Origin of the sequence: Pseudomonas sp. MAG002Y (assembly GCF_019400845.1) — a bacterium.
GTDB lineage: Bacteria > Pseudomonadota > Gammaproteobacteria > Pseudomonadales > Pseudomonadaceae > Chryseomonas > Chryseomonas luteola.
Map to the genome: position 1 here is coordinate 228,258 of NZ_WOEJ01000001.1, position 115,343 is coordinate 343,600.

The 115,343-nt window shown below is 55.9% G+C and carries 98 protein-coding genes and 4 tRNA genes (2 of these 102 cut by a window edge); 51 read left to right on the forward strand and 51 right to left on the reverse strand.

Annotation, left to right across the window (positions count from 1 at the left end):
* A protein-coding gene (locus tag GM154_RS01095) for a TonB-dependent siderophore receptor (RefSeq protein ID WP_219650659.1) crosses the window boundary here: on the reverse strand, positions 1–2,093 show its 5' portion. 151 nt of this gene lie to the left of the window's left edge; 2,093 of the gene's 2,244 nt are visible here — the first part of the coding sequence; the start codon lies at positions 2,091–2,093; its stop codon lies off the left edge, out of view.
* Between the two features lie 179 nt (positions 2,094–2,272).
* Between GM154_RS01095 and GM154_RS01100 the strand changes: the two genes are divergently transcribed.
* A complete protein-coding gene (locus tag GM154_RS01100) occupies positions 2,273–2,953 on the forward strand; it encodes a Fe2+-dependent dioxygenase (RefSeq protein ID WP_219650660.1) in 681 nt (226 codons plus the stop codon).
* Positions 2,954–2,955: 2 nt separating this feature from the next.
* On the forward strand, positions 2,956–3,741 hold the full coding sequence (locus GM154_RS01105) for a tetratricopeptide repeat protein (protein WP_219650661.1): 786 nt from the start codon (positions 2,956–2,958) through the stop codon (positions 3,739–3,741).
* Between the two features lie 75 nt (positions 3,742–3,816).
* Here GM154_RS01105 and GM154_RS01110 read toward each other — a convergent pair whose 3' ends face one another.
* Positions 3,817–4,980 carry a type III PLP-dependent enzyme gene (locus GM154_RS01110; RefSeq protein ID WP_010797224.1) on the reverse strand — a complete coding sequence of 388 codons (1,164 nt, stop codon included), beginning with the start codon at positions 4,978–4,980 and terminating at the stop codon, positions 3,817–3,819.
* A gap of 579 nt (positions 4,981–5,559) precedes the next feature.
* Here GM154_RS01110 and GM154_RS01115 point away from each other — a divergent pair.
* From GM154_RS01115 to GM154_RS01125, 3 genes are all read left to right on the forward strand, one after another.
* On the forward strand, positions 5,560–5,751 hold the full coding sequence (locus GM154_RS01115) for a hypothetical protein (protein WP_019366888.1): 192 nt from the start codon (positions 5,560–5,562) through the stop codon (positions 5,749–5,751).
* Positions 5,752–6,022: 271 nt separating this feature from the next.
* On the forward strand, positions 6,023–7,075 hold the full coding sequence (locus GM154_RS01120; protein ID WP_010797222.1) for a glycoside hydrolase family 5 protein: 1,053 nt from the start codon (positions 6,023–6,025) through the stop codon (positions 7,073–7,075).
* Between the two features lie 137 nt (positions 7,076–7,212).
* Positions 7,213–8,796, forward strand: a complete 1,584-nt coding sequence (locus GM154_RS01125; protein WP_219650662.1) for a peptide chain release factor 3 — start codon at positions 7,213–7,215, stop codon at positions 8,794–8,796.
* Positions 8,797–8,843: 47 nt separating this feature from the next.
* Here the strand turns inward: GM154_RS01125 and GM154_RS01130 are convergent, their stop codons facing one another.
* On the reverse strand, positions 8,844–10,397 hold the full coding sequence (locus tag GM154_RS01130) for an alkaline phosphatase (protein WP_219650663.1): 1,554 nt from the start codon (positions 10,395–10,397) through the stop codon (positions 8,844–8,846).
* A 92-nt stretch (positions 10,398–10,489) separates the two neighbouring features.
* Complete coding sequence (locus GM154_RS01135; RefSeq protein WP_219650664.1) at positions 10,490–11,872, reverse strand: chloride channel protein; 1,383 nt, start codon at positions 11,870–11,872, stop codon at positions 10,490–10,492.
* 245 nt (positions 11,873–12,117) lie between these two features.
* Here GM154_RS01135 and arnB point away from each other — a divergent pair, with 245 nt between their 5' ends.
* From arnB to GM154_RS01180, 9 genes are all read left to right on the forward strand, one after another.
* On the forward strand, positions 12,118–13,266 hold the full coding sequence (arnB, locus tag GM154_RS01140) for a UDP-4-amino-4-deoxy-L-arabinose aminotransferase (protein WP_219650665.1): 1,149 nt from the start codon (positions 12,118–12,120) through the stop codon (positions 13,264–13,266).
* Positions 13,263–14,264 carry an undecaprenyl-phosphate 4-deoxy-4-formamido-L-arabinose transferase gene (gene arnC, locus GM154_RS01145; protein WP_219650667.1) on the forward strand — a complete coding sequence of 334 codons (1,002 nt, stop codon included), beginning with the start codon at positions 13,263–13,265 and terminating at the stop codon, positions 14,262–14,264. Before arnB ends, arnC begins: the two co-directional genes overlap by 4 nt.
* A gap of 6 nt (positions 14,265–14,270) precedes the next feature.
* Entirely contained in the window at positions 14,271–16,262 is a 1,992-nt protein-coding gene (gene arnA, locus GM154_RS01150) for a bifunctional UDP-4-amino-4-deoxy-L-arabinose formyltransferase/UDP-glucuronic acid oxidase ArnA (protein ID WP_219650669.1), read from the forward strand.
* Positions 16,263–16,264: 2 nt separating this feature from the next.
* Entirely contained in the window at positions 16,265–17,146 is an 882-nt protein-coding gene (gene arnD, locus GM154_RS01155) for a 4-deoxy-4-formamido-L-arabinose-phosphoundecaprenol deformylase (RefSeq protein WP_219650938.1), read from the forward strand.
* Positions 17,143–17,487 carry a 4-amino-4-deoxy-L-arabinose-phosphoundecaprenol flippase subunit ArnE gene (arnE, locus tag GM154_RS01160; RefSeq protein ID WP_219650672.1) on the forward strand — a complete coding sequence of 115 codons (345 nt, stop codon included), beginning with the start codon at positions 17,143–17,145 and terminating at the stop codon, positions 17,485–17,487. Before arnD ends, arnE begins: the two co-directional genes overlap by 4 nt.
* Positions 17,484–17,897 (forward strand): 4-amino-4-deoxy-L-arabinose-phosphoundecaprenol flippase subunit ArnF, encoded by a 414-nt coding sequence (arnF, locus tag GM154_RS01165; protein ID WP_219650674.1) that lies wholly within the window; start codon positions 17,484–17,486, stop codon positions 17,895–17,897. The genes arnE and arnF overlap by 4 nt, the downstream gene beginning before the upstream one ends.
* Complete coding sequence (locus tag GM154_RS01170; RefSeq protein ID WP_219650675.1) at positions 17,898–19,286, forward strand: UDP-glucose/GDP-mannose dehydrogenase family protein; 1,389 nt, start codon at positions 17,898–17,900, stop codon at positions 19,284–19,286.
* Positions 19,283–20,971, forward strand: a complete 1,689-nt coding sequence (locus tag GM154_RS01175) for a glycosyltransferase family 39 protein (protein ID WP_219650676.1) — start codon at positions 19,283–19,285, stop codon at positions 20,969–20,971. The genes GM154_RS01170 and GM154_RS01175 overlap by 4 nt, the downstream gene beginning before the upstream one ends.
* Positions 20,972–21,133: 162 nt before the next feature.
* Entirely contained in the window at positions 21,134–22,120 is a 987-nt protein-coding gene (locus GM154_RS01180; protein ID WP_219650677.1) for a zinc-binding dehydrogenase, read from the forward strand.
* Positions 22,121–22,169: 49 nt separating this feature from the next.
* Here GM154_RS01180 and GM154_RS01185 read toward each other — a convergent pair whose 3' ends face one another.
* From GM154_RS01185 to ptsP, 3 genes are read right to left on the reverse strand one after another with little or no spacing between them, the layout of a single operon-like run.
* Positions 22,170–23,924 carry a PTS fructose-like transporter subunit IIB gene (locus GM154_RS01185; RefSeq protein ID WP_010797217.1) on the reverse strand — a complete coding sequence of 585 codons (1,755 nt, stop codon included), beginning with the start codon at positions 23,922–23,924 and terminating at the stop codon, positions 22,170–22,172.
* A 13-nt stretch (positions 23,925–23,937) separates the two neighbouring features.
* Positions 23,938–24,879, reverse strand: coding sequence for a 1-phosphofructokinase (gene pfkB / locus GM154_RS01190; RefSeq protein ID WP_219650679.1), 942 nt, complete (start codon positions 24,877–24,879; stop codon positions 23,938–23,940).
* Positions 24,876–27,758 carry a phosphoenolpyruvate--protein phosphotransferase gene (ptsP, locus tag GM154_RS01195; protein WP_219650680.1) on the reverse strand — a complete coding sequence of 961 codons (2,883 nt, stop codon included), beginning with the start codon at positions 27,756–27,758 and terminating at the stop codon, positions 24,876–24,878. The genes pfkB and ptsP overlap by 4 nt, the downstream gene beginning before the upstream one ends.
* Before the next feature lie 336 nt (positions 27,759–28,094).
* Between ptsP and cra the strand changes: the two genes are divergently transcribed.
* On the forward strand, positions 28,095–29,090 hold the full coding sequence (gene cra / locus GM154_RS01200) for a catabolite repressor/activator (RefSeq protein WP_219650681.1): 996 nt from the start codon (positions 28,095–28,097) through the stop codon (positions 29,088–29,090).
* 12 nt (positions 29,091–29,102) lie between these two features.
* Entirely contained in the window at positions 29,103–29,891 is a 789-nt protein-coding gene (locus GM154_RS01205; protein WP_219650682.1) for a TatD family hydrolase, read from the forward strand.
* A gap of 4 nt (positions 29,892–29,895) precedes the next feature.
* On the opposite strand, the gene ampE is transcribed toward GM154_RS01205, so the two are convergent.
* From ampE to GM154_RS01230, 5 genes are all read right to left on the reverse strand, one after another.
* Complete coding sequence (ampE, locus tag GM154_RS01210) at positions 29,896–30,729, reverse strand: regulatory signaling modulator protein AmpE (protein WP_219650683.1); 834 nt, start codon at positions 30,727–30,729, stop codon at positions 29,896–29,898.
* A complete protein-coding gene (ampD, locus tag GM154_RS01215) occupies positions 30,726–31,286 on the reverse strand; it encodes a 1,6-anhydro-N-acetylmuramyl-L-alanine amidase AmpD (protein WP_219650684.1) in 561 nt (186 codons plus the stop codon). Before ampD ends, ampE begins: the two co-directional genes overlap by 4 nt.
* Positions 31,287–31,388: 102 nt before the next feature.
* A complete protein-coding gene (locus GM154_RS01220; protein WP_219650685.1) occupies positions 31,389–33,584 on the reverse strand; it encodes a DUF1631 domain-containing protein in 2,196 nt (731 codons plus the stop codon).
* Between the two features lie 684 nt (positions 33,585–34,268).
* Positions 34,269–34,344 (reverse strand) — tRNA-Thr (locus GM154_RS01225).
* A gap of 12 nt (positions 34,345–34,356) precedes the next feature.
* Complete coding sequence (locus GM154_RS01230) at positions 34,357–34,830, reverse strand: pilin (RefSeq protein WP_219650686.1); 474 nt, start codon at positions 34,828–34,830, stop codon at positions 34,357–34,359.
* Between the two features lie 219 nt (positions 34,831–35,049).
* Between GM154_RS01230 and pilB the strand changes: the two genes are divergently transcribed.
* From pilB to yacG, 5 genes are all read left to right on the forward strand, one after another.
* Positions 35,050–36,735: a type IV-A pilus assembly ATPase PilB gene (gene pilB / locus GM154_RS01235; RefSeq protein WP_219650687.1), complete on the forward strand. Its 1,686-nt coding sequence runs from the start codon at positions 35,050–35,052 to the stop codon at positions 36,733–36,735.
* 131 nt (positions 36,736–36,866) lie between these two features.
* Positions 36,867–38,084 (forward strand): type II secretion system F family protein, encoded by a 1,218-nt coding sequence (locus GM154_RS01240; RefSeq protein ID WP_219650689.1) that lies wholly within the window; start codon positions 36,867–36,869, stop codon positions 38,082–38,084.
* Positions 38,084–38,953 carry an A24 family peptidase gene (locus GM154_RS01245; protein WP_219650690.1) on the forward strand — a complete coding sequence of 290 codons (870 nt, stop codon included), beginning with the start codon at positions 38,084–38,086 and terminating at the stop codon, positions 38,951–38,953. The genes GM154_RS01240 and GM154_RS01245 overlap by 1 nt, the downstream gene beginning before the upstream one ends.
* On the forward strand, positions 38,953–39,567 hold the full coding sequence (gene coaE, locus GM154_RS01250) for a dephospho-CoA kinase (protein WP_219650691.1): 615 nt from the start codon (positions 38,953–38,955) through the stop codon (positions 39,565–39,567). Before GM154_RS01245 ends, coaE begins: the two co-directional genes overlap by 1 nt.
* Positions 39,560–39,763, forward strand: a complete 204-nt coding sequence (gene yacG, locus GM154_RS01255; RefSeq protein WP_010797204.1) for a DNA gyrase inhibitor YacG — start codon at positions 39,560–39,562, stop codon at positions 39,761–39,763. Before coaE ends, yacG begins: the two co-directional genes overlap by 8 nt.
* Positions 39,764–39,853: 90 nt before the next feature.
* Here the strand turns inward: yacG and GM154_RS01260 are convergent, their stop codons facing one another.
* Positions 39,854–40,327, reverse strand: a complete 474-nt coding sequence (locus GM154_RS01260) for an FAD/FMN-containing dehydrogenase (RefSeq protein ID WP_219650692.1) — start codon at positions 40,325–40,327, stop codon at positions 39,854–39,856.
* Positions 40,328–40,530: 203 nt separating this feature from the next.
* On the opposite strand from GM154_RS01260, the gene GM154_RS01265 reads away from it, so the two are divergent.
* Positions 40,531–41,013: an MOSC domain-containing protein gene (locus GM154_RS01265; protein WP_219650693.1), complete on the forward strand. Its 483-nt coding sequence runs from the start codon at positions 40,531–40,533 to the stop codon at positions 41,011–41,013.
* Between the two features lie 105 nt (positions 41,014–41,118).
* The gene (locus GM154_RS01270) at positions 41,119–42,417 is read left to right on the forward strand and encodes an NAD(P)/FAD-dependent oxidoreductase (protein ID WP_219650695.1); all 1,299 of its coding nucleotides are present in this window, start codon (positions 41,119–41,121) and stop codon (positions 42,415–42,417) included.
* 186 nt (positions 42,418–42,603) lie between these two features.
* On the opposite strand, the gene GM154_RS01275 is transcribed toward GM154_RS01270, so the two are convergent.
* The 6 genes from GM154_RS01275 to rluD form a co-directional block, all read right to left on the reverse strand.
* Positions 42,604–42,679, reverse strand: a tRNA-Lys gene (locus tag GM154_RS01275).
* Between the two features lie 6 nt (positions 42,680–42,685).
* Positions 42,686–42,762: transfer RNA gene (locus GM154_RS01280), tRNA-Pro, on the reverse strand.
* 10 nt (positions 42,763–42,772) lie between these two features.
* A tRNA-Asn gene (locus tag GM154_RS01285) sits at positions 42,773–42,848 on the reverse strand.
* A gap of 191 nt (positions 42,849–43,039) precedes the next feature.
* Positions 43,040–45,604, reverse strand: coding sequence for an ATP-dependent chaperone ClpB (gene clpB, locus GM154_RS01290; protein ID WP_219650696.1), 2,565 nt, complete (start codon positions 45,602–45,604; stop codon positions 43,040–43,042).
* 136 nt (positions 45,605–45,740) lie between these two features.
* A complete protein-coding gene (gene pgeF, locus GM154_RS01295) occupies positions 45,741–46,484 on the reverse strand; it encodes a peptidoglycan editing factor PgeF (protein ID WP_219650698.1) in 744 nt (247 codons plus the stop codon).
* Positions 46,481–47,443, reverse strand: coding sequence for a 23S rRNA pseudouridine(1911/1915/1917) synthase RluD (rluD, locus tag GM154_RS01300; RefSeq protein WP_026004137.1), 963 nt, complete (start codon positions 47,441–47,443; stop codon positions 46,481–46,483). The genes pgeF and rluD overlap by 4 nt, the downstream gene beginning before the upstream one ends.
* Positions 47,444–47,600: 157 nt before the next feature.
* Between rluD and GM154_RS01305 the strand changes: the two genes are divergently transcribed.
* The 4 genes from GM154_RS01305 (at position 47,601) to GM154_RS01315 (ending at position 51,986) form a co-directional block, all read left to right on the forward strand.
* Positions 47,601–48,614: an outer membrane protein assembly factor BamD gene (locus GM154_RS01305; RefSeq protein ID WP_010797197.1), complete on the forward strand. Its 1,014-nt coding sequence runs from the start codon at positions 47,601–47,603 to the stop codon at positions 48,612–48,614.
* 216 nt (positions 48,615–48,830) lie between these two features.
* Complete coding sequence (locus tag GM154_RS25560; RefSeq protein ID WP_239381792.1) at positions 48,831–49,070, forward strand: PP0621 family protein; 240 nt, start codon at positions 48,831–48,833, stop codon at positions 49,068–49,070.
* Positions 49,060–50,643, forward strand: coding sequence for a PAS domain-containing sensor histidine kinase (locus tag GM154_RS01310; protein ID WP_219650699.1), 1,584 nt, complete (start codon positions 49,060–49,062; stop codon positions 50,641–50,643). The genes GM154_RS25560 and GM154_RS01310 overlap by 11 nt, the downstream gene beginning before the upstream one ends.
* 2 nt (positions 50,644–50,645) lie before the next feature.
* Complete coding sequence (locus GM154_RS01315; RefSeq protein ID WP_219650701.1) at positions 50,646–51,986, forward strand: sigma-54 dependent transcriptional regulator; 1,341 nt, start codon at positions 50,646–50,648, stop codon at positions 51,984–51,986.
* Here the strand turns inward: GM154_RS01315 and thiO are convergent, their stop codons facing one another.
* Positions 51,987–53,096, reverse strand: a complete 1,110-nt coding sequence (gene thiO, locus GM154_RS01320) for a glycine oxidase ThiO (protein ID WP_219650703.1) — start codon at positions 53,094–53,096, stop codon at positions 51,987–51,989. It lies immediately after the preceding gene.
* Positions 53,097–53,198: 102 nt separating this feature from the next.
* Between thiO and GM154_RS01325 the strand changes: the two genes are divergently transcribed.
* The 7 genes from GM154_RS01325 to GM154_RS01355 all read left to right on the forward strand — a co-directional run bounded on the left by GM154_RS01325 (position 53,199) and on the right by GM154_RS01355 (position 60,616).
* The gene (locus GM154_RS01325) at positions 53,199–53,717 is read left to right on the forward strand and encodes a GspH/FimT family pseudopilin (protein ID WP_219650705.1); all 519 of its coding nucleotides are present in this window, start codon (positions 53,199–53,201) and stop codon (positions 53,715–53,717) included.
* 115 nt (positions 53,718–53,832) lie between these two features.
* On the forward strand, positions 53,833–54,312 hold the full coding sequence (locus tag GM154_RS01330) for a GspH/FimT family pseudopilin (RefSeq protein WP_219650707.1): 480 nt from the start codon (positions 53,833–53,835) through the stop codon (positions 54,310–54,312).
* Complete coding sequence (pilV, locus tag GM154_RS01335; RefSeq protein WP_219650709.1) at positions 54,309–54,770, forward strand: type IV pilus modification protein PilV; 462 nt, start codon at positions 54,309–54,311, stop codon at positions 54,768–54,770. Before GM154_RS01330 ends, pilV begins: the two co-directional genes overlap by 4 nt.
* On the forward strand, positions 54,767–55,741 hold the full coding sequence (locus tag GM154_RS01340) for a PilW family protein (RefSeq protein WP_219650711.1): 975 nt from the start codon (positions 54,767–54,769) through the stop codon (positions 55,739–55,741). Before pilV ends, GM154_RS01340 begins: the two co-directional genes overlap by 4 nt.
* On the forward strand, positions 55,738–56,211 hold the full coding sequence (locus GM154_RS01345; protein WP_219650713.1) for a PilX N-terminal domain-containing pilus assembly protein: 474 nt from the start codon (positions 55,738–55,740) through the stop codon (positions 56,209–56,211). Before GM154_RS01340 ends, GM154_RS01345 begins: the two co-directional genes overlap by 4 nt.
* Before the next feature lie 2 nt (positions 56,212–56,213).
* Entirely contained in the window at positions 56,214–60,149 is a 3,936-nt protein-coding gene (locus GM154_RS01350) for a pilus assembly protein (RefSeq protein WP_219650714.1), read from the forward strand.
* Between the two features lie 8 nt (positions 60,150–60,157).
* A complete protein-coding gene (locus GM154_RS01355; protein WP_308460584.1) occupies positions 60,158–60,616 on the forward strand; it encodes a type IV pilin protein in 459 nt (152 codons plus the stop codon).
* 56 nt (positions 60,617–60,672) lie between these two features.
* Here the strand turns inward: GM154_RS01355 and ispH are convergent, their stop codons facing one another.
* The 6 genes from ispH to murJ form a co-directional block, all read right to left on the reverse strand.
* On the reverse strand, positions 60,673–61,617 hold the full coding sequence (gene ispH, locus GM154_RS01360; protein ID WP_219650715.1) for a 4-hydroxy-3-methylbut-2-enyl diphosphate reductase: 945 nt from the start codon (positions 61,615–61,617) through the stop codon (positions 60,673–60,675).
* 40 nt (positions 61,618–61,657) lie between these two features.
* The gene (locus GM154_RS01365; RefSeq protein ID WP_010797184.1) at positions 61,658–62,104 is read right to left on the reverse strand and encodes a peptidylprolyl isomerase; all 447 of its coding nucleotides are present in this window, start codon (positions 62,102–62,104) and stop codon (positions 61,658–61,660) included.
* Positions 62,097–62,600, reverse strand: coding sequence for a signal peptidase II (gene lspA, locus GM154_RS01370; protein ID WP_010797183.1), 504 nt, complete (start codon positions 62,598–62,600; stop codon positions 62,097–62,099). The genes GM154_RS01365 and lspA overlap by 8 nt, the downstream gene beginning before the upstream one ends.
* Entirely contained in the window at positions 62,593–65,424 is a 2,832-nt protein-coding gene (ileS, locus tag GM154_RS01375; protein WP_219650716.1) for an isoleucine--tRNA ligase, read from the reverse strand. Before ileS ends, lspA begins: the two co-directional genes overlap by 8 nt.
* 10 nt (positions 65,425–65,434) lie before the next feature.
* Positions 65,435–66,379 (reverse strand): bifunctional riboflavin kinase/FAD synthetase, encoded by a 945-nt coding sequence (gene ribF, locus GM154_RS01380; protein WP_010797181.1) that lies wholly within the window; start codon positions 66,377–66,379, stop codon positions 65,435–65,437.
* Between the two features lie 99 nt (positions 66,380–66,478).
* The gene (murJ, locus tag GM154_RS01385; protein WP_026004125.1) at positions 66,479–68,017 is read right to left on the reverse strand and encodes a murein biosynthesis integral membrane protein MurJ; all 1,539 of its coding nucleotides are present in this window, start codon (positions 68,015–68,017) and stop codon (positions 66,479–66,481) included.
* A 236-nt stretch (positions 68,018–68,253) separates the two neighbouring features.
* Between murJ and rpsT the strand changes: the two genes are divergently transcribed.
* A complete protein-coding gene (gene rpsT, locus GM154_RS01390; RefSeq protein WP_010797179.1) occupies positions 68,254–68,532 on the forward strand; it encodes a 30S ribosomal protein S20 in 279 nt (92 codons plus the stop codon).
* A 103-nt stretch (positions 68,533–68,635) separates the two neighbouring features.
* On the opposite strand, the gene proB is transcribed toward rpsT, so the two are convergent.
* The 4 genes from proB to rplU form a co-directional block, all read right to left on the reverse strand.
* Complete coding sequence (gene proB, locus GM154_RS01395) at positions 68,636–69,754, reverse strand: glutamate 5-kinase (RefSeq protein WP_219650940.1); 1,119 nt, start codon at positions 69,752–69,754, stop codon at positions 68,636–68,638.
* Between the two features lie 10 nt (positions 69,755–69,764).
* Positions 69,765–70,991 (reverse strand): Obg family GTPase CgtA, encoded by a 1,227-nt coding sequence (cgtA, locus tag GM154_RS01400; RefSeq protein WP_219650717.1) that lies wholly within the window; start codon positions 70,989–70,991, stop codon positions 69,765–69,767.
* Positions 70,992–71,098: 107 nt separating this feature from the next.
* Positions 71,099–71,356: a 50S ribosomal protein L27 gene (rpmA, locus tag GM154_RS01405; protein ID WP_010797176.1), complete on the reverse strand. Its 258-nt coding sequence runs from the start codon at positions 71,354–71,356 to the stop codon at positions 71,099–71,101.
* Between the two features lie 23 nt (positions 71,357–71,379).
* Positions 71,380–71,691, reverse strand: coding sequence for a 50S ribosomal protein L21 (gene rplU, locus GM154_RS01410; protein WP_010797175.1), 312 nt, complete (start codon positions 71,689–71,691; stop codon positions 71,380–71,382).
* A gap of 311 nt (positions 71,692–72,002) precedes the next feature.
* On the opposite strand from rplU, the gene GM154_RS01415 reads away from it, so the two are divergent.
* Together GM154_RS01415 and GM154_RS01420 are read left to right on the forward strand one after the other, a co-directional pair.
* A complete protein-coding gene (locus tag GM154_RS01415; RefSeq protein WP_150347975.1) occupies positions 72,003–72,974 on the forward strand; it encodes a polyprenyl synthetase family protein in 972 nt (323 codons plus the stop codon).
* A 162-nt stretch (positions 72,975–73,136) separates the two neighbouring features.
* The gene (locus GM154_RS01420) at positions 73,137–73,391 is read left to right on the forward strand and encodes a hypothetical protein (protein ID WP_010797173.1); all 255 of its coding nucleotides are present in this window, start codon (positions 73,137–73,139) and stop codon (positions 73,389–73,391) included.
* A gap of 26 nt (positions 73,392–73,417) precedes the next feature.
* Here the strand turns inward: GM154_RS01420 and GM154_RS01425 are convergent, their stop codons facing one another.
* The 5 genes from GM154_RS01425 to GM154_RS01445 all read right to left on the reverse strand — a co-directional run bounded on the left by GM154_RS01425 (position 73,418) and on the right by GM154_RS01445 (position 78,073).
* Entirely contained in the window at positions 73,418–74,035 is a 618-nt protein-coding gene (locus tag GM154_RS01425) for an FKBP-type peptidyl-prolyl cis-trans isomerase (protein ID WP_122043387.1), read from the reverse strand.
* Between the two features lie 113 nt (positions 74,036–74,148).
* A complete protein-coding gene (locus GM154_RS01430) occupies positions 74,149–74,466 on the reverse strand; it encodes a DUF6482 family protein (protein WP_010797171.1) in 318 nt (105 codons plus the stop codon).
* Between the two features lie 61 nt (positions 74,467–74,527).
* Positions 74,528–75,022, reverse strand: a complete 495-nt coding sequence (locus GM154_RS01435) for a TIGR00645 family protein (RefSeq protein WP_010797170.1) — start codon at positions 75,020–75,022, stop codon at positions 74,528–74,530.
* A 120-nt stretch (positions 75,023–75,142) separates the two neighbouring features.
* On the reverse strand, positions 75,143–75,484 hold the full coding sequence (locus tag GM154_RS01440) for a hypothetical protein (protein ID WP_219650718.1): 342 nt from the start codon (positions 75,482–75,484) through the stop codon (positions 75,143–75,145).
* A gap of 156 nt (positions 75,485–75,640) precedes the next feature.
* A complete protein-coding gene (locus GM154_RS01445) occupies positions 75,641–78,073 on the reverse strand; it encodes a Lon protease family protein (RefSeq protein WP_010797168.1) in 2,433 nt (810 codons plus the stop codon).
* 283 nt (positions 78,074–78,356) lie between these two features.
* Between GM154_RS01445 and GM154_RS01450 the strand changes: the two genes are divergently transcribed.
* From GM154_RS01450 to GM154_RS01460, 3 genes are all read left to right on the forward strand, one after another.
* Positions 78,357–78,737, forward strand: a complete 381-nt coding sequence (locus GM154_RS01450) for a hypothetical protein (RefSeq protein ID WP_074822907.1) — start codon at positions 78,357–78,359, stop codon at positions 78,735–78,737.
* 107 nt (positions 78,738–78,844) lie between these two features.
* Positions 78,845–79,792, forward strand: coding sequence for a threonine/homoserine exporter RhtA (rhtA, locus tag GM154_RS01455; protein ID WP_208825563.1), 948 nt, complete (start codon positions 78,845–78,847; stop codon positions 79,790–79,792).
* Entirely contained in the window at positions 79,793–80,290 is a 498-nt protein-coding gene (locus GM154_RS01460) for a gluconokinase (protein ID WP_010797165.1), read from the forward strand.
* 47 nt (positions 80,291–80,337) lie between these two features.
* Here GM154_RS01460 and ettA read toward each other — a convergent pair whose 3' ends face one another.
* The gene (gene ettA, locus GM154_RS01465; RefSeq protein WP_010797164.1) at positions 80,338–82,002 is read right to left on the reverse strand and encodes an energy-dependent translational throttle protein EttA; all 1,665 of its coding nucleotides are present in this window, start codon (positions 82,000–82,002) and stop codon (positions 80,338–80,340) included.
* A 296-nt stretch (positions 82,003–82,298) separates the two neighbouring features.
* Between ettA and GM154_RS01470 the strand changes: the two genes are divergently transcribed.
* Together GM154_RS01470 and glyA are read left to right on the forward strand one after the other, a co-directional pair.
* Entirely contained in the window at positions 82,299–86,468 is a 4,170-nt protein-coding gene (locus GM154_RS01470) for an EAL domain-containing protein (protein ID WP_219650725.1), read from the forward strand.
* Positions 86,469–86,578: 110 nt separating this feature from the next.
* Positions 86,579–87,832: a serine hydroxymethyltransferase gene (gene glyA / locus GM154_RS01475; RefSeq protein ID WP_010797161.1), complete on the forward strand. Its 1,254-nt coding sequence runs from the start codon at positions 86,579–86,581 to the stop codon at positions 87,830–87,832.
* Positions 87,833–87,872: 40 nt separating this feature from the next.
* On the opposite strand, the gene yjiA is transcribed toward glyA, so the two are convergent.
* From yjiA to GM154_RS01490, 3 genes are all read right to left on the reverse strand, one after another.
* Entirely contained in the window at positions 87,873–88,859 is a 987-nt protein-coding gene (yjiA, locus tag GM154_RS01480) for a GTPase (RefSeq protein WP_219650726.1), read from the reverse strand.
* A 68-nt stretch (positions 88,860–88,927) separates the two neighbouring features.
* A complete protein-coding gene (locus GM154_RS01485; RefSeq protein WP_010797159.1) occupies positions 88,928–89,131 on the reverse strand; it encodes a YbdD/YjiX family protein in 204 nt (67 codons plus the stop codon).
* A gap of 12 nt (positions 89,132–89,143) precedes the next feature.
* Entirely contained in the window at positions 89,144–91,210 is a 2,067-nt protein-coding gene (locus tag GM154_RS01490; protein ID WP_074822916.1) for a carbon starvation CstA family protein, read from the reverse strand.
* A 308-nt stretch (positions 91,211–91,518) separates the two neighbouring features.
* On the opposite strand from GM154_RS01490, the gene GM154_RS01495 reads away from it, so the two are divergent.
* Positions 91,519–91,884 (forward strand): PilZ domain-containing protein, encoded by a 366-nt coding sequence (locus tag GM154_RS01495; RefSeq protein WP_010797157.1) that lies wholly within the window; start codon positions 91,519–91,521, stop codon positions 91,882–91,884.
* A gap of 10 nt (positions 91,885–91,894) precedes the next feature.
* Here GM154_RS01495 and radA read toward each other — a convergent pair whose 3' ends face one another.
* The 4 genes from radA to GM154_RS01515 all read right to left on the reverse strand — a co-directional run bounded on the left by radA (position 91,895) and on the right by GM154_RS01515 (position 96,088).
* Positions 91,895–93,256, reverse strand: a complete 1,362-nt coding sequence (gene radA / locus GM154_RS01500; RefSeq protein WP_125887188.1) for a DNA repair protein RadA — start codon at positions 93,254–93,256, stop codon at positions 91,895–91,897.
* A gap of 99 nt (positions 93,257–93,355) precedes the next feature.
* Entirely contained in the window at positions 93,356–93,958 is a 603-nt protein-coding gene (locus GM154_RS01505) for an ankyrin repeat domain-containing protein (RefSeq protein WP_219650941.1), read from the reverse strand.
* Between the two features lie 182 nt (positions 93,959–94,140).
* Positions 94,141–95,682 (reverse strand): catalase, encoded by a 1,542-nt coding sequence (locus tag GM154_RS01510; protein ID WP_219650727.1) that lies wholly within the window; start codon positions 95,680–95,682, stop codon positions 94,141–94,143.
* A 169-nt stretch (positions 95,683–95,851) separates the two neighbouring features.
* Positions 95,852–96,088 (reverse strand): YdcH family protein, encoded by a 237-nt coding sequence (locus GM154_RS01515; RefSeq protein WP_219650728.1) that lies wholly within the window; start codon positions 96,086–96,088, stop codon positions 95,852–95,854.
* Positions 96,089–96,291: 203 nt separating this feature from the next.
* On the opposite strand from GM154_RS01515, the gene mscL reads away from it, so the two are divergent.
* Positions 96,292–96,738, forward strand: coding sequence for a large-conductance mechanosensitive channel protein MscL (gene mscL / locus GM154_RS01520; RefSeq protein ID WP_010797152.1), 447 nt, complete (start codon positions 96,292–96,294; stop codon positions 96,736–96,738).
* 44 nt (positions 96,739–96,782) lie between these two features.
* Here mscL and GM154_RS01525 read toward each other — a convergent pair whose 3' ends face one another.
* Positions 96,783–97,559 carry a ferredoxin--NADP reductase gene (locus GM154_RS01525; RefSeq protein ID WP_219650729.1) on the reverse strand — a complete coding sequence of 259 codons (777 nt, stop codon included), beginning with the start codon at positions 97,557–97,559 and terminating at the stop codon, positions 96,783–96,785.
* Positions 97,560–97,656: 97 nt separating this feature from the next.
* Positions 97,657–98,418 carry a 2-dehydro-3-deoxy-D-gluconate 5-dehydrogenase KduD gene (kduD, locus tag GM154_RS01530; protein ID WP_122043395.1) on the reverse strand — a complete coding sequence of 254 codons (762 nt, stop codon included), beginning with the start codon at positions 98,416–98,418 and terminating at the stop codon, positions 97,657–97,659.
* A gap of 173 nt (positions 98,419–98,591) precedes the next feature.
* Between kduD and GM154_RS01535 the strand changes: the two genes are divergently transcribed.
* Both GM154_RS01535 and cls read left to right on the forward strand, forming a co-directional pair.
* On the forward strand, positions 98,592–99,719 hold the full coding sequence (locus GM154_RS01535) for a class I SAM-dependent methyltransferase (protein ID WP_219650730.1): 1,128 nt from the start codon (positions 98,592–98,594) through the stop codon (positions 99,717–99,719).
* 172 nt (positions 99,720–99,891) lie between these two features.
* Complete coding sequence (cls, locus tag GM154_RS01540) at positions 99,892–101,343, forward strand: cardiolipin synthase (protein ID WP_074822936.1); 1,452 nt, start codon at positions 99,892–99,894, stop codon at positions 101,341–101,343.
* On the opposite strand, the gene glsB is transcribed toward cls, so the two are convergent.
* The 5 genes from glsB to GM154_RS01565 form a co-directional block, all read right to left on the reverse strand.
* Positions 101,340–102,254 (reverse strand): glutaminase B, encoded by a 915-nt coding sequence (gene glsB, locus GM154_RS01545; protein ID WP_372238928.1) that lies wholly within the window; start codon positions 102,252–102,254, stop codon positions 101,340–101,342. The two genes, cls and glsB, sit on opposite strands and share 4 nt — an antisense overlap.
* A 97-nt stretch (positions 102,255–102,351) precedes the next feature.
* Positions 102,352–102,819, reverse strand: coding sequence for a nuclear transport factor 2 family protein (locus tag GM154_RS01550; RefSeq protein ID WP_074822938.1), 468 nt, complete (start codon positions 102,817–102,819; stop codon positions 102,352–102,354).
* Between the two features lie 118 nt (positions 102,820–102,937).
* The gene (locus tag GM154_RS01555; RefSeq protein ID WP_010797145.1) at positions 102,938–103,096 is read right to left on the reverse strand and encodes a DUF2474 domain-containing protein; all 159 of its coding nucleotides are present in this window, start codon (positions 103,094–103,096) and stop codon (positions 102,938–102,940) included.
* A gap of 2 nt (positions 103,097–103,098) precedes the next feature.
* Positions 103,099–104,124, reverse strand: coding sequence for a cytochrome d ubiquinol oxidase subunit II (gene cydB / locus GM154_RS01560; RefSeq protein ID WP_074822941.1), 1,026 nt, complete (start codon positions 104,122–104,124; stop codon positions 103,099–103,101).
* A 2-nt stretch (positions 104,125–104,126) separates the two neighbouring features.
* Positions 104,127–105,566 carry a cytochrome ubiquinol oxidase subunit I gene (locus GM154_RS01565; RefSeq protein WP_010797143.1) on the reverse strand — a complete coding sequence of 480 codons (1,440 nt, stop codon included), beginning with the start codon at positions 105,564–105,566 and terminating at the stop codon, positions 104,127–104,129.
* A 343-nt stretch (positions 105,567–105,909) separates the two neighbouring features.
* On the opposite strand from GM154_RS01565, the gene GM154_RS01570 reads away from it, so the two are divergent.
* From GM154_RS01570 to GM154_RS01590, 5 genes are all read left to right on the forward strand, one after another.
* On the forward strand, positions 105,910–107,136 hold the full coding sequence (locus GM154_RS01570) for an MFS transporter (protein ID WP_219650732.1): 1,227 nt from the start codon (positions 105,910–105,912) through the stop codon (positions 107,134–107,136).
* A 114-nt stretch (positions 107,137–107,250) separates the two neighbouring features.
* Entirely contained in the window at positions 107,251–108,054 is an 804-nt protein-coding gene (locus GM154_RS01575) for an SDR family oxidoreductase (RefSeq protein WP_074822946.1), read from the forward strand.
* Positions 108,047–109,867: a glycoside hydrolase family 15 protein gene (locus GM154_RS01580; RefSeq protein WP_074822949.1), complete on the forward strand. Its 1,821-nt coding sequence runs from the start codon at positions 108,047–108,049 to the stop codon at positions 109,865–109,867. Before GM154_RS01575 ends, GM154_RS01580 begins: the two co-directional genes overlap by 8 nt.
* A 285-nt stretch (positions 109,868–110,152) precedes the next feature.
* Entirely contained in the window at positions 110,153–112,150 is a 1,998-nt protein-coding gene (gene betT / locus GM154_RS01585; RefSeq protein ID WP_074822952.1) for a choline BCCT transporter BetT, read from the forward strand.
* A 448-nt stretch (positions 112,151–112,598) separates the two neighbouring features.
* Complete coding sequence (locus GM154_RS01590) at positions 112,599–113,678, forward strand: AbrB family transcriptional regulator (RefSeq protein ID WP_219650733.1); 1,080 nt, start codon at positions 112,599–112,601, stop codon at positions 113,676–113,678.
* A 17-nt stretch (positions 113,679–113,695) separates the two neighbouring features.
* On the opposite strand, the gene hrpB is transcribed toward GM154_RS01590, so the two are convergent.
* Positions 113,696–115,343, reverse strand: partial view of an ATP-dependent helicase HrpB gene (gene hrpB, locus GM154_RS01595; protein WP_219650735.1) — the 3' portion only. Its footprint extends 863 nt past the window's final position; only the last 1,648 of its 2,511 coding nucleotides appear in the window; the start codon falls outside the window, past its right edge; its stop codon occupies positions 113,696–113,698.

Consider the following 115,343-nt stretch of genomic DNA (forward strand, 5'->3'; position numbering starts at 1 on the left):
ATCGCGTCATAGCGTGTATAGGAGGGAATGTAGGTCGAGTTGGCCGTATTGCCGAACTGACGATCCACATATGTGGCACCGCCACCCACCGTGAAGTCCTGAGTAACATCATAGGTGGTCCACAGGGTAAAGTTGTTTTCCGGCGTCTGAGGCATCTTGTTGCCCTCATCAGAAGCGGTGGTCGACTTACGAATCTCGCTATCCAAGTAGGTGTAACCGCCGAATACTTTCCAGTGAGGCGTCAGCTTGCCACTGAAGCCCAGCTCCACGCCCTGGACACGCTGCTCGCCGTCCAATACCTGGAAAGAGGTGCTCTCGGCGCTGGCGACTCGGGCATTGGTCTTGTCTGTACGAAACACGGCGGCATTAAGCGAGAGCGCTTCATTGAAGAAGTCCCACTTGGTCCCGATTTCATAATTACGGTTACGTTCGGGCTCAAGACTCGTATTGCTTGCAGAAAGCTCTACGCCCCCTTCGCCGGCGGTCTCACCAGAAGGATTGCTTGAGGTCGACCAGGCGACATAAATGCTGCCATTGGGTGCTGGCTTATAGACGATCCCAGTCTGGTAGTTCCAGAAGTGCGATTTGTTTTCGCGCTTGAAATTACCCGCTACGGCTCCGCGACCACCCGTCGTGTAACCGCTCGAGCGCGTTTCAAAATCATCGTAACGCAGACCCAGATTGATGGACCACTGCTCGTTGAGCTTTAGCGTGTCGAATACATAACCCGCTGCGGTTTTGGTGTCGGTATCGGTGTAAGACTCGCCTTCAGCGTAGGTGCCTGCCCAACCATCTTTCGGTGTAGGGTTGTATAAACTGGTGCAGTCACCGCTGGCCAGGAGCGCAGCGTTACACGTTGATCCCGATGCGCTGGAGTTAAACGTGTAAGGACGGTTATGCACGTCCTCATAACTGAACTCCATACCGGTTACCAGCGTGTGCTCAATACCTGCCGTATTGAACAGAGATTTGAGCTCGGTCTGGTTGACCCATCCTTCGGATACGGAGTTACGGCTCTTGGGCGAACGGTAGACATAGCCATTGGCCACGTTTCCACGGCTGTCATCCGGGTTGGACGCTACATAATCCAGCGTAGTACGTACCATGCGGAAGCTGTTGGACAGCGTCAGGTTATCGTTCAGGTCATGTTCTATACGGAATGTGCCGCTATCCGTCGTGCTTTTCCGGTAGTCACGGCTGGATCCGTACCAGTTATCCTTGTCTACATGGGCCGGCCGGCTTGGGTTAGCCTTGCTGCGGTTGACATTGGTCAGCGGAATGCCATAGTCAGGCGTGTCGTCTGTATCCAGATGATAGTAAGAGAGGGTCGCACGCGTGGGCGTGCCAAGGCCAAAACTGATCGAAGGCGCTACACCCCAGCGGCTGACGTCCGGACCATCACGTCCGGCCACATTGGCGTCATGCTTCATTAGATTCAAACGGAACGCAGCGTTATCCGTGATCATCTGATTCACGTCGAGCGTGGTACGGCGCGTCTGATCGGACCCATAGGTAAAGCCGCCGTTCACAAAATTCTGCAGCTTGGGCGTCTTGGTAATCAGGTTCAGGCTACCGCCTGTAGAACCCGCACCGGTATAAGCCGAGCCTGGCCCCTTGCTGACTTCAATCTGCTCCAGATTGAAGATCTCGCGCGTCTGGGAGGCTACATCGCGCATACCATCGACAAAGGTATCGCTTTCAGCATTGAAACCGCGGATGAACGGTCGATCGCCTTGAGGATTTCCCCCCTCGCCAGCGCCGAAGGTAATACCAGGCACAGTCCGCAGCGCATCGGTCAACGACAGCGCACCCGTGTCGCGGATTACCTGTGCAGGCACTACCGTCACAGACTTAGGCGTATCACGCAGCGGCGCCGTGTACTTGGACGATGCCGACTCCTGAACACTATAGCTGCCCTCTTCATCCCCCAGGACAGTAGTGCTGCTCAGGTCCAGTACGCTCGACCCCTTGGCGGTACTTTCCTTGGCGGGCGCCTGTTGAGCAAGCGTAGTGCCGGAAAAAGCCGTTATAGCCACACCTACCGCTGAAACTAATAGTTTAGGCGCAACGCCCGACTCACTTTGACGCGTCATTTTCTAGTTATTCCCCACGAACGAAGGCGCGGAAAATATACGCAAATACGAATTAGTATCAATAGTATTTTAAAGTATTCTGGATTATTAAAGACGGCTAGCAGTTCTATGCTGTACTTTTTGCAAAAATCCTGAGAATGACTATCATTAATAGCTTTTTATGCTCGTCGGAGCGCGTCATGCTGCTAGCCATACCCCAGGTCTTTACTGCTGAAGAAACGGCTCGTATCCGAAAGGCGCTTGAACAGACCCAGTGGAGTGATGGAAAAATCACTGCTGGACATCAATCCGCCAAGGCCAAGCATAATCTTCAACTTCCCGAAGACCATCCGTTGACCCGTGAAATCGGCGAAGCGATCGTCCATCGGCTCTGGCAGCATCCCCTGTTCATGTCTGCGGCACTGCCCCACAAGATCTTCCCGCCCTTGATCAACTGCTACACCGCCGGCGGCTCATTCGACTTCCATATAGACAACGCCGTACGCAACGTGAAAAACAGCGTCGAGCGCGTCAGAACCGATATCTCGACCACAGTGTTTTTCAGTGATCCCGACAGCTATGACGGCGGAGAACTGGTGATTCAGGACACCTACGGCACACAGCGCGTAAAGCTAAAGGCAGGCGACGCCGTGCTCTATCCGGCCACCAGCCTGCACAAGGTGGAGCCGGTGACTCGAGGCACTCGATATGCCTCGTTTTTCTGGACTCAGAGTCTTGTTCGCGAAGATAGCCAGCGGGCCCTGCTGTTCGAAATGGACACAGCCATTCAAAACCTGACCCGCGACGTCCCTGATCATCCTTCACTGGTTCAGTTGACCGGGACCTATCACAACCTGCTACGCCGCTGGGTAGACGTATAACCATGGCCTACGTCTTGAGGCGACAGGAAGTTCTCGAAAACCAGGCGCTGGAACAGGCACTGGCATCGGATAATCCCAGGGAGGCGGCCCGTGTCATCCTGACGGCTGCCAAGGCCGGCTCGCCAGATGCCCAGGCCATGCTAGGCCAGATCCTGCTGGAGGGCCGCGGCATTGCACAGGACGCTAGCCTCGCATTGATCTGGTTCACTATCGCTGCCGATCAAGGCCACACGATGGCGCTCAACATGGTAGGACGTTGCCGCGAACATGGCTGGGGCTGCGAGCAGGATGCCCACGCAGCAGCCGAGGCCTATCGTCAGGCCGCTGAACAGGGCCTGGACTGGGGCATGTACAACTATGCCAATCTGCTGGCGACAGGACGCGGTGTCTCCCGTAACGAGCACAGCGCCTTTTTATTCTACCGACGCGCCGCTGAGCTGGGCCATGCCAAGTCCATGAACCTCGTTGGACGCTTCTACGAAGAGGGTCTTGTCGTTACACGGGATACAAAGGTTGCACATGACTGGTACAAGCGGTCGGCAGAGGCAGGCGATTTTCGCGGTCAATATAGCTATGCAGCGGTGCTGGCAACAACGGGTCGCCTTGAGGAAGCCCAGCACTGGCTGAAGGAAGCCTTGAAGACCGGCAACCTCAATTTTTTCAGGGCCAGCCGGCAAGGACTGTTGGACTCCGACCATGAAGCGCTGCGCCTGATCGGGCTGAGCTATTTCGAGCGCGCCGCCGAATTGGGCGACGAGACGGATCAAGCGGCCCTTACCAGAGCCTAGAGCAAGCGCTACGATACGCCCCTTACCGTCTGAATGATAAAAAACCCGCCGAAGCGGGTTTTTTATGGGCGCTATTTAGAGGTAATAGGCCTTGAGTGGAGGGAAGCCATTGAATTCCACAGCACTGTAGCTGGTGGTGTACGCCCCGGTAGACAACCAATACAGACGGTCACCGCTGGCAAGGTTCAGTGGCAAACCATACTTGTAGTGTTCATACATGATGTCGGCACTGTCACAGGTAGGGCCGGCAATCACGACCTCTTCCATCTCACCCTTCTTCTCGACCCAGATCGGAAACTTGATGGACTCGTCCATGGTTTCGATCAGACCGGAAAATTTGCCTACGTCGGTGTATACCCAGCGCTCGACAGCGGTGCGCGATTTGCGCGACACCAGTACCACTTCGCTCACCAGAATACCGGCGTTGGCAATCAACGAACGACCGGGCTCCAGAATGATTTCCGGAAGTTCATCGCCAAAGTCTTCCTTCAGGAAGCGGATGATCTCTTCAGCATAGGTTTCGAGGTTGTTGGTCTTGGCAATATAGTTTGCCGGGAAACCGCCACCCATGTTGATCATCTTCAGGACGATACCGTCTTCTTCACGCAGGCGCTCGAATATTACCTTGACCTTGGCGATAGCCGCATCCCAGACGTCGATATCACGCTGTTGCGAGCCGACATGGAAGGAGACGCCGTAAGGCACAAGGCCTAGCTGGCGGGCCAGGATCAGGAGGTCCAGCGCCAGATCGGTCTGGCAGCCAAACTTGCGTGAAAGCGGCCAGTCAGCAGTATTGGAGCCTTCGGTCAGAATCCGCACATAGATCTTCGAGCCCGGCGCAGCTTTGGCAATATTACGCAGGTCAGCCTCGGAGTCGGTGGCGAACATTCGCACACCTTTCTCGTAGAAATAGCGAATGTCCTTGGCTTTCTTGATCGTATTGCCGTAGCTGATGCGATCAGGACTGACGCCCGTGCTCAGTACCTTGTCCAGCTCATAGATGGATGCGATGTCGAAATTCGAGCCCTTGTCGCGCAGGAGCTCAGTAATCTCGATGGCTGGGTTTGCCTTAACGGCGTAATAAATTTTGGCAAACGGGAAATTGTTCACCAGATCATCGTAGGCTCTGGAAATGGTGGCTTTATCGATTACGACAAAAGGCGTTTCATGCTGGTCAGCGAAGGACTTCATTCGCTGGAAGGTCTCGCGCGAGTAGTAATCTTCGACCTGAATGGACATGCGTCGGACTCCCAATGGCAGAACAAATGGATTCGTAGGGGTATTGCTGAACGCCTAATCCGTTTCCCCACTTTGGTTCGCCTACTTCCCAAGGCACGTCGCCGAAAGCAAAAAGGTCAACATGTCCAGAGCGTTGACCTTGCTGTCTCGTCGTCAGTACTTGAGCCGGATGGATCGTTTCCAGCATGGACGTTCGGGCGCGAACTTTAGGACTACACGCCCGCAAGATCAATCAAAAATCCCATACGACTGTCTGATTTGCCTCGATCCGGTACGAACCCTCCTCGTAAAACCGACCGGCCAGGCGAACCGATGTTCCAAAATCCGTCAGGATTCCTCTGCAATTGAGAGAACCCGTTCAAGCCAGATAGGCATTTTCAACAAAGATTAATTTTTGCGAGGGAGTGCTAACCAGATTTGGATACTGCCGCTCACCAAAAAGATGAAAGAAATATGGCAAGGCGTAAACTTTATTAAGACGCACAGGTCTTCGTGTGTCGCCATGCAGTGCCTTACATCACGGAAGGATATGGCCAAACTCCAACAATATGTTTTGCTTCATTTCATAGGGAAATCAAAATGTTTGGCATCGAAGTCGACGGCTCGGTAGAGCCTCCATCATTCATCAACTCGTTGCAGGTTGCCTTGAAGGAAACCTGGGCGGTGCTCTACGCCCATGGCGGAGTCATTGCCGAGTTCGATAACGAGCAGGATGCACGTGAGGAGGCTGAGCGCTGGACAGGAGTCTGCTTCCGTCTGGATGCCTGCTAAGCGCCAGGCTTGAAAGCCTGCGTCCTGAGTCCGGCTCAGGCTTTCAGCTTAATGGCTTTTTAACGCTTATCGAGTTTACTTCCCGCTCCTATCGCTGTACGTATTTTCAATAAAGCCATAGGCAATCACATTTTTACATCAAACCCCGCCGGCCCCCTTGTCAATCGACCTGCTCAAAGAGCACGTTTGACGGGTTTTGCTATCAGGCTATCCATGTTAACCCTGCAGGTACAGTTCTGGCCTGCCCATTACGCTTATGGCACTTATTTCGATGAATAGAACCGGGCGAATCAAACGCAACCTCAAGCGATATGCCTTTCTAGCATTCGCTCCCCTGCTCATGAGCCATACCGCCTCGGCGGCCGATTACCCAGCCGAGATGATCGGTCTGAATTTCTCGGGTGCCGGCTTTGCGGCGCAGGTGCTTCCGGGTGTGAACGGTACCAACTACTTCTTTCCTGACGACTCCTACTTCAGGCGCTGGGGCTATCGCGGGATTCGCGTCGTACGTTTCCCGATCACCTGGGAGCGCCTGCAACCCAAGCTCAACGGTGAGCTAGACACTCAGTACGCTGACCTGATCAGCCAGACGCTGGACTCGGCCAAGCGCTACAAGATGCAGGTCATTCTGGACCTGCACAACTACGGGCGTTACCGCGACCAGATCATTGGTTCGGAGAGCGTACCCTACGAGGCTTACCAGGACGTCATGGAGCGGATCGCCAAAACCTGGAGCAAGCACCCTGCCCTGCTAGGCTACGACATCATGAACGAGCCGCATGATGTGGAAGACCACTGGGACACCGCGGCCCAGTACGGCATCGATGGCATCCGCTCCGTCGACAAGAGCCGTCCGATCGTGATCGAGGGCAACTTCTGGTCAAGCAGCGCGCGCTGGCCTGATGTAAACAAAGGCCTGCTGAACCTCAAGGATCCTGCGGACAACCTGATTTTCTCGGCTCATGTGTATTTCGACGCTGATGCCGGTGGTCGTTACGAATCCAAGGACACTAGTCAGCTTGATCCCATGATTGGCGTCAAACGTGTTCAACCTTTTATTGACTGGCTCAAGGCCAATAATAAGAAAGGCCACATTGGTGAGTTTGGTGCACCAGGGGATGATCCCCGCTGGATGAAGGTCATGGATAACATGCTCTCGCATCTTCAGAAGGAATGTATCCCAGCTACATACTGGGCAGCAGGTCCGGGCTGGGGCGACTATTCCCTTTCCATCGAACCCCGGGATAACAAGGAGCGTCCGCAGTGGGCCATTCTCAAGAAGTATGTGAAACACTCGGGCTGCTCGGAAATAGGGCCTAAATAAGCCGCTGGCAGGGTGGCCCAGTGCATCAGGGCCACCCTGCTGAACAAGACTCGTCTGAAAAGCCAAAAGGCCTGAACCTACAGGCCTTTTGGCTTGCTATAATCGCCGGTTTAAGTATCCACCGGACATCAGCCTCCATGACCAAGCAGGCCGCCGAAGTCGCCAAGCGGCGCACTTTCGCCATCATTTCCCACCCGGACGCCGGTAAGACCACCATCACCGAGAAGCTCCTCCTGATGGGGCAAGCCATTGCCGTGGCCGGGACCGTTAAATCACGTAAATCCGACCGCCATGCCACCTCCGACTGGATGGAGATGGAGAAGCAGCGTGGTATCTCCATCACCACGTCGGTCATGCAGTTCCCCTATCGCGAGCACATGATCAACCTGCTCGACACGCCCGGTCACGAAGACTTCTCGGAAGACACCTACCGCACCCTGACGGCGGTCGACTCTGCCCTGATGGTGCTTGATGGCGGTAAAGGCGTTGAGCCCCGCACGATTGCCCTGATGGATGTCTGCCGTCTGCGCGATACGCCTATCGTCAGCTTTGTGAACAAGCTGGACCGTGATATTCGCGATCCGATCGAGCTGCTCGACGAGATCGAAGCTGTCCTGAAAATCAAGGCGGCCCCGATTACCTGGCCGATTGGCTCCTACCGTGATTTCAAAGGGGTGTATCACCTCTCCGAAGACAAGATCTTTGTCTATACCCCTGGCCACGGCCATGAGCGTATCGCAACCCGCGTCATTGAAAAGCTGGACTCGGACGAAGCCCGTACTCACCTGGGTGACCTGTACGATGATTTCGTCGAGCAGCTCGAACTGGTTCAGGGCGCGTGCCATGAATTCAATTCGGATGAATTTTTAAAGGGCCAGATGACACCGGTCTTCTTTGGTACAGCCCTGGGCAACTTCGGTGTCGATCACGTCCTGGACGCGGTCGTGGACTGGGCGCCACAGCCACTCTCGCGCGCGACCAACGAGCGTGACGTACAGCCGGTCGAAGAGAAATTCAGCGGTTTCGTGTTCAAGATCCAGGCAAACATGGATCCCAAGCACCGTGACCGGATTGCCTTTATGCGGATCTGCTCCGGCAAGTATGAAAAAGGCATGAAACTGCGCCATGTGCGGATCGGCAAGGACATCAAGATTGCTGACGCCCTGACGTTCTTCTCTTCCGAGCGTGAACAACTGGAAGAAGCCTTTGCAGGCGACATCATCGGCTTGCACAACCACGGCACCATCCAGATCGGCGATACCTTTACCGAAGGTGAGAGCCTCGGCTTTACCGGTATTCCGCACTTTGCGCCTGAACTGTTCCGCCGCGTACGCCTGAAGGACCCACTCAAGTCCAAGCAGCTCCGCCAGGGCCTGCAGGAGCTGGCAGAGGAAGGCGCGACCCAGGTGTTCTTCCCCGAGCGCAACAACGACATCATTCTGGGCGCCGTCGGTGTGCTGCAGTTTGACGTTGTCGCCAGCCGACTGAAAGAAGAATACAAGGTGGAATGCGTCTACGAGCCGATCAACGTCTGGTCTGCCCGCTGGATCGAGTGCAATGACAAGAAGAAGCTTGAGGAATTCAAGAACAAGGCCATGGAGAACCTGTCCGTGGATGGCGGCGGTCACCTGACCTATCTTGCGCCGACTCGTGTCAACCTGAGCCTGATGGAAGAGCGCTGGCCTGACATAAAATTCCGCGCGACGCGGGAACATCATTAAGCATGAGGCAAAGGGCTGATCATTCAGCCCTTTGTTTTACAACCTGATTAAACAGCCTGAAGCGTCTTTTCGAATACCGCCTTTCCATCCAGGTCTCGCAGGGTCACGGTCAGATCACCGCTGTGCCCTTCGATATTGACCTCGCCAAAGAATTGGAAGCCCGACAGCGGCGAGCTGTTGGCTACCGGTGGCGCCTTCACAAACACGGCCTCCGGTCCGAAAGTGTTGTCCAGCTTGTTGGGCCCGAATGCACCGGCATTAAGGGGGCCTGCCACGAACTCCCAGAAGGGCTCGAAATCCTGGAAGGCTGCCCGGTTGGGGTGGTAGTGGTGAGCCGCGCAGTAGTGCACATCTGCAGTCAGCCAGACCGTATTGTTGATATTCCACCGGCGGATGTAACGCAAGAGCTCTGCAATTTCCAGTTCGCGACCCAAGGGTGCACCGCCGTCGCCATTGGCAATGGCTTCCCAACGAGGCATTCCTGCTGCATCTACCCCATCAGGGACTTCCAGACCAATGGGCATGTCTGCCGCAATGACCTTCCAGGTAGCCGTAGACTCCGTGAGCCCCTGCTTGAGCCACTCGAGTTGCGTGCGCCCCATGAAAGCAGTGTCTGGTCCCTCATTGGGTTGCAGGTTGGTGCTGTTCCCGCCCCGGTAGGTCCGCATGTCCAGCACGAAGATATCCAGCCGAGGACCGTAGCTGATCTTGCGATAGATGCGTCCGGCATCATCACGCTGTTGCAGCCGCATGGGGGCATATTCCAGATACGCCTGACGCGACCGCCTGGCCAGTACGTTGATGTCCTTTACGGTGTAACGGTCATCCAGCACTTTAGTAGAAGACCAGTTATTGGTGGTCTCGTGGTCATCCCACTGCCAGATCTGCGGGACTTCAGCATTGAACCGACGGACATTTTCGTCCATCAGGTTGTAGCGATAATTGCCACGATATTCATCGACCGTCTCGGCAACCTTGCTCTTGGCCTCTGTGGTGATGTTGCGCCAGACCTTGCCTTCCACCGTCGTGGTCTTAGCTTCTAGCGGGCCGTCTGCATAGATGGTATCGCCACTGTGCAGGAAGAAGTCCGGCTGTCGGCGACGCATGGCCTCATAGATGCGCATGCCACCGATATCGGGGTTGATACCAAATCCCTGCCCGACCGTGTCGCCGCTCCAGACGAAACGGATATCAGTACGATGCGTCGGTGCGCTACGCAAATGTCCAAAAACAGGCTCGCTCTGCGCACCGCTGTAAACATCTTCGAAACGAACCCGATAGAAAATGGATTGATCAGCGGGAAGTCCGCGCAAATCCATGCGCGCCGTGTAATCCGTGTCGGCTGTCACCACAGGCGAAACCATTCGGCGCAGATGGCGAAAGCTCTCCTTAGTGTCCCACTCGACGACCATTCGCGCCGGACGATCACAGCGGCTCCAGACAATGGCCCGGTTGCCCTGAACATCACCTGACTGAACCCCTTCAAGCATCAGCGGACGCTGCTTGGCGCCGGCGATCACGGCAGGTGCCACTCCCGGCAGCAGCAGTCCTACGCCCAGCCCCTGGATCAAGCGCCGTCTTCCATTATCGAACGTGCTCATCATGCGCTCCCACGATTATTGGAGCGAATGGGTTTAGCGAAAACGCCTGACAACCCTGTGACAGTCTGAAGAACAGCTGTTACGGCGTGATCTCAATCACACTTGGTAGGCTTCGACGCTTCAGGCTCCACCGCATGCAGGATTTGTTGAGCCAACGCATGATAAAGCGAGGTGGGCGAAAGCCAGCCGGACACACCATTCGCCAGCAGGCACGTCGCCAGCACAGGGATCGCCATGTCGGGGCTGTGGGCCAGCTCCAAGGTAATGACAGTCGAGGTGAGCGGTGTCCGGGTAACGCCCGTGAGGTAGGCCGCCATGCCCAGAAGCGCACCGGTCTGCAGGGTGACATCAGGCAGCCAATCGACCAGCCAGGGCGCAAAGCTGGCGCCTACCGTGAGCGAAGGCGAAAAGAGCCCGCCGGGAATGCCTGCCAAATAAGAAACCACGTTGGCCAGAAATTTCCAGATGAGAAAGCCCTGATCGGTTATAGGGTGCCCTTCCAGAATGGCACGTGTTTCCTCGTAGCCGGTACCAAAGACATGCTGTCCTGACAGTGCGCCTAGACAGGCGACCAGCAATCCACAGACGGCGGCAAACCGAACCGGGAAGCGTGAGCGGATAGCGCCCAACCTTCCAAGCCAGCCGTGGGATGTTGGAATGACCAGCCGAGCATAACCGCCGCCCAACAAGCCGCCTGCCAGCCCGCATATGACCACCGCTATCCAGGCATCGCCCCATGGCAGACTGGCGCTGATAACGCCAAAATAGGTATACGGTCCAACCAGGCCCAGCGTGACCATACCGCCAATCACCACAGCCGTCAGTACCAGACCGCTGAAGCGCTGTTCAAAGGTATGACTCAACTCTTCAATGGCAAATACTACGCCCGCGAGCGGCGTGTTGAACGCGGCGGCAATGCCCGCAGCACCACCGGCGAGGATCAGGCCGGAAACCGTCTTTCGCTCATACAGGCCCAGCCGCCGACCAAAGCCATACAGTACCGAGGCGCCCAAATGTACGGTCGGCCCCTCGCGGCCAACCGAGGCCCCCACTAGCAGGGCAAGCAATGTCAGTATCATCTTCGCGAGCGCGATCGGCCAGGCTAACACCGCTGCCCTGAACTGACCAGAGGGCTTTTCCAGCGTTGCAATCACTTGTGGAATGCCGCTTCCCCTGGCATTACGCAGCCACCCCTGTGTCAGCCAGACCAACAGGGCAAATCCTGCGGGTGTCACTAACCACGGCCATAAGTGGCTGTGATTCAACAGACGCTGAAAGAGCTGAAAGGCATGATCAGCCAGCCACGCAAAAGCCAGCGCCAGTAAACCCACCAGCAGCGCGCCGACCCAGAACGCCAGGCGTTGCCGAATGGAGCGAAACCGTTGATGGCGCTGTTGGGGTGCTTGAGATGCCGCAGCGCGGCGTGTAGATGCTTCCCTGTGGTCAGGGGCAGCAGGATCGCTCGAGTCGCTCATAAGCACATAAAATAGGTTGGCTCAGCAATTGTAACAAAGTATTTAAGGATATAGTGAGTGGTTCGACTGCCTGAAGACCGGTGGGTTTAAGCATTTCACAAGCCTTGTCATCCGTGGTCTCCATCATTTCTCCATATAACCTGCAAAGCCACGCAAGCTTGTCATCCCAAAATTTGGCGGTTTCTACCTGAGCGCGATGTATGTGCATGGCGCAGGTAGTGTCATGACCGTTACGGGATACAGACATGTCAACTGCCTTTCTTCCTTTCTCACGTCCAAGCATAGGCGATGAGGAAATTGCGGCCGTCAATGCCGTGCTCCGCTCCGGCTGGATCACCACCGGCCCTCAAAATCAGGAGTTGGAGCAGCGCTTCTGCGAGTATCTGGGCTGCCGTCATGCCGTCGCACTCTCTTCGGCAACGGCAGGTATGCACTTGGCATTGATAGCCCTGGGTATTGGCCCAGGCGATGAGGTCATCACGCCCTCCCAGACCTGGGTATCTACCGCAAACCTGATCTGCCTGCTGGGCGCAACTCCTGTGTTCGTGGACATCGATCGCGATACCTTGATGACCGATGCAGCGCGTATCGAAGCCGCCATCACGCCCCGAACGAAAGCGATCATTCCGGTTCATTACGCCGGTGCAGCCTTTGACCTGGATCCGCTCTACGCACTGGCCGAGCGCCATGGCATCCCCGTCATTGAAGACGCTGCCCACGCAATAGGTACACGCTACCGGGGCCGCCTGATTGGCGCTCGGAACACCGCCATCTTCTCCTTTCATGCCATCAAGAATCTGACATGTGCAGAAGGCGGACTTTTTGTAACGGATGACGAAGCATTGGCTAACCGCATCCGCACATTGAAGTTTCACGGCTTGGGCGTCGATGCCTATGACCGTATGACCCACGGCCGAAAGCCTCAGGCGCAGGTCATCGAACCGGGCTTCAAGTACAACCTGACCGATATCAACGCAGCCATTGCACTCGTCCAGCTGGATCGCATCGACGAGATTAACGCCAAGCGCAAACAGCTGGCCGAAATGTACCTGGAGCGCCTGAACGACCTTCCCATTCAGCCGCTGAGTCTTCCGAGCTACCCTCAGGATCACGCCTGGCATCTTTTCATTGTGCGCGTCGATCCGGCGCAATGTGGTCTGGATCGCGATGCCTTCATGCAAGCCTTGCAGGCAAACCATATCGGCACCGGTATTCATTTCATAGGAACGCACCTGCAACTTTATTACCGGGACCGCTTTCCAGAGGTCAGCCTGCCGAATACCGAGTGGAATTCAGCTCGGCTGTGCTCGATACCGCTGTTTCCTGACATGACCGCCGAGGAGCTCGAGCGTGTCGTCACTGCCATTCGCTCCACGCTGGAGGCAGCCTTGTGAAGCCTTATCCGATCAATCGCGTGTCCGTGGTCATTCCGGTCTTCAATGAAGAAGCCAGCCTGCCCGAACTCCTGCTGAGAACCGATGCCGCCTGCCAGAAACTGGGCCGCGATTATGAAATCGTATTGATTGATGACGGCAGCCGTGACAGCTCGGCCAGCATTATCCAGGCAGCTGCCGAAGCCGAAGACAGTCATGTGGTAGGGGTCATCCTCAACCGCAACTACGGCCAGCACGCCGCCATCATGGCGGGCTTCGAGCAGTGTATTGGCGACCTGGTCATTACCCTTGATGCCGACCTGCAAAACCCGCCGGAGGAAATTCCGCGTCTCGTCGAGCAAGCCGCTCTGGGGTTCGATGTGGTCGGTACTGTACGCGAAAATCGTCAGGACTCCGCCTTCCGCCGCCTGCCATCCAGGCTGATCAACCTTGCTGTGCAACGTTCTACGGGCGTAGCCATGAGCGATTATGGCTGCATGCTGCGGGCGTATCGCCACAGCATCATCGAGGCCATGCTGGCCTGCCATGAGCGCAGCACGTTTATTCCCATCCTGGCTAACAGCTTCGCCCGCCATACCACCGAAATCAATGTGGGACATGCCGAGCGCGAATACGGTGAGTCGAAATACACCCCCATGCGCCTGATCAACCTTATGTTTGATCTCGTGACCTGCATGACCACAACGCCATTGCGGCTGCTGAGCATCGTAGGTGGCGCCATGGCATTGGCCGGTATCTGCTTCGGGATGCTGCTTCTGGTGCTACGCCTGCTGCTGGGGGCCGACTGGGCTGCCGACGGCGTGTTTGTCCTTTTCGCCATCCTGTTCATCTTTACCGGCGCCCAGTTCGTCGGCATGGGGCTACTGGGTGAATACCTGGGCCGCATGTACCACGACGTCCGTGCCCGCCCTCGCTACTTCGTTGAGCAGGTTGTCCGGGGTGAAGCCTCCTGCTCCCCTGCGCCAGCCTCGCTCGATTCCATTCCTTCTGCAAGCTGATTACCCATGACCAAGACTGTTGTATTTGCCTATCACGATATTGGATGCGCCGGAATCGAAGCGCTGATCGCGGCCCAGTATGAAATCGCGGCCGTGTTTACCCATGCCGATGATCCGAACGAAAACCGCTTCTTTGCTTCCGTAGCCCAACTGTGTGCTCGCCACGGTATTCCGGTGCATGCCCCGGAAGATGTTAACCACCCGCTCTGGATCGAACGCATCCGTCAGCTTGAGCCGGAATTCATTTTCTCTTTCTACTACCGTCACCTGCTGAGCAAGGACATTCTCGCTATGGCCAGAAAAGGTGCCTATAACCTGCATGGCTCCCTGCTGCCGCGTTATAGGGGTCGCGCGCCTGCCAACTGGGTATTGGTCAATGGCGAAACCGAAACCGGCGTCACTCTGCACCGCATGGAGCGTCGTCCCGATGCCGGCCCGATTGTCAGTCAGTCCAGGGTAGCGATTGCCCAGGACGATACGGCGCATACCCTGCATGCCAAGCTCCGCGAAGCTTCAGGTCAGCTCTTGGGCGAAACCCTGCCCCGTCTGGCACGTGGAGACGTGGAAGAGATCCCGCAGGATGACAGCAAGGCCTCCTATTATGGCCGTCGCACGCCTGCCGATGGAGAGCTGGACTGGACTCGTCCGGCCAGTGAACTCTATAACCTCGTCCGCGCCGTTACCCAGCCTTACCCGGGCGCTTTCAGCTTTGTAGGCGATCGAAAGCTTATTGTCTGGCAAGCCCAGGCCGTAGACACCCGTCACGACCAGAAACCTGGCGCCGTCGTAAGTCTTGATCCACTGCGTATCGCCTGCGGTGACGGCGTATTGGAAATTCAGGCCGGCCAACAAGGTAATGCAGGCCTCTACCTGTCTGGTCCGCAGCTCGCTCGGGAGATGGGACTGGTCGAAGGGCTTCGTCTGCGCCGCAGCGATGCCTTCAAGGCCAAGCGTCGCACACGTGTGCTGATCCTTGGGGTGAATGGCTTCATTGGTAATCACCTGTCTGAACGCCTGCTGCGGGACGGCAACTATGAAGTCTACGGTCTGGACATTGGCTCCGACGCTATCGACCGTTTGAAGGGCGATCCTAACTTCCACTTTGTGGAAGGCGACATCAGTATCCATACCGAATGGATCGAGTACCACATCAAGAAGTGCGACGTGATCCTGCCACTCGTGGCCATCGCTACGCCGATCGAATACACCCGTAACCCGCTGCGTGTATTCGAGCTGGACTTTGAGGAAAACCTCAAGATCGTCCGCTACTGCGTGAAGTACAACAAGCGCGTCATCTTCCCGTCCACATCCGAAGTCTATGGCATGTGCGACGACCCGGAGTTCGACGAAGACCAGTCTCGCCTGATCGTTGGCCCGATCAACAAGCAGCGCTGGATCTACTCCGTTTCCAAGCAGCTGTTGGACCGCGTGATCTGGGCCCACGGCAAGCAGGATGGCCTCAGATTCACCCTGTTCCGTCCCTTCAACTGGATGGGTCCGCGTCTGGATCGCCTGGACTCTGCTCGAATCGGCAGCTCCCGCGCCATCACCCAGCTGATCCTGAATCTGGTGGAAGGCACACCCATCAAGCTGGTGGACGGCGGTGCCCAAAAGCGCTGCTTTACCGACGTGGATGATGGCATCGAAGCCCTGTTCCGTATTATCGAAAACAAGGGTGGTCGCAGTGACCAGCAGATCATCAACATTGGTAACCCAGACAACGAAGCTAGCATTCGCGAACTAGCCGAAACCCTTCTGGCCCAATTTGAGGCACACCCGCTACGGCACAACTTCCCGCCGTTTGCAGGCTTCCGCGAAGTTGAGAGCCGGTCGTTTTATGGCGAAGGCTATCAGGACGTCTCCCATCGCAAGCCCAGCATTGCCAATGCCCGCAAGCTCCTGGATTGGCAGCCCACCATCGAGATGAGCGAAACCATCGGCAAGACGCTGGACTTTTTCCTGCGTGAAGCATTGAACAGCCAGGTGGACGAGGCGTAATGATCGAGGTGGGATTGCGGATCGACGTGGATACCTTTCGCGGCACACGTGAGGGTATTCCACGTCTGCTTGAGCTGTTGGATGAAGCTCAGGTCAAGGCGACGTTCTTCTTTTCGGTCGGGCCGGACAACATGGGGCGCCATCTCTGGCGCCTCATCCGGCCGCAGTTCCTTTGGAAGATGCTGCGCTCCAATGCAGCCAGTCTGTATGGCTGGGACATTCTCCTGGCGGGCACGGCATGGCCAGGCAAGCCCATCGGCCAGCACCTGGGTCATCTGATGCGACAAACTCAGGCGGCAGGCCATGAGGTGGGCCTGCATGCCTGGGACCACCATGGCTGGCAGGCTAACGCTGGGCGCTGGAGCATGGACCAGCTGACCCGGCAGATCCGTTATGGCGTAGACACGCTCAGTGACATCCTGGGTCAACCCGTAACCTGCTCCGCCGCTGCCGGCTGGCGGGCGGATGAGCGGGTTATCGAAGCCAAAGAGGCCTTTGGTTTTCGTTACAACAGCGATTGTCGAGGCCGCTCGTTGTTTCGTCCTGAGCTCGCCAATGGTGTTGCCGGAACGCCGCAGATTCCGGTCACCCTGCCGACGTACGATGAAGCGATTGGCCCAGACCTGTCGGCTGCAGGCTTTAACAGCTACCTGATGCAACACATCATGCCGGCCGACCTGAACATCTATACCGCCCATGCGGAAGTAGAGGGGATTGCCCTGGCCGACCAGTTTCAGCGCCTGCTGGCACTGGCAAAACGGCTGAATGTTCAGTTCAAGCCGCTTGGGGAATGCCTGCCTTCTGACCCCTCCCGCCTTCCCCTGGGTACGGTTACCCGGGGCGCTCTGGCAGGCCGCGAAGGCTGGCTGGGCGTACAGGCATGACCTTCGCCCTGGTGTTGGTGGTCAGCCTGCTGAGCGGTCTTGGGCAGGTCGCCCAGAAAGTCGCCGTGGAACGCTGGCGCGGGCGCTCCGTCAGCCTGTGGCGCAAGCTGACCTCACCCTGGATGATGTTTGGGCTGGCCAGCCTGGGTACTGGCCTGCTGCTCTGGCTGTTGGTTCTGCAGCAGCTCGAAGTCGGCATGGCCTACCCTATGCTCAGCCTGAACTTTGTCTGGATCACTCTGGCGGCACATCGACTTTTCCACGAGCACATCGATGGCCGTCACTGGCTGGGCATCGTCCTCATCATGGTGGGCATTGTGCTGCTGAGTACACAACGATGAATCAGCATCGCGGACTTCTGCTGGCGCTGGCCAGCGTATGCCTGGTGAGTCTCGCCCAGCTCTCGATGCGCGGCAGCATGGCGGCTCTTCCTTCACTGACAGAGGCCATGGCCTCTCCTGAACTGCTCAGACAGCACGTCGGGGCGCTGGCCGGGCTGCTTGCCGGTATCGCCTGCTACGGGCTTTCGATGCTCTGTTGGGTTGCTGCCCTGTCGGTATTGCCGTTGGGACGGGCCTACGCGCTGCTCAGCCTCAGCTACCCCCTCGTTTATATCGCCGCCGTAGTGGTTTTCGGTGAATCCATCACCTGGCTCAAATCGGTCGGTATCGCCCTCGTCATGCTGGGCGTATTCGCTATTCATTCAAGACGCCCGGATGACTCGCGTCCGCTGGCGCAAGAGGAGTCGTAAGTGAAAATCAGTGTGTTCGGTATTGGCTATGTAGGCCTCGTTCAGGCCGCCGTACTGGCTGAAGTCGGTCATGATGTTCTGTGCATGGACATTGACCGACACAAAATCGAGCTGCTTGAGCAGGGCGTGGTCAGTTTGTACGAACCTGGCCTGGAAGGGCTCGTTCGGGAAAACATGGAAGCGGGCCGCCTGCGCTTTACCCATGATGCCGCCCGCGCGGTCCAGCATGGCCGTGTACAGTTCATCGCCGTCGGCACCCCGCCCCTGGAGGACGGCTCGGCCGACCTTGCAGGCGTCTTTGCCGTCGCCCAGACCATTGCCCGTCACCGTACGCAGCCTGTGGTGATCGTGGAAAAATCCACAGTACCCGTAGGCACTGGCGATCGCCTCACGGCACTGATCCAGAGCACACTGGACGAGATGGGCAAGACACTGGACTTCGATGTGGTATCCAACCCCGAGTTTCTCAAGGAAGGCGCTGCTGTAACCGATTGCCGTCGCCCGGACCGTATTGTCATCGGTACCGAACGGGAAGACAGCCGCGACATCATGCGGGAGCTCTATGCCCCCTTTAACCGCAACCATGATCGTATCCTGTTCATGGACCGCCGCAGTTCCGAACTGACCAAATATGCGGCTAACGGCATGCTGGCGACTAAAATCAGCTTTATCAACCAGATCGCCGAGCTGGCCGAGCATTTGGGAGCAGACATCGAGTCGGTTCGCAGAGGCATCGGAGCAGATCCACGCATCGGTTATCACTTCATCTATCCGGGCTGCGGCTACGGCGGTTCGTGCTTCCCCAAGGACCTGAAGGCCCTGATCCACACCGCCGAGCAGGAGAACTGCCAGACCAGCCTTCTTCGTGCTGTCGAAGAAGTTAACGAACAGCAGAAAAACAAGCTGTTCAACCTGATCCACGATCATTTCAAAGGAAACCTGGAAGGCAGAACCTTTGCCATCTGGGGTTTGGCATTCAAGCCCAATACGGACGATATGCGGGACGCACCCAGTCGCATTCTGCTGGAAGCCCTGTGGGCGCATGGCGCACAGGTGCGCGCATTCGACCCTGAGGCCATGCAGGAAGCGCAGAGACTGTACGGGCACGATGAGCGTCTATTGCTGATGGGCACACCTGAGGCTGCGCTGAACGGTGCGGACGCCCTGGTCATCTGCACCGAATGGCAAATGTTCAAGGCGCCCGATTTCGACCTTATCCAGGACAAGCTCAGGGAGCCACTGATTTTTGATGGCCGTAACCTGTACGACCCTGCACGCCTGGAGCGTCGTGGCATTCAGTATTACGCCATCGGCCGCGGCCAATCTGTTCGCCGCGCCAGCCTGACCGCTACCTATTCGAATACGGCCGGCCAACGGGAGGCTTCATGAGTCAGGGAGCCTCCCGCCCACTCTCGCCCAAGACGAAATTTTTCATCTGGTGCGGGCTGCTGCTGGCCTTCTATCTGGTGACAGGCCTGATCGGTCGTGGACTCTGGAAAGCCGACGAACCCTACTCGTTTGGCATGACCTGGAATTTTCTGACCAGCAGCGACTGGATCGTACCCCGGGTAGGCGCAGACCCCTTCATGGAAAAACCGCCCCTGATGTATTGGACAGGAGCGATCACGGCCTACCTTTTCCTTCCCTGGCTATCGCCTCCCGACGGTTCACGCATGGCCGTTCTAGGATGGATGCTGCTTACACTCTGGATGCTGTATCGCCTGACCGAGCGCATCAGTCCCGGCAGAGGACTGGTTGCCTGCTTGCTGCTACTGGGAACGATGGGCATGGTTCAGCATGCCCATCTATTGATTGCCGATATACCGCAATTGACAGGCGCCATGCTCGCACTGGCAGGGCTTGTAGGCTTTTCCCTGGAGCCGACACGCTACCGCCGCGACGGACTGCTCTTTGGAACAGGTTTTGGCATTGCGCTGATGAGCAAAGGCCTGCTGATACCGGGTGTGCTGGGCGTTACCGTCTGTGCTGCCGTACTGCTTCAGCCGCGCCGCTACCTCACGCGCTCCGGCTTTGCCTGGTTGGGCTGGGCGCTCCTCGCCTCATCACCCTGGCTGCTTGTCTGGCCGGTTTTGCTATGGAAGACCGATGAAGCTCTGTTTCTGGAGTGGTTCTGGGTCAATAATTTCGGCCGCTTCTTTGGTCTCTCTCAACGCAACAGCATCAGTGCCGGGGCAGGCAGCAATCTTAAGGAACTACTGGGCCTGTCTTTTCCCGTAGGGTGGGTACTACTAGGCGCCTTCGTAGGGGGACTGTGGCGCAGCCTGCGCCAACAGCGCCTCAAGGCTGACTGGAGCGCGCTGCGTGAGGACTCGGGCCGCTTCATGGTCTGGCTTTACGTTGCAGTTTTTCTGCTCGTTATCATGACCTCGGCGGTCTTTCGCAGCGTTTACGTGCTTCCGCTGTTTCCGGCACTCGCTCTCCTGGTGGCCGGCCTACCACTGCCCGAGCGGTTCAACCGCGCTGGCCGTCTGTTTGCGTTTATCCTATTCAGTATATTGGGCGGATACCTGTGGTTTGGCTGGTGGGCCATCCAGAGTGGCCATACGAACCTGATCGTCTCCAGCCTTCGCCGGCTGGTTCCAGTAGAGGTCAAACTGTCACCCAGCCCTGCCTGGTTTGTTGCAGCGCTGCTACTGACCGGCCTGTGGTTGATCACTATTGTTTGGCGCAAGCGCCTGGAGGCTGCACACGTCTGGTTTGCCGGCATTACGCTGTTCTGGGGACTGGCCAATACACTTTGGCTTCCCTGGGTGGACCTGGGGCGCAGCTATGCACGACCGTTCGAGGCACTCGAGCAATCGCTTCCGGCACAATTCGATTGTCTGAACACAGTCAACATGGGTGAGTCCGAGCGCTCGATGCTGCACTACTACACAGGCATCAAGCCGGTCATGGTCGCCACGCCGGAGCAGGCTCAATGTCAGATCCAGATGCTGCTCGACCAGCAGCATCACCCGATCAAGGTAGACGAGGCGCATTGGCAGTTGATATGGCAGGGCCGGCGTGAAGGGGATCGCCAGGAGCGTCTCCGAGCGTTCATGAAAGCCCCATAAACCGCCGTAGCCAGGACTGGTTAGAGGTAGCCAGTCCCTGCACCACTACTCGTTTCCTGCTTCGCATCCACTGCTCCTACTCATGTTTCTTTCTGCCGGGCTTTTAGGTGTCGTCACGGATCCCCATAAAGGAAGAAACATGCCCTTCAACAGGAGACCTCTATGCTGGATGTACACGCCTGGACCTGGCGCCACGGTAACGAGCCTACGGATCTGATACTGGAAACCCATGCCATTAGCGAGGAGCTAGCGCCTAATGAAATCCTGATCGCCAACAAGGTCATCGGCATCAACCCAGTCGACTGGAAATTCATTGCGCAGGCCGAAAAGGTCTGGAAGCCGGGCCATATTCCAGGCGTGGACGGCATGGGCGTCGTAATCGCGGCCGGTCGCGACGTGCACCTGCGTATCGGAACGCGGGTCGCCTATCACCAGAACCTCTACCACGCCGGCAGCTATGCCACGCATATCAAGATCGCCGCCCACATGGTGATGCCGGTGCCGGACGGCCTTAGTGACACTGCTGCCGCCGCCTTCCCCTGCCCTACCCTGACCGCCTGGCAGTCGGTCATGAAGGTACCGGATGCAACCAACAAGGATGTACTCGTGACCGGCGCCGGGGGCTCGGTCGGATCGTTGGTGGCACAACTGGCGTTGCAAAAAGGCTGGCGCGTCTGGGTAACCGCAGGGGAGCAGCACCGCGAAAAGCTGCTGTCACGTGGCGTGACCGAGGTCGTGGATTACCACCAGGAAAACTGGCGGGATCTGTTACTCGAAAAGCTACAAGGCCGTAAATTCTACGCCGCCTTTGACACAATCTCCGGCCAGCACGCCGCCTCGCTGGCCGGTCTTCTGGCCCTTAATGGCCATCTGGTCTGCATCCAGGACCGGATCGAGCAGCCGCCCTTGCCTGCCTTCACAACGGCGATCTCTTATCATGAGGAGGCCCTCGCCTCGATCCACCAGCATGGCACCGTCCTGGACTGGATGGAGCTGACCACCGCCGGAGCCGAGCTGATGGGTCAGATCAAGAACAATCGATTGGCCATGCCTACTCTTGAGGTTGTTCCCTTCAAACAGCTGCCCAACGCGTTAAAGGATCTGAAAGCTGCCGTGCGGACACGCAAATATGTCGTCCAGGTGGACTGATCCGGCAGTTGCCAACGTATTAAAAAGGGCTCCTGAGAGCCCTTTTTTGTCATGCCGCAGGTACCAGCTCTTCCTGTACCTCCCCCCGCTTGATCACAGCGTACACCACACCGGTCAAGATACTGCCCGCCGCAATGGCCGCCAGGTATAGCCAGGCGTGATTGATGGCGTTGGGAATCAAGAGTACGAAAAGACCGCCATGAGGCGCCATCAGCTTGCAGTTGAACAGCATGACGAGCGCACCGGTCAATGCGCCGCCCGCGATGCTCGCGGGGATCACACGCAGCGGATCTTTCGCTGCAAAGGGAATTGCCCCTTCGGAAATGAAGCACAACCCCAGGACAAAGGCGGCCTTGCCCGCTTCACGCTCGCTCTGGGCAAACTTGCGGCGCGCCAGAACAGTGGCAAGTCCCATACCGATCGCAGGCACCATACCGGCCGCCATCGTAGCCGCCATCGGACCATAGGTCTTGGATGCCAATAACCCTACGGTAAAGGCATACGCCGCCTTGTTGATCGGCCCACCCAGATCCACACACATCATGGCACCTAGAATGACACCCAGCAGAACGGCATTAGACGTCCCCATGTTTTCCAGAAAGCCTGTTAACGCGGTCAATGCCTGGGCAACCGGCGTTCCCACAACATAGATCATCACAAGGCCGGTAATCAGGCTCGCCAATAGCGGAATGATCAGAATAGGCTTGAGGGCCTCCACGCTGGCCGGCAGCTTCACCCAGCGAGCGATCGCCTTCGCCACATAACCGGCCAGAAAGCCCGCCACGATACCGCCGATAAAGCCCGCGCCCAGATTACTGGCCAGCAATCCGCCGATCATTCCCGGCGCAAGGCCCGGCCGGTCGGCAATGGAGTATGCAATGTAACCGGCCAGCACCGGCACCATGAGCTTGAACGCAGCTTCGCCACCGATCTGCATCAATGCAGCCGCCAGCGTGCCCTGCTCCTTGAACGCCTCGATCCCAAAGACAAACGACAGGGCAATCAACAGGCCTCCGGCGACTACCATAGGCAGCATGTAGGACACGCCCGTCAGCAGGTGCTTGTAGACTCCGGTCTTTTCCTTTTTCGCACCGGCCTTGGCTTGTCCGGAAGACGAAGCAGCCGCCGCGCCTCCCAGGATCTCACCCTCAGCTAATGCACGCTTGAGCGTAGCTTCAGGCTGCTTGAGGGCAACACCAGTGCCGCAGCGAAACACCTTCTTGCCCGCGAAGCGATCCGTATTGACCTCAATGTCAGTTGCCAGCAGAACCGCATCGGCCTCCGCGATCGCCTCGGCACTGAGAGGGTTGCGTGCGCCCACTGACCCCTGGGTTTCCAGATCCAGCTTATAGCCCAGCTTCTTGGCGGTCTGAATCAATGCCTCAGCTGCCATAAACGTATGTGCAACGCCGGTTGGGCAGGCCGTGATCGCCACCAGACGGGGCTGCTTGGTAGGTGCAGCGGCTGCGCTGACAGCTTCAGGCTCGGCGCTGGCTTCGTACACCTTGGCCTCACGCTCGGCACGCTGCAAAAAGGCATCGACGTCCCGCAGGGCTTCCGCCGGTGTTGCACGGTAAACGCGCTTGCCCGCGAAGCGGCGAAGGTCTACCGCACCGGTATGCACAACGACAATCAATTCAGACCGAGCGATCTGATCATCCGTCAGCAGCGTAGCTTCGGGGCCGTCGTGGATTTCAACACTGGTCTGCCAGCCACGGCGCTGTGCGGCAGCATCCAGCAATCGTGCACTGAGCACACTGGTAACCATGCCCGTCGGGCAGGTCGTAACGATTGCGATATTCATGAGTTATCCCTGCTTATTGTTCTGTCATGACGTGAACACTGACGCCGTTCGTCAACTCTGCCAAACGGGCAGGATCATCAATGCCAAAGCCGATTTGAGTGACGGCCATGGCAGCAATGGCTGTGGCGTTGCGTAGCGCGTCCTGCGGCTCAAGTCCGGTGAGCAAACCGTGCGCCATACCGGCCAGAAGCGAGTCGCCGGCCCCTACGGTGCTGGCCACCTGCACCCTGGGCGGAACGGCCTGCAGTACGCGACCTGGCGCAAACCACCGAACACCCTCGCTGCCCTGAGAGATCACTATGTGCTCAACACCCTGAGCGGCCAGCTGAGCGGCCAGCGTAGCCTGCTGCTCGGCAGTATCGGCAGGTGCCGAACAGGCGTCGGACAGCTCCTCGGTATTGGGCTTGACCAGCCACGGCCCAGCCTTGAGCCCGGCACGCAGCGCGGCGCCACTGGTATCCAGTGCCACCCGCAAGCCTAGGGCTTTCAACCGTTGAACCAGCTCGGCAAGCCAGTCGGCACCGATGCCGCGTGGCAGACTGCCGGCCACAACGGCCAGATCGTGTCCCGGTGCTACGTCGTCCAGGGTGCGCAGCAACTGAGCCTGGGCAGTCTCGGTAACGTGCGGTCCCGGTCCATTGATGTCCGTAATGCGGCCTGAGGTTTCGGCCAGCTTGATGTTACTGCGGGTCTCGCCCTCTACCCGCACAAAGGCATCCTTGAAACCACGCTCGGCAAACAAGGCTTCGAACGGCTTGGCGTTATCAGCGCCCAGAAAGCCGGTTACGGTCAGCGAATGCCCCAGGTCTGCCAGGACCTGGGCCACATTCAGTCCCTTGCCTGCCGCGTGCATGACAACCGCTTCACTACGGTTTACTTCTCCCGGATGCAGTTCGGGCAGTCGTACAGTCAGATCCAGCGCGGGATTCAAGGTAACGGTCAAAACACGGCTCATTGCATGGCCTCCACACTGGCGCGCACTTCATCTGCTGTCGCCAGCGCCAGCGCTCGCTGGGCACAGGCTTGTGCAGCCACGAAATCCAGTTCACGCACCCGCGCCTTGACCAGCGGAATGCTGCGCGCTGAAACGCTGAGTTCATCCACACCCAGCCCAATCAAAAGCGGAACTGCCAGCGGATCGGCGGCCAACTCTCCGCATACGCCTACCCACTTGCCATGTGCATGGGCGGCCTGGACCGTCATATCGATCAGGCGCAGCACGCTGGGATGCAAACCATCAGCCTCGCCGGACAGCAAGGGATGACCACGGTCGATCGCCAAGGCGTATTGAGTCAGGTCATTCGTCCCTACGCTGAAGAAGTCCACCTCCTGCGCCAGTACAGGTGCCAGCAACGCGGCAGAAGGCACCTCGATCATGATGCCTACCTGCAGGTTGACCGCAGGAATCTCCTGCCGCAGACGATCGAGGATGTCTCGCGCCTGACGCCATTCCTCAACCCGTCCCACCATCGGAAACATGATTCTGAGCGGACGCCCCTCGGCCGCACGAAGCAAGGCGCGCAGCTGGGTTTCCAGCACCTCCGGGCAACGTAGGGTCAGACGTATACCGCGAATACCTAGGAATGGGTTCTCTTCGGCTGGAATCGGCATATAAGGCAACGGCTTGTCGCCTCCCACATCCAGGGTACGCACCACCAGCGGCCGTCCATCCAGCGCATCCAGTACGCGTCGGTAATCCTTCTCCTGCGCCTGCTCGTCAGGTGCCGAATCATGGCTCATGAATACCAGCTCGGTACGCAGCAGACCAACTGCCTCTGCGCCCTGTTCGACTACCGCCGGGGCATCCGCCGTGTTGCCCAGGTTCGCAGCCACCTCAATGCGGTGCCCGTCGCGGGTGACCGCAGGCTCAAACCGCTTGGCTTCGGCCTCCTGTCGACGATGCTCCCGCACCTCGCGCTCTACACGAACCTGCTCGATGCGTGCGGCATCCGGCCCGACCTCGACAAAGCCATGATCGCCATCCAGCAGAAGAATGGTCTGAGGTGCAAGGTTCAGTACGCGCGGGCCAGCGCCTACAATCGCAGGAATACCCAAGGCGCGGGAAACAATGGCGCTGTGAGAGCTGGCACCCCCACGTGCCGTCAGGATACCGGCGACCCTGTCACGGTCCAGACGCGCCACATCACCAGGCCCGACCTCATCCATGACCAGCACATAGGGCTCGCTTGGTTCACTGGCGGAGCCAATCCCACACAGATGCCCCAGAACACGGCGGCCTACATCACGCAGATCAGCCGCACGTTCGGCCAGGAGCGCATCCTTCAATGACTCCTGCTGAGCGGCCGCCTCCTCGATCTGTGCATTCCAGGCCGCTGCGGCGCTGGCATTGCGCTTGAGGCGCGTCTGTACGCCCTCACGCAGATCCGGATCATCAAGCATCTCCAGATGGGTCAGGAAGATGTCGCGAATAGCGCCCGCCTCGCTACGGCTGATCAGGGCATCGATTTCCGTTCTGACTGCCGCCAGTGCCGCTTCGAGGCGCTCGGTTTCAGCGGCAGCCCCCTCACCCTCGGCAGGAAAGTCGAAATGCTGCTGAGCCACGACATAGGCTGGCCCAACGGCTAGCCCCGGTGCCGCAGCAATGGCCTTGAAGGTGTCGCCTGAGGCTAGCGGCGCCGTGTCCTCTGCCCGCGCCAGAATATTGGTTTCAACCGGCACGGCCGCGTGCGTCGGTTGAGTATTGGCGCTAATGGGCTCAACCTCTTCACCCAGCCCGGCCTCGACCGCCGCGACAAGATCCCCCAGCAGCGCTTCGGCATCGGTTCCCGGCTCGGCCAGAAACTCCAGCACCTGACCACGGCGCGCACCCAATGCCAGCAGGCGAGACAAGCTCTTGGCCGAAACGGCCGTTCCGCCATCCACCCTGACCCGAACCTCACCGGTTGAAGCCTTCGCCACACGCGCCAGCTCCTTGGCCGGACGCGCATGCAAGCCATGGGCATTAGCCAGCACCACACTCGCACTGGGCCAGTCCGGTGCTACCTCACCGCCCAGCGCTTCGAGCACCGCCCGGCTGGAGGTTGCCTGGCTAAGCTCCTGGGCACGGCCAGCGATCAGCAAGTCACACAGGCGCTCCAGCAAATCACGGTGAGCCTCACCAAGGCTGGCCAGACAGAACAAGCCCTTGACTGGCTGCCCCTCCAACGTCACCGGCGCTGCGGGTGTCACAAACGCAAGACCAGGACGGCTTACGGCATGGTCGCTGTGCAGCCACCAAAGCCCTTCTCCTAGTGGCAGAGGGACGCCTGTCTGTAGCGCGCCGGCAAAGCCGGGCTCAACGCATTGTGTCTTCTTCAGAAGACGTGCCCCTTCCCACGCTAAGTCTTCAAGATCATCAGCCTCCACGTGCAGACGCACCAGCTGGTCATCCAGCTCAAGCTCTTGCGGGGCGCCATGCAGCAATTGAACAATCGCCTCGGCGCTTTCGGCACGGCGAATCGCCTCGTCCAGCGACTTTTCACCCAGTGCACGCGTCAATAACTGAAGAATTCGAAGGTGTTCATCAGATTTGGCGGCAATTGCAATGGCCAGATAAGCGGTCTGCCCTTCCCCCCAACTTACACCATCGGGGAATTGCATGATTCGTACACCCGTTGTAAACACATGATCACGGGTCTGAGGAGTACCATGGGGAATGGCAATACCCTGTCCAAGGTAGGTAGAACCCTGGGCTTCGCGAGCACGCAATCCATCGATATAGCCGGGAGCCACAAGCCCATCCGCAACAAGGGCCTCACCCAGTAGGGCAAGCGCGCTATCCTTGTCAGCGGCCTGTTGTCCCATGCGAATATGCTGCGCATCGAGTTCGAACATTCAAATCCTCCATGGCACTACGAGCGACCGAAGAGCACCGTGCCTTTCTTGTAATGATTGTTTTAGCCTAATCGCATGTTGAATCATCGACATCGGGCGATACAGACATAACAGCGATAAGACACTATTGTGCTGAAACGTTTCACCAAAACAGAGTGGCACGTTACTCGATAATCGTTGATCCTTGAAGCACTACACACAATAAAGGCCAGCCCATTGCGTTAGATACCGGACCGTCTGTTTTCGAAAATGGATTATCGTCAATGAAAGGCAAGGTATTGCGGTCATATAAGCAAGAAAGGCGTTCCAGACCGCACGGCCACAAGAGGAATCGTTTTGAAGCTCAGTGATATAGCTCGACTGGCAGGCGTCTCCGTGACCACGGCCAGCTACGTCATTAACGGAAAAGCCGACCAGCGGCGCATCAGTCCAGCCACCGTCACGCGCGTACAGCAAGTGGTCGAACAATACGGCTACCAGCCGGACCAGCGCGCCGCTGGCTTGCGTCGCGGCCAGACCCTGACGCTTGGGTTCATCCTGCCTGACCTGGAAAACCCCAGCTATGCACGGCTGGCCAAGCAGCTGGAAATCAGAGCCCGGCTGCGGGGCTATCAACTGCTCATTGCCTGTACTGACGATGAGCCCGATACCGAACGGCAATTGCTCTCGCTGTTTCGCGCACGCCGCTGCGATGGCCTTATCACCGCCAGCTGTCTGGCCGATGACGATACGCCCTATCGCCGCCTGCAGGCAGAGGGATTGCCTGTGGTAGCCGTGGACCGTCAGCTCGATCCCAGTCAGTTCAGCTCTGTCGTCAGTGACGACCGGACCGCCAGCTCCCTTCTGACGGAGACCCTGCTGGATACGCCGCCTCGAGAAATCGCCCTGATCGCGGCCCGTCCGGACCTCGTCATCAGCCGTGAGCGCGCCGCGGGTTTCGAATCGGCCTTACAGGACTTCAACGGCAAGAAGCTGATTCGTTATGGCGAGCAGTTCAGCCGTACCTGCGGACGCGACCTGATGCTGGACCTGATGAGCGAGCTGGGCCATATGCCTGATGCGATCATCACGACGGCATACGTGCTACTGGAAGGCGTTTTCGATGTTTTCCAACAGCAGACTGAAGGCTGGCCTTCCCATCTGCGTCTCGCCACCTTTGGCGACGCCCAGCTGCTCGACTTCGTTCCCATCAAGGTCAACGGACTCTATCAGCAGCACGAACTCATTGCAGAGCAGGCCCTGAACCTCATGCTGGATGCCATCGAATCCCACCATTACGAGCCCGGTGTTCATGCCATCCCCCGGCAGCTCAAGACTCGTCATAAGGACTAGCCGGCCCCTACCATGTTGATCGACACCCATAACCACCTGGACTTTCCCGGCTTCGACGATGATCGGGAGGCACTCCTGCACCAGTGCGCATCGCTAGGCATACGGCGTCAGGTGCTGATTGGTGTCGAAGAATCCCTATGGTCGAAGTTATGGTCTACCGCGCTGGCCCATGAGCCGCTCTACGCGGCCCTGGCCCTGCATCCCTGCTATCTGGACGTGCACAAGGAGAGCGACATCGACACGCTCAGGGCATGGCTGGATCAATGGGCTGGTCATCCCAAGCTTTGCGCACTGGGTGAATTCGGACTGGACTACTATATCGAGCAGCCCGACAAGGCACGCCAGCAGACGCTTTTCGAATCACACCTCAAACTGGCTATCGAATACGAACTACCGAGCCTGCTGCACGTCAGAAAAGCCCATGCCGATGTCATCGCCACGCTAAAACGCTACAAGCCGCCCAGAGCGGGCGTCGTCCACGCTTTTGCGGGCAGCTACGAAGAAGCGCGGGAGTATCTGAAATTGGGATTCAAGCTGGGCTTAGGCGGCGCGCCGACATGGCCGCAAGCCAATCGACTGAGAAAGGTCGTGCCGCGGCTGCCGCTGGACGGCATCGTTTTGGAAACCGACGCTCCTGACATGGCCCCTGCCATGTACCCAGGCATCCGCAACAGCCCTACCCACTTGCCTGACATCTGCGCGGCACTGGCCGAGCTGTTCGGCGTGACCTCCGAAGCGCTTGCCCAGGCCAGTACAACCAATGCGTGTGCCGTCTTCGGGTGGGACCCTGACACACTGTAGAAGACTAGCGTCCCACCACCGTCCAGAGCGCCAACAAGACGTACCAGAGCACAGCAGCTCTGACGAGCAACTGCCACAACGTATCAAGACTGTGAACACCCGCCTCGACATCCAGAGCCACAGGCAAATCAGCCGCAGCGCGACCGGCATCAGCCAGCAGCTTGGGAGTGAGAATATCCCAGTTCAACCACTCGGATAACGTTGCGCGGCTGGCGCAAAGAAAATCACCGACTAGCGCAAAGCTGGCAGTGAGCAAGCGTGCCGGCAGCCAATCAAAGGCATGGCACAGCTGTTCTGCATGGGCGCGCAAGGCAGGGCTACGCGCATGGGCAGCCGTCAGCGCAACCAGCCGGTAAGCCAACGCCATGAGCGGTCCCAGCACAACGTACCAGAAAATCACGGCAAAGAAGCCCTCGTGGCCTCGCCATAGCAGCTGCTCTTGCACACGCGCCAAGAGCCCATCCGGCGTTTCCGCTTGAAGACCCAGGTCCTGCTCTGCACGCAAGGCTGCAGCCTCTAGATCACCCCGCCGCCAGGAATCCCTGAAACCTGCCAATGCCTGCCTGGGGTCATGTCGGCCCAGGCTATACAACAGCACAAGCACATGTACGGGCAACAGCAGCCAGCCATAGGCAACCGGCTTTAATACTGCCAGCACCAGAGCCAATATCAGCAGGGGCACACCTACCACAACGATCAGCGCGATTGAGCTATGACGCCCCACATGCAGCTCCACCTCAGCCAATAGCGCGCGCCACCAGCCATCACGCTGCAGCCGCAACCGCCAGTGGGTTGTCCACACAACGCCCAATACAAGCAATAAGCTCAGAAAGGTCATTTACCCTCCCCTGTCAAAGATGCCCGATACCGGTCCCAATCGAAGGCAGGCCCAGGATCGGTCTTGCGGCCTGGTGCAATATCACTATGCCCGCAAATACGGTCAGGTGTTATGGCTGGGTAATGCCGAAGCACATCGCGCGTCAGTTGCTCAAGCACATGGTATTGCGCCTGCGTATAAGGCTCGGTATCGGTACCTTCCAGCTCAATTCCTATCGAAAAATCATTACAACCTTCCCTGCCCGCAAAACAGGATACGCCAGCGTGCCAGGCACGATCATCACAGGACACAAACTGCGTCACAGCGCCTGTACGCTCAATCAGAAAATGGGCTGACACCCTTAACGAGGCTATTTCCTGAAAAAAGGGATGTTCACTGCAGTCCAGCGTGTTTTGAAAGAAAGGCTGGACCTTTCCCGTCCCAAACTGGCCGGGCGGCAAACTGATGTTGTGGATAACCAGCAGCGAGACCTGCTCTCCCACGGGACGCTCATTGTAGTTGGGTGACGGGCAACGCTGGGCGTGAGCCCACCATCCCGCCTGAAAATCTGGGGACATAAGAACTCCTGTGAGCGCTTAATGTAAAACAGAGCGGCAGAAGGGCCAAGAACACCGATCCGAGTGGCCCCATGATCGGTGTTTTGAATAAGCGGAAGGGGATCAGGTGCGTTTGAGCGTGCGAAGATTTCCGATGACGGACTCCAGCGCCCGATCAAACAACAGGGCATCGTCCAGAATACGCAGCTTTCCATGACTCAAGTCGACAGCCATGCTTTCACGTGACTTTTCCATCACCTTCATGCCTGCGCGATTTACAAAAATATAACGTCCAGCAGACTTAATAACCGCCGCCAGCTTGCAGCGGACCTTGTGATCATCGGCCTCGGTCAGCTCAATCCAGCTACCCACATGGATAGCATCGATCGTTCTGAGCGATTCCTCATCCGGCTTGAACTCCGTCTCGGCAGGCTTGGCCTGAACCGGCTGAAGCACAATCTCATTAGCCACCTCAACCATCGCTGCCAGTGGCTCATGAGCTACTGCCGCCGCACCGTGCTCGACGCGCTTAACCTGCTGGAATGTCTGTACATGCAAGGCTTCAAGCTGGGTGAAAAACTCACTAGTAGAGAAGGGATCGAAGGCCGCGCTGGCAAGCCCTTCACGCAGGGCCTTGAGCAGCCCCGGCACCATACCCAGCAACTTCTGCCGCGAGCCGGCATCTTCATGCGGCTCAACACTCCAGATCAGATCATCCATCGTCTGCAGCGCGGCGAGCCATTCGGCAGAGCCATAGCCCTGCTTGAGACACGTCAACAGGAGCACCTGACTCCACGCTTCGCGAATGACCCGAACCACTACTTCCGGCAGCGTACGCCCAACCAACCGCTCATTCAGCGCGGCTTCTACCTGCTGGCGAGCCTGCTCAGCCCGCGCACGCCCCTCTTCCGCATCCCGTGTGCGCTGCTCAAGCAACTCACTCCGGCGACGCTCATCACTCATATAGGCCAGGAAGTCATTCAACAGCTCGCTGAAGATATCCGGGTCATCCACAAAGTCACTGAGCAGCCGCTGAACGATCTGCTCGATCTTCAGATAAAGCCCATCGCGCTGCAGCTCATTCTGCTCTTCCCAACCGAGCGAAGCCGCCGCAATCTCATTCAAGAGCTTACGGGCCGGATGATTGGGTCGGCTGAAAAAGGCCTTATCCAGCACCGCCACCTTGAGCATGGGAATCTGCAGACGGGCAATCAGCGCCTTCAGGGAATCAGGTAGCGTCAGGTCATCAAGGATGAACTCAAACAGCATGGACACCAGATTGATAACATCATCATCAACCTGCCCCACTACCCGCTTTCGACCGCTACGCGCACTGATACGCCCCAGCGCGTCATCCAGCATCCCGCGCAGGTCGTAACTGTTCTCGACATGCGAAGGCACATGCTGCTGCAAGTGGGACAACAGCCGCATCAGGTCGTAACTGGTAATAGGATGAAGCTCAGCCGTGCCTGCTGGCTCACCGCCAGACATACCCATTGAGCCGCCGCCACTGCGACGTACCTGCGCAAGCAGCCCCTGCAGCGCGCTGAATACTTCCTGATCCTGTTCGCTGTCCGGTGTGGTGGATGCCGTGCGGCCGGTATAACCCGATGCACTGCGCCCCGTATTACGCGGCGGCGCCAGCTTGAGATGAGGGAGAATCCCCGCATCGATCAGCTGCTGATTCGCCTCGGCATACACGCGGTCCAAACCGTTCAGCACAAAGCGCTCGAACAGCTTGAGAATGATCAGCTTGACCTTGATCTCAACACCCAAGCCACGGCACGCATCCAGAAACGCTTCGCACAGGGGGCGAGGCGCCAACGGGTTGGAGTTTTCGTCCAGCGTTCGGCTTAACTGGGTGTTGAAACGAATACTTAGATGGCCCAGGGCCAGCGCATTACGGGTGACAGCTTTGGTCACCATTGTATCGAGTGCGACAGACTCTTCGAGCTGATCATTCTGGACTAGGCTCAGATCCTCGAACGAAATAGCGTCGAGCTGTGCAGTATTTTTTGCCGTATCTGCCTGATTCAGTCCAGCGAAACGCTCAAAGTAGCGCTGCAGGAAATTACGCTCGATCGTCTTGCGCTTCAGGCGCAAGTCACGCATCGCTTCGAAGAACAGATTCTGCTCATTGTTACTGGTGGCGCGGTCAGCCATCTCGAACAGCGCATCGTCCGCGTTATCGAACAATTGCTGGAGCGCTGCATTGAGCCGCTGGGCAGCTTTGTCGCGTACCGGAACGAGGGCAGCAGGAATCCGCAACGCCGCATCACTGAGCGTTTTGAAATGAACCACATTAGCGTCGTTCTGCATTGCCCGCCTCCTGCAGCGTACCGTTATGACCAGCCTGCCTGCATACCACGTTACGAGCCTTGAACAACGTTGATCCCATAGCGTTGATAAGTGAACGTTGCGTTGATCATCATTACAGAGTAGCTGTACCAGCTAACCGAGATCACCGCATAGGTATGACCTTGATCATGTTTATGGTTGAGCTACGGCGACTCCCATCTCTAGTGAGGGAATCTGAACAGCGTTCATCCATAAAGTTGCCTTTACCCACTAATCGTACCCTGAGAAGCGTGAGCTAACCATCAAGATTTCGACCAATCGCCAGCCAAACGCTGATTGGTCTGGAGACTTCACAGAAATGCATTAAGAAGAAGCTTGCCGGTAGCGCTACGCTTCCCACGCGCGAGTCTGGCCAGGATATTGCTAGAAAACCTTTTGGCCAACTTTCTGCGAACATCAGCAAGGATAGTTACGCCAAGCTATTGCCTTTTTGAGCAAGAGCGCTGCCTTTTATTACTCCCCAAGCCAGCACCCGACCCACAAAGCCCCTTAAAAAGAAACAAGCGAAGCTCACCGAAGTTTCAGGTAATAACAAAATATCCATATCTAAATTTTAGTCTACAACAGTTAAGTAACTCGCCTTAACGCCAAACTAGTATGTTCGCCTAAAACAAAAAGCCCAGCTAATTTAGCTGGGCTTAAGTATGGTGCCGGAGATAGGAGTCGAACCTACGACCTTCGCATTACGAATGCGCTGCTCTACCAACTGAGCTACACCGGCATAGAATAAAGATTATTCATCTTTAACTTCTTCTTTGACGTCAGCCACAGAGGTACGGCAATTCGCAGGAACAAACTTGTAAACTTTAGCATCATTAACAGAGCAAGTCCACTGGACACCAGAACTGGCATCTAGCTGAGGCGTCATGATCAAAGACTTCCCATCCGCTGCGCTATTAGTTCCCTGCACCAATACAGTAACTTTACCCTTCTCACCTACTGTTACACTACCTACATAAGTACTCTTAATATCTTTAGCATCAGCCAGCCCTACAGCGGAGTTAGAGCCACATGCGGTTAAAGCGTTATTAGAAATCACGCACTCAGAAACTGCTGTTTTGGCAGAGGCTGCAAATCCTACAACTTCTGAGAGTTTAGCCCGAGTTGTATAGTCTTGATATGCAGGCAATGCAATCGCAGCCAAAATACCAATGATCGCTACAACAATCATCAATTCAATCAATGTAAAACCTTTTTGAGCTTTCATGCTTGTCTCCAATAGAAGAAGTAGGCTCAACATGCCTGAATTCTTATAAGCATTCAGCGTGCCAACCGCTTAAGTCACAGTATTCATGTGAAATAGACTCCCTACCGCTTCGCCTGCATGACAAGTACTGACAATAATTGTCAGGCCAAAGAGCGTATTTGATAGGACTGCTTGCGGCTGCTATAAGGCAGGCATCGCTTGCAGTTATCGGCCTGTCTTATGAATGATTTAGCGCCTCTCTCTGGTCTTGCCCGTCAGCTTGTTTTGGCGGAGCTACTGGATGAAAAAACGGCTCAAAGCGCGGTTGCGCAGAGCAAGGTCAGTAAAGTCCCCCTAGTGACGCACTTGGTCCAGAATCGCCTCGTTAAAAGCCGTGCGATTGCAGAGCTGTCTGCTGAACAATTTGGTTTGGCGTTTTTAGACCTGAGCGCGGTTGATAAGGAGTCCCTGCCCAAGGAGGTCGTGAGTGAAAAGCTGATGCAGCAGCATTACTTCTTGCCGCTTGCCAAGCGCGGTAACAAGCTCTTTATTGGCATATCTGACCCGACCAACCAGCAAGCGATCAATGACATTCAGTTCAGCACAGGACTGACTGCAGAGCCTATTCTGGTTGAGGATGACAAGCTTCATAACGCCATTGATCAGTACCTGGATAACGGCACCGGCGGGCTGGATCTTGGTGATATTGATCTTGATATCGAGATCAATACAGAAGAAGAGAAAAAGTCTGAAGTAGACGCGGACGATGCCCCGGTTGTCCGCTTCGTCAACAAAATGCTGCTCGATGCCATTAAGCGCGGCTCGTCTGACCTGCACTTTGAGCCTTACGAGAAGATGTATCGAGTGCGTTTTCGTACTGATGGCGTCATGCATGAAATGGCACGCCCGCCTATTCAGCTGGCCCCACGCATTTCGGCTCGCCTGAAGGTCATGGCGAGCATGGACATCTCCGAGCGCCGCAAGCCGCAGGACGGCCGGGTAAAGCTCAAGGTTTCCAAAAACAAGTCCATCGATTTTCGTGTGAATACCCTGCCTACCCTTTGGGGCGAGAAGATCGTGATGCGTATTCTCGATCCCTCCAGCGCTCAGATGGGCATTGATGCGTTGGGCTATGAAGAGCGCCAGAAAGAGCTGTATATGGAAGCGCTTAGCCAACCGCAGGGCATGATTCTAGTAACTGGCCCTACGGGCTCAGGTAAAACCGTATCGCTATACACGGGCTTGAATATCCTTAATACAGTCGACATCAATATTTCGACAGCAGAAGACCCGGTAGAGATCAACCTGGAGGGTATCAACCAGGTTAACGTCAATCCGCGTCAAGGAATGGACTTTGCCCAAGCGCTTAGAGCGTTTCTCCGTCAAGATCCTGACGTGATCATGGTGGGCGAGATCCGCGACCTTGAAACGGCAGAGATTGCCATCAAGGCTGCACAAACGGGCCACATGGTTATGTCAACGCTGCATACCAACAGCGCGGCAGAAACACTGACGCGCCTACGAAACATGGGCGTACCTGCTTTTAACATTGCCACCTCGGTCAACCTGATCATTGCCCAGCGGCTGGCACGCAAGCTGTGCCCTAAATGCAAAAAGCCGCATGATGTGCCTAGAGAAACCTTGCTGAGCGAAGGCTTCCCTGAAAGCCAGATCGGCAAGTTTACGCTGTACTCACCTATTGGTTGTGAGGAATGCAATAACGGCTACCGTGGCCGTGTGGGTATTTATGAAGTCGTGAAGATCACATCTGCCATGCAAAACCTGATCATGGAAGAAGGCAACTCGATCGAGATTGCCCGTAAGGCGCGTGAAGAGGGCTTTAATGACCTACGGACATCTGGCCTGCTCAAGGCCATGCAAGGCGTAACCAGCCTGGAAGAAGTAAACCGCGTCACCAAGGACTGATTGGCGCGAACTTTGCGTGTCCACTCGATGCCCATGAAGGGCTGGTCAGTCACATGAACAAGAGTGGACGTCGTCAAACAGCAAGGCTGCACATTGACAAGACGCACTCCAGCACCTGAAGAGCGGATTGCATGGCCGACAAAGCATTAAAAATGAGCGCTTTTACCTGGGAGGGAACGGACCGTAAAGGCGTCAAGATCAAGGGCGAAATGACCGGGCTGAACCCTGCCCTGGTCAAGGCCCAACTGCGCAAGCAAGGGATCAACCCCACGCGCGTACGCAAAAAATCAGTCTCGATCTTCAGCCGCGGCAAAAAGATCAAGCCGATGGACATCGCCCTGTTCACTCGCCAGCTGGCTACCATGCTGGGGGCAGGTGTTCCTTTGCTGCAATCGTTCGACATTATCAGCGAAGGCTTTGATAATCCGAACATGCGCAAGCTGGTCGACGACATCAAGCAGGACGTGGCGGCGGGTAACAGCCTGTCTAGCTCCCTGCGTAAAAAGCCCCAATACTTCGATGATCTCTACTGCAACCTGGTTGATGCGGGTGAGCAGTCCGGTGCGCTGGAAACGTTGCTGGATCGCGTAGCGACCTACAAAGAAAAAACCGAGCAGCTCAAGAAAAAAATCAAAAAGGCTATGACCTATCCAATCGCAGTTATTGTGGTAGCGATTGTGGTTTCAGCCATTCTATTGATCAAGGTTGTACCTCAGTTCCAATCCGTCTTCGAGGGCTTTGGCGCAGAGCTGCCCGCATTTACATTAATGGTGATTGGCCTTTCAGAAACCCTGCAGGAGTGGTGGTTCATCGTTCTGCTGGCCCTTTTCGCTTTAGGTTTCGGCTTTCAGATGGCACACAAACGGTCTGAAAAATTCCGCGATGCCGTTGACCGTTTTGTACTCAAAATACCAGTCGTGGGTGCCATTCTTTATAAGTCTGCAATTGCACGCTATGCGCGCACCCTGTCCACTACTTTTGCTGCGGGTGTACCGCTGGTGGATGCGCTGGACTCCGTTTCGGGCGCTACGGGTAACGTTGTCTTCCGTAATGCGGTCGACAAGATCAAACAAGACGTTTCAACCGGTATGCAGCTGAACTTCTCCATGCGAACCACCGCCGTGTTTACCTCTATGGCAGTGCAAATGACGGCCATTGGTGAAGAGTCGGGTGCATTGGACGAAATGCTGGATAAAGTGGCCGCTTTCTATGAAGAAGAAGTGGACAACATGGTCGACAGCCTTACCGCTCTGATGGAGCCCATGATCATGGCGGTTCTGGGCGTACTGGTGGGCGGTTTGATCATCGCCATGTACCTTCCTATCTTCCAGCTGGGCTCGGTTGTTTAATGGAGGCTATCGAGCTTTTGGCAACCTACCCCGCCGCGTACTTGGGTTGTACGCTGGTACTAGGCTTATTGGTTGGCAGCTTTCTCAATGTAGTCGTACACCGGCTCCCCAAGATGCTTGAGCGGGACTGGATAGCCCAGTCTCGCCAAATGCTGGAGCTACCCAGCGAAGGCGAAGCAGAGCCCTATAACCTTGCCAAGCCCCACTCCCATTGTCCTCACTGCCAACATCGCATTCGGCCGTGGGAGAACATCCCTGTTATCAGCTATGTCATGCTGCGCGGCAAGTGCTCCAGCTGCAAGACCCCTATCAGCGCTCGCTATCCGCTGGTTGAATTGGCGTGCGGCCTGCTTTCCCTGTTTGTCGTCTGGCATTTTGGTTTTACCTGGCAGGCAGCCAGCGCCTTGTTACTGACTTGGGGGCTGCTCGCCGCCAGCCTGATCGATGCTGATCATCAGATTCTTCCAGACGTCATTGTTCTTCCGCTGCTATGGGTTGGCTTGCTGGTTAACCAGTTTGAGTTGTTCTCTAGTCTCTCCGATGCAGTCTGGGGCGCAGCAGCGGGTTACATGAGCTTGTGGGTGGTTTTCCAGCTTTTCAGGCTGATCACAGGCAAGGAAGGCATGGGCTTTGGTGACTTCAAGCTGCTGGCCATGCTGGGCGCCTGGGGCGGCTGGCAAATCCTGCCACTTACGATATTGCTGTCCTCTTTAGTGGGCGCAATCCTCGGCATCATTCTGCTTCGTCTCAAGAATGCCGAAAACAGCACCCCGATACCGTTTGGGCCTTATCTAGCCATTGCGGGGTGGATTGCTTTGCTTTGGGGTGATCAAATAACAGGCATGTACCTTCACTTTGCCGGTTTTTGATGAGCAACCCTTGGATTCTCGGCCTTACGGGCGGGATTGGCAGCGGTAAAAGCGCCGCTGCCGAACATTTCGGCTCGCTGGGCATTCACACAGTAGATGCTGATCACGCGGCCCGCTGGGTGGTAGAGCCTGGTCAGCCCGCTCTTGAGCAGATCGCTCTCCATTTTGGCGGCGATATCCTGCTCGCTGATGGTCGCCTGAATCGCTCAGAGCTACGTGCTCGCATATTCGCCATCCCCGAAGAAAGGCGCTGGCTTGAGTCGTTGTTACACCCTTTGATCCGTCAGGAAATCATTCGGGCCTTAAACGAAGCCACATCGCCCTATGCCGTTCTGGTTTCCCCTTTGCTTATCGAATCAGGCCAGACGCAGCTTACTCAACGGGTACTCGTGGTAGATGTGCCGGAAGCCTTGCAGCTCGAACGCGCCATGCGGCGCGATCAGGCTGACGAGACACAGATAAAGGCCATCCTTCAGGCGCAAATGAAGCGAGCCGAGCGCTTGAAACACGCAGATGATGTCCTCATTAATGACGGGACGCTCGCGCAGCTACATGAGCATGTCGAACGCCTGCATCACTTTTATCTCACCCTACAAGGAGGCAAGCATGCCTAAGCCACCTTTAACCGTAGATTGCCCTACGTGCGGCGCTCCCGTGGAGTGGAGCGAGGCTAGCCCCAACCGCCCCTTTTGCTCAGACCGTTGCAAACTAATAGACCTGGGCGCCTGGGCAGCAGAGGAGCACGCCATTCCCGGCAACGATCTGGAAGACGATTTGTTTTCAGAAGACATGCCACGCCGGGACCATTGAACCACTGCTCCATGGCGTCCCATACTGACCATTTTCGCCACACTTGGCTTTAAGCCGAAGCGCTCAATAACGTTTCGGCTAGCGCCTCCCTTATTTGGCCTTGGCCTTTAACGCATCTTTCAGCCCTTCGGCAGAATCAAACTCCCGCTGTCCTACGAAACGGCCATGATCCAGCATGAGCCAAAGAACCTTTTCCTTGTCACCAGGGTAACGGGGCGCCACCCGCCCTTCATGATCCAATAGCACGCGGTAGTTATAGTCACGCATGGCAGGAATGGCGAACAACGTCGATATTACCTTGGGCATCTGACTGATATCAGCCAGGAAGGCTACCTTGTTAGCCTCTAGATAGCCCTTGGGCTGATCCTCCAAAGCCGCCTTCACGAGATTTGCACCCGTCATGCTGCGAGCAACCAGCAAAACCTGCAGATCATCGTCCAGCGTATAAGGCTGGTCGTTCTGATCCAACAGCGTCCAGGGTGCAAGACGCTCTCCTGGCGCCAGTGCCCAGGTCAATCCGGGCAGTAAAGCAATCAGCAATAGCACAGAGCGCAAGACGCGCATGGAGCCTCCAGTTACTGGTTCAAAGAGTGAAAACTGTATCAGCGAGCAGCGCCAGGGTGACTGGCATTTCGCTGTCATCGCTGTAAAAATATTCACGCCTGTCATTTTTCAATGTAAGCAGAACATCTGCCGCAGATCCGCAAGCCTCCTCTAGAGCAAGGGCGTTGTACGCCGCCACCCTACTATCGTAATAGGCCCACCTGATGATACCGCTAAAAGAGCTTTTGGCAGCTGTGCCTCAAACGGGAATCGTACAGTGGATGGGTGTCCGCCCCGCCGCTCGAGCAGAGATGATCATTATTGATGCTGTTGAGGCGCGCCGCGAGGCTGGCTTGACGGGCGACCATACCCGCCCCAGCCCACGCAATGCACGTCAGGTCACGCTTATCCAGTGGGAACATCTGGCAGTTGTCAGCGCGCTCATCGGACGATCGCTTGAACCTCAGGATTTGCGCCGCAATATAGCAGTCACAGGTATTAACCTTTTCAGCCTTAAAAATCGCCGCTTTCAGATCGGTCAGGCCATTTTCGAAACAACCGGCTGGTGCCAGCCATGCGCTCGCCTGGAAGAGCGCCTAGGGCCGGGCACGTTTCAAGCAATGCGTGGCCACGGTGGAATCACTGCCCGCATCTTGAGCGGCGGAATCATCAGAGTCGGCGATACCGTAAGCGTCATCGACGACTAACCCAACGAATTACTTCATACGAGCCGCCTCATCAGCGGCTCGTATCACCGCAGGCACCTTGGCTGTCCGCGCCAAAGAATTCCAACACTATGAGTATTAAACACCATGACACATCGAATCGTAATCGTCGGCGGCGGCGCTGGGGGCTTAGAGCTGGCTACCCGCCTGGGCAGAAAGTTCGGTAAGCGCAACCAGGCACATGTCACGTTGGTTGATGCCAACCTGACCCATATCTGGAAGCCGCTCATGCATGAAATCGCCGCAGGCTCCCTGAATTCCTCAGCCGACGAACTCAATTATGTCGCCCAGGCCAAATGGAATCACTTTGAGTTTCAGCTAGGTCGCCTGACTGACCTGGACAGAGCAAATAAGCGCATTCGTCTTGCACCTATCACCGACGAGCAAGGCAAGGAAGTTCTTGCTGAGCGAACCATGCCCTATGACACGCTCGTTATTTCCATCGGCAGTAAAACAAATGACTTCGGCACGCCTGGCGCTGCAGAGCACTGCCTGTTTCTGGATACCCGCGCCCAGGCCGAGCGCTTTCATCAGCAGCTGCTCAATCAATATCTGCATGCTCAGGCAAGCAGTGAAACGGCAGCGCCCATTGATATCGCGATTGTTGGCGCTGGCGCCACTGGCGTGGAGCTGGCGGCAGAACTTCGCAATACCGCTCAGCAGTTGGTCTCCTACGGCTTGAATCGTATTCGCCCGGAAGACCTTCGCATCACGATCATCGAAGCAGGCCCACGTGTATTGCCGGTATTACCCGAACGCATTGGAGAGCCGGTCGCTCAACAGCTGCAGAAACTAGGCGTCCGCCTCATGACGGGCGCAGCCGTAAGCTCTATTACGGAAGACGGCCTGACCACCAAGAGCGGCGAATTCATTCCCGCCAAGCTTAAGGTATGGGCAGCTGGCATTCGTGCACCGGAGTTTCTAGCTAACATGGACGGGCTGGAAAGCAATCGAATCAATCAATTGGTGGTACGTCCTACGCTTCAAACCACGCAGGATGATGACATCTTTGCCTTTGGCGATTGCGCTGCGTGTCCGATGTCTGGAGAGGACAATCGTAATGTCCCGCCTCGGGCACAGGCAGCCCACCAACAGGCCTCTCTGCTGGTGAAATCCATAACGGCCCGCCTGAAAGGCGAAGCGCTGCCTGAATACCACTATAAGGATTACGGCTCTCTGATCTCGCTTTCGCGTTATTCAGCCGTGGGCAACCTGATGGGCAATCTGACCGGGAACGTCATGCTGGAAGGCTGGCTGGCGCGCATGTTTTACGTGTCACTCTATCGGCTGCACCAGCGGGCGCTCTATGGAAACTTCAGAACCTTGCTGCTGATCATTAGCGATCACTTGGGCCATACACTCAAGCCAAGGCTAAAGCTGCATTAAATGGTAGATGCCCTGTTTGCAAGGTGCAGACAGGGCACAAAACCCTGGACATGACGAATTTGCACAAAGCAAATAGCGCTGCGCCAAACAAACATGTGCTTAAAAGAGGAAGACTTTAAACGAGACACAGCGAAGAACTCGCTGCTTAGCAGAAATGCTTAAGAGGTTAACGCTTGGAGAAGAAAGTGGTGGGTCGTGTAGGATTCGAACCTACGACCAATTGGTTAAAAGCCAACTGCTCTACCGACTGAGCTAACGACCCACTTAATGGTCGGGGTAGGGGGATTCGAACTCCCGACATCCTGCTCCCAAAGCAGGCGCGCTACCGGGCTGCGCTATACCCCGACAAGGAAGTTGGCTCCGCGACCTGGACTCGAACCAGGGACCCAATGATTAACAGTCATTTGCTCTACCGACTGAGCTATCGCGGAACTTCTAAGCTTCCAATCTCAACCTTTGCTCTTCAGCGTTAATCTGCGCTGCATCAGCTGAGGTGCGCCATTTTACGGGTATTGATTCCTGTGTCAACACCCTTTAGCAAATTTTATTGCAAAAAATTCATGCACTTAAGATACGCCTCGTCTGGAAACGCAAAGGGCGCCTTAAGGCGCCCTTTAGCAGACTAAGCAAATACGATGTCGTCGCCCTCTACCCTCGCCTCTATCTTGCTGCCTGGAACAAATTGCCCAGACAGAATCTGTTGGGCAAGAGGGTTCTCGATCCAGCGCTGTATGGCACGCTTCAAGGGACGCGCCCCATAGACAGGGTCGTAACCTACTGCAACCAGCTTGTTCATTGCCTCTGCCGAAAGCGCCAGATCCAGCTCACGCTCAGCCAGACGCTGACGCAGGCGGCTCAGTTGAATATCAGCGATACCGGCGATCTGATCACGACCGAGCGGTTCGAACACAACAACTTCGTCGATCCGGTTGATGAACTCCGGCCGGAAGTGGGTCGACACCGCATCCATGACAGCAGCACGCTGAGCCTCTTGGTCGCCAACCAATTCCTGTATTTGCGCTGACCCCAGGTTTGAAGTCATGACAATAACCGCATTACGGAAGTCGACAGTACGCCCCTGGCTATCGGTCAGCCGACCATCGTCCAGCACTTGCAGCAGAATGTTGAAGACATCCGGATGCGCCTTTTCCACTTCATCCAGCAGAACCACGGAGTATGGCTTACGCCGCACCGCCTCGGTGAGATAACCGCCTTCCTCATAGCCTACATATCCCGGAGGCGCACCAATCAGACGGGCAACGGAATGCTTCTCCATGAACTCAGACATGTCGATACGAATCATGGCGTCTTCTGTATCGAACAGGAACTCAGCCAACGCTTTGCAAAGCTCGGTCTTACCTACCCCGGTTGGGCCCAGGAACAGGAACGACCCGCTCGGCCGATTCGGATCAGCCAATCCTGCACGCGAGCGTCTAACGGCGTTCGCTACCGCCGTCACCGCCTCATTCTGCCCAATGACACGCTGATGAAGCGCATCTTCCATGCGCAGCAGCTTGTCACGCTCGCCTTCGAGCATTTTGCTGACCGGAATGCCCGTCCACTTGGAGACCACTTCAGCAATTTCGTCCTCGGTCACCTTGTTGCGCAGCAGCTGGTTGGCCGGCTTTTCATGCTGGTCCACCATCTGCAGGCTACGCTCAAGGTCAGGAATGACGCCGTATTGCAATTCTGCCATACGGTTGAGATCACCCTTGCGGCGCGCCAACTCAAGCTCCTGTTTGGCTTGTTCAATCTTCTGCTGCAGTTGTGCAGAACCTTGAACCTCCGCTTTCTCAGCCTTCCAGACCTCTTCCAGATCGGCATACTCCTGCTCAAGCCGGGCGATGTCTTCTCGCAGCTTGCCAAGGCGCTTCAGGGCGCCTTCGTCACTTTCTTTCTTGAGCGCTTCCTGCTCAACCTTCAGCTGGATCAAACGACGCTCCAGACGATCAAGCGCTTCGGGCTTGGAGTCGATTTCCATCCGAATACGGCTTGCGGCCTCGTCGATCAGGTCAATTGCCTTGTCGGGCAGTTGCCGATCCGTAATGTAGCGATGCGACAGCTTGGCGGCTGCAATGATGGCCCCATCGGTAATCGCGACCTTGTGGTGCACTTCATACCGCTCTTTCAAGCCGCGCAGGATCGCAATGGTATCCTCCTCGCTCGGCTCATCGACCAGGACTTTCTGGAAGCGACGCTCCAAGGCAGCGTCCTTTTCAATGTACTGGCGGTACTCGTCAAGTGTAGTAGCGCCCACACAATGTAGCTCGCCGCGGGCCAATGCAGGCTTGAGCATGTTACCTGCGTCCATGGCGCCTTCCGCCTTACCGGCACCTACCATGGTATGGAGCTCATCGATAAAGAGGATGACACGCCCCTCCTGCTTGGAAAGCTCATTCAGCACCCCCTTGAGGCGCTCCTCGAACTCTCCCCGGAATTTGGCACCCGCAATCAATGATCCCATGTCCAGGGCCAACAGGCGCTTATCCTTCAGGCCATCGGGCACTTCACCGTTGACGATCCGCTGAGCCAGCCCTTCAACAATGGCTGTTTTACCAACCCCCGGCTCACCGATCAGCACCGGGTTATTCTTGGTACGGCGCTGCAGAACCTGGATAGTGCGGCGAATCTCGTCGTCACGACCGATCACAGGGTCAAGCTTGCCCTCCTCCGCGCGCTTGGTAAGGTCAACCGTAAACTTATCCAACGCCTGACGGGACTCCTCAGCATTAGGATCGTTGACAGCATCACCGCCGCGCAGGTTGTTGACGGCATTTTCCAGAGCCTTACGGGAAACACCCTGCGCCAGCAGTATCTTGCCAAGCTTGGTGTTCTCGTCCATAGCAGACAGCAGCACCAGTTCGCTTGAAATGAATTGGTCTCCCTTCTGCTGAGCCAGCCGATCGGCCTGATTCAACAGACGCGCCAGATCCTGAGACAGGCTGACATCCCCGGTAGGGTTCTGAATCTTCGGCAGACTGTCCAGCTCCTTGGTCAGGGCCTGGCGGAGCATCTGAATGTCAAAGCCGACCTGACGAAGCAGCGGCAGAATCGAACCGCCCTGCTGATCCAGCAAGGCAGAAAAAAGATGCACGGGCTCGATGGCCGGATGGTCATGTCCCACCGCGAGGGATTGGGCGTCGGCCAACGCAAGTTGCAATTTACTGGTTAAACGGTCAATTCGCATGACTATGTCCTTTATATGAGCGCGGGTCAGGGACGCACCATAAAAAGCGTCACAACGATTACCCGCCGAGATGCCTCTTACATAAGGACAATTCTGCTCGATTCAAGCGCTGGCCATTTGACCTGGATCAGTCGGATTACGTCTCATCCAGAGGTTGGGTCAGCCAGATCAGGCTGGCCAGGCGCCCTGTCTGCGGGGAGCGCCTAAAGGAATAAAATCGCGCAGTGTCGGTATACGTGCACCATCCGCCACCGTAGATGGCATCAATGCCGATGGATGCCAGCCGCAACCGCGCCAGCTGATAAATATCCGCCATGAAGCGTCCGTCATTGACGCTGGGTTTGAAGGCTGTTTTTGCCCGGGAATGCTCTGACACGAACGCCTCGCGCACTTCAGCCCCAACTTCAAAGGCGTCAGGACCGATTGCAGGCCCAAACCACACCAGGATATCTTGAGGGCTCGACTCAAGCGACGCAGCCGTTGCTTCGAGCACACCACTTACCAGCCCTCGCCATCCGGCATGAGCAGCCGCGACACGCGTCCCTTGCCGATTACAAAAAAAGACAGGCAGGCAGTCTGCCGTCATGATCGTTGCAGCAATGCCAGGCGTCGACGTCCAGGAGGCATCAGCCTCAAGCACTTGGGCCGGATCAGCCTCAACAACAGAAATCCCATGCACCTGCTTTAGCCAGGCGGGTCGACACCCTAGCGAGTCGACCAACCGTTGCCGGTTTTCCGCCACGGCGGCCGGATCATCCTGCACATGATCGCCCAGATTAAGGCTCTGATAAGGCCCATGACTGACGCCCCCTGACCGAGTCGTAACGCAGCCTCTCACATTGGCAGGCGCAGGCCAGTCGGGAGTCAGCCAGTCATTCATCCGGTAAACGCCTCACGATCCTGACGCAAAAGGCTAAGCAGCCAGACGATATCCTCAGGCAGAGGAGACTCCCAGCTCATACGCTCTCCCGTCACCGGGTGATCGAGTTCCAGGAAGCGGGCGTGCAGCGCTTGCCTAGGAAACTCTCGAAGCGTCTTGACCAGTGTTGGGTTGGTAGCAGGCGGAATTCGGAAACGCCCGCTGTATACCGGGTCCCCTACCAGCGGAAAGCCAATGTGGGTCATATGGACCCGTATCTGGTGAGTCCTGCCAGTCTCCAGCTTGACGCGCACATGCGTATAGGCCCGAAATCGATCCAGGACACGATAATGGCTGACCGCCGGCTTTCCTCCGGTAACCACAGCCATTTGCTGGCGCCGTTGGGAGTGACGGCCTATAGGCGCATCTACCGTACCGCCGGAAACCACCACGCCCGCTACAACCGCCTCATAAATACGACTGACGGAGCGTGCCTGAAGCTGGGCCACCAGATTGGTTTGTGCTTCCAGGGTCTTGGCGACAACCATCAGGCCGGTTGTATCCTTGTCCAGACGATGGACAATACCGGCACGGGGCACGTTTGCCAGCGACGGTACATGATGGAGCAACGCATTGAGGAGCGTACCATCGGCATGGCCTGCCGCAGGATGGACGACCAGCCCGGCAGGCTTGTCCAGCACGAGCAAATGGTCGTCCTCATAGACGATATTGAGCTCGATATCCTGCGCCACCCAATCGCCCTGCGCTTCTCGCTCCGCGCGCAAGGACAGTACGGCGCCGCCATGCACCAGATCACGTGGACGCAGGACCGCGCCATCAACAGTTAGGCTGCCTTCCTTGATCCAGGACGACAGGCGAGAACGGGAATATTCAGAGAACAGCTGAGCCGCTACCTGGTCGAGACGCTGACCGCCGAGTTCTGTAGGCACTTCGGCGTTGAGTTGGATAATATCGGACATAGCAGCCAACAAAGGCGTGTAGCTTTTGGTTTCAGCCACACGCTGTGGTTAAATACGAAAACTTTTTGCCCTGGCATGATGTTCATGCCGGGTTGTTCATCATAACAGGACGGTTCCGGCTCCGTCAGCCGACCGTTTCAGGGAACGCAAAGCCGCCATGCAATTGAAGCACCTGCTGCTGATCGCCAGCCTCGCCCTCACCGCTGCCTGTTCCTCCAAAGCACCTGAAGTGGCAGAAAACCTGAGCGAAACCGAGCTCTACAAGCAAGCTCAGGAAGATTTGAACAACAACAACTACAACCAGGCTGTCAGCAAACTCAAGGCTCTTGAGTCCCGCTATCCGTTTGGCCGTTATGCAGATCAGTCTCAGCTTGAGCTTATCTATGCCAACTACAAGAACGGAGAGCCTGAAGCTGCCCGTACATCGGCAGACCGCTTCATTCGTCTGCACCCCCAGCATCCAAATGTCGACTACGCCTACTACATGAAAGGTGTAGCATCCTTTGAACAGGACCGCAGTCTTCTGGCGCGCTTCCTGCCATTGGATATGACCAAGCGTGACCCGGGTGCTGCCCGTGACTCATTCAATGACTTTGCTCAGTTCACCAGCCGTTTTCCAAACAGCCGGTACGCACCTGACGCCAAGGCGCGCATGACCTATCTGCGCAACCTGCTGGCAGCGTATGAAGTCCATGTGGCCGATTACTACCTGCGCCGCAAGGCTTATGTCGCTGCGGCCAACCGTGGTCGTTATGTTGTCGAAAACTTTCAGGGCACCCCATCGGTAGGGGATGGCTTGGCAGTCATGACTGAGGCCTATCAGCATCTGGGCCTCAACGACCTGGCAGCTACCAGCCTGGAAACGCTGAAAATGAACTATCCGGACAACCCAAGCCTGGATAACGGTGAGTTCAAACCCAAGCAACGTAGCGAAGATGATCGCTCATGGCTGGCACGCGCAACCCTCGGTTTGGTTGATCGCCCCAGCGAGCCGCTTCCGCCAGGCGAGACACGAGCTGCTCAGGATGTACAGCGCCAATACGAAGATGCGAAGCGTGAAATTCCTCAGGAGCTGCTTCCAGAGAATCAACCTGCGCCTGGAGAGGCCGAAAATCCTGATGCTCCGCGTCGCTCATGGTTCAGCCGTCTGACGTTTGGTCTTTTCGACTGATGCGAACCTGAACAAAAAAGGAGGCTTTAAGCCTCCTTTTTATTTACTCCTAAAGGTCCGCAAAATAAGACACCTCATTCATATGAAGACCATGATGAGGTATAACGCTTCAACGGCCATCACACGCTGTGATGGAGTTTACTTTTGCAGTCTTCTAATGTGCCGTAACACCCGAAACGAATTTTGTAACGGCCGTACTACTATTTAGAGAACACTATGGGTTTGTTTCGCCTGCTTTTCTGGCTAGCTCTGATTATCGCTGTTGTATGGCTGTGCCGCCGCCTGCTACAGGCGAAACCACAGAAGTCACAGAAAACACGCCTGGCCAAACCACAGCCAATGGTTCGCTGCGGTCACTGCGGGGTACACATTCCTCGCGATAAAGCCCTACCCCACGGGGAGCTCTGGTTCTGCTGCCAAGATCACTTACAAAAAAGCCTGAGCAGTGAGCGCTGATTTTTTTCATTACAACCTGCAGGACAGTCGTATCCTGAGGTTGTATCACTACTACCGGGTCATTGTCGGGCTGGTTTTTATCCTTCTGGTTTCCACCAATCTGGACGACAACCTTCTGAAGGTAACCGAGGGTAAAAACTTTGTGGTCGGCAGCTGGATTTACCTAGCGGGTAATATCCTGGCGATTTTTCTGCCACCACTGCGCAAGCAAAAACAGATCTTTGCCCTGGCTCTAGTGGATATCGGGCTGCTGACCTATCTCATGTACAGCGCTGGCGGTACACCGAGTGGTATTGGCAACCTCATCATCATTACCGTATCGATCGCCAACATTCTTCTCGTTGGGCGTATTGGAATTCTGCTGGCGGCCTTGGCTACCCTTGCCCTCATTTATGCCACCGCCTATAGAACGCTTAGCCTTCCCTCAGAGGCCAATCAGTATGTTCAGGCGGGAGGCCTGGGCGCACTGTGCTTTGCCGCCGCATTTCTGGTGCAAAGTCTCGTTAGTCGGCTGTCCAAAAGCCAGACCCTGGCAGAAGAGCGGGCGCACGTTGTTGCCGATCTGGAAAATCTGAATGCGCTGATCCTGGACCGTATGCGCACCGGCATTCTGGTTCTGGACTCAAGAATGGCACCTATTCTGGCCAACCCTGCCGCTCGAGAGCTGCTCGGTCATCCAGAACTCGATACCGGGGAGTTGAATGATCAATGCCCCGAATTGATGGACCGGCTACAACAGTGGGAACGGAACCGAACGCTTCGTCCTGCACCCATGCAAGCGTTCAGCGAAGGCCCACTGATCCAGCCCAGCTTCGTCCCTATTCAGCGGAGCGGCAATCAGCATATTCTGATTTTTCTGGAAAACATTTCCCGTATTGCTCAGCAGGCCCAGCAGCTAAAGCTTGCATCATTGGGACGCCTCACGGCGGGCATTGCCCATGAAATTCGCAACCCGCTGGGGGCCATAAGCCACGCGGCACAGCTTCTTCAGGAATCAGAAGTACTCGATCAGCATGATCTTCGCCTGGCCCAGATCATTCAGGATCATTCCCGGCGCATGAACATCATCATCGAGAATGTCCTGCAACTGTCCAGACGCCGCCAGGCAGAGCCCCAGCTGCTGGACCTCAAATACTGGGTGCACCGCTTTGCGGGTGAATTCAGAACCACTCTACGTGAGCAACAGTTTGTCTATGTGCAAACGACATCAGGTACGATACAGACCCGCATGGACCCTAGCCAGCTGACTCAGGTGCTAACCAACCTCGTTCAAAATGGCCTACGCCATAGCAGCAAGCTGCACGGCAAGGGACAAGTGTGGCTGGATCTCTTCCGTGACCCCGACTCAGACCTTCCCATATTGGATGTCATTGATGATGGGCCAGGTGTACCTGAAGACCAGATCACCAACCTTTTCGAACCCTTCTTTACCACCGAAAGCAAAGGAACCGGGCTCGGCCTCTATATTTCCCGCGAATTATGCGAGAGTAACCAGGCCCGCCTCAACTACCGCCAGCAGGAACAAGGCGGCTGCTTCCGCATTACCTTTGCCCATCCGCGCAAGTTGAGCTGAACATGAATCGACAGAAAGTCCTGATCGTTGATGACGAACCCGATATCCGAGAGCTGTTAGAGATCACATTGGGTCGCATGAAGCTCGACACCTTTAGCGCAAAGAACGTGAAAGACGCAAAGGATCTGCTGGCTCGGGAATCCTTTGACTTGTGTCTGACCGACATGCGCCTTCCAGATGGCTCCGGTCTTGATCTCGTGCAATACATCCAGCAGAAATATCCAAATGTTCCTGTAGCCATGATTACCGCTTTTGGAAGTCTGGATACAGCCATCCAGGCATTGAAAGCCGGCGCCTTCGATTACCTGACAAAACCGGTCGATCTTCCTCGGCTCCGGGAGCTTGTAAGCACCGCCTTACGCCTGAGCAGCTCAGCGCCTGCCCCCATCAAGGTGGCAGATCACAGGCTGCTGGGTGACTCACCGCCCATGCGTACGCTACGTGCTCAGATCGGCAAACTCGCTCGCAGCCAGGCGCCCGTCTATATCAGCGGTGAGTCCGGCAGCGGTAAAGAGTTGGTCGCCCGACTGATTCACGAGCAAGGCCCTCGTGCGGATCGCCCTTTTATTCCAGTCAACTGTGGCGCCATTCCATCAGAGCTGATGGAAAGCGAGTTTTTTGGTCACAAAAAAGGCAGCTTTACGGGCGCCATTGAAGACAAGCAGGGCCTATTCCAGGCCGCCCAGGGCGGTACTTTATTTCTGGATGAAGTCGCCGATCTGCCGCTAGCCATGCAGGTAAAACTGCTTCGTGCCATTCAGGAAAAGGCTGTACGCCCCGTCGGTGGGCAACAGGAAGTAGCGCTGGATGTACGGATACTAAGTGCCACACATAAAGATCTGGCCGCCGAAGTAGCCGCTGATCGCTTCCGGCAAGACTTGTTTTATCGCCTCAACGTCATCGAACTTCGTGTCCCTCCGCTACGTGAACGACGCGAAGACATTGCGGAACTGTGCTCGACTATCCTGAAACGTCTCGCTAAGGAGTCACAGCAGGATCTGGCCCAGCTGACAGATGATGCTCTCGCCAAACTCAAGAGCTATCGCTTTCCGGGTAATGTTCGCGAGCTGGAGAACATGCTTGAGCGAGCCTATACCCTTTGTGAAGACAACCTGATCAAACCAAGCGATCTGCGCCTTGCAGATACCCCCCAGTCGTCCAGCACTGGCGAAACCAGTCTGGCCAATATCAGTAATCTTGAGGATTATCTGGAGGAGATCGAGCGAAAGCTGATCATGCAAGCGCTTGAGGAGACGCGCTGGAACCGTACAGCTGCCGCTGAACGGCTCGGGCTTTCCTTCCGCTCGATGCGGTATCGCCTGAAAAAGCTGGGCATCGATTGATTACACGTAGCTGATCTCCAGCCGTGAATCCGGCAGATAAGGTGCCGGATCGATGATAGGCGCCTCCCCTGTGATCAGATTAGTCAACAGCTGGCAGGAGGCAGGCGCCAAAACCAAACCGTTACGATAATGACCGCAGTTGAGCCACAAGCCAGGCCGCGCGGATACTGGGCCAATATAGGGAATGCCTTCAAGCGACCCTGGTCGTAGCCCAGCCCAATGAGCGACCATTGGGCTACCTTCCAGTGCAGGCAACAGCTCGATGGCTGAACGCAAAAGACTTTCGTGCGCTGCCTGGGTAGGCTTCTTGTCAAAGCCTGCATGCTCCAATGTACTACCTACCAGAATATGTCCATCTCGCCGCGGGATGGCATAGCGCCCTTTCGCCAGCACCATACTGGGCAGAAAATCATCTGCGCATTTGAATAGCATCATCTGGCCCTTAACCGGCTCGACAGGCAAGCTGATGCCAACGCTCTTCAATAACGAGCCGCTCCATGCTCCCGCTGAAACCACAACATGCCTAGACTGGACGGCAATGCTATCCACATAGACACCGGTGACAGCGTCCCCTTCCTGAAGAAATGCCTGCACTTCGCTTCCAGTCTTTATGGTTACGTTGGGCATAGCAGCCAGAGCGGCATGAAGGGACTTAACCAGCCGCGGGTTTCTAACATTAGCCACATCCGCCATATAAATAGCCTTCTTGAAGCCCTCCCCTAATACCGGAACGTGGGAATAGGCCTCTTGAATAGGTACCGAGGCCAGAGGCCGTTGTTTGCCTTTGGCCCAGGCAAGCGCCTCAGCTTCATCATCAAGATCCAGCCAATACAGCCCTGTTACATGGACTTCAGGATCTACACCTGTCCTTTCGAAAAGCTGAGCGCCAAGTTCTGGGTAGAAATCTTGAGACCAGTGCGCCAACGCGGTGACGGGAGCGCTGTAGCGCCAAGGATAAAGCGGAGAAACGATACCGCCGCCGGCCCAGGAGGCCTCCTGACCAAGCTCTGCTCTTTCCAGAAGCAAGACGCTTTGCCCTGCCAAGGCGAGCTGCAAAGTCGAAAGCAGGCCAATAACGCCCCCACCAATGATCGCCACGTCAAAAACCACGTCACACCTCAATAACCGCTCAATTGACAAGTAATGCATACAGGAGCAAAAAGCCATCATGCCAGGATGGCTAAACTGACTTCACGTACATGGACGCCGTTAATGAAAGTCTATCAACAAGGCTTCAGCCTTATCGAACTGCTTACAACTATCGTTGTTCTTAGCGTTACCATTGGCATCGCCATACCTTCCTTTAGCGCGCTTACAGACCGAATAACACAGTACGAAGCTACTAACCGATTAGCTCAGACGCTTTACCGCGCCCGCTTTCAGGCTATAACGCAAAATAGAAGCACAACTGTCTGTCACGAAAGCCAGGGTAGTTGCAGTAGCTCTTTCATCTGGCAAGGAGCGATGCTGGTTTACCAGACTGCAAACCAACACGAGCAGACTGATGAAATACTTAATATTGTATCAAGCGAAAGCATACCGACTGGCTACAGTTGGCGCTGGTCCGGTTTTCGCGCAAGCCCCTTCCTGACCTTCAAGCCTAACGGCGCTACTGATTATCAGAATGGCACCTTTACTCTCTGTCGAAACAACGAAGCCTTAAAACAGGTAGTAATTAATAAAGCAGGGAGAGTACGGATACAGCCTGCTCCGACTGGTAGCCGATGCTAGTGAAAATGGCTTGGCGACCACACAGATAAAACAATTGACCAGACGTCACCTGTGTTTTTGAGCAACCTGATCTGCAAAGGCATCATGCCGATTATTTCTCTGCAAGGAATCAAGGATGCGTTCCGTACGCGGCTTTACGCTAATCGAGCTTATGGTGACTGTAGCAGTCCTTGCGATTGTTCTTACTATTGCAGTACCGTCATTCAGCAACTTAATTCAAAGCTCCCGCACGAACGCCCTCGTTAATGAACTCAACGGCACGCTTCAGATTGCTCGTTCTGAAGCACTAAAGCGGCGCAAGAATGTGATTGTCTGCCGTCGTAATGAAGCAGGTACTGCCTGTGATAACGGGACAGACTGGTCTAATGGCTGGTTGATTCGCCAAGTAGGCGGCGATGTGATTCGCGTTTGGGATGCTCAATCATTAACTGTCGAGGCTGATCCTGCCGCTGGATTTACTTTTTTGCCTAATGGGGCAGCTACTGCCGGAGGCAAACTAGTTATTAGTCCGACAAATTGCAAAAAAAATGACGAAAAACCAACGGTGTCTATTACCTCTACAGGCAGCACAGGCATAGCGTGTAAATCCCAATGAAAAACACTTGCCAAAGAGGCGCTACACTTATTGAAGTCCTAGTTACTGTTTTTATTCTTGCAGTAGGGCTTTTAGGCCTTGCAGGTTTGCAATCAACTAGCATTAAGAGCAACCAAGGCGCTTATTACAGATCACAAGCGACACTCTTAGCTGCAGATATAGCAGATCGCATGCGAGCTAACCGCACAGCGGCCTTAGCAGGAAGTTACAATATAAGTTCTTTTCCCTCTTCCTCCACAACAAACAATACTGCCAACGCAGTACGCGCTGAGAAAGATAAGGCAGAGTGGCTGAACTCACTTGCAAGCCTGCTTCCTGACGGGACAGGAAAAATAGAATACAGCAACAAAATCTTTGTCATCTCCATAAAATGGAACGACAACCGTGCCAGGATTAGAAGCTCTTCAGCCCAAGACACAGATCAAGACTTTATATTCACCTACCGGACCCAGCTATGAGAGTTTTTTTTCAGACCAAGCAAAGTGGTCTGTCATTAGTCGAACTAATGGTGGCAATGGTATTAGGCCTTCTGCTAATTGGCGGCGTTCTACAAATATTTTTATCAAGTAAAAACACCTATACTACAAACCTTGCCCTTTCTAAAGTCCAAGAGTCCGGCCGATTTGCAATGGATTTTTTGACTTTTGACATTCGTAATGCTTCTTACCGAGGCGAGTGCGTTGGAAGTTTAAATAATCTGCCTTCACCACTTAATAATGATGAAAGATATATTTTAATATCTGGCATTAAAGGCTGGGATAATAGTGAAGCCGACTCTGCACTACCTAGCTGGTTTCCAGCCTCAAAAAGGTTATCTGGAACAGATATGGTTTTGCTTAAACATGCCGCTAACTCTGCAGGCGTCACATTAGCATCCGCGCCAACTAATGATACGATTACGACAACCACAGCTACAAAACTAGCTTTTGGCACACTTCTAGTTATAGCTGAGCCAGTTGGATGTGACATCTTTCAAAATCAGAAAACTGCAACATCACTGTCTATAAGCTCTTCAAACGAATTTCGATACGCTTATAGTCAAAAAGCAGATCTACTTAAATATCAAAGCTCAATCTACTACATTAATAACGGCAGTAACAACACTCCATCTTTATGGCGAGTTCGTTATGACAACCCTTCAGACATAGTTACCGAAGAAATTGTAGAGGGCATACAAAACATGCAAATAAAATATGCCCAAGGTGACAGTAAAGGAAATATTACTGGAGATTATCTAGACGCCAATAATATTACCGATTGGTCAAGTGTGGTTTCTGTAAAAATAACCCTACTAGCCACTAGCAATGACACTAATGTTGTTTCACCAAATCAAGTAGTAAGGTTTAACGGCCAAGACATCACCATTAACAATGGCCGTTTAGCTCAGGTTTTTTCTATCACTGTAGGAATACGGAATCGTCTGCCATGAGAACAGAATTCTTTCCTAATAGAGAAAAAGGTGCTGTTCTTCTTGTCGCCCTTATCGTGCTCCTGCTAATGACTATTATTGGTATAAGCAGCATGCGCGTCACGTCATTACAAGAGCGGATGGCTGGAAACATGCGCGATCAAAATTTAGCTTTCCAAGGCGCAGAAACAGCTATGCGCCAAGCTGAAGCGCTCGTTCTGAGTAAAGAGGTCAACTTTTGGCAGAACACCTCTACTGAAAGAAGCTGGCAAAGCGTCGACAATCTTGCTGGCGTAGGCAAGCCAAGGTTTCGAATCACACCTATTCCTGGCGTTACCATCATAAAACCTGGCGATAGCCTTGAAGCTGGCCAGGCAATTGAAGTTGCTCTAGTAAGAGTAGAAGCAGAAGGGTACGGCGCTGCGGTCGATACTAACGACTCTACGGCAAGCTCAAATGTATTACTCCAATCAACTTTTATTAGGCGCTAAAGATGCTAACGCATAAGGAAATTATCGCCATAATGACTCCCTTAAAAAACAATTACTCAATCTTTAAAAGCTTTGCTTTAGTAGCTTTTGCTTCCTTTACAGCAACAAGTGTTTATGCAGAGGTTTCCCAGACACCGCTGTTATTAGGCAGTGGAAACGTACCTGGAAGCTTGGCGTTGGTACCTTCCGTAGAATGGCCTACTGTTTTGTCCGTGGCAAACCTAGGCAGTTATAATTCAGCCAATGAGTACTCTGGCTACTTCGACTCTAACAAGTGCTATCTATATAACAAGACCAGCAATGATGGCTGGTTCTATCCAAATGGCTTAGCCACTAACCATAAATGTAATGGTAAGTGGAGCGGAAACTTCTTAAACTGGGCTGCAACGCCGACTATTGATCCCTTCCGCAGCGCGCTAACGGGAGGCTTAAGAGCTGTTGACCAAGAAAACCTTACTATTTTGCAAAAGGCGCGTCACAGTGGCCAAAATAGTACAGGCGATAGGACTAACTCAGGCCAAGGAATGATTCCAGCAGCCGAGTTCTCGGGCGCCACACCAGTATCCTCTGGCTGGAATAGCATGTATATCCGTCTAAGTGGTCTAAATACCGATATGGTATTTTCAAATTGGTCGGACAAGCTCGGCGATGATCCAACATCAAGGAGTGAGTGGATCGACTATGACCCAAACAATAGCGCCCAGCTTAACAATGGCAGGCTCATACCTTCGTATCGCGTCAATGAGAACGGAGGATCACAAGTTAAGAGCGTTTATCGTTTAAGAATTCAAGTAAAAGTATGCGATCCAAGCCCTGCGGCTGGCGGCCTGGAAAGTAACTGTAAGCGCTATTCATCAACTAATTACAAACCAGAAGGTCTGCTTCAGCAATATTCGGATACGCTACGCTACAGCGTATTTGGCTACCTTAACGACTCCAGCGAAGGACGCGATGGTGGCGTTTTACGGGCAAACCAGAAGGGCATAGGCCCGAAAGATACTGATGGATCAACGAACCCATATGCAGAATGGAATGCCACCACTGGCATTTTAGTAAAAAACCCTAACCCTGCCGATGCTATTAGTACAGGCAATGGCGTTGCTGATAGTGGCGTAATAAATTATTTAAATAAATTCGCCTCCATGCCTTATCAAACAAATCCTGTTGCCTATAAGGCCATCAAGAGTTTAGATCCTGTTAGCGAACTCTATTACGCCGCTATAAGATATTTTAAAAACCAAGGTAATGTTCCTGCATATAGCAACCTTACCGGCGGAACCCAAGCCGAGCGCTACGCACAAGCGGACGGATTTCCCGTTATTACAAACTGGCAAGATCCTATTAATTACTCGTGCCAAAAAAACGTAATACTTGGTATTGGCGATACCAATACTCATAGAGACAAAAATCTTCCGGGTCCGACCAGCTCGGTAGGAGAGGTCAGCCCCAAGCCTCCAGAGGTCGTAGCAGATACGACGGTTAACGTCGTTACCGCCACAGCAAAAGTTGGAAGCCTTGAAGGCGTCAACCTTAAAGAAACGTCGAGTAGCTATACTGGACGTTCTAACTCAGCCTATATAGCCGGCTTAGCTTATGACTCGCATACTGTTGATCTCAGACCTAATATGAGCGGCAAGCAGACCCTTTCCACTTACTGGGTAGATGTAAGGGAAAATCAGAGCTTAGCGGGGCGCGCTTCAAACCAATATTGGCTTGCGGCTAAATATGGCGGGTTCAAGGTGCCATCTAATTTTTCACCTTATTCAAATGAGACAAACAGCGCCACTATTACAGATGATCTTTGGTGGACAAATGGTGAAATTCTTCCTACTGGAGATAAGCGGCCTGATAACTTTTTCGTAGCAAGCGATGCTGCGAATATGACAGCCAGCTTAAAAACTGCTTTTTCCCAAATTGTTAAAGAGGTTAGAAGCACATCTACGTCTCTTGCTACTAACTCGACTCAGCTTAATACGGAAAGCGCTGTTTTTCAGACTCTCTATAATAGCTCCAACTGGAGTGGAGACCTTCTCGCAAAAACTGTCAGCGGTTCTGGCTCAGTTGCGGCCACGCCAACGTGGAGCGCTGCGTCTAAACTAGATGCGTTAACTAACCTCAGTACACGAAAAATATTCCTATCGAATGGATTTACCGCCAGAGAGCAAGGGGTCTACTCTACATCCATCGGAGGTATAGACTTTTTCTGGAATAATAATCTGGACAATGACGCCAAAATCGCTCTTCAGACACCTAGAGCGAATGGCGTTACTGTAGAAGGTGATACCGGCCAGAATCGCTTAAATTACTTACGTGGCGAGCGAAACCTAGAAAAAACCAAAACGACTCCTTCTAACCCGTTCCGCTCAAGAGGCAGCCGATTGGGCGATATTATTAACTCAGATCCCCAATATGTTTCTAATCAAGATTATGGCTATAACTTACTGACCGGCTCAATGTGGGGCGGTGCAGGCAGCAGCTATTTGAGCTTTCGTCGCAGCACTGACTATATCAATCGTAAGCCCATGGTGGTGGTAGGTACAAATGATGGGATGCTGCATGGATTTGACGCGACCGTTTCGTCAATTGGAGGTGGTGAGCTCTTTGCCTATATACCTCGAAGCATAACAGGTGACTTATATAAGCTTACCGACCCAAATTACTCCCACCAGTATTATGTAGATGGCTCGCCGACGAGCTCTGACGCGTGGATAAACGGTAGCTGGAAAACTATTGTTGTGGGCACAACCGGTGCTGGAGGCAAAAGCGTTTTCGCTTTAGACGCCACCAACCCGAACACTATGTCTGCCAGGAGTGTAATGTGGGAGTTCACCGCACCTGACATGTCTTATCCAGTACAGAAGCCCTCAGTAGTTGCATTAGCAAATGGAAAATTCGGCGTTATCGTTAGTAGTGGATTTACAAACTCATCCGTTACTAAAGGTCATGTTTGGGTACTTGATGCAGCTAACGGAAATGTGCTGAAAAAATTCACAGTCAATACTACTGGCGGAATGGCACAGCCCTTAGCAATCGATATTAATAATGACCGAGTAGCGGATCGCATTTACGTAGGCGATACCCAAGGCAATCTTTGGCGATTCGATATAACGGGGGAGGATGTAAGTAAGTGGGATGGTTTTAGAAATGGTAACCAAAACATCATTCCCATTTTCTCAGCACGGGATAGCTCAGGTAGAGTCCAGCCTATTACAGCACCTCTTACAGCCGCTCTTAATACCGATGGCAAACCAATTATTCTATTTGGTACAGGTAGTTTCTACCAAACCGTCGATACTGATCTCTTGCAGAATCAACGCATTGAGTCCTACTACGCCATCATTGACAGAGACAGTTCGGTTAACCGAACGAACCTAGCTGAACGTAAGATTCTAAAAGAAGTAAACGTAAACGGCCAAAAAGGCCGAATTTTGAGCGAAGCAGCCACTGGGGACATGTACGGTAAGTCTGGTTGGGTATTAGATCTATTATGGAAGGCCTCTGAGGGTGGATCCAATTCACTTACTGGTGAACGGGTTGTTTCAGCAGGTGTTTTAAGAAATGGCACCATCACATTCAGTACATTAACACCCTCTGATGATCCCTGTTCAGGCGGGGCCACTAGTTGGGTAATGTCTCTAGACGTATTTACTGGTGCTCGATTGGCGTATAACTATTTCGATTTCAACGGTGATGGGCTTATCAATGATAATGACTATTTCACAGACTCTAATGGAAATAAGATTCCTTTTTCTGGAATCTCCAACCCTGATTTAGGTGCCATAGATACACCTAGCTATTTCAATGGCAATGCTACTAATGAAGGTAGTACCGACCTCATCTGTTTTGCGGGGTCCGCAAATGCAGATCAGCCCGTCTGCAGTCCTGCACCTCCGGGATCAAGAACGTCTGACAGAGTTTCATGGCGAGAAATCAGATGATAAAAGTTATGAGCAAAATGCGATTAGGCAAAACTGTCCCTCGCCGCACTATTCAGCGTGGTTTTACTTTAATCGAGGTAATGGTAGTAGTTGCTATTATTGGAATACTTGCAGCAATAGCTTATCCGTCTTACACCGAGCATATACGTAAAACAAACAGAACAGCTGCACAAGCTTCTTTAATGGAGCTTGTGCAATTTATGGAAAGAAATTACACCTCAACTGGAATGTATTCCAATTCGGACGGAACAGCTCCGGCTTTACCGTTTACAACCTCTCCAAGAGATGGAAATGCCGTTTACAATCTAGAGCTAAGTTTGGTAACTAAAAGTAGTTTCACACTACAAGCGGTGCCGGTTGCCGGAAAGGTGATGGCAAGTGATCGTTGTGGAACATTAACGATTACAAACACAGGTGTAAGAGGACAAGCAGCGACAGGAACTTCGACTGAGTGTTGGCGACGATAAAATAAGAAGTGAAAGAACGACTACCGCCCTTGAGTCTTCAAAGGCGGTTTTAAACATTATATAGCTTTTACTCTAAGCTCCTTCGGCAGCGAGAACGTAATATTCTCCGGCTGGCCTTCAAGCTCCAGCCCCTCGCTCGCGCCCCAAGCTTTCAGCTGGTCAATAACGCCTTTGACCAGAATCTCAGGAGCTGACGCGCCTGCTGTAATACCAATTCGCCCTACCCCGCTGAACCACTCCTGCTTGAGATCTTCCGCACCATCAATAAGGTAGGCTGGGGTTCCCATACGCTCGGATAGCTCACGCAGACGGTTGGAATTGGAGCTATTAGGACTTCCAACGACTAGAACGATGTCAGACTCAGTTGCTAGTGTTTTAACCGCGTCCTGGCGGTTCTGAGTGGCGTAGCAAATATCGTCTTTGCGTGGGCCGCCAATGTTCGGAAACTTGCCGCGCAAGGCATCGATGACCTTGCTTGTGTCGTCCATAGACAGCGTAGTCTGAGTAACGAAAGCTAGCGAGTCAGGGTTGCGGACCTGAAGCGCCGCAACGTCTTCCTCGTCTTCTACAAGGTAGATCGATCCGCCATTACGCGTATCGTACTGGCCCATAGTGCCCTCTACTTCCGGATGGCCTTCATGGCCAATCAGAATGCATTCGCGGCCGTCACGGCTGTATTTGGCTACTTCCATGTGAACCTTGGTCACCAGCGGACACGTAGCATCAAAAACTTTGAGCCCTCTGTTTTCAGCTTCCTTGCGTACCGCCTGCGAAACGCCATGGGCGCTGAAGATCACGATAACGTCATCAGGCACCTGATCCAGCTCTTCGACAAAAACAGCGCCACGGTTGCGCAGGTTTTCTACGACGAACTTGTTATGCACCACTTCATGTCGGACATAGATCGGCGGGCCGAACACATCAAGCGCGCGATTGACGATATCGATTGCGCGATCAACCCCTGCGCAAAATCCGCGAGGGTTGGCTAATTTGATTTGCATGTTGAATTCCTTTCGCTCAGCGTCTGCTACTGAGCAGGCCTCAATGGGCAACAACCGGCTCAATGGCGATAATTTCGACTTCGAACGTCAACGTGCGCCCAGCAAGCGGGTGGTTGAAATCTATAATCACCGCATGATCATCGAAGGATTTAACGATGCCGGGCATTTCGCCTCCTGCCGCATCGGTAAAGATAATCAGCAACCCTTCGGACAAGTCCATATTCTCGAAATCGTCTCGAGGCATCTGCTGCAGATTTTGCGGGTTTGGCTGACCAAACCCCTGCTCAGGCAGAATCGTCAGGCTACTACGCGCGCCCTCAGGCAAGCCGAACAACGCTTGCTCGAAGCCAGGCAGGAGATTGCCGTCCCCTACCCTGAACGTTGCAGGCGCCTTGTCAAAGGTTGTGTCAACAATATCGCCGTTTTCCAGCTTGATCGCGAAATTGAGCGTTACGCGCGTTTCCGGACCAACCGTTATCTCAGACATGGGCTTCTCCTGTCTTTTTGGTACGGAACATATCCAGGGCAAGCATGATGGCACCTACGGTAATGGCGCTGTCTGCCAAGTTGAAAGCGGGAAACAGATGTTCCCGCCAATGTACAAGGACGAAATCAATAACGTGCCCCAACACGATACGGTCGTACAGGTTACCGATAGCGCCGCCAAGGATCAGCGCCAGGGCAATAGCAATCCAGGTATCGTTGCGTCCCAACCGCTTGAGCCAGACTACCAGGGTAATGCTGACTGCAATGGCAATCGCAGCAAAAAGCCAACGCTGCCAACCGGAATGATCCGCCAGAAAGCTGAACGCTGCGCCTGTGTTATAGGCGAGCGTCCAGCTGAACAGATCAGGGATCACCTCGATGCGCTGATACAGACTGAGCTGCCCTTCAAAATAAGCCTTGCTCAGTTGATCCAACACAACGACGACCACACTCAACCATAACCAGGCCAGACGGCCAAAACGGCCTGCCTCAGGCATAGCGGCGTACCTCACCATTGCCAAAGACGTTACTGACGCAACGGCCACAGATTTCAGGGTGGTTGGGATCAATTCCTACGTCATCACGATGGTGCCAGCAACGGGCACACTTGGTGCTGCCTGATTTGCGAACCAGAAGTTTGAGACCTACCACCTCGCTCTCTACCGCTTCGTCAGGCGCCTCGTCAAACGTTGCAACCTCGACCCGAGAAGTGATCAGGATAAAGCGCAGGTCTTCACCCAGTTTCTTCAGTACCGCACTCAGCGGGCCGTCAACGAACAGCGTGATTTCTGCCTGAAGGTTGCCGCCGATTGTCTTGGCGTTACGCTGGTTTTCCAGCTCTTTGTTGACAGCAGCCTTGACCGCCATCACCTGATCCCAGAATGCGCGATCAAGCTCAGTGTCAGCTGGCAGCTCGGTCAACTGGTCATACCAGGTATTAAGCATGACAGACTCGTTGCGCTTGCCTGGCAGGTATTGCCAGATTTCCTCGGCAGTGAAGGCCAAGATAGGCGCAATCCAGCGAACCAGTGCTTCCGCAATATGGAACATGGCTGTTTGGCAGGAACGGCGAGCGCGGCTGTCAGTGCCCGTGGTGTACTGGCGATCCTTGATGATGTCGAGATAGAAGCCACCCAGTTCATGCACACAGAAATTGTGCACTTTCTGGTACACGTTCCAGAAACGATACTCGTTGTAGGCTTCCTCAAGCTCATGTTGCAACAGGAGCGCGCGATCCACAGCCCAGCGATCAATAGCGATCATGTCTTCCGATGCCAGCAGATGCTGCTCAGGATCGAAGCCGTTCAGGTTGGAAAGGAGGAAACGTGCAGTATTGCGGATACGGCGATAAGAGTCAGCCGAGCGCTGCAGGATCTGTTGGGAAACCGCCATTTCACCCGAGTAGTCAGTCGCCGAAACCCATAGGCGCAAAATGTCAGCGCCCAGCGTATCCGTCACCTGCTGCGGTGCAATCACGTTGCCCAGCGATTTGGACATCTTGCGGCCATTCTCATCTACGGTAAACCCGTGCGTGAGCAATGCTTTGTAGGGTGGGTGGTCGTCGATGGCACAACCAGTCAGCAGCGATGAGTGGAACCAACCACGATGCTGGTCGGAGCCTTCCAGATACAGGTCAGCAACCGGCCCCTGATCATGGCCCAGCTGATGCGAACCACGTAGCACATGCCAATGGGTAGTGCCCGAGTCAAACCAGACGTCCAACGTATCAGCGATTTTTTCATACTGGGGGGCTTCATCACCCAGCAACTCGGCAGCATCCAGCTTGAACCACGCCTCGATACCGGCCTGCTCAACGCGCTGAGCAACCTCTTCCATCAACTCTACCGTGCGAGGATGCAGCTCTCCGCTTTCCTTATGCAGGAAGAATGGAATCGGGACACCCCAGGTACGCTGACGCGAGATACACCAGTCAGGCCGACCGGCAATCATGCCATGCAGACGGGCCTGTCCCCAGGCGGGCACAAACTGGGTCTGCTCGATGCCTGCCAAGGCACGCTCACGAAGGGTGCCGCCCTCTACTGGCTGCTTGTCCATGCCCACAAACCACTGCGCGGTCGCACGGTAGATCAGTGGGGTTTTGTGACGCCAGCAATGCATGTAGCTGTGAGTGATATTCTCGCTGGCCATCAGGCAGCCGACTTCGCGCAGCTTCTCGACAATGGCGGGATTGGCTTTCCAGATGAACTGGCCACCAAAGAAGGGCAACGACTCGACATAAACGCCGTTGCTCTGCACGGGACTCAGAATGTCATCGTTGGTCATGCCGTAGCGCTTGCAGGACCGGAAGTCATCCTCACCGTAAGCAGGCGCACTGTGCACAATACCCGTACCAGCACCCAGTTCAACATAGTCAGCAAGGTAAATGGGCGAACGGCGATCGTAGAAAGGATGATTGAAAGCGATCAGCTCCAGCGCTTCACCCTTAGCCGTCGCGATGACCTGTCCTTCCAGCGAGTACCGCGCAAGGCAGCTCTCGACCAGCTCCTCAGCCAGCAGAAGCAGCTTGTCGCCTACGTCTACCAGTGCATAGTCAAACTCGGGATGCACATTAAGCGCCTGGTTGGCCGGGATGGTCCAGGGTGTGGTAGTCCAGATGACGATATAGGCTTTCTTGGGCAGCGTTTCCAGACCGAAGGCAGCAGCAAGCTTGTCATCCTCGGCGCTGGGGAAGGCTACATCGATCGTCATGGACTGCTTGTCCGCGTATTCCACTTCAGCTTCGGCCAATGCAGAACCGCAATCGAAGCACCAGTTGACCGGCTTCAGACCCTTGAATACAAAGCCTTTACGAACCATTTCAGCCAATGCACGGATTTCTCCCGCCTCGTTGGCATAATCCATGGTTTTGTAGGGATTATCCCACTCACCCAACACACCCAAGCGGATGAAGTCGGCTTTCTGCCCTTCTACCTGCTCAGCCGCATAGGCACGGCAGAGTTCGCGGGTTTTGTCGGCTGGCAGATTCTTGCCGTGGGTGATCTCAACCTTGTGTTCGATAGGCAGGCCATGGCAATCCCAGCCGGGAACATAGGGTGCGTCATAACCCGACAGGGTTTTGGAGCGGACAATAATGTCCTTGATGATCTTGTTGACCGCATGACCAATATGAATATTGCCGTTGGCATAGGGCGGGCCATCATGAAGGATAAAGGTAGGACGCCCTTTGCCAATTTCGCGCAGCTTTTGGTAGAGACCAATACCATTCCAGTACTTGAGGGTTTCAGGCTCGCGTTGCGGCAAGCCGGCTTTCATGGGGAAATCGGTAGCTGGAAGGTTAAGCGTGGCTTTGTAATCGGTCATTTCGGGCTCTTCAGATCTCATCAAGCGGTTGGCCCAGCCAATAAGCTCGGGCGGCGGCGACATCGGCATCAATCGCCGCCTTCAATGCCTCCAGAGAGGCGAAACGCTGCTCGTCTCGCAGCTTGCGGTGAAAAACAACAGTCAGATGCTGACCATACAGATCGCCAGCATATTCGAGAAGATGTACTTCAAGATGGGGACGGCCATCGCCTTTTACAGTAGGACGAAGACCAATATTTGCAACGCCTCCCCGGATCTGGCCATGAATATCCACGTTGACCAGATAAACCCCTTTCATGGGTGGCAGACGGCGCTTCAGCTGAACATTAGCAGTAGGCCAGCCTAATTGGCGAGCAAGCTTCTGTCCATGCAGTACACGCCCAGATAAGGTATAGGGGCGTCCCAGCATTCGATTTGCAAGAGACAGATCCCCCGAAGCCAACGCTTCTCGAATGCGCGTACTGCTTATTCTCATGCCATCCAACTCGACCGTTGTAGCGGCCTCAACCGTAAACCCGTTGATCCGCCCTGCATCGACCAGAAAATCAAAGTCGCCAGCACGGTCACAGCCAAAGCGGAAGTCATCCCCGACCTCAAGGTGCTTGATGCCCAATCCCTGGATAAGCACCTGATCGATAAAGGCTCGTGCTGAAAGCTCGCGCAGTCGACGGTTGAAGGCCAGACACACAACACGGTCTACGCCTGCCCTGGATAGTAACTCCAGCTTCTCGCGAAGGCGCGTCAACCGCACTGGAGCTTGTTCAGGCGCAAAGTACTCACGCGGCTGCGGCTCGAATATAACTACACAACTAGGCACTCTGAGCTCTATTGCTCGTTCATGCAGACGAGCCAGAATCGCCTGATGTCCCAGGTGTACTCCGTCGAAATTGCCTATGGTGGCAACACAGCCCTGCGGCAGGGGACTGAGATTATGAAGGCCTCGAACCAGCTGCATAGCACGCGTTCTATTTGCAAATTCTACGATTATACGCACGCTTGCCCGCAGACAACAGGCAGTCACTGACAAGCTTGCCCATGAACATCAAACCATTGGTCATGCCAACGCTTTTTTCGTGAAGTCTTTGATACGAAATCCAAATGCCGCCAACACGCCAAAATAAGCGATCACTCCAGCAGCAACGACTAGCCCAAGCCGTGAAAAGCGCGCCAGCATATTGCCCTGATCCCATGCGGGCATGACATAAAGCAGCCCTAGAAGTACGGTCGACATGACCACAACCGCAACCACTAGCTTGATCAGGAACAAGGTCCATCCGGGCTGCGGCTCGAAAAGCTTGTGCTTTCTCAACTGCCAATAAAGAAGACCTGCGTTGATACAGGCGGCCAGCCCGATCGCCAAGGCCAGACCTACATGCTGAAGCGGACCAATAAAGGCCAGGTTCATGAGCTGGGTTATTACCAATGTGAAAATAGCGATCCGAACAGGCGTCTTGATGTTCTGTCGAGCATAAAACCCGGGGGCCAGTACCTTGACCAAAATGATTCCGACCAAACCTACCGAATAGGCGATCAAGGCATGCTGGGTCATTTGTGCATCATGAGCCGTAAAACGACCGTACTGGAACAGGGAAATAGTCAGCGGCTCGGACAGAATCGCTAGCGCCAACGAGCACGGCAGAACCAAAAGAAAGCAGAGCCTAAGCCCCCAATCCAAAAGGCGGGAGTATTCGTGCCGATCATCCTTGGCATAAGTCTTGGCTAGCGCCGGCAAAAGGATAGTACCAAGCGCAACACCCAGAACACCGGAAGGCAGCTCCATCAAGCGGTCGGCGTAATACATCCATGAAACCGAACCGGCAGCCAGAAAAGAGGCAAAGATGGTGTTGATGATCAGGGAAATCTGGCTAACCGACACTCCGATAATGGCCGGGATCATTTGCCTCAATACCCGCCAGACTCCGCTGTCCCGTAGATTGAGGCGAGGCAGCACAAGCATGCCAATTTTTTTCAAGTGTGGCAGCTGGTACACCAGCTGTAGAAAACCGCCCGCCAGTACAGCCCATCCAAGCACCATGACCGGTGGATCAAAGTATGGCGTCAGGAAGACAGCAAAAAAGATCATGCTGACGTTTAGGAGCGTGGGCACAAACGCCGGGACGGAGAACCGGTTCCACGTGTTGAGCACTGCACCGGCAAGCGATGACAGGGAAATCAACAGAATATACGGAAAGGTTACGCGAAGAAGTGAAGTGGTCAGCGCAAACTTTTCAGGCGTATCGCTAAAGCCAGGGGCGGTAATCCAGATAACCCAGGGCGCAGCTACCATGCCCACCAGGGTCACAATCGCCAGGACCAGCGTCAGCAGGCCTGATACGTAGGCGATAAAGGTTCGGGTCGCCTCTTCTCCGCGCTGGCTCTTGTATTCTGCCAGAATCGGGACAAACGCCTGGGAGAATGCGCCCTCTGCAAAGATGCGCCGCAACAGATTCGGCAGCTTGAACGCTACGAAGAAAGCATCAGTGGCGATCCCTGCGCCAAAAATACGTGCTACGATGGTATCGCGAATAAAGCCCAACACCCGGGAAACAAGCGTCATTGAGCTAACCGCAGCTAGCGATTTAAGAAGGTTCATGCGTTTGGATTCTATACATACCGATGACAGGGCCAGTGTGTCTCCAAGCCTCAAGAAGATGCCTCATAGGCAAGCCCGCGAGTGTAGGACGATCAAACAGATAAAGCACGTACAGATGCAGTTGTTACCAACCACTCGTCCAGCCGTCTTTATAACCTTGACAATCGATTAACACATCGGCATGATTCGCGGCCTTATTTGCGTGGTACCCCCCCAGTTTTTCGAGGAGCTCGACGGTGGCAAACACACCTTCCGCCAAAAAACGCGCCAAACAGGCTGAGAAGCGTCGCAGCCACAATGCTAGCCTGCGTTCAATGGTTCGTACTTACATCAAGAACGTAGTTAAAGCGATCGACGCTAAAGATCTGGAAAAAGCACAAGCTGCCTACGCCGCTGCAGTACCTGTGATTGATCGCATGGCCGACAAGGGCATCATTCACAAGAACAAGGCTGCTCGTCACAAAGGCCGCCTGAATGCCCATATCAAGGCTATGAGCCAAGCTGCTGCCGCTTAAGGCTTAGCTTGCAATAAAAAACCGGCGAAAGCCGGTTTTTTATTGCCTGCGTTTTCAGGCATAAAAACGGCGCCCATCGGCGCCGTGCTTCATGCGGGTGACGTTACACCAGCACCATATTGTCTCGATGAACAAGTTCAGGCTCGTAGACATACCCAAGCGCCTGACCAATGAACTCTGAGGACTGTCCCATGATCTTCTGTGCCTCGGCAGCACTGTAATTTACCAGTCCGCGCGCCACTTCATTTCCGTCAGGCCCCACACACGCCACCATCTCACCACGACGGAAACTGCCTTCTATCGCTTTAACACCTACAGGCAAGAGACTCTTATGGTCTTCAGTAAGGGCCTTTACCGCCCCCGCGTCCAGCACCAATGCGCCACGCATTTGAAGATGACCTGCCAGCCATTGCTTGCGAGCCGCCACCAAGCCCCGCTCAGGGGAAAGCAACGTACCCAGCCGCTCACCCTCACGCAACCGGCTCAGTACGCGCTCAATGCGCCCACCTACGATAACCGTACAGGCACCAGAGCGAGCTGCCAGACGAGCCGCACGCAGCTTTGTCTGCATACCACCACGCCCCAACGCCCCTGCAGAGCCACCAGCCACCGCATCCAGCGCAGGATCGTCTGCACGAGCCTCGCTGATTAGCGCGGCTTCAGGATTATGTCGCGGATCGGCATCGAACATGCCATCACGATCCGTCAGGATAACCAACAGATCCGCCTCAACCAGGTTTGCCACCAGAGCAGCCAATGTATCGTTGTCACCAAAACGGATCTCATCCGTAACGACCGTATCGTTTTCATTGATGACAGGCACCACCCCCAACTCAACCAGGGTTCGAAGGGTGCTTCGAGCATTCAGATAACGCTTTCGGTCGGACAAGTCATCATGGGTAAGCAGCACCTGTGCCGTTTGCACATCATGCTCGGCAAAACTGGACTCCCATGCCTGAACCAAGCCCATCTGACCAACAGCCGCAGCAGCCTGCAACTCGTGAATGGCACTGGGCCGCGAAGCCCAGCCCAATCGACTCATGCCTGCCGCCACTGCGCCAGAGGATACGAGGACAAGCTCAACACCCGCACGATGCAGAGCAACCATCTGCTCGACCCAGCCCGACATGGCACGGCCATCAAGGCAGCGCCCATCATCCGTCAGCAAGGCACTGCCAATCTTTACCACCCAACGCTCGGAGCGAGTCACCCGATCGCGTATCGAAAGCTCTTTATCTGACATAGATGATCTCTGGTCCTTCACCATCGTCTTCGTCATCATCATCGAAGTCATCGTCGAGACTTTCATCATCGACGCTCTTTATGCCAGCACGACGCAGCGCACGCGCATCGTCCAACGCCTGTAGGCGAGCACGGGCCTCATCCTCGATCTGCTGATCCAGCTCCTGCACCGCCTCAGCAAAGGCTGGATCTTCAGCGATACGCTCGGCACGCTCATCCAGATAGCGCATGATAGCCTGACACAACGCTTCGGTGCCGTTACGCTCCAGGGCCGAGATCACAAAGACAGGCCCTTCCCAGCTCAGACGCTCAACGACAGCCTTGACCCGAGCATCACGCTCTTCCTCATCCAGGATCTGGTCAGCCTTATTCAGAACCAGCCAGCGGTCACGCTCCATCAGCGCCGGACTGAACTTGTTCAACTCATTGAGAATCGTCTCAGCCGCATCAGCCGGATCGCTTTCATCCAGCGGCGCCATATCGACCAGATGCAATAACAGGCGTGTACGCGCCAAGTGCTTGAGGAAGCGAATCCCCAGCCCTGCACCTTCGGAAGCGCCTTCGATCAAACCGGGAATATCCGCCACAACAAAGCTCTTGAGGCGCCCCACACTCACAACACCCAGATTAGGCACCAACGTTGTAAAAGGGTAGTCCGCCACTTTGGGCTTGGCTGCCGACACCGCCCGGATAAATGTACTCTTGCCAGCATTTGGCAGACCAAGCAGACCTACGTCTGCCAAGACCTTCAACTCAAGCTTGAGATCACGCGCCTCACCAGGCTTACCTTTGGTGGTCTGGCGGGGAGCACGGTTGGTACTGGACTTGAAGCGCGTGTTACCCAACCCGTGCCAGCCGCCTTGCGCTACACGCAGACGCTGTCCCGGCTGGGTCAGATCGCCAATCACTTCCTGGGTGCCCGCATCGATAACAGTCGTACCTACAGGCACTTGGAGAACCAGATCTTCACCCTTGGCACCCGTACAATCCGTACTGCCACCGTTTTCGCCACGCTGCGCCTGGAAACGGCGGGTGTACCGATAATCCACCAGGGTATTGAGGTTGACGTTGGCCTCCAACCATACAGAGCCACCGTCACCACCATCACCACCGTTCGGCCCACCTTTCTCGATGAACTTTTCCCGGCGGAAACTCATCATGCCATTACCGCCATCGCCGGCTTGCACGTGAATGGAAACTTCGTCGACAAACTTCATTAAAACCTCCCGCCGGAGCGGGCCGACTGAAAATAACTGGAAAAGAATAGAATACAGAAACAAAAAAGCCCCGTCGTTAAGACAGGGCTTTTTCGGTGAATCTGCGCTTAGGCAGCAACGACGCTTACATAGCGACGGCCGAAGGCGCCCTTCACTTCGAACTTGATCACGCCGTCGACTTTAGCGAACAGAGTGTGATCCTTGCCCAGACCAACGCCGTAACCGGGGTGGAACTGAGTACCGCGCTGACGCACGATGATGTTACCTGCTTTAACAACCTGGCCGCCGAACAGCTTCACGCCAAGGCGTTTAGATTCTGAATCGCGACCGTTGCGGGTGGAACCGCCAGCTTTTTTGTGTGCCATGTGTCAATTCTCCGAAAAGGCAATCAGGCCTGAATGCCGGTGATTTTGATTTCAGTGAACCACTGACGGTGGCCCTGACGCTTCATGTGATGCTTACGACGACGGAATTTGATGATGCTGACCTTGTCGTGACGACCCTGAGCAACTACTTCAGCAGTTACTTTGGCGCCATCAACTACCGGCAGACCGATCTTGACGTCATCGCCGTTGCCAACCAGCAGAACGCGATCAAAAGTCACGGTTTCGCCAGTTGCGATGTCGAGCTTCTCGACCTTCAGGAATTCACCTTCGGTGACTTTGTGCTGCTTGCCACCGGTAACGATTACTGCGTACATGGAATATCTCCGTTTAACCTGCTCACCCGGTGCTTTATAAAAAGAGTGATTGACCGGCATGGCTGCATGGGGTGGATAGACGCCCAGGCAATTGCGTAAGACAGGGGGTTAACCCTTGGGATTTCAGGGCCAGCAATTCTACGCAAGAAGGGATAATGTAGCAAGGGCTGCACTACTCTGCCTTGACAGTGCCACCCCTCCCCCCTAGCATGCCGCGCAACCCTATTGGAGCCCCGGCAGGTTACGCGCCCAGCGCTCCGCCCCGGCGCGCACTGTGCTGTAACAACGCACCGCACTTGGATACGCCCTACATGACGCAACCCCAGGCCTTTTATCGCGTGGTGGCTGATGATTTCGCCGCAGTCGATGGCATCATTCGCCGACAACTCACCTCCCGCGTGCCCCTGGTCGAAAAAATCGGAGACTACATCGTCTCCGCTGGCGGGAAACGCCTACGTCCCCTCCTGGTCCTGCTGACTGGAAATGCATTGGGCCATAGCGATTACCCGATTCGGCTACTTGCAGCCACCATCGAGTTCCTGCACACCTCAACCCTGCTGCACGATGACGTTGTCGATGCCTCAGGTCTACGTCGCGGACGCTCAACGGCCAATGCCCTTTGGGGTAATGCCCCTAGCGTGCTGGTGGGTGATTTTCTCTATGCCCGCTCCTTCGAGATGATGGTCGAGCTGGGCTCCATGGAGGTCATGCGCATTATCTCCCAGGCAACACGCGTTATTGCCGAAGGGGAAGTGCTACAGCTTTCCAAGGTCCGTGACGCCAGCACAACCGAAGAGATCTATATGGAGGTCATTCGGGGTAAGACCGCCATGCTGTTCGAAGCGTCAACACACAGTGCTGCGGCCCTGTGTGGCGCCTCAAGTGCGCAGGCAGAGTCCCTTCGGCAGTTTGGGGATTATCTTGGTATCGCCTTCCAGCTGGTCGATGACCTGCTGGATTACCGCGGCGACGCTACGACGCTAGGCAAGAATGTGGGTGATGACCTGGCAGAGGGTAAGCCTACCCTTCCCCTGATCGTAACCATGCGAGAAGGCACCGAGGAACAGGCGACCCTGGTTCGCAAGGCCATCCAGCAAGGTGGCAGCAAGGACCTGGAGGGTATTCGCACTGCAGTCGAAGCCGCCGGCGCGCTTGACTACACCGCCAATCTGGCACGTGACTATGCCGAGCGGGCCATTGCCTGCCTGGAAAGCCTGCCTGACAGCGCTCACCGTGATGCGCTCATCGAGCTAAGCCAATTTGCAGTAGCGCGTACGCACTGATATAGCAACCAAAAAGAACGCCACCTGCCGTCAGGCACGTGGCGTTTTTTTATGTCTGTTTTGTGCTGCTGGTCGCCTTGGCCAGAAAAATTCGGATTAACCCTTGATTAATCAATAACAAGAATTATTCTCATTCATACACCCGATATGGAGGGATATGTCATGACTTATTTGATCGATGCCTGGCTGGACCGCCCACACCCCTACCTTCGCATACTCAATCGCGAGACTGGACAGGTATGCGTTGTACTAGATGAAGACGCATTGAATGAATTGTGGGAGATGGGCGAGCTTGATGTGCAAAGTTTGAGCAGCAGCGAACCTGCTCGCCAAAAGGAACAGGTCCGCCAACTCTTTCTGTTCTGCTATGCACGCGCCTTGCGGCCGGAGGACAGCAGTCAGCAGAGCTTTGGCTAAGCTGGTCTTGCGGTCAGCCCTAAGACTCAGAGAATCTCGAGCAGCTCTACGTCGAAGACCAGTACGCTATGGGGCGGGATACTGCCAACACCTTGAGCGCCATAAGCCAGCTCACTCGGCACGGTTAGGCGCCATTTGCTGCCTACATTCATCAGCTGCAACGCTTCGGTCCAGCCTGCAATGACGCCACCGACGGGAAATTCGGCAGGCTGGCCACGTTCATAAGAGCTGTCAAAGACGCTGCCGTCGATCAGGGTGCCATGGTAATGGGTACGCACATGACTCTGGCGGCTAGGCTTGTCGCCCTGCCCTTCAACCAGCACTTCGTACTGAAGGCCAGAAGGCAACAGCACAACGCCGTCGCGCTTGGCGTTTTCCAGCAGGTAGGCGGCACCGGTTTCTGCGGCTGCAGCAGCCTTGGCCTGCGCTTCAGCCTGCATACGCTCGCGAATGTGTTTAAAGCTGTCATTCAGATCATCAACCGACACACGACTGTCTTGCTCGGTGTAGGCATCCGACAAACCCGCCAGCACAGCCTCAAGAGACATGCCAGGTACCGGATTCTGACGAAGCTGATCGCCCAGTTGACGGCCAATGCCGTAGCTCACACGACTTTCATGCGTGTCCAGATTGAGTTCGCTCATTAGTTACCTCGGCTACAAAACGCCCAGCCTAACACAGACGACTGCAAGGCTCGGCGTGCATGCGGCAGGTAAATGACGGGTGATACTGTCTCTCTTTGAGCTACCGCTCAGGCTCAAACGCTTGCTTCACCGTTACGGTTGAAACCAAGGCGCGTCTTTAAAGGCGCCTCGCTACGCGGCGCAGCGCCTACCATTTCGTCATAGGGAGAATACTGCACAAGGTAGAAGGGAAGCTCCGGTATCTCCCTGAGCACATGCTGGGCATGGCCGGGCGAGCGCAGGTGCATGGTCTTGCCATCGTTTTCCTGAAGGCAGCTGCGAGTCTCTACGCCGAGTATGTCAAGGATATAGAACCCTCCTTCCAGCGATAGAAGGTTGAGTTCCTGAATGCGACCTGCCTGGGCTAATGCCTTTAACTCTTCGAGTCTCATAGCGCCTCCGGGAAAGTAGCTGCCAGCACGGCTAACAACTGTCTTGACCTCTTACGACCCGTTAATGGTCATGCTTGGTGAGCTTGTCTAGATAACCCATGGCAAATGCCGAGAGCACGAAGGTCAGGTGAATGATCACGTACCATTTCAGATAGGTGGTATCGACATTTTTTGCGTCCATGAAGATTCGCAGCAAGTGAATCGATGAAATCGCAACAATGGAAGCGGCGACCTTGTTCTTCAATGAACTGGAATCCATTTTGCCGAGCCAACTGAGTTTTTCCTTGTCATCTCCCAATTCAAGTTGAGACACAAAGTTCTCGTAGCCTGACAGCATGACCATGACTAGCAAACCGCCCACCAGAGCCATATCGATCAGCGACAGGACCAACAGGATCAGATCTGCTTCAGTTTGTTCGAATATATGCGGGAGTAAATGAAAGATTTCCTGGAAAAACTTGATGGCCAGCATGACCAGGGCTAGCGAAAGACCAAAATAGATAGGTGCCAGCAGCCAGCGGGCAGCATACATAGCATTTTCGAAAAAGCGTTCCATGTAACTCGCTCATGACAAGTGATCCGGCGAGTATACCGGCGCATACCGCCCCGACAAACGCCTGGAACGGTACAAATCATGGCAAATCATGAGAGGCCCAACCCTTTTGGGCCAATTTGCTCACAGCTCGGGTCGAGCTTGGTACTTCATGACAGGTTGTGCACGTTCTCCGTTCATTCGACGGAGTTCACCTTGAATGTGCAAGCGCCAGATCTGTGGATCAAACGCAGGAACATAGCCTTGTTCCTGCAGATTCTCGGCAATCGCTGCCATGACTGCCTCAGCGACAACCGGTCCGTGAAAAGGCCCTTGCGCTTTGATCGCCGTTGGATGCTGACCCGTTAGGCCAGCAGCACACAGTAAAGTCCACATTCCTGGCTGATGAGCCAGTGGTTTGACTTCACATTCGATACGGGTAACAAGACCCAGGCAAGGACGAATTAGAGTGATGCTGCGCGGCATGGCATCTTCCTCGATCTGTTTTTTCTAATAAGCCTGTCGTGCCCGAGGAGTTATCGAGGAGCGATAACGAACTTCAGCAGCGCAAGCCAGCTGCGGTGTGCCATGACCCGCAAGCCATGGCACATCTCTCATTCTTCCGACCTGACCGCTATGTACTCAGTTCTCGTCGTGCGTGTCCTTTTTGCTCTTATCTTTCAATTTGTCGGCCAGTTCATCTTCTATCTCAAGTTCAGCGATGTCTTTAAGCCGCTCGACAACCCGAGCATTCACGCTGCCCTCAGGAAAACGTCCTTGTGCGTCTGGTGCACCTGCCGGCTCACCGACCAGAAGGCTTAGCGCTTCGTCTGCCTGACGAACGGCATAGATGTGGAAGCGCCCCTCTCTAACCGCCTCTACCACGCGCTCATCAAGCATGAGGTTGATTACATTGGCCCTAGGAATGATCACACCTTGCTCGCCGGTGAGGCCGCGTGCAGCACATAGGCGGAAGAAGCCTTCGATTTTTTCGTTGACGCCGCCAACAGGCTGCACCTCACCAAACTGATTAATGGAGCCGGTTATGGCAAAACACTGCTTCAACGGCGTACGTGAAAGCGCGGAAATCAAGGTGCAGGCTTCTCCCAGAGAGGCGCTATCACCATCCACATAGCCATAGGACTGCTCAAGGGCAATACTGGCAGAAATGGCCAAAGGGAATTCTTGGGCGTAGCGACTTCCCAGATAGCCTGTCAGGATCATCACACCCTTGGAGTGGATCGGCTGCCCAAGACTGACCTCTCGCTCGATATCGAGAATGCCACTGGCGCCGGGATAGACCGTAGCGGAGATACGCGCTGGCATACCAAAGGCCGAGTCTGCTACCTCAAGGACGGTTAGGCCGTTGCATTTACCGACTGCGGCGCCTTCTGTATCAATCAGGATCTGACCCGCCATGATGTCGTCCAGCACACGGGCCGAGACACGACCTGTACGGGTTTCCTTGGCTTTCAAGGCACGCTCTACGTGGCCTCGATCGGTCACTTCGTCGCCTGCCAGCTGGCGAATGAAATCCGCCTCGCTGACCAGTTGGAATAGATCACCGATTCGAGCCGACAATCGCCCCTGATGCTCTGCCAGACGAGCACTGTAAGTGGCAAGACGCGCAACTGCCGTTGCGGTCAGGGGCGCCATGCCCTCTTCGGAGGTCCGTGTTTTAAGGAGCTGTGCAAACTGCTCGAGACTGTCGTCACGCAGCGGAATCTCTTCATCAAAGTCCACCAGCACACGAAACATCTCCTGGAACTCCGAGTCGAGCTCCTGAAGGGTGTAATAGAGCTGCCGTGAGCCAATGATAATGACCTTGATGTTTAGTGGAATAACCTGGGGCGTCAGGCTGACGGTCGCAAAGCGACCAAGATCAGCCAGCGGCGACTCCATCTTGAGCTGACGTGAATGCAGGGCACGCTTCAGGGCATCCCAGACAAAGGGTTCGGTAAGCAGTTTTTCCGCCTCGACGATCAGAAAGCCGCCGTTGGCCCGGTGCAGTGCCCCTGGACGCAACTGTCGGTAGCTGGTGTAGAGCGCGCCTTGATCAGAGCTGTACTCGATGCGACCGAACAGATTGTCGTAGGTGGGATGGGGCTCGAAAATGACCGGTGCACCACTGGTTGCATGGTGCCCAATAACCAGATTGGGCAGGTATTGCTCTTTCAGATCCTTACGGCGCTGTGTGTCCGTTTTGGCATCGTCGATCAGCAGATCGACCACCGTTTTAAGCAGGTCGACCTGCATGGCCTGCAAATAGGCACACACACCCGGGTTGTCATTGTATTTCTCAACCAGCGGAGCCAGCAGCGGCTGGAGAGCCAACGTGATGGTCTCTTCATTCAGGCGGCGCAGCTCATTGCTGGATTCGCGACGCCATTGCGGCAGACTGGCAAGCTCCTCATTGAGCCGCTCCTCTAGTGAGGATATATCGGCATGGAACTGTTCGCGCTCTGCTTCAGGCAACTGGGCGAATTCAGCCTCATCCAGGGCCTTGCCCTCCTTCATGGGCGTAAAGGCAATATTGGTACTGTCGCGGTAGAGCGCTACGCTTTTTTCCAACGCTGCACGTTCTACCGCATCCAGCGCCTGGTCGTAGCGCTGGTTGAAGGCTCGATCGATGGCGCTCTTTTTCTGCTGATAGGCAGGATGCTCGAACACGGCTGGAAATGTGGAGAGCAGGTTATCGATCAGCTGCTCGATATCAGCGATGAAGTCATCGCCATTGCCTGGGGTCAGCTCGACAGCACGGGGCTCGCGCAGCTCTTCGAAATTGTTCAGGTAGGCCCAGTCCGAGGGCGTAGGCAAGCGCTTGCCTTCCGCTTTCAGGAACCGTTGCACGAAGGAAAACCGTCCCGTTCCCGGCTCTCCCATGACATATACGTTATAGCCTGGACGTGGCATCGCCACACCAAACTGCAGGGCCTCTACAGCGCGCTCCTGCCCGAGAATACCCCGGAATGGGTCTAGCTCATCGGTAGTACTAAAGGACAGCTGGGCGGGATCAAAGGGACTGGTCAATTCGTCAGGTGCCAGGCGCAGGCCGGCAGCTACAGGATCATGCATCGGAAATCCTTGTGTCGTTCGGACATATCTGTCCGCATTCTGGCGTTGCGAGCCGGATAAGAGCAAGGCATGGCACTGCCTACCCGGTCATCATGGCACACGAAGCGGTCACACCGTTTTGACGAATTTGTGACATGGAAGTGCCTAACTTCAGAAATAACACCGACTCGCCAGTCCGGGGCTACGCTTAAGGGAAGGGAGCAGGAAAAGAAACAGGTTATGCGCAGTCAATCCAAGGGTCTTCGTACTGCGCCAGCGACGAAGTTTGCGCAGGAGTAAGACCATGTGGATGAGAATGTTATTGGCTGTAACGCTACTTACCGGGCTGAGCGGCTGTGAGAGCTACCATGACCAGTTGGTTGCAAAGGGTTATCCACTTCCTTATGCCGATGGCTATCACGACGGGTGTCTGACAGGTAAACAGGCGGTAAATGGCATTGGGGCCCTCCATAAGAACGTCCCCCGCTATGACCAGGAGCGTTATTACGCGCAGGGGTGGGAGGACGGCTACCGCCAGTGTGCCAGCACGGCTCAGAACGAACAGACCCGTCGCTACTATGAAGAACATTGGAGTGAGCACGAGGAGGACTGGGAACGCAGCAAACGCCGTGGAATGGCCCGGGCCCTGCGCGGCGACAGCAAGGAACAGAAAGACAGCAATTGAACGCACCTCAGAAACATCCGACGCTCTGGCGTGACGCTACTAAGTAGTGCTCGCTTTGGCTTTCCCATTCTGCTATTGCTCAATCAAAACGGATAAGCACTAGCAGAATGTCTCAACTAAACGCTCGCCCCCTGGCTACTCTCATACCGGTCTGCCTGTTACTGGTGGCAATGATCTCTCTTCAAAGCAGCGCCAGCTTGGCCAAAAGTCTTTTCCCTGTCCTGGGTCCGATTGGTGTAACCGCGCTGCGCCTTCTCTTTTCCGCCCTGCTGCTTGTAGCTGTTCTTCGACCGTGGAAAGTCCTTGGCAAAGGGAAGCCATGGAAATCTCTGGTCGTATATGGCATTGCCCTAGGCATCATGAATGTTTCGATTTATCTGGCCATGCAGCGGATTCCCATTGGAATCGCAGTCGCCCTTGAGTTCACAGGCCCCCTGGCTGTCGCCATAATTGCCTCTCGCCGGCTGATCGATTTTGTCTGGATCATCCTGGCTATTTTAGGGCTGGTATTGCTTTTACCGGTCGGGCATGCTGCCAGCGGTGTAGATCTACTGGGCGCGTTTTTCGCCTTGCTGGCAGGTGCCTGCTGGGCCCTCTACATTGTGTTCGGCAAGAAAGCCGGGGCGGCCTATGGTGCGAGCACCGTTGCGCTGGGCTCAAGCATCGCAGCACTGGGAGTTCTGCCACTTGGACTTTATGAGGCAGGTCCCGGTCTGTTTGCGGTGGAAACACTGCCAGTCATTCTGGCAATCGCCGTCATGTCCTCCGCGCTCCCCTACGTTCTGGAAATGATGGCGCTGACAAAGTTGCCTACCCAGACCTTTGGCACCTTGATGAGCCTGTCACCGGCCTTGGGTGCCCTGTCAGGCTTTATCTTTCTCGGCGAGACATTGACCCTCGGCCAATGGACGGCGCTGGCCTGTATTGTAGCTGCCTCTATCGGGACGACACTTACCATCGGGAAATCTTCTGATGCACCTCCCCCTGAATCCGGGGAGGCGCTTGCGGGTGAAGCGACTACCCTTAAAGGATCGAAACCCAATCGTGGAGGATGAATGATTTATCTGATCATGGGTGTATCTGGCAGTGGAAAAACCACTATAGGGGAACGCCTGGCCCAGCGTCTGGGCTGCCAGTTTTCCGATGCCGACGAGTTCCACAGCGACGCCAACCGGCAAAAAATGGCCAAGGGCATTCCTCTTGATGATGAGGACCGCTGGCCGTGGCTGGATGCCATTCGCACTGCGATGCAGGATGCCCATCGCCATCAGCGAACCCAGGTATTTGCCTGCTCAGCCCTGAAGAAGCAGTACCGGGAACGGCTGCAAACCGCCACCGACGGGATCGTTCTGGTCTTTTTGAATGGACCGGCCGAGGTACTCAGCGAGCGCATCCTCAATCGACGCGGGCACTTTTTCGATCCACGGCTACTACAAAGTCAGATCGACACACTTGAGCCGCCCGGTGAGCAAGAGGCGCTACTGGTTGATATTCGCCAGTCTCCGGATGAAATCATAGACAGCATTCTCCGGGCCACTCAGCACAAGAAATAAAAAAGGCCGCAGCATTACGCGGCGGCCTTTGGGTACAAAAGGGCTGATCAGCTCAGCTTTTTGTACTTCACCCGCTTGGGCTGCGTGGCAGCATCGCCAAGACGCTTCTTGCGATCCGCTTCGTACTCAGTGTAGTTCCCTTCGAAGAACACCACCTGAGAGTTATCTTCGTAGGAGAGGATATGAGTGGCGATACGGTCGAGGAACCAGCGATCGTGCGAGATCACGATGGCGGTGCCCGGGAAGTCCAGCAATGCTTCTTCCAGTGCGCGCAGGGTTTCGATGTCGAGGTCGTTGGACGGTTCGTCCAACAGCAGTACGTTACCGCCCTGCTTTAGCGTCAGCGCCATATGCAAGCGGCCACGCTCACCACCGGACAGGTCCTTGACGAACTTCTGCTGATCGGCACCCTTGAAGTTGAAGCGACCGACATAGCCGCGGGAAGGCACTTCATAGTTACCCACGCGAATCATGTCCAGACCATCGGAGACCTGCTCCCATACGGTCTTGTTGCCTTCCAGGCTATCGCGACTCTGATCGACACTGGCGATCTGTACGGTTTCACCGATCTCGATGGTGCCCGAATCTGGCTGCTCTTTGCCGGTGATCATGCGGAACAGTGTGGATTTACCGGCACCGTTACCCCCGATCACACCAACAATCGCGCCCTTGGGCACACTGAAGCTCAGATTATCGATCAGAACGCGATCACCGTAGCCCTTGGTGACGTTATGGAACTCGATAACCTTGTCACCCAGGCGCGGGCCAGCCGGGATGTAGATCTCGTTGGTCTCGCTGCGCTTCTGGAATTCCTGAGATTGCAATTCCTCGAAACGCTGCAGACGAGCCTTGGACTTGGACTGACGGGCCTTGGCACCGGAGCGCACCCACTCCAGTTCCGCTTTCATGGCCTTCTGGTGAGCCGCTTCCTGCTTGGCTTCCTGCGCCAGACGGTTGGCTTTGGATTCCAGCCAGCCGGAGTAGTTACCTTCGAACGGGATACCATGGCCACGGTCCAGTTCGAGAATCCAGCCAGCCACGTTGTCCAGGAAGTAGCGGTCATGCGTGATGGCTACGACAGTACCAGCGAAGTCGTGCAGGAAGTGCTCGAGCCAGGCAACGGAATCGGCGTCCAGGTGGTTGGTAGGCTCGTCGAGCAACAGCATGTCAGGTGCAGACAGCAGCAGACGGCACAGCGCCACGCGACGCTTTTCACCACCGGACAGGTGCTCGATCTTCGCATCCCATGGCGGCAGGCGCAGGGCGTCGGCGGCCACTTCCAGCTGCCGCTCGAGATTGTGGCCGTCAGAGGCCTGAATGATGGCTTCCAGACGCGCCTGCTCGGCAGCCAGCGCATCAAAGTCGGCATCCGGCTCGGCATAAGCGGCGTATACTTCGTTCAGGCGATCCTGAGCGTCCTTGATCGCACCAACGGCCTCTTCGACAATGTCCCGAACCGTCTTGCTCGGATCGAGCTGCGGCTCCTGCGGAAGATAACCTACGTTGATACCGGGCATCGGGCGAGCTTCGCCGTCGATCTCCGTATCGACCCCGGCCATGATGCGCAACAGGGTAGACTTACCCGCACCATTCAAGCCCAGCACGCCGATCTTGGCGCCAGGAAAGAAGGACAGGGAGATGTCTTTCAAAATCTCTCGCTTCGGGGGCACGATCTTGCTGACCCGATGCATGGAGTAAACGTATTGAGCCATGGATGAACCTTGGTACTGATGCAAAAGTAGGCGAATAGTATGGCGGGACTGAGCCAAGCTGTCGAAGTCCCTCACACACTATTTGATGGATTGCAGGTTATCGCTTCAGACGACAGCCAAACAATCATTTAAGAATCTGCACCCCGCGGGCGATAACGCAAAGGATATCCCAAATTCTCTTTTGTAATGGTGGACAGGATGATGACGATACCTTCCATGAGCGCCTCACCCAGTGACAGGACTGTCTATAGCGTGTGCGGTTGCCGCTTGTAACTGCACTCTTTTGGAAAACCGATGTGAAAGCTTCTGCCGGCCTACCCTTACAAAACCTGCTGACGCGCTCTCCTGCACTCCGTATGTTGAAGTGGGTGCTGGCTGGGCTGATTCTGTTATTGCTGGGTGTATTGTCCTGGCAACTCCATAAGGAGCTGAATCAGCGAAGTGCCATGCTGGGCAGCTTCGCTCGGGAGCAGAGCCTGCAAAAGGCCGAATATATCGAGCAAGCCCTTGCGTTTCTTGCTCACCAAGCGGCGGCAGAGCTTGATGACGTAACGCCGGAGACAGGCATCGAGGCGCTACCGGCACAGTTGCAGGCTATCTATCCCAAGGCCAACCACCTCTATTGGGTTCCAGCCGGCGCGCTTGAAGACCCGTCCTTATTTCCGTCAGCAGTCGACCCAAACTACCTGAGCCCTGCCCTACGACGTTTGGAGGCGAGACCGTTTTATTACGGCTATACGCCTCACGAAGGTAGCTATGTGCTCCTCAGGCAGAAAAGCCAGAGCGATCAGGGCTGGTGGCTGATCACGGGCGAAGCCGGGCTAGGGCTGGAAAGGCTGAAAAACCACACCCATGAACTGATCTGGACTATTACAGACAAGGCAAGCGGCGCCACGTTGGCCAGGGATATGCCTGAGGAGCCTGCCGTTTCGGACAGCCAGACCTTTGCCCTCACATTGGATGGCACCAACTGGCAGCTCCGTAGCCATTTGAGCCCTTCGGTCCTGACCTGGAAAACCCTGTTTTTGTGGCGAGTTGCCACGTTTGTGTTGCTGACCCTATGCGCGTCCCTTCTGGTGTACTGCCTGCAGCGGGAGCAATCCGGCTTTCATCTTTCCTCACGCTCGTCACGGCAGAGCCTGCGTCTGATGATGCAAGCCCTGAATGCGGTAGATGAGTGCGTACTGGTCACCTATGAAGAGGGCCGCCTGCTTTACCTCAACCGGAAAGCCTCCCTTCTTTTGGGCATCGAACAGACAGATGCGGAGCAGCACACCTTGAGGGGTCTGCTCCCTGCACTAGACCTATCAACTCCGCAAGAGGCCGACAAGGATTGGATCGTCGAGCTATCCCAACCTGACGGCCAGCGCAGACTGTTTGCCGTCAGCCGCTACGGCGTAGGCTCGAATCGTTCCCTGGAGGAACTGGAAGATCATACGTCAGCCTTTACCGGGTGCGCCTGGATACTGCGGGACGTCACTGAGCAGCAGCAGGCGCTCCGGACGATAGAAAGTACACGCCAGCGCTACCAGAGCATTTTCGAAGGCATCAACACCGGCATTTGTGTATTGGACTTCTCCCGCCTGCAGCAGGTCCTGCTAGCACATCACATCACAAGTGCCCGGACGTTCTATCAATGGCTTGAGATCAATCCTTCACGGGGCCACGAGCTGCTTGGCCTGATTCGCATCACTGAAATGAATCAGATGGCGCTGACCCTGCTAGGCATTAAGACCATTGATCAGGCACTGGCCAACCTGATCGGCGATAGCAAACCCAACGCCCATGGCAAGCGCATGAAGATGATTGCCGCGCTGGCTGAAGGACAGCAGACCCTGGATGTGGAAGGCCGCCTCATAACACCGCAAGGTGATCGCCATCTCTGGTTCTCTGTCCACCTTCCTCCGGCAGAAATGGGATACGAGGCCGTACCGCTGAGCATAACGGATGTATCACGGCGCAAACGCACCGAACTCTCGCTGATCGAGCGGGAGCGCTTCTGGTCCGACTTGGTCAAAGCGGCGCCGGACACGCTTTATACCTATGACCTCAAGACCCAGACCATTGTTTATCAAAACCATCCCCTGGGACTCAAGCTCGGCTATAGCGAAGCCGAACTGGACGCGTTGGGCCCGGACTACCTGACCACGCTCCTGCATCCAGATGACCATGAGTTGTACGAGCGCCTGCGCACCATGCGGCAGATCATTCAGGAAGGCCAGGTGAACGACTGCCTGGTTCGCTGGCATCACAAGGATGGCCACTGGTGCTGGTTCGATCTGCGCGAGCAGGCGTTTCAACGTGACAGCCAGGGCCAGATGCGCCAGATCATCGGCCTTGCACTGGATGTCACCGAGATGGTCAACGCCAATGATCTGCTGCGTGACCAGGAACGTCGCTATCGCCTGCTGGCGGAAAGTATCAGCGACATCATTTTCAGCACGGACCAACAGTTGGCTATCAACTACATAAGCCCTTCGGCTGAAAATCTTCTGGGCTACAAACTCGAAACGCTTTACCAGCTCAACCCCTATGATCTGGCCACGCACTCCCAGCAACTCAAGAAACTGCGGGACTGGATAAAAAAGCTGCGTAGATCGCTTGGGTCAGCTCAGCTGATGGCGGAGGTAGATCAGGAAGCCAGTCAGGTCATTATCCTGGACTGCCTCCACGCCGACGGGCACAAGTTAAGCCTGGAAATGCGTCTGGAAACGCTATGGGACAAGCATGGTCGTTTCGAAGGGCTGTTGGGCATCTGCCGGGACATCACTGCCCAGCGACGCGCGGAAAAAGACATGCGGATGGCCGCTACCGTTTTCGATCACTCGGCAGCCGCCATTCTGGTCACTGATCCGGCCGGTTACATCGTACGCGTCAACCAGATGTTCACCCGTATGACCGGTTACGAGCCAGAGGAAGTCATCGACCAGCAACCGCGCATGCTATGTGCAGACCTTCAGGAAGCCAATCAGCTCTCTCATATCATGAACCATATGGCGGTACAGGGCAGCTGGGAAGGTGAACTGTGGCAAAAGCGCAAGGATGGTGAGCCGTACCCGTCCTGGATCGGCATTACCGGCGTACGCGACGATGAAGGTGATCTGGTCAGCTTCGTGTGTTTCTTCGTGGATATCAGTGAGCGCAAGGCCAGTGAACGACATATTCACCGTCTGGCCTATTACGATGCCCTGACGCTCCTGCCAAACCGCACGCTGTTCCAGGATCGCCTCCACACTGCATTGGAGCAGGCGGTTCACCATGCCAACTGGGTTGTGCTGATGTTCCTAGATTTGGATCGTTTCAAGCCGATCAACGATTCGTTGGGGCATGCTGCTGGCGACCGAATGCTCAAGGAGGTAGCTGTACGCCTAACCGCCTGTGTAGGAACGGAGGATAGCGTGGCTCGCATGGGTGGCGATGAGTTCACCTTGCTGCTGGCCAACCTAGGTAGTCGGGAGGAGGCCATGGCCTGTGCTATCCGCGTGGCCGAAAATATCCTGGAAAGCCTGTCCGAAGCATTTATTCTGGAAAATCGTGAGTTTTTCGTCAGCGCCAGTATCGGGATCGCGCTATCGCCTCAGGATGGCAGTGAACTCAGTCAGCTAATGAAAAACGCGGACACGGCGATGTACCACGCCAAGGAGATGGGCAAGAACAACTTCCAGTTCTACCAGGCGGAAATGAACGCCCGTGCGCTGGAGCGCATCGAGCTTGAAGCCGATCTGCGACACGCCTTGCTGCAAAATGAATTTACTTTGCATTACCAGCCGCAGTACCGGTGCTCCAATGGTCAGCTGACCGGCCTTGAGGCCCTGCTCCGCTGGAGCAACCCGCGCCGCGGCAACGTCTCACCTGTCGATTTCATTCCAGTGCTCGAAGAAACCGGTTTGATCATTCAGGTTGGGGATTGGGTCATCAAGGAAGCCTGCCGCCAGCTGCGCGTCTGGCATGATGAAAAGGTTCGCATTCCAAAGGTGTCCGTCAACCTCTCGGCCCGACAGTTCGCCGACAATCGCTTGGGCGAACATATTGCCCAGATCCTGCAGGAAGTGGGCTTACCCCCCGCCTGTCTTGAGCTTGAGCTCACGGAAAGCATCCTCATGCAGAACGTGGATGATGCGCTGATGACACTCAAAAGCCTGAAAGAGCTGGGTGTATGCATTTCGGTAGATGACTTTGGAACCGGCTACTCCTCGCTTAACTACCTGAAGCAGCTTCCCATCGACATTCTCAAGATCGACCGCAGCTTTGTGGATGGCTTGCCCCATGGAGAGCAGGACGCCCAGATTGCGCGCGCCATCATTGCCATGGCCCACAGCCTCAACCTGTCGGTCATTGCCGAAGGGGTGGAAAATGAAGAGCAGCTCAAATTCCTGCGTGACCATGAATGCGACGAAGTTCAGGGGTATCTGTTTGACAAACCGCTGTCACCCGAGCTGATCGAGGCCCGATTGCGGCTGATGTAGCCGCCATGAATGCTGTTCGACCGCTGCATGACGGGTGCTCATACCCAGTCCACTGTGGATTGGGATAGAATGCGCCCTCTTTTAGCCCAGTCGCTTTTCAGGGGAACCCCATGTTCAGCCGTGACTTAACCCTCGCCCGCTTCGACGCCGATCTGTATGCCGCTATGGAGCAGGAAGCCCAGCGTCAGGAAGATCACATCGAACTGATCGCTTCGGAAAACTACACCAGCCCGGCTGTCATGGAAGCCCAGGGCTCTGTCCTGACCAACAAATACGCCGAAGGCTATCCACACAAGCGCTACTACGGTGGTTGCGAATTCGTCGACAAGGTCGAGCAATTGGCAATTGACCGTGCCAAGCAGCTCTTTGGTGCCGACTACGCCAACGTTCAGCCCCACGCAGGCTCGCAGGCCAACTCTGCTGTTTACCTGGCGCTGCTGCAGCCTGGTGATACGATCCTCGGCATGAGCCTGGCCCATGGTGGTCACCTGACCCACGGCGCCAGCGTCAGCTCTTCCGGCAAGATCTATAACGCAGTTCAGTACGGTATCAATGAAAACGGCCTGATCGACTATGATGAAGTCGAGCGTCTGGCGGTTGAGCACAAGCCGAAGATGATCGTGGCCGGTTACTCGGCATACTCGCAGGTACTGGATTTCGCTCGCTTCCGTGAAATCGCGGACAAGGTGGGCGCTTACCTGTTCGTCGACATGGCTCACTTTGCCGGTCTGGTTGCCGCAGGTATCTACCCGAACCCGGTTCCGTTCGCCGATGTCGTGACCACGACGACTCACAAGACCCTGCGTGGTCCTCGTGGCGGCCTGATCCTGGCCAAAGCCAATGAGGAAATCGAGAAGAAGCTGAACTCGGCTGTCTTCCCGGGCGCCCAGGGTGGTCCGCTGATGCATGTGATCGCCGCCAAGGCCGTATGCTTTAAGGAAGCGCTGGCGCCTGAGTTCAAGCAGTACCAGCAGCAAGTCATCCAGAATGCCCAGGCCATGGCCGAGGTGTTTATCCAGCGTGGCTTCGATGTGGTTTCCGGCGGTACTCAGAACCACTTGTTCCTGCTGTCCCTGATCAAGCAGGACATCACCGGTAAGGATGCCGATGCGGCTCTAGGTCGTGCATTCATCACGGTAAACAAGAACTCCGTTCCGAACGATCCCCGCTCCCCCTTCGTGACCTCGGGCCTGCGTATCGGTACTCCGGCCGTTACCACCCGCGGCTTCAAGGAAGCTGAATGCCGTGAGCTGGCCGGCTGGATCTGCGACATCCTCGATAACATGGGCGATGAGTCCGTGATCGATGGCGTACGCGAAAAAGTCCAGGCTATCTGCGCCAAGTTGCCGGTTTACGGTCAGTAAGCTCAAGCCTTACGAAAAGCCCGGCTTATGCCGGGCTTTTTCATATGCCTCTGACTTGTGCCGCCTCGAGACCTTCGCGCAGCTCGGCCTCAGGCAATTCCATGCCAATAAAGACGATCACGCTTTCTCGCACTTCGCCCTCCTCCCACTCCCGGTCCCAGTCAGCGCCGTACAGCCGCTGAACACCCTGAAACAAGAGCTTTCGAGGCTCTCCGGCAATATCCAGAATACCCTTGTAACGCAGCAGATTACTGCCGTGCCGCTCAAGCACCCCTTCCATGAAGCGACTGACGCAGTCGATATCGAGCGGACGTTCGGCCTTGAGCGCCAGCGAAGTGATGTTGTCCGGCTTCTGGGTACGCACCGGCGTTAGCGGGCGGAAAAGCATCTGACGATCCAACTGATCGTTCAGATTGAACCCTCTGATATCCAACAGGACGCTCAGGTCAACCTGACCATGATCCACCACATGAACCGGCGCCCTTCGATTGATGCACTGCAAACGTTCGCTCAAAGCTGTGAAGGCAGTCTCATCTACCAGATCGCGCTTGCTAACCAACAGGCGATCCGCAAAGCCCACCTGGGCCTGGGCAATGGGTCTGGATAGCTGCTCCTGGGCATGAACAGCATCTACCAGCGTAATGATGCCATCCAGCAGATAGCGTTCGCGCAGATCCTCATCCATGAAGAAGGTCTGAGCAACTGGGCCTGGATCGGCCAGGCCGGTACACTCGATCACCAGTCGGTCGAATTCGATCTCGCCCTGGTCGAGCTGCTCCAGCAATACCGTCAGCGCATAGGACAAGTCTTTACTACCGGTACAGCAGACGCAACCATTGGCTACCTTTACGATGCGTACAGCCTTATCGCCCAGCAAGGCGCCGTCAATATCGGCCTCACTGAACTCATTTTCGATGACAGCGATCTTGAGGCCATGATCACCTTCAAGCAGGTAACGCAGCAGGGTTGTCTTGCCAGCACCGAGAAAGCCGGTCAAAACCGTTACAGGGATGGGGGTTGTAGACATATAAGCGGCCTTAAATGAAACGGGCCAGGCTAAAAGGCCTGGCCCGGTTGAATCACACCTTGACGTGCTTAGCAGCAGCGGAAGGTCTTGCCTTTGCCGCCACCATAACGCGCTTCCTGCCGCTCACGAAAGAACTCTTCGTAGGTCATGACAGGCAGGTCCGGATGTTTGCCGCGCATGTGCTCGACGTAGGTATCGTAATCCGGCATTCCGACCATGAGGCGAGCCGCCTGCCCCAGGTACTTTCCAAGATTGGCGAGGTCATTGAACATGCGCAGCTCCCATCAGACATTTGTCAGCGGTTGGAAAGGCGTTTCCTTGTCCGTGCGCTGAGGCTTGGACAAAGCGGCATAACCCACCTTCACGGTATAGAACAGCACGCTGGCGACTACGATCAGGAACAGTACGGTCAGAGTCGCATTGGTATAACTGTTGATCATGATCTGCTGCATCTGCTCAACCGACTTGGCTGGCGCCAGAATCTGATCAGCCGCCAGCGCATCGCGGTATTTGTGCGCCTGAGCCAGGAAGCCAACCGCCGGGTTGCTGTCAAACAGCTTGATCAGACTGGCCGTGGTTGTGCAGATCAGCAGCCACACGGCCGGCAATGCAGTTACCCAGGCGTAACGCTGGCGCTTCATCTTGATCAGCACGACCGTACCCAACATCAAGGCAACACCGGCCAGCATCTGGTTGGAGATACCGAACAGCGGCCAGAGCGTATTGATGCCGCCCAGCGGATCGACAACGCCTTGGTACAGCAGATATCCCCAGAGCGCAACGCAGCCACCTGTGCCAATCATATTGGCGATCCAGGAGTCGGTACGCTTGAGTGCTGGTACGAAATTGCCCAGCAAATCCTGCAGCATGAAGCGACCCGCACGGGTTCCGGCATCAACAGCCGTCAGGATGAAGAGCGCCTCGAACAGGATCGCGAAGTGGTACCAGAAGGCCATGGTGTTTTCACCCGGCAGCACCTGATGCAGGATCTGCGCGATACCGACCGCCAGTGTTGGAGCACCGCCGGCCCGCGCCAGGATGGTGGTTTCGCCAATGTCCTGTGCGGTCTGGGTCAGGATCTCGGGTGTTACCGCAAAGCCCCAGGAGCTGATCGTGGCAGCAACGCTTGCGGCATCGGCGCCCACAATGGCCGCCGGACTGTTCATGGCAAAGTAGACGCCCGGCTCGATGACCGATGCTGCCACCATGGCCATGATCGCCACAAAGGATTCCATCAGCATGGCGCCATACCCAATATAACGGGCATCTGTCTCACGGCTGAGCAGTTTGGGCGTGGTGCCTGACGAGATCAGCGCGTGGAAACCGGAAACAGCGCCACAGGCGATAGTGATAAAGAGGAACGGGAACAGGCTACCCTTCCAGACCGGGCCGGTACCATCCACAAACTGGGTAACAGCCGGCATCTTCAGCTCAGGTGCAATGAAGAGAATACCGATAGCCAGCGCGATGATGGTGCCGATCTTGAGGAAGGTCGACAGATAATCACGGGGCGCCAACAGCAGCCAGACGGGCAGCACGGAAGCCACGAAGCCATAGCCGATCAGCATCCAGGTAATCTGTTCACCCGTAAAGGTGAGCCGCGGCCCCCATACCGGATCAGCCGCAATCACGCCACCAAACCAGATGGCGGCCAGAAGCAATACCAGGCCGACCACAGAAATCTCACCGATATGGCCCGGGCGGATATAACGCATGTAAACGCCCATGAATACCGCGATGGGCAGCGTTGCCAGAACGGTAAACATCCCCCATGGGCTGTGGGCCAGCGCTTTCACCACAATCAGGGCCAGCACCGCCAGGATAATGATCATGATCAGGAAGCAGCCAAACAAGGCAATGGTTCCCGGTATCTGCCCCATCTCCTCGCGGACCATCTCGCCCAGCGAGCGGCCGTTACGGCGGGTGGAGATGAACAACACCATGAAGTCCTGGACCGCACCGGCAAAGACCACGCCGGCAATCAGCCAGAGTGTGCCGGGTAGGTAGCCCATTTGCGCGGCAAGTACCGGGCCGACCAGCGGGCCTGCGCCTGCAATGGCAGCGAAATGGTGACCGAACAGGATGTGCTTGTTGGTCGGTACGTAGTCCAGACCATCGTTATTGAGAACAGCCGGTGTTGCCCGGTTCGGGTCCAGCTGCATGACTTTGGTAGCGATGAACAGGCTGTAATAGCGATAGGCAACGAGATAGAGCGCGACGGCTGCAACGACGATCCATAACGCATTGATCGTCTCTCCACGGCGCAAGGCCACCACTCCCAAGGCGCAAGCCCCTACAGCCGCGACCACGGCCCAGGGCACGTGGCGGAATACACTCTTGTTATTATTCATAAAGGCTCCATGACAAACGGACAAAGAAGCTGCCGCTCAAGCTTAGTTCAAGCTGGCAATTCCGCCATCAGACCTTGGTCTAGAGCGTTTGGTTTGTAGTGGCCATTTGAATATTCATACCGCAGAAGGCAGATGCAGGATAGTCATGCCGACACCCGCTTGCATCAGCAGACCAAGCCCGGACCTTTTGTCGAACAACCTGCCGTTCGTTGACTAAGCTGTAACGCTAAGCGGCAATACTTTAGACGCCGCGCCTTGGGCCGATAGAATGAGGTGAAGTCACCTCTATCGCATTCAGGAGTAGCGACATGACTGATTCAACCGAACGTCGGCGTTTCAAGCGCTTCGCGTTTGACGCCACGGCGCGGATTCAACAGGGCGAACAGCACTGGACAGCGCTGGTCAACGACATTTCCCTGAAGGGATTACTGACACAAAAGCCTGACGACTGGAGCGGCCGTCAGGAGGTGCCCTTCCAGATCGTCATTACACTGGACGCGGAAACACAGGTCGAGATGAGCGCCGAACTGGTACGGCTAGAAGCCGAACAGCTGGGCTTTGCCTGCCAGCAGATCGATCTCGACTCCATCAGCCACCTGCGCCGTCTGGTCGAACTCAACCTGGGCGACCAGTCCCTGCTTGAGCGCGAACTGGCGGCCCTTGGCAAGGACTGACCCAGGCGGCTTACTCGAATAAGGCATCCAGCGCCTGGTCAAGACGGGTCACTGCGACCACTTCAAGACCAGCGGGTGCCTCCTTGGGCGCATTGCCTTTAGGTACGATGGCGCGCTTGAAGCCATGCTTGGCGGCTTCCTTCAAGCGCTCCTGTCCACTGGGCACTGGACGAATCTCACCCGAAAGACCGATCTCGCCAAAGACCAGCAGGTCGTGCGGCAAGGGGCGGTCACGTAGGCTGGAGATAACCGCTGCCATCAAGGCCAGGTCCACAGCTGTTTCCAACACCTTCACACCGCCAACGACGTTTATAAACACGTCCTGGTCATAGGTGGGAATGCCGCCATGGCGGTGCAGTACGGCTAACAGCATGGCCAGACGGTTCTGATCGAGACCGACCGTCACCCGACGCGGGTTGGCCAAGTGACTGGTATCGACCAGGGCCTGTACCTCAACCAGCATTGGTCGGGAGCCTTCCCAGGTAGCCATGACCACACTGCCTGGCACGGCCTCTTGTGCACGGGTCAGAAAAATGGCCGACGGGTTGGATACTTCCTTCAGGCCTTTATCGGTCATTCCGAAAACACCCAGCTCATTTACAGCACCGAAGCGGTTTTTCACTGCCCGAAGCAAACGCAGACGGCCATCCGATTCGCCCTCGAAATACAGAACAGTGTCCACCATGTGCTCAAGCACGCGCGGACCCGCCAGGGCACCTTCCTTCGTCACATGTCCGACCAAAAACACAGCCGTTCCGGTCTGTTTGGCAAAACGCACCAGAAGTGCCGCGCTTTCACGCACCTGGGCAACGCCACCCGGTGCGGATTGAAGATGCTCAGTAAAAATGGTCTGGATGGAGTCCACTACCATGACCCGCGGCTTTTCCTGACGTGCCGTGGCGATGATGCTCTCGATGCTCGTCTCGGTCATGACCTTGAGTTTGTCTTCCGGCAGCCCAAGGCGCCGGGCCCGCATGGCCACCTGTTGCTGGGACTCTTCGCCTGTCACATAAAGTGCTGGCATACGCTCGGCAATGCGGCAAAGCGTCTGTAGCAAAATGGTGGATTTACCAATGCCTGGATCACCGCCGATCAGCACAACCGACCCATCGACCAAGCCACCACCCAATACGCGGTCCAGCTCTGTGGAGTCTGTAGTGAAGCGTGGAGTTTCCTCAACGCTGACCTCGGCCAATGTCTTGAGCACGGCCTGCTGGCCCGCCCAGCCGCCACGGCCGGAGGCACCGGGCGCTGACTCAACAACCGTTTCGACAAGCGTATTCCAGGCGCCGCACTCGCCACACTGCCCTGCCCATTTGGGAAACGTTGCGCCGCACTCTGTGCAGCCGTACATGCGCTTGGCTTTAGCCATTCCAGGCTCCTGAAAACAAAGCCTGATTATACACCACTGTATGAATTTACAGTTAACTCGATTCGCGTTTCCAGCCCAAGGTCTGTTGCAGCGCTAGGGTCAACGGGTCGGGGGTTGGCTGAATTCACCGCGCTTGAGCTTTTCGACATCGTTGCCCATCGCATCCCTGGCATTAAGGTCTGCGCCTTTGGCCGCCAGATCGTCCAGCACACTCTTGCGTTGAAAAAGCGCAGCGTACATGGCAGCCGTCTGGCCGGCATTGTTACGCTGGTCGGGGTTGCACTTGGCCTGAACCAGGCGGTGGGCAATGGTAATCTCCCCTTTGAAGATGGCGCCCATCAATGCAGTATTGCCTCGGTTGTCCTGTATGCAGGGGTCTGCACCTGCAGCCAGCAGCTGCTCGACGGCTTCCTTGTGGCCATGGTAGGCCGCCAGGATCAAGGCGGTGTAGCCTTTTTCATCCTGGGTATTGAGGTCATAATGAGCCTTGATGAACTCTTCCAGCATCTCCTGACGGCCATCACGGGCCGCATCGAAGAAATAGCTTTTGAGCTGTGCCTTTACCGCGTCGGGTGAGGGCTGACCAGGTGTTTTCGCCTCGACTGCAGCCGGCTCGGCTACCGACGCCTCAGGTGGCGGATCAGCCAATGCCAATGTGCTGGTGAGGGAAAGCATCGTAATGCCAAGAAAAAATAAGCGCATAGCGTGTTCTCTCGCGGTCAGGGCTGCCCGTGCGCGAGCGGCATTGGGCATGATCTGGCTTGTGCCCTGTCTATGGTTACCCGGCTGGCATGAACACTCGCCAGGCAATTTGTCGGGCTTGCCTATCCAGGCAGGCAAGCCCGACAAGGGAGCACGGGCAGGATTAGCCTGCCCGGAGGACATCAGTCCTTGAGGGTCGCGGCCACTTCCTTGACGCGCTTGAGGTCGCCTTTGGCCACCTTAGTCAAGCCTTCGCCATATTCCGCGTCAGCCTTGTAGAAGTACGCCAGCATCATGTTTTTGCTTTCGTCATCCACAACACGCAGATCACCGCCCAGGCTTTCGATCAGGTCCTGACGCTCCTTCTTGCTGTAAGAGCGATACAGATCACCCGCCTGCTTGAAGTTCTGCTCGCGCTGGATCTTGGCCTGCTGGGTCGTACCAGACAGCGGCAGCTGGCTGTAACGTGCGGAAGTGTCTTCCTCACGCGGCTGCAGGCGGCTCGGCTGGTAGTTCACGGAGGCCGCCGTGTGGCCGATGTTCATCGCCCCGTCCTGGTTGCCGTTGTTCACCTCTACGTGAGGCTTGTTGATTGGCAGCTGCAGACCATTGGTGCCCACGCGATAGAGCTGCGTATCGGCGTAGGAGAACACACGACCCTGAAGCAGACGATCCTCGGAGGGCTCGATGCCAGGCACAACATTGGCAGGCGCCATGGCAACCTGCTCGGTTTCCTGGAAGAAGTTGTCCGGGTTCTTGTTCAGGACCATCTGACCAATCTTGCGCTCGGGCACGCCCGGCCAGATCTTGGTGGCATCCAGCGGGTCAAAGTCGAACTTGGGCAGATCTTCCGGGTTAAGCACCTGAACGTACAGGTCCCACTTCGGGTAGTCGCCCTTGTCGATGGCGTTGGCCAGATCGCGAGTCAGATGGCTGTAGTCCTTGCTCTGAACTTCGGCCACTTCCTTCGGATCCAGGTTCTTCTTGCCGGACTGCAAGCTCTTCCAGTGGAACTTCACATAGTGAACTTCACCCTTGGCATTGACAAACTTGTAGGCATGTACGCCATTGCCATCCATGGTGCGGTAGCTGGCCGGTGTACCTTCATTGGAGTACAGCTCGGTCAGGGTACGGGTCGCTTCCGGAATGTGAGAGAAGAAGTCGAACGTACGACGCGGGTCATCCAGGTTGGTACGTGGGTCAGGCTTGAACGCATGAACCATGTCCGGGAACTTGATGGCGTCACGGATGAAGAACGTTGGGAAGTTGTTGCCTACCAGATCCCAGTTGCCGTCAGCAGTGTAGAACTTGGTGGCAAAGCCGCGCGGGTCGCGCAGGGTTTCCGGTGAGTGATTACCATGGATCACCGCAGAGAAACGTACGAAGACCGGCGTTTTCTCGCCTGGGCGGAAAACCTTGGCCTTGGTCAGGTCAGAAACGTCGGCCGAGGCGACGAACTCTCCGTGGGCACCCGCGCCACGCGCGTGAACGACACGCTCTGGAATACGCTCACGGTCAAAGCGCTGAAGCTTTTGTACCAGTTGCACGTCCTGCAGGAGTGTCGGGCCTGTGGCTCCAGCGGTCTGGGAGTTCTGGTTGTCTCCGACTGGCGCACCGTTGTCACGCGTCAGGGTACCTGCATAGGCCGCCGAAGCGACTGTGGCAGACAGGATGCCCGCTGCAAGCAGATTCAGGGCATATCCGGAAAAGGTCCGAATGGACATTGTTGGGTTCCTCTCTTTTTTAAGTGCTCTGTTCCAAGCACGTAAAGAGTAAGGAACCCGGACCGCTTCGCTAAATTGAATACCTTTTGTTCCGCTATTAGCAGAATCAATACCCAAGCCAAGCGTTTTAAGTTATGGCCGCTACGCAGGGGCAGCGGCCTAGAGCTGATCAGCTACCTTGCAGCTCGCGTGCGATCTTGTCCTTGATCACGACGCGTTCTCGTCGGCATCGATTCAACTCCTCATCGCCACTGTTCTCGACCATCTCTTCGATTTCCAGGATCTCCTGATCCAGCGCATCGTATTGCTCGATCAGCTTGGCAAATTCTGGATTGTTCTGGCGCAGCTCTTCAAACTTCTGAACCTTGTCTGGAAAATCCTTGTGCAAGTTGTGCTCGGCAACCATGTGTGACCTCCTGAGGCAGGTTGAATATCTTGAGCCTTTCAGCCCATCCATATGGTGGACCGCAGCCGTTCGGCAAAGTGCAGCAACGAGAGGCAGCACACTTTTTCAGGAAGCATTTCGAAACAACCAGACGCTTTTGCGGTTCAAAGTGCCCGAGACGTTAGCGATGGCGTCACTACCATTCCACCGCAAAAGGAGTGCTTATGAGCTTTTTCAGCGAATTCAAATCGTTCGCCATGAGGGGCAACGTCGTCGATCTGGCTGTTGGTATCATCATTGGCGGCGCTTTCGGCAAGATCGTGTCGTCATTCGTTGCCGATGTGATCACCCCGCCTCTCGGGATTCTTTTGGGTGGCGTGGACTTTTCGCACCTCGCCATTACGCTGCAGGCTGCCCAAGGCGATAAACCGGCAGTGCTGCTATCTTACGGCAAGTTCCTGCAATCGATCTTCGACTTCATCATCATTGCATTCGCCATTTTCAGCGCCATCAAGGTTCTGAATCGACTGCGCCTGCATGAGGAAAAGAAGGCAGCGGCCGGCCCTACCAAGGATCAAGTACTGCTGACTGAAATTCGCGACCTGCTCAAGGAACAAAGCCAGAAGCCTGAGGCCACCGTCACACGTAATGACCCTCCGACCTCTTCGTGACTGTTCGCTACAAATAGGGCCCTTGCGGGCCCCATCCGCATCTTTTACCAGTAATTTTCTACCGCGATCTGTCCAGGCCGGCGCGTCAGGGCCAGCTGGAAATCACGTGCCTTGAGCACGGCTCGCGTGTCATCCACCATTTCAGGATTACCACAGATCAGGATGCGGGAGTGCTCTGTTGAAAGCTCAAGCCCTGCGGCCTTCTCCAGCTCACCGTTTTCGATCAGGGTCGTGATTCGCCCTCTCAGCGCGCCCGAATGATCCTCACGGGTTACGACAGGAATATAGACCAGCTTCTGTGCAACCCCTTCCAGATATTCCAGCTCCGCCAGTCCCTTAATCATTTCCTGATAGGCCAGGTCCTTTGCTTCCCGGACGCTATACACCAGCACGATACGCTCATACCGCTGCCAGACATCCGGCTCCTGAAGCATGGACAGAAACGGTGCCAATCCCGTACCGGTGGATAACAGCCATAAATCGCGTCCGCCGGTAAAGCGCTCCAGGGTGAGATACCCATAGGGCTGCTTTTCCACCAGCAACGTATCACCCGGCTTAAGGCGACTCAGCTCACTGGTAAAGGCTCCGCCAGGCACGACGATGGAAAAGAACTCCAGAAATTCGTCATGAGGCGCTGAGACCATTGAATAAGCGCGCCAGACGATTTCGCCGTCTGCCTTTTCGACACCCAGGCGGGCAAACTGGCCGGCACTGAAGCGAAAGCGCGGATCACGCGTCGTACGCAGGCTGAACAGGTTATCGGCCCAGGGCCACACCTCCGTAATGGTCTGCCGGGTGTATTTCTCGTCACTGGCGGTCATGCTGGGCTACCTCGTTTTCCGGGCCGATATCAGGCCGTCATGAAAACAAGCCCGGCACTGGTTTTCAACGGACAAACTGTAGGTGTAACCGGCCGGACTAACGCGCCAGCCAACCACCGTCCACGGCCAGAGTATGGCCGTGGACATAATCCGAGGCAGACGACGCCAGAAACACCACAGGCCCTGCCAGGTCGATTGGCTCGCCCCAGCGACCTGCCGGAATGCGTCCCAGGATTTCTGCGTTGCGCTGCTCATCGGCACGCAAGGCTGCCGTGTTGTTCGTTGCCATATAGCCGGGCGCAATGCCATTGACGTTGATACCGTGCTTGGCCCACTCGTTGGCCAGCGCCTTGGTCAGCCCCATCAGGCCACTCTTGGAGGCTGTGTAGGATGGGACACGGATGCCGCCTTGGAAAGACAGCATCGAAGCGATATTGATGATTTTGCCGCCGTCCTGCTGCGCTATGAATTGACGCGCCACGGCTTGAGAAAGAAAGAACACCGTCTTGAGGTTGACGCCCATGACATCATCCCAATCTTTTTCGGTGAAATTCAGTGCATCCTCACGCCGGATCGTTCCGGCATTGTTGACCAGGATATCGATACGACCAAAAGCCTGCAGCGCCTCATCCACAATAAAGGGCACCGCATCCGTGGCGCTGAGATCTGCCCGGATGCTCACGAATCGCCGGCCCTTGGCCTCTACCTCACCCTGGGTGTCATGGGGTTCGCGCCGGCTGATCCCAACAATATCGCAACCGGCACTGGCCAGAGCTACACACATGCTCCTTCCCAATCCGGCATCACACCCGGTGATGATCGCGACCTTGCCTGACAAATCGAATGGGTTAGCCACCATGATGCCTCCTGAGGGGTGGTAAACGCAGGCTGACCTGTCATCCTGAGCCCGCAAAACGTCTGTTCGACCCGCCAGACGCCCGGCGCGTTCAGCCGGCATCCAGAGAAAAGAGCAGCATAAGCAATGCCGCTCCCCTACACTGACGCCTTTGTCGTCAGCTCCGATCTTCTGCCATGGTTCTACTGTCCACACCCTTTGCCCAGCTTGACCTGCACCGCCAGCCACCCCGCCGGGACGATCCGTTACAGGCTTTCGATGCGGCGGATGAATACCTGCTTAATCATCTGGCCGAACAGGGCCTGCCAGACAACGCCCGAATTCTGGTGTTAAACGATAGCTTCGGCGCCCTGGCAGCAAGCCTGGCTGATCAGGGTCACGTTGTTTCCAGTGGAGATTCCCACCTTGCAGCCCTCGCGCTTAACGATAACCTGCAGCGCAACGGACGTGATGGTCGGGTGCTATTCGTGCCATCCAGCGAGCCGGTTAAAGGCCCCTTTGACCTGGTGCTGATCCGTATTCCAAAAACCCTGGCCTTGCTGGAGGAGCAGCTGATTCGCCTGCATGATCAGCTGGCACCGGGTGCGCGAGTCATCGCAGCAGCCATGATCAAGCATCTGCCGCGTGCGGCAGGAGATCTGCTTGAGCGTCATATCGGTGGTGTCCAGGCGTCGCTGGCAGTCAAGAAGGCGCGCCTGCTGTTTGCCACCCCCGAACCCAGGGAGCGGATAGCCTCACCCTACCCGACCCGCTACCGACTGGACGACCCAGCGCTGACACTGATCAATCACGCCAACGTGTTCTGCCGAGAAGGGCTCGATATCGGGACACGCGCCTTTCTTCCACATCTGCCTACTGACTTGGGCAATGCACACGTGGCCGACCTGGGGTGCGGCAATGGCGTATTGGCCATCACCAGTGCACTGACCAATCCCCAAGCGCAGTACACGCTGGTAGATGAGTCCTATATGGCGATCCAGTCGGCACATGAAAACTGGCGTGCCGCCTTGGGTGATCGTCCCGTCACGTTGCGCGCCGATGATGGGCTGGCCAGCCAACCGGCTTGCTCGTTGGATGTAGTCCTGTGCAACCCACCGTTTCACCAGCAACAGGTGGTGGGGGACTTTCTGGCCTGGCGGATGTTTCAACAGGCGCGTGCTGCTCTCGACCGCCAGGGTGAACTCTGGATCGTCGGCAATCGCCACCTCGGTTATCACCTCAAGCTCAAGCGGCTGTTCAAGCGCGTCGAACAGGTTGCTGCCACCCCGAAATTCGTGGTGCTGCGTGCGGTCGAAGCTAACTGAGCGTGATGCTATGCCCTATGCCAGACCTTATTCAAGCAGGCTGGCATAGCGGGTAACGTGCCTCAGAGCAGTATCCAGACTGGATGATTCCGCCTAGGCTGGGTCGCCACCGTTTTAAGATAGGCGCCAGGTGATGCCTTTTGCCTACTGACAGGACGAACATACGCACCGGATGGGATCTTACGTGCCAGGGTTACCTTTCGATCTTCACATCTTTGCCATTTTGATAGAGGTCTGCGGCGTTTTGGCGGCTATCCATGCCGTCATCACCGTTCGTACGGCTCAGGGCGCCATGGCTTGGGCCATTGCATTGGTTTTTATGCCGTTTCTGAGCCTGTTGCCTTATCTGGTTTTTGGTCGGCGTCGTTTCGATGGTTATGTAAAGGCGCGCCGACAGGCCGATGAAGAGATGGCCCGCGTTGCTGCCGAGCTGAACTGGCGCCCGTGGATCGCTGAGGCCCTGGCTGCGCAGCAATGCAGCGCGGCAAACCGCAAGCTCAAAGCCATGACGGCGCTGACCCGCACCCCCTGTGTAGCCAGCAACAAGGTGCGTCTTCTCGTCAACGGATCGGAAACCTTCAGCGCCATTCTGGGCGCTATTCGGGAAGCCCGGCAGGTTGTGCTGGTGCAGTTTTTCATCATTCATGACGACGCTCTTGGCCGGGCACTGCAAAACACGCTGATCGAGCGGGCCAGGGAGGGTGTCGAGGTGTTTCTCCTTTACGATGCCATTGGCAGCCATGCCCTGCCGCGGAGCTACGTGTCAAAGCTTCGCGAGGCAGGCGTGCAGGTCAAGGCATTCAGCAACCGCCGAGGACTGATCAACCGCTTTCAGGTCAACTTCCGCAATCACCGCAAGATCGTTGTGGTGGATGGTGAAGTAGGATTTGTCGGCGGACACAACGTGGGTGAAGAATACCTGGGGCACAAGCCACCGTTGGCTCCCTGGCGCGACACCCATATCGAAATTCGTGGGCCCGCTCTGGCGACCCTGCAGGAAACCTTTGCCCAGGACTGGTTCTGGGTGACCAAAAAGCTTCCAACCCTGGTGCTGCCTGAACGTTATGAGGATGGCGGCATGCTGTGCCAGGTGGTTGCCAGCGGTCCGGCGGACGATCAGGAGACCTGCTCGCTGTTTTTTGTCGAGGCGATTCACTCGGCGCAGCGGCGAATCTGGATCACAACGCCCTACTTCATCCCTGATGAGGCCGTCTCAGCCGCACTGCATCTGGCCGCTCTACGCGGCGTCGATGTGCGCATCCTTCTGCCGTCACGCCCGGATCACAAGGTGGTGTACGCCGCATCCTACCTGTATGCCTTCAAGGCGGTGGATGCGGGCATTCGAGTCTTCAGTTATCAACCAGGCTTTCTGCATCAGAAGGTGGTGCTGATCGATGAAGAGGTTTCCGCCATCGGTAGCGCCAATCTGGATAATCGCTCGTTCCGGCTGAATTTCGAAATCATGGTCATGACCGTGGATACTGACTTCGCCTGGGAAGTCCGCTCGATGTTGGAAGTCGACTTCTCCAAGTCGGTCGAGCTGACGCCCAAGGACAATGCCAATGTTCGGCGCCTGCACAAGGCAGCCATGCGGGTAGCCCGACTGTTCTCGCCGGTCCTTTAGCCCAGTGGAGCGACACCCAGGCCATCCACGAGTCGCTCCAGGGCACGCAGACCGGCAACGGAATTGCCGTAGCTGTCCAGGCGGGGCGACCAGACACAAATGCTCATGCGGCCGGGAACGATGGCCACAATACCGCCACCCACGCCGCTCTTGCCGGGCAGCCCGACGCGCCAGGCAAAATCCCCCGCGGCGTCATACAGGCCGCACGTCAACAGTAATGCGTTGAGCTGCCGCGTCTGCTGAGGCGACAATACCTCGCTCCCATCGTGGGGATTGATGCCCCGGTGAGCCAGAAAGGCGAACGCGCGGGCCACATCCATGCAACTCATGGACAGCGCACAGCCATGGAAATAGGTTTCCAGCACCTCATCCACTTCGCCATGCAAGTTTCCATAAGCCTTCATGAGGTAAGCCAGTGCAGCGTTACGCGCCTTGTGATCCATCTCTGAACGCGCCACCCGCGTATCGAAGTTGATGGTCGGATTGGCACTTAACCGCCGCGCCTGTTCGCGCATCAGATATTGGATGGACATGATGCGCGAAACCAGGATATCGGTTACCAGCAACGCACCGGCATTGATGAAAGGATTGCGCGGGACGCCCCGCTCCACTTCCAGCTGTACGATGGAGTTGAACGCCTGACCAGAGGGCTCCCGGCCTACACGCGTCCAGATGTCCTCTTCCGGCAGCCGCTGCATGGCAATGACCAGGTTGAGCACCTTGGAAATGGACTGGATGGAAAACGGTGTATCCCCTGCCCCCGCCTGGAAGACTCGACCCTCTACATCGCATAGAGCAATCCCGAATTGATCGGGTTCTACCTGGGCCAGTGCCGGGATATAGTCAGCAACCTTGCCTTCGCCCATGTCTTGCCGTGCCTCCTGGGCAACACGATCAAGCAGGGTTTGCAGGACTTCAGGGGAGCATGTTTCGGGCATGGGCGGCTTCGCTGCTTACAAAAGGGTGCCAGTGTAAGAAAGCGCAGCCGCAACGCCTAGTGATTCGTCGTTATAGTCCCAGCTCGCTCAGCCCGGGATGATCATCCGGTCGACGTCCCTGCGGCCAGCGGAACAGGCGCTCGGCCTCGGTGATCGGCAGATCGTTGATGCTGGCATGCCGCTCCACCATGAGCCCCTGCTCATTGAACGCCCAGTTCTCATTGCCATAGGCGCGAAACCAGTTGCCGGAATCGTCATGCCACTCATAGGCGAAGCGTACGGCGATCCGGTTGCCATCATGGGCCCATAGCTCCTTGATCAGCCGGTAGTCGAGCTCGCGTTGCCACTTGCGCGTAAGAAAACCTACGATGGCTTCGCGTCCCTTGATGAACTCGGCCCGGTTACGCCAGATGCTGTCGTTACTATAGGCCAGTGCAACCTTGTGGGGATCGCGGCCATTCCAGCCATCTTCCGCTGCTCGGACCTTTTGGCGTGCAGTTTCCTGCGTAAAGGGTGGCAATGGGGGTCTGCTTTCCATGGGCGTGTCTCCAAGACGGTAAGACAGATAGCGTAGATGAAAGCTTACCGTGCAAGCGGACAATCTGCCTGGAGAAACGGACAAAAGAAGACCCCGGCGAGTGCCGGGGTCTGATGTATCAGGATTTAAGGCCGGCGGCAGTCATGACCAGCCGCAGCCCATAGGACACAATGCCCAGGGCCACGATGCTGCAGGCCCAGATCAGGACCATCCAGCCGAGACGCTTGATCAGCGGTTGGTTGTCAGCTGGATTGGGTTCACGCTCTTTGCCGGCCATGATCAATGATACCCCTCGCCTGTACGAACCTTACCGCGGAACACGTAGTAGCCCCACGCCGTGTACATCAATGTGATCGGGATGATGAACAGCGTACCGATGAGCAGGAACAGCTGGCTCTGCGGTGGCGACGAGGCTTCCCAGATCGAAATCGCCGGCGGGATGATGTTGGGCCACAGGCTGATGCCCAGGCCGCTATAGCCCAGGAAGATCAGGATCAGCGTTAGTACGAAGGGAGATACATGAGCCTCTTCCTTCAGGATCGCGCGCAGCAGGAACACGACTGTTACCAGCACGAGAATCGGCACAGGCAGGAACCAGAACAGGTTCGGCATGGTGAACCAGCGCTGGGAGATGGCGTCATGGGACAGCGGCGTCCACAGGCTAACGGCTGCAATGAACAGCAGCAGCAACAGCACCAGCGGCTTGGTCATGCGACGCATAGAAGCCTGTAGCGGGCCTTCGGTTTTCATGATCAGCCAAGTACTGCCCAGCAGTGCGTAGGCAGCGATTAGACCAAAACCACAGAACACCGAAAAAGGCGTCAGCCAGTCCAGCGAGCCACCGGCATACTGACGATTCTCCACATGGAAGCCGTCGATGAAGGCACCCAGCGCGACCCCCTGACAGAAGGTTGCCAAGAGCGAGCCGAAGATAAAGGACTTGTCCCAGAGCCCTTCTTTGCCTTCCTGCACCTTGAAGCGGAACTCAAAGGCTACGCCACGGAAGATCAGGCCGATCAACATGAAGATCAGCGGCAGGTAGAGGGCCGGCAGAATGACGCCATATGCGAGCGGGAAGGCGCCGTACAACCCGGCCCCTCCCAACACCAGCCAGGTTTCGTTGCCGTCCCAGATCGGAGCCACGGTGTTCATCATGACATCGCGTTCTTCCTTGCCCTTCACGAAGGGGAAGAGAATGCCAATCCCCAGATCGAAGCCGTCCATGACTACGTACATCATCAGGCTGAAAATGATGACCACCGCCCAGATCAGTGCGAGGTCAATACCAACAATTCCAGAAGCCATGTTCAGTGCCCCGTCAGTTGATCATGGGAATGAGCCTTTTCGGTACCTTCATCAGTAGCCGAAAGGGGGCGCTTCGGATGACGATCGTGTCCCGGTCCACCCTGGGTGGGCAAGTCGCCTTCACCGGTATGTGGTCCCTTGCCAATCATGCGCAGCGCATAGACCGTACCGATACCAAAGACCGCGAAATACACAATTACGAAGCTGACCAGGGTAATGCTCAGTTGCGTCACGCTGTGATTGGCTACACCATCCTTGGTACGCAAGAGGCCATATACGATCCAGGGCTGACGACCCACTTCGGTGGTAAACCAGCCTGCCAGCAGAGCGATGAGACCAGCCGGCCCCATGCACATGATCAGGCGCAGGAAGGCCTTGGTTTCATACAGCTTGTGTCTCCAGCGCAGGAACAGGCTCCACACACCGGCAGCAATCATGAGCAGCCCCAGAGCCACCATGATGCGGAATGACCAGAACACCACATACGCCGGCGGACGATCCTCTTTCGGGAAGTCCTTGAGTGCGGGAATCTGCTCGGTAAAGCTGTGCGTGAGGATCAAGCTGCCCAGCACAGGGATCTCGACCTTGAAGCGGGTTTCCTCACGCTCCATATCCGGCAGACCGAACAGAATCAACGGCGTTGCCTCACCGGGCGGATTCTCCCAATGGCCTTCAATCGCCGCGATCTTGGCTGGCTGGTGCTCCAGCGTGTTCAAACCGTGGGCATCCCCCACGAACGCCTGGATCGGCGCCACGAACAGGGCCATCCACATGGCCATGGAGAACATCTTGCGAATGGCCGGGTTATTGTTCCCACGCAACAGGTGCCAGGCCGCCGATGCGCCGACCAGGAAGGCCACCGACAGGTAGGCCGCGATGGTCATGTGCGCCCAGCGGAAGGGGAACGACGGGTTGAAGATTACTTCCAGCCAATGGACTGGCACTACGCGGCCATCGACAATCTCGTACCCGGCCGGGGTATGCATCCAGCTGTTCGAGGACAAAATCCAGAACGTGGACATCAGGGTGCCAATCGCCACCATGATAGTGGACAAAAAGTGCAACCCACGTCCTACGCGGTTCCAGCCAAACAGCATGACCCCGAGGAAACCCGCTTCGATAAAGAAGGCGGTCAGCACCTCGTAGGTCAAGAGCGGACCCGTTACGGCACCGGCGAAGTCGACAAAGCCGCTCCAGTTGGTACCGAACTCATACGCCATGACCAGTCCGGACACTACACCCATTCCAAAGAAGACCGCGAAGATCTTCAACCAGAAGTGGTACAGGTCCTTATAGGTAGAGTCGTTGGTTTTGAGCCACAGTCCTTCGAGAACGGCTAGAAAGCTCGCCATTCCGATAGACAAGGCAGGGAAGATAATGTGGAACGAGACGGTGAATGCAAACTGGATCCTCGCAAGATCCAGAGCCTCCAAGCCGAACATAGGCGGTCCTCTTCAGGCAGCCGGTGCGTTTATCACGCAGGCGGTCAATAACGTTAAGCAAATCACAAGGCAATGTTTCGAGCGCTTGCGTGCTCAATTCGTTCTAACGGAACGCTTGAAAGGTGGTCCGACTATCGCATTTTAAGCCGCAAGGCTCTGACGTAGGTCAACGTCTGGATTCATTCTAGACCTCTAAAACGCAGTGGGGTCCGTGGTCAGATGTCGCGCGTCAAGGTGGCGCACACAACTTGTTACCCACCAAGTGTTTCAGAATATATCTCTGATCAGTGCACAAAAACCGCTTGCCGAGACTATGATGAGAGACCTCTCGAAGAGCCCCATCATGACCTCAGCCCCTTTATATTTGCGTCATCATCGACCCTTTCTGGCGTTCTGGTTTGCCCGCGTCTGTACCGCCAGCAGCTTTCAGATGCTCACCGTAGCCATTGGCTGGCACATCTATTCACTGACGCATAATGTGCTCGACCTGGGCCTGGTCGGCCTGGTGGAATTCCTGCCGCGCCTGTTCTTCATGTTGTATACAGGGCATGTGGCGGACCGCTACGACCGACGTAAGGTAGCCGCACTCTGCCAGACAGGTCAGGCCCTTACCGCACTGGTGCTGGTCTATGGCAGCCTGACCGACAATGTGACCCGTGAACTGATCTTTATCCTGGCCTTCATGCTGGGCACCTGCCGGGCCTTCGAAATGCCGGCGACCCAGGCGCTTCTGCCCAACATCGTCCCCGCCTCGTTATTTCCCCGGGCCGTTGCGGCCTCGGCCTCCGCCATGCAGGGTGCGACAATCGTGGCGCCAGCGTTGGGTGGTTTTCTGTACGCCTTGGGTGCCTTCTGGGTCTATGCACCGGCAACGGCCCTGTATGGTGTGGCAATTCTCCTCGTGCTGAGCCTGCCTGCGCGTGAACAGCAACCGCGTAAGGAAAAGGCCAGTCTGGATTCGCTACTGGCCGGGATTCGCTTCATTCGCAGCCGCCGCGATATTTTCGGCGCTATCTCCCTGGATCTTTTTGCCGTTCTGCTGGGCGGCGCAACGGCACTGTTACCCGTGTTTGCCCGGGACATTCTGATGACCGGTCCATGGGGGCTGGGCCTGTTGCGCTCAGCACCCGCCGTGGGCGCCCTGCTGATGTCGTTTTGGCTCGCGCGCTTTCCCATCGAGCGAAGCGTCGGACGCATTATGTTTATCTCGGTAGGTGTGTTTGGCGTGGCAACCATCGCCTTTGGTCTTTCCACCTCGTTCTGGTTCAGCCTGGCCGTGCTGGCGGTTCTGGGTGCGGCTGACATGATCAGCATGGTCATTCGCGGCGCCTTTGTGCAACTGGAGACGCCGGATGAAATGCGCGGCCGCGTCAGTGCCGTCAACGGCCTGTTCATCGGTGCCTCAAACCAACTGGGCGAGTTCGAGTCCGGTGTAACGGCAGCCTGGCTGGGCACAGTGCAAGCGGTCGTGCTGGGCGGCGCAGGAACGCTGATCGTGACAGGCCTTTGGATCAAGCTCTTCCCTACCCTCGCCAAACGCGACCACTTGCATACCCTCAAACCCAGCTGATCTGCTGGAGGGCTGCTTGCGGGTCGGCAGGTAGCCCTTTACCCCTCTGAACTCTCGCAAGCTGCCAACGGTCAGGTGACAAGGACTTTTCACCGAATTGCTTGAGGGTTTGCCATGAAAATTTCACTCGATGGCCAGGTTGCACTGGTCACCGGCGGCAGTTCAGGGATCGGCGCCGCATCAGCCAAGGCCTTGGCTCAGGTAGGCGCAGCCGTTGTCATCAATTACCACTCCAATGCCGAGCCGGCTGAACAGCTTGCGGATGAAATCAAGGCGGCCGGCGGTCGGGCCATTGCCGTGGGTGCTGATGTTGGTGATGAACAGGCCGTCGAACAGCTCTTTGCCAAGACGATCGAAGCCTTTGGCCGTCTGGACATTCTGGTCGCCAACTCCGGGCTGCAGCGCGATGCACCCTCCCACGAGATGACTCTCAAGGATTGGAACATGGTCATCCAGACCAATCTGACCGGCCAATTCCTGTGCGCACGTGCCGCCATCCAGCAGTTCCTGAAGCAAGGCGTTAATACCGACCTGTCACGCGCGGCGGGCAAGATCATTCACATGAGCTCGGTACATGAGGTCATTCCGTGGGCAGGTCATGTCAATTACGCGGCCTCCAAGGGTGGGGTCAGCCTGATGATGAAGACCCTGGCTCAGGAAGTGGCTGAAAAGCGCATACGCATCAATAGTATTGCGCCCGGCGCTATCGCTACGGCCATCAATGAAGACGTGACTGGCAATGAGGAAGGTCGCCGCGAGTTGCTCAAGCTGATCCCCTACAAGCGTGTCGGGGATGTGGAGGACATTGGTAATGCCGTCGTCTGGCTGGCATCCGACCTGTCTGACTATGTGGTAGGTACCACCCTCTTTGTCGATGGTGGCATGTGTCTGTATCCAGGATTCCAGGACAATGGTTGATCACAACGCCGGAATCCGGTCCATCGATGCCCATGGAGTCATCGGCGACATGCGCACCTGCGCGCTGGTCGCCGATGACGGCAGCATCGACTATTTCTGCTGGCCTGACCTAGATAGCCCCTCGGTTTTTACCGCCTTGCTCAATGGTGACGAGGCCGGACTGTTCACGATTGCACCCGACCGCCCTAATGCCAGGCGGCAACAGATCTACCTCCCCGACAGTAACGTCTTGCAGACCCGCTGGCTTGATGACGACGGCGCCGTCGAGTTGACCGACTGGATGCCCATCCTGACGGAAGAGAACACCATGCCCCGCCTGGTGCGGAGGGTTTATGCCGTTAAAGGCGACTCGCGCATTTGTCTGAAGTGTTCACCGCGGCTTGATTACGCCCGGGCTGAAACCAGGGCTACGGTAGAGCAAGGCAGCATTGTGTTTCAGGCCGAGGGCCAGCGCAGCATGCGCTTGGCCGGTTCCGAGACGCTTACGCTTGACGGGAATACGGCCGTGGCGGACTTCACCCTCAAGGAAGGAGAAAGCGCGACATTCGTCTTTGGCTGTGCCGAAGATCGACAGGTCATGGAAGAAGATCTTGATCTCTGTCTGAAGCATACACTCAGGTTCTGGCAGCGATGGGCTCGTCAAAGCAACTATACCGGCCGCTGGCGGGAAATGGTCTCGCGCTCGGCTCTGGTGCTCAAGCTTCTGGTCTCGCAGCAGCACGGTTCCATTGCTGCTGCGGCAACCTTCAGCCTGCCGGAAACACCAGGTGGCGAGCGAAATTGGGATTACCGGGCTACCTGGATACGGGACGCCTCGTTTACCGTCTATGCTTTCATGCGCCTGGGATACACCGACGAAGCCAACCACTTCATGAGCTGGGTGGGCGACTGTATCGAGCGCAGCAGCGATCTGCCGCAAAAGCTTCAGATCATGTATCGCCTCGATGGTGGACGGGAACTGCCCGAACAGGAACTGGACCACCTGAGCGGCCACGGCGGGGCAAAGCCTGTGCGTATCGGCAACGATGCATTCGGACAGGTTCAGCTCGACATCTATGGCGAGCTGATGGATGCCGTCTACCTGTCAAACAAGTACGGCCAGGCCATATCCCACCGCGGTTGGAAACATGTTGTCAGTATCATCGATTATGTCTGCAATCATTGGCAGACCAAGGATGCCGGCATCTGGGAAATTCGTGATGAGCCCAAGCACTTCCTACACTCGCGCTTGATGTGCTGGGTTGCCATTGACCGAGCCATTCGCCTGGCACAGAAGCGTTCCCTTGCCATGCCCTATGAACGATGGCTCAAGGCACGGGGCGATATCCAGGAAGATATCTGGACCCACTTCTGGAACAAGAAAAAAGGTCATTTCACAGCCATTCTGGGCCAGGATACGTTGGACGCATCTCTTCTCCTGATGCCCTTGCTGCGTTTTGTCAGCGCAACAGACCCGGCATGGCTGGCAACTCTAGATGCCATCAAGGAGCGTCTGGTCTGCGATGGTATGGTCAAGCGCTACGATCAGTCTGAAATGTCCGATGGACTCTCAGGTGAAGAGGGCTCCTTTGCGGCCTGCTCATTCTGGTATGTGGAGTGCCTGGCGCGGGCCGGCAGGATAGACGAGGCGCATATGGAGTTTGAAAAACTCATGAAATACGCAAGCCCTGTAGGACTCTTTGCCGAGGAGCTTGACGCCCGTGGACGTCACCTGGGCAATACTCCTCAGGCCCTGACCCATCTGGCCCTGATCAGCGCCGCCTATTTCCTGAACCGCAAACTCTCCGGCAGTGATACCCAATGGCAACCGTAGCAGGCCTGCTTCCGCTCTGACTCAGGCCCTTCGGTTTCGCCCCTCCTCGACCGACTATAGCAAAATGACATATGGAGGCGATTCAAGCTCCGCTTGAACGTCTTTTCGTGTTATCTTTTTATATTGAACGATCAATTAATAAAAAATGACTACAAACGACGGGCAAGGAATGTCCCCTTTTCGAATCACCTTGAGCTACTAGCCCGACAGCATCGCGAGTGACCGGAAACCCGCGACTCGACTGTACGGACTCTTTGGCACCTGCCCTATAGGAGAACATGCTCCATGAGCAGCACGACCCCATCCGGTAACGTACGACTCAATCCGCCCGCCTTTTACAGCGCGGCCACAGCAATCCTGGTCTTTGCTCTGGTGGTAATCACCTTCCCCGAGCGCGCCGGAGCCTGGCTGCTGGAAGCTCAGACATGGGCCTCACAGACGGTAGGCTGGTACTACCTACTGGCCATGACACTTTATCTGGTCTTTGTCATCGTCACGGCCCTTTCAGGGTACGGCAAGATCAAGCTTGGCGCCGATCACGATCAGCCTGAGTTCAGTTACCTTTCATGGGCCGGCATGCTATTCGCAGCCGGTATCAGTATTACCCTGTTCTTTTTCTGCGTGTCAGAACCCCTGACGCATTTCATGCATCCCCCTCAAGGCGAAGGCGGCACGCAGGCTGCTGCGCGTCAGGCCATGCAACTGCTCTTTCTGCACTGGGGATTGCATGGTTGGGGAGTCTTTGCACTCGTTGCCATGGCATTGGCCTATTTCGCCTATCGCCATAACCTGCCCTTGGCCTTACGTTCAGCGCTATACCCACTGATCGGCAAGCGCATCAACGGCCCTATTGGCCATGCGGTAGATTGCTTTGGCATCATTGCCACCGTTTTCGGCCTGGGCGCCGATATGGGCTTTGGTGTGCTTCAGCTCAACTCGGGCCTGGACTATCTGTTCGGTGTACCCCATACCCAATGGGTACAAGCCCTGCTGATTGCCGTGATGATGGGAGCCGCCATTCTTGTTGCCGTATCAGGTGTAGACAAGGGTGTGCGCGTCATGTCCGATATCAACATGCTCCTGGCGGTCGGTCTGCTGTTGTTTGTCCTGTTTGCCGGGCCGACCCAGCACCTGCTCAATACGCTGATCCAGAACATCGGCGATTATCTGGGCGCTGTTCCCACCAAGAGCTTTGACCTTTATGCCTATGACAAACCGTCCGACTGGCTGGGCGGCTGGACCGTATTCTATTGGGCCTGGTGGATCGCATGGGCACCCTTTGTAGGCCTGTTCATTGCGCGAATTTCCCGTGGTCGTACCATTCGTGAATTCGTTTTTGGCGTACTGTTCATTCCGCTTGGCTTTACCCTCGCGTGGTTGTCCATCTTTGGTAATAGCGCGCTGGATCAGGTGCTAAACCACAACCTGACCAGCCTGGCCGAAACGGCTATTCGCGAGCCATCCATGGCGCTCTATCACCTACTGGAAACGTATCCTGCCAGCCGTATTGTCATTGCGGTGGCGGTATTCGTAAGCTTTGTGTTCTTCGTGACATCGGCGGATTCGGGCACTGTGGTGCTGTCGACCCTGTCCTCGACAGGCGGCGAAGCGGACGAAGACGGTCCCAAGTGGCTGCGCGTCTTCTGGGGAACGGCTACTGCCCTTGTCACCGGTGGTCTGCTGGTCGCCGGTAGCATGGATGCACTAAAGTCTGCGGTGGTCCTGACCTCTCTGCCCTTCTCGCTAGTAACCCTGCTAATGATGTGGGGTCTGCACAAGGCGTTCTACACCGAATCGCAGCGGCAACGGGCACGATCACATTCTCTGGCCCCGGTATCCCAGGCCAACCCACGCCGCAGCGGTGGCTGGCGTCAGCGCCTTGCCAAGGCTGTTCACTTCCCGTCGCGCGATGAGGTCTATCGGGTAATGGACACCATTGTTCGCCCGGCGATTGAGGAAGTGGCCGAGGTATTCCGGGAAAAAGGACTGGCCGTACAGACCGAGCTTGATCCTACCAATGCCAACCTGAGCCTTGAGGTTGGTCATGGCGAACAGCATCCCTTTATCTATCGGGTCATCATGCAGGGGTATTTCACACCGAGCTTTGCCCGAGCCGGTATGGGCGGGCTGCACCTGAAAAACCGCCGCTACTACCGTGCAGAGGTCTATCTGGCTGAGGGCAGCCAGGATTATGACCTGGTGGGCTACACCAAGGAGCAGATCATCAACGACATGCTTGACCAGTACGAGCGGCACCTGCAGTTCCTGCATCTGGTCCGCTGACCTCAACTTACCCAGGCCGTCACTCGGCGGCCTGGGTGGATACCGGTGTGGCCCTTCTGGGTATGGCAGTGGTGAATGATACTTCTTGCCCCGAATGCTGCGACTCTAACAGCCGGGGCATAGCGATCCAGGAAAATGCTTTCGAAATCCCGCGATATCCAACATCCAGCCCACCCGATTAAACAAAGCCAAGATCAGGCTGACCCTCTAAGACTCGGAACTAACGAAGCATCATTATCAGAATGCCTTGTTTCGCGGTCATAACGCCTCGCTACAAGGAGTACCGCAAACACATCCGACAATGCCTGCGATTGCTTCAGGACCGCCATTACGTTTCGTGATCGTTTCGTTAGTTATCTTGCTATCAAACTTTAGCCGGAAGGCGCGTATAATAAGGCTTTAGCGCGGCTACGCCGTCTGTGGCTGCCACCTCTTGAGGAGGACGTCATTGCCTCACGCCCCTGTTTCATCTGCAGCACCGCCATCACGACATCCTGCCCTGCAGTGGGCTGCCCTGATTGTTGTATCCAGTCTGGCTTCCTTTTGCCTTGATCGTGCCGGTATCCCTGCGGCCATGTTCCTAGGGCCCATGCTGGTCGCCATCTGCTTTGGCGTCAAAGGGGCCACGATCCGTCTACCCAAACCACTGTTCCAGCTAAGCCAGGGCGTGGTGGGCTGTTTGATCGCCCACTCCATGACAGCGGCCGTTCTGCTTATGGTCGCTACGCACTGGCCGGTCATGCTGCTGGCCACTGCCATTACCGTTCTGCTCAGCGTGCTGGTGGGTGTCATCCTGGTTCGCTTCGGCGGTTTACCCGGCTCCACCGCCGCCTGGGGTACTACGCCCGGTGCGGCCTCCGCCATGGTTGCCATGGCGGAAGAATACGGAGCGGACTCCCGCATTGTGGCAACCATGCAGTATGTGCGTGTCGTTTGTGTGGTCGTGATCAGTGCCTTGGTTGGCCGCTTTTTGGGGGCTGAAGGTACAGGAGCAGCCTCTCACTCGGCCGCTATCACCTTTGACTGGAACACCCTGCAGTCATTTGGAATTACGCTGGCCGTCGTGGTGGTAGGTGTCTGGTTAGGCAAGCGCCTGCCGGCTGGCGCTTTGATGGTGCCTATTGCGTTGGGCACCATATTGCAGCTCAACGGTTGGGTAACCATTACCCTTCCCCATTGGTTGCTGGCCATCGCGTTTGGCTCGATGGGCTGCTATGTAGGCTTGCGGTTCGATAAAACCACGGTGCGCTATGTCACCCGAGCCTTGCCCAAGATGATCATGGCCTCGCTGATGTTGATCGCCATGTGCGCTCTTTCGGCCCTGTTTCTGGCACACCTGATGAACAAGGACTTTCTGTCCGCCTACCTTGCAACCAGTCCTGGCGGCCTAGACTCAATGGCGATCATCGCTGTGGACAGCCATGCGGACGTCGGGCTGGTACTGGCCATGCAGGCCTTGCGCTTGATTGGCGTGATCGCATCCGGGCCGTTCCTGGCCAAACAGATCTCCCGCGTGGCGCGAGTCTGATCTGTACAGCCTCGGCACTAACGCCGAGGCTTGGCCCGTGCAGTCGCCTCCGCAACGAGCGGGTCATCCGGCCAATAGTGCTTTGGATAGCGGCCTTTCAAATCCTTCTTTACCTCGGCATAGGTGCTGCGCCAGAAGTTAGCCAGATCCTGGGTAACCTGCACCGGGCGCTGCGCAGGGGACAGCAGGTGCAGCTTTACAGCAAGCCGTCCGCCGGCGATCCGAGGGGTGTCGGCCAGGCCGAACATCTCCTGCAACCTGACGGCCAGCACGGGCGGCTCCTCGGTGTAGTCCAGGCGGATACGGGAACCTGAAGGTACCTCTATCGAGCGGGGCGCCAGCTCGTCCAGGCGGCTTGGTAGCGGCCAGGGTAACAAGCCCTGCAGGATGGCGCCCAGATCGAGCTGAGCGAAATGGGACAGGCGAGTCACCCGTCCCAGATATGGAAGCAGCCAGTTCTCCAGCGTTGCCAGCAGCGCCATATCGGTCACGTCAGGCCACTCGCTGAGACCGCCCTGCTCCAGGTCCAGCCGCCGCAGAAGCATGACCCGTGCCTGCCACTGGCGCAGCTCCGGTGTCCAGGGCAGGAGTTCAAGCCCTTTACGCCTGACTAGCCCCAGTAATGCCCGGCTGCGCGCGTCATCACTTAGCGAACTCAAGGGTTCGCGGGAAAGGACCAGTTCACCGATTCGCACCTGCCGCTCGGCGCGCAGTACGCCCTCCCGCTCGTCCCAGTCCACCTCCTCATGGGTCGATACCTGCTCGGCCAGGGGCCCTTCAAACAAGGCAGGATCAAGCTCGGCAGCCAGATAGATACGCTCTTCACGCTGCCCTTGTCGGCTCCCAAGATCGGCAATCACCAACCACGGTGATTTCATCAGCGAATCGACATCGGCAAACAGTGCCGCACGGCCATTGGCCAGCCGATATTCTGCACCGCCGGATCGGCGCTGGTGTGCGATCCGCTCCGGATAAGCAAAAGCCAGCAGACACCCTACCCAGCGTGGATGATCCGGATCGCTCACAGGTATTTCGGAAGCGCCACGCAGCAAGCCCTTGAATTGTCTTGCCAGCTGACGAATGCGCGCAATACCGCCTCGCGGCCCTTTCCCTTCGCCTGCCAGCAACGCAAGGCGAGTCTGTATATCCGCACCCTCGCCACGCACGATATCCCGCTCGGATAAAATAGCCGCCAGATCACACGCCAATGGCGCCAACCCCAGGGCCTGTCCCCGAAGCAGAAGATGAGCCAGTCGCGGATGAGCCGGCAGGGTGCTCATGGCCTGCCCATGGGCTGTCAGGGCCGTTCGATCAGCCTTGAGCGCACCCAGACGCACAAGCAGATCCTGAGCTTGTGCCTGGGCCGCAGCAGGAGGTTTGTCCAACCAGACCAGCTCATCTGCAACAGCGCCCCAGCGCGCCAGCTGAAGCGCAAGCCCCGCCAGGTCAGCCTGCAGAATTTCCGGTGAATCATAGGCGGGTAGCTGGTCATGCTGCGTCTCCGACCACAAGCGATAGCACACCCCTGGCTCCAGACGCCCCGCCCGTCCCGCTCGCTGGGTGGCCGAGGCGCGAGAGATGCGTCGCGTCGCTAGCCGCGTCATGCCACTGCCGGGATCGAAGGCGGGCTCCCGGGCAAGTCCGGCATCTATCACCACCCGAACG

Coding starts and splice junctions, on each gene's coding strand:
- GM154_RS01230 (WP_219650686.1), bottom strand. CDS start 34,830: ATGAAAGCTCAAAAAGGTTTTACATTGATTGAATTGATGATTGTTGTA.
- GM154_RS01415 (WP_150347975.1), top strand. CDS start 72,003: ATGACGCAACCCCAGGCCTTTTATCGCGTGGTGGCTGATGATTTCGCC.
- ampD (WP_219650684.1), bottom strand. CDS start 31,286: ATGTCCCCAGATTTTCAGGCGGGATGGTGGGCTCACGCCCAGCGTTGC.
- GM154_RS01490 (WP_074822916.1), bottom strand. CDS start 91,210: ATGAATAATAACAAGAGTGTATTCCGCCACGTGCCCTGGGCCGTGGTC.
- GM154_RS01305 (WP_010797197.1), top strand. CDS start 47,601: ATGCAATTGAAGCACCTGCTGCTGATCGCCAGCCTCGCCCTCACCGCT.
- GM154_RS01435 (WP_010797170.1), bottom strand. CDS start 75,022: ATGGAACGCTTTTTCGAAAATGCTATGTATGCTGCCCGCTGGCTGCTG.
- yjiA (WP_219650726.1), bottom strand. CDS start 88,859: ATGTCTACAACCCCCATCCCTGTAACGGTTTTGACCGGCTTTCTCGGT.
- GM154_RS01495 (WP_010797157.1), top strand. CDS start 91,519: ATGACTGATTCAACCGAACGTCGGCGTTTCAAGCGCTTCGCGTTTGAC.
- GM154_RS01420 (WP_010797173.1), top strand. CDS start 73,137: ATGACTTATTTGATCGATGCCTGGCTGGACCGCCCACACCCCTACCTT.
- rplU (WP_010797175.1), bottom strand. CDS start 71,691: ATGTACGCAGTAATCGTTACCGGTGGCAAGCAGCACAAAGTCACCGAA.
- arnB (WP_219650665.1), top strand. CDS start 12,118: ATGTCAACTGCCTTTCTTCCTTTCTCACGTCCAAGCATAGGCGATGAG.
- GM154_RS01220 (WP_219650685.1), bottom strand. CDS start 33,584: ATGCAGAACGACGCTAATGTGGTTCATTTCAAAACGCTCAGTGATGCG.
- GM154_RS01315 (WP_219650701.1), top strand. CDS start 50,646: ATGAATCGACAGAAAGTCCTGATCGTTGATGACGAACCCGATATCCGA.
- GM154_RS01100 (WP_219650660.1), top strand. CDS start 2,273: ATGCTGCTAGCCATACCCCAGGTCTTTACTGCTGAAGAAACGGCTCGT.
- GM154_RS01120 (WP_010797222.1), top strand. CDS start 6,023: ATGAATAGAACCGGGCGAATCAAACGCAACCTCAAGCGATATGCCTTT.
- GM154_RS01425 (WP_122043387.1), bottom strand. CDS start 74,035: ATGAGCGAACTCAATCTGGACACGCATGAAAGTCGTGTGAGCTACGGC.
- GM154_RS01450 (WP_074822907.1), top strand. CDS start 78,357: ATGTGGATGAGAATGTTATTGGCTGTAACGCTACTTACCGGGCTGAGC.
- rhtA (WP_208825563.1), top strand. CDS start 78,845: ATGTCTCAACTAAACGCTCGCCCCCTGGCTACTCTCATACCGGTCTGC.
- lspA (WP_010797183.1), bottom strand. CDS start 62,600: ATGCCTGAGGCAGGCCGTTTTGGCCGTCTGGCCTGGTTATGGTTGAGT.
- pilB (WP_219650687.1), top strand. CDS start 35,050: ATGAATGATTTAGCGCCTCTCTCTGGTCTTGCCCGTCAGCTTGTTTTG.
- GM154_RS01340 (WP_219650711.1), top strand. CDS start 54,767: ATGAGAGTTTTTTTTCAGACCAAGCAAAGTGGTCTGTCATTAGTCGAA.
- rpmA (WP_010797176.1), bottom strand. CDS start 71,356: ATGGCACACAAAAAAGCTGGCGGTTCCACCCGCAACGGTCGCGATTCA.
- GM154_RS01430 (WP_010797171.1), bottom strand. CDS start 74,466: ATGAGACTCGAAGAGTTAAAGGCATTAGCCCAGGCAGGTCGCATTCAG.
- ampE (WP_219650683.1), bottom strand. CDS start 30,729: ATGACCTTTCTGAGCTTATTGCTTGTATTGGGCGTTGTGTGGACAACC.
- GM154_RS01460 (WP_010797165.1), top strand. CDS start 79,793: ATGATTTATCTGATCATGGGTGTATCTGGCAGTGGAAAAACCACTATA.
- GM154_RS01555 (WP_010797145.1), bottom strand. CDS start 103,096: ATGGCCGGCAAAGAGCGTGAACCCAATCCAGCTGACAACCAACCGCTG.
- mscL (WP_010797152.1), top strand. CDS start 96,292: ATGAGCTTTTTCAGCGAATTCAAATCGTTCGCCATGAGGGGCAACGTC.
- kduD (WP_122043395.1), bottom strand. CDS start 98,418: ATGGTGGCTAACCCATTCGATTTGTCAGGCAAGGTCGCGATCATCACC.
- ispH (WP_219650715.1), bottom strand. CDS start 61,617: ATGCAAATCAAATTAGCCAACCCTCGCGGATTTTGCGCAGGGGTTGAT.
- GM154_RS01535 (WP_219650730.1), top strand. CDS start 98,592: ATGGTTCTACTGTCCACACCCTTTGCCCAGCTTGACCTGCACCGCCAG.
- GM154_RS01185 (WP_010797217.1), bottom strand. CDS start 23,924: ATGAATATCGCAATCGTTACGACCTGCCCGACGGGCATGGTTACCAGT.
- murJ (WP_026004125.1), bottom strand. CDS start 68,017: ATGAACCTTCTTAAATCGCTAGCTGCGGTTAGCTCAATGACGCTTGTT.
- ettA (WP_010797164.1), bottom strand. CDS start 82,002: ATGGCTCAATACGTTTACTCCATGCATCGGGTCAGCAAGATCGTGCCC.
- GM154_RS01105 (WP_219650661.1), top strand. CDS start 2,956: ATGGCCTACGTCTTGAGGCGACAGGAAGTTCTCGAAAACCAGGCGCTG.
- GM154_RS01505 (WP_219650941.1), bottom strand. CDS start 93,958: ATGCGCTTATTTTTTCTTGGCATTACGATGCTTTCCCTCACCAGCACA.
- pfkB (WP_219650679.1), bottom strand. CDS start 24,879: ATGAGCCGTGTTTTGACCGTTACCTTGAATCCCGCGCTGGATCTGACT.
- GM154_RS01445 (WP_010797168.1), bottom strand. CDS start 78,073: ATGCATGATCCTGTAGCTGCCGGCCTGCGCCTGGCACCTGACGAATTG.
- GM154_RS01130 (WP_219650663.1), bottom strand. CDS start 10,397: ATGAGCACGTTCGATAATGGAAGACGGCGCTTGATCCAGGGGCTGGGC.
- GM154_RS01270 (WP_219650695.1), top strand. CDS start 41,119: ATGACACATCGAATCGTAATCGTCGGCGGCGGCGCTGGGGGCTTAGAG.
- cydB (WP_074822941.1), bottom strand. CDS start 104,124: ATGGCTTCTGGAATTGTTGGTATTGACCTCGCACTGATCTGGGCGGTG.
- GM154_RS01175 (WP_219650676.1), top strand. CDS start 19,283: ATGAGTCAGGGAGCCTCCCGCCCACTCTCGCCCAAGACGAAATTTTTC.
- GM154_RS01580 (WP_074822949.1), top strand. CDS start 108,047: ATGGTTGATCACAACGCCGGAATCCGGTCCATCGATGCCCATGGAGTC.
- GM154_RS01550 (WP_074822938.1), bottom strand. CDS start 102,819: ATGGAAAGCAGACCCCCATTGCCACCCTTTACGCAGGAAACTGCACGC.
- GM154_RS01115 (WP_019366888.1), top strand. CDS start 5,560: ATGTTTGGCATCGAAGTCGACGGCTCGGTAGAGCCTCCATCATTCATC.
- coaE (WP_219650691.1), top strand. CDS start 38,953: ATGAGCAACCCTTGGATTCTCGGCCTTACGGGCGGGATTGGCAGCGGT.
- GM154_RS01355 (WP_308460584.1), top strand. CDS start 60,158: ATGAGCAAAATGCGATTAGGCAAAACTGTCCCTCGCCGCACTATTCAG.
- ileS (WP_219650716.1), bottom strand. CDS start 65,424: ATGACCGATTACAAAGCCACGCTTAACCTTCCAGCTACCGATTTCCCC.
- cls (WP_074822936.1), top strand. CDS start 99,892: ATGGGATCTTACGTGCCAGGGTTACCTTTCGATCTTCACATCTTTGCC.
- GM154_RS01525 (WP_219650729.1), bottom strand. CDS start 97,559: ATGACCGCCAGTGACGAGAAATACACCCGGCAGACCATTACGGAGGTG.
- GM154_RS01110 (WP_010797224.1), bottom strand. CDS start 4,980: ATGTCCATTCAGGTCGAAGATTACTACTCGCGCGAGACCTTCCAGCGA.
- GM154_RS01180 (WP_219650677.1), top strand. CDS start 21,134: ATGCTGGATGTACACGCCTGGACCTGGCGCCACGGTAACGAGCCTACG.
- arnF (WP_219650674.1), top strand. CDS start 17,484: ATGAATCAGCATCGCGGACTTCTGCTGGCGCTGGCCAGCGTATGCCTG.
- arnE (WP_219650672.1), top strand. CDS start 17,143: ATGACCTTCGCCCTGGTGTTGGTGGTCAGCCTGCTGAGCGGTCTTGGG.
- GM154_RS25560 (WP_239381792.1), top strand. CDS start 48,831: ATGGGTTTGTTTCGCCTGCTTTTCTGGCTAGCTCTGATTATCGCTGTT.
- GM154_RS01260 (WP_219650692.1), bottom strand. CDS start 40,327: ATGCGCGTCTTGCGCTCTGTGCTATTGCTGATTGCTTTACTGCCCGGA.
- GM154_RS01510 (WP_219650727.1), bottom strand. CDS start 95,682: ATGTCCATTCGGACCTTTTCCGGATATGCCCTGAATCTGCTTGCAGCG.
- cgtA (WP_219650717.1), bottom strand. CDS start 70,991: ATGAAGTTTGTCGACGAAGTTTCCATTCACGTGCAAGCCGGCGATGGC.
- GM154_RS01565 (WP_010797143.1), bottom strand. CDS start 105,566: ATGTTCGGCTTGGAGGCTCTGGATCTTGCGAGGATCCAGTTTGCATTC.
- pilV (WP_219650709.1), top strand. CDS start 54,309: ATGAAAAACACTTGCCAAAGAGGCGCTACACTTATTGAAGTCCTAGTT.
- GM154_RS01125 (WP_219650662.1), top strand. CDS start 7,213: ATGACCAAGCAGGCCGCCGAAGTCGCCAAGCGGCGCACTTTCGCCATC.
- GM154_RS01485 (WP_010797159.1), bottom strand. CDS start 89,131: ATGTTCAATGACCTCGCCAATCTTGGAAAGTACCTGGGGCAGGCGGCT.
- GM154_RS01515 (WP_219650728.1), bottom strand. CDS start 96,088: ATGGTTGCCGAGCACAACTTGCACAAGGATTTTCCAGACAAGGTTCAG.
- glyA (WP_010797161.1), top strand. CDS start 86,579: ATGTTCAGCCGTGACTTAACCCTCGCCCGCTTCGACGCCGATCTGTAT.
- arnA (WP_219650669.1), top strand. CDS start 14,271: ATGACCAAGACTGTTGTATTTGCCTATCACGATATTGGATGCGCCGGA.
- radA (WP_125887188.1), bottom strand. CDS start 93,256: ATGGCTAAAGCCAAGCGCATGTACGGCTGCACAGAGTGCGGCGCAACG.
- GM154_RS01345 (WP_219650713.1), top strand. CDS start 55,738: ATGAGAACAGAATTCTTTCCTAATAGAGAAAAAGGTGCTGTTCTTCTT.
- GM154_RS01205 (WP_219650682.1), top strand. CDS start 29,103: ATGTTGATCGACACCCATAACCACCTGGACTTTCCCGGCTTCGACGAT.
- GM154_RS01330 (WP_219650707.1), top strand. CDS start 53,833: ATGCGTTCCGTACGCGGCTTTACGCTAATCGAGCTTATGGTGACTGTA.
- GM154_RS01365 (WP_010797184.1), bottom strand. CDS start 62,104: ATGTCTGAGATAACGGTTGGTCCGGAAACGCGCGTAACGCTCAATTTC.
- yacG (WP_010797204.1), top strand. CDS start 39,560: ATGCCTAAGCCACCTTTAACCGTAGATTGCCCTACGTGCGGCGCTCCC.
- ptsP (WP_219650680.1), bottom strand. CDS start 27,758: ATGTTCGAACTCGATGCGCAGCATATTCGCATGGGACAACAGGCCGCT.
- GM154_RS01265 (WP_219650693.1), top strand. CDS start 40,531: ATGATACCGCTAAAAGAGCTTTTGGCAGCTGTGCCTCAAACGGGAATC.
- GM154_RS01325 (WP_219650705.1), top strand. CDS start 53,199: ATGAAAGTCTATCAACAAGGCTTCAGCCTTATCGAACTGCTTACAACT.
- GM154_RS01575 (WP_074822946.1), top strand. CDS start 107,251: ATGAAAATTTCACTCGATGGCCAGGTTGCACTGGTCACCGGCGGCAGT.
- rluD (WP_026004137.1), bottom strand. CDS start 47,443: ATGTCCGATATTATCCAACTCAACGCCGAAGTGCCTACAGAACTCGGC.
- ribF (WP_010797181.1), bottom strand. CDS start 66,379: ATGCAGCTGGTTCGAGGCCTTCATAATCTCAGTCCCCTGCCGCAGGGC.
- clpB (WP_219650696.1), bottom strand. CDS start 45,604: ATGCGAATTGACCGTTTAACCAGTAAATTGCAACTTGCGTTGGCCGAC.
- pgeF (WP_219650698.1), bottom strand. CDS start 46,484: ATGAATGACTGGCTGACTCCCGACTGGCCTGCGCCTGCCAATGTGAGA.
- GM154_RS01135 (WP_219650664.1), bottom strand. CDS start 11,872: ATGAGCGACTCGAGCGATCCTGCTGCCCCTGACCACAGGGAAGCATCT.
- GM154_RS01350 (WP_219650714.1), top strand. CDS start 56,214: ATGCTAACGCATAAGGAAATTATCGCCATAATGACTCCCTTAAAAAAC.
- GM154_RS01245 (WP_219650690.1), top strand. CDS start 38,084: ATGGAGGCTATCGAGCTTTTGGCAACCTACCCCGCCGCGTACTTGGGT.
- GM154_RS01440 (WP_219650718.1), bottom strand. CDS start 75,484: ATGCCGCGCAGCATCACTCTAATTCGTCCTTGCCTGGGTCTTGTTACC.
- GM154_RS01570 (WP_219650732.1), top strand. CDS start 105,910: ATGACCTCAGCCCCTTTATATTTGCGTCATCATCGACCCTTTCTGGCG.
- betT (WP_074822952.1), top strand. CDS start 110,153: ATGAGCAGCACGACCCCATCCGGTAACGTACGACTCAATCCGCCCGCC.
- GM154_RS01240 (WP_219650689.1), top strand. CDS start 36,867: ATGGCCGACAAAGCATTAAAAATGAGCGCTTTTACCTGGGAGGGAACG.